This window comes from Paenibacillus sp. GCM10023250 (assembly GCF_042653205.1).
In the GTDB taxonomy this organism is placed as follows: domain Bacteria; phylum Bacillota; class Bacilli; order Paenibacillales; family Paenibacillaceae; genus Paenibacillus_Z.
In genome coordinates this window covers 1-111,497 of record NZ_JBHSHY010000018.1, presented here as the reverse complement: position 1 = coordinate 111,497, position 111,497 = coordinate 1, and the positions used below count along the sequence as shown (strand labels likewise).

Sequence of the window (111,497 nt, the reverse complement as noted above, 5' to 3'; positions counted from 1 at the left end):
GCGCGCGGACGCGCCGCCGTCCGCGGGACGGCCCTCGCCCGCCGGTTCCCCGGCGTCCGGCGCCGTCGCCCCCGCTTCGGCGCCGCCCGCCGCACCGCCCTCCGGCGGCGCGAACCCCGGCGTCGGCTCGAACGGCACCCAGCCGGCGCCCGGGAACCATACCGCCGCCCACGCATGCGCGTCGCTCGCGCGCACGGCGTACCGGCCGGCCTCGCCGCCGGCCGCAGCCGCTACCGCAGGCTCGCCCGGGGCGAAGCCTTTCACGTACCGCGCCGGAATGCCCTGCGTCCGCAGCAGCACCGCCATCGCGGACGCGAAATGGACGCAGTACCCTTCCCGCTGCCGGAACAGGAAATCGTCGACGAAGTCCGCGCCCGCCTTCGGCGCTGCTGTGTTCGTCAGCGTATACACATAGTTCGCGCGCAAGTAATCCGCGATCGCCTGCGCCTGTTCATAGCGCCCGGCCGGATTGCCGGCGTCCTGGATGATCCGCGCCGCGAGCGCACCGATCCGCGCGGGCAGACCGTCGGGAAGCTGCACGTAGGCGCGCTCCGCTTCAGCCGTCAGCGAGGGCATGCCCTCCGGCGCGGACGCCTCCGCCGACGCGCCGCCGCCGCTCCCCGCAGCGCCTTCCGTCCCGACGCTTCGCACGTCGACCTCGTTCGGCAGCTTCGTTGCGACCGTGTACTGCACGACCCGGTCCTCGTCGCCGCCCGGATAGAGCGCCCCGGTATCGGCGTCCCGCCAATAGGAGGCGGCGGCGCCTTTCGGGGCGAGCTGCAGCTTCAGCGCCGTCACGGCCGAATCGGCGCCGCCGGTGAACAGCGGGTAGCCGACGGTCGGCTTGGCAGGCGTCACGGTTTGCACGACGACGCCGGACGCGCCGTCGTCCGCGGCTTCCGCGGCTTCACGGACGCTCAGCTTCTGCCAGTCGTGCCCGTCCTGCTCCCAGCCCTTCCCGGTATAGACGGCCTTGCTGTCGCCGCGCAAATACCCCGCTTCCGGCGCCGTCACCGTGAACAGCACCGTATCGTCGGACGCGAGCGGATCGCCGAGCTTGGTATCGTCGAAGCCGTAACCCGTACGCCCCGCGCCGCCGCCGAGCCCGGACTCGGCCATCGCTTCCTCTGCCGCCGTCGACTCCGGTGAATGCCCGTCCTCCGCCTTGTCCCACCGGGCTTCGCCCCAGCGGACGACGTCCGCCGCCCAAGGCGCCTGCTTCGCGGACGTGCCGCTCGACCAGCCCCAGGCCGCGCCGATGCTCGCCGCCAGGATGAGCACGGCGAGCCACGCCGCCCCGCTCCACCAGCCGATAGTCCAGCCGGCGAGCCATCCTTGCACGGGCTTCCGGCCGCGTCCCTTGCCGGTGTCGCCGGTTCCGCCGCCGCTCCCGCCGGCCGCCGCTGCGAACACGTCCGGCACGCCGGCGAGCCGCTCGATCCGCGGCACCGTCACGAGCGCGCTCAGCACCAGCCCTTCCGCGCAGGCCCGCAGCAGGCCCGGAAACACGTCCAAGCCGAGAAAGCCGTACAGCAGCAGCAAATACAGCGCCGTCAGCGCCGTCAGGCCAAGCCCCCACTGCCGCAGCCACATGAGCGACTGCACGGCGATCGCCATCATGCCGAGCCCGCCGATGAGAAGCAGCGTGCGCAGCTCGCCGCTCAGCATGAATTCGGCCCGCAGAACATGCAGCGCGTCCTGCCGGACCGCGCGCGCGAAGCCGGATACCGACCCGGCGATGGAGCCGTAATGCGGCTCGAACAGGACGAGGACCGCCCCGACCGTGACGAGGCCGTTCAGCGCCAGCGCCGCCCACGTCGGCGGTACAAACAGGCCCACCGCCAGATACAGACCGACCGCGGCGAGCAGCGGGCTGATCTGATACAGCTCCGTATACGACTTCAGCTGCTCCAGCGGCAGCAGCCATTCGACGATCAGCCCGTACAGCAGCAAACTGGTGATCAGCCGGCGCGAACCGTAGCGGAAAAAATGCAGCCCCTCCCGTTCCTCCTGCCGCTTGGACGGAAGGCGCGCAGCCGGCGGGTTCATGCCGCCACCGCCGCTGCCCGGGCCGCTTCCCGGACCGCCTCCCCTACTATCCGTTCGCGGGTTCGGCATGCAGACCGCCTCCTTCCTTTCCGGCGCTTACCGCCGCCGCAGCCAGCCGCGGCGCCGTGTTCGCATAGCCTGCCGGGACGGGCATCGCCTTCACGCCGCAGCCCGTGCCCCGCAGCCGCTCTTGCCAGCTCCGTTCGGCGGCGTCTCCCCCCGCCTCGTGCACCGATAGCAGCAGGTGCAGCCGGATGCCGCGCACGCCGGCAAGCTTCGCGCCGTACGAAATATTGCCCGGATCGCCCGACGGCCGCGCGATCGCCTCGGCGTTCTCCGTCCGTCCCGCCGTCAGGCAAATGACGGAGGCGCCGCGCGGCGCCCCGGCAACGATGTCGGACAGCCGCTGCGACATCGGCTTCGCGGCGTCGCCGAGCCGCAGCCTAGCGAGGCGCGTCTCAGCCTCGCGCAGCGCGTCGCCGGCGCTGCCGCCGTCGTGGATGACGCCGTCCGCGACCGCGTTGGTCAGCACCTTGACGCGCTTCCCCTCACGCGCTGCCTCCCGCAGTATCGCCGCGGCGCGCCCCGCGTTCGCGTCAAACAGCCGGCGCGCCTTGCCGTAGGCGGACGGCGACACGTCCAGCAGCACAATGATCGCGCCCGCTTCCTCGGCCTCGCTCATCCGCGTCTGCATGCCGAGCCCGCGCGCCATCGCGCGCCAGTCGACGCGCCGCAGCGAATCGCCCGGCGCGTAGGCGCGCAGCTCCGGGCCCGCTCCATCCCGGCGAAGCCGGGAAGCGGCGGCCGCCATCTGCCCGCCAAACGCGGATACCGGCTGCAGGCCCTGCCGGGCCTGCTCGGGTTCGAAGCCCGGCAGCGGGCCGAGCCGTTCGCCGGCCGGCGGCGCCGGCTTGACGAGCGCGCGGCCGGGGCAGTCGACCCGCACGGTGCGGACCGTCAACCCGAGCATGTCGCCGCAGGTCAGCGCGATTGGATTAAATGCCAGCTCGCCGCGCTGCAGCCCTGCGACCGTGTACTCCAATACCAGGCGCTTGCGGAAGCCGGGCAGCAGCGCCCGCACGACTTGGACGCCGCGCTCCGCCGGCTTCTTCGCGCGCTCCGTGCTTTGCGGACCGATCGAATCCGCCGGTCCCTTCCGTCCCTTCGGACCCGTCCCGTTTCTCGACGCATACTTATCCGCCGAACCTTTCGCGGCTGTTGCGGCTGTCGCATCCTTCACAACCGCCGTATCCCCGCCGCCCGGTGCCCGGACGATCTCCTCCTCGAGGCATACCCATGTGAACGGCAGCATGCGGCTCAGCGTGAGCGTGAGCCGGACGCGCAGCTCGCCGCCATCGGCGAGTCCGTCCGCGCCGTATACGATCCGCTCCGCCCGGATGCGGCCGAGCGACGCGTACGGCAGCAGCAGCCCGCACGCCGCGGTCAGCGCCGCTGCGGCCGCGAACAGCCATTCCACCGCGCCGCCCCGCTCCAGCAGCGCGAACCCCGCGGCCGCGAGCACTACGAGCGCCGCCGCGCGCGCCGCGAACCGGCCGCGCAGCCCAGCCGTCCCCGGCACCGGCTCGGCCGTGTCCGGCCGCATGCCGGCCTCTGCGGCCGTCCCTCGTGCCGCCGGCGCACCGCCGCCCCGCTTATCCGCCGAGGCCCCGCGCACGCCTGCCGCTCCGGCTTCCTGCTTGTCTCCCGCGCCGGACGCCACCGCATCCGGCGCCGCGTTCGCCGCTTGTCCGCGGTCCGCGCTCTGCTTCGTTCCCGCCGTGCTCATCTTCCCACCGCTTTCTCTTCCAAATTCGCGCATCGTTACCGCCGCCATGCGTTGCCGATCCCCCTTCATCCGCGCTCGAATCCCGCACCGCGCGGCTTGCCGTTCCGCGCCCAGCCGCCCGCCGCTTCCGGGCGGCAGCCCGGCCCGTCACCGCCGGCGTCCGCCTTCGGACGCCGGCACCGGCGCCGCCGCCATAATATCCGCCAGCACCTTCACCGCCGTGCGCCCCTTCACCCAAGCCTCGTCCCGCACGAGCAGCCGGTGGGCCAGCACGGGCTCCGCCGTCGCCTTCATGTCGTCCGGCACGACGTAGCGCCGGCCCGCGACGTACGCCTCCGCCTGCGAGGCGCGCACCCAATCCAGCGTCGCGCGCGGACTCGCCCCGAGCTGCAGCTCCGCCGAGGCGCGCGTCGCGCCGACGACGTGCACGGCGTACGCGAGCAGCGCGGGGTGCACGTGCACCGACTGGGCGTCCTTCTGCATCCGCATCCATTCCTCCGGCACGATGACCGGCCGCAGCAGTTCCGGCAGCAGCCGCTGCCGGCCGGACGCCAGCATGCCGATCTCGTCCTCCGGCGACGGATAGCCGATCGACAGGCGCATCATGAACCGGTCCAGCTGCGCTTCCGGCAGCGGGTAGGTGCCGTCGTCGCGCAGCGGATTTTGCGTCGCGAGCAGCATGAACGGCTGCGGCAACGGCCGCGTCTCGCCGTCGGCGGACACGCTCCGCTCCTCCATCGCTTCGAGCAGCGCGGACTGCGTGCGCGGCGGCGTGCGGTTGATCTCGTCCGCCAGCACGACGTTGGCCATGAGCGGTCCTTGGCGGAACACGAGCTCGCCCCGCTTGCCGTCCCACACCATCCCGCCGACGACGTCCGCTGGCTGCAGGTCCGACGTGAACTGAATGCGGCGGAACTCGCCGCCGATGACCCGCGCGATGGCGCGCACGAGCAGCGTCTTGCCGACACCGGGCACGTCCTCGAGCAGTACGTGGCCGCCGGCCAGCAGTGCGCCGAACACCCGCGAGACGACCTGCTCCTTGCCGAGCAGCACGCTGTTCACGCGCGCCAGCATCAGCTGCAGCGACTGCTGCGCCGCTTCGGGCCACAGGTCCGCCTCCGGCGCGAATTGGGGCTCCGCCCCGATATCTCCTTGATGCGTCAACGATTTCGGCATCGATGGTTTCGAGATCATGGCACTGATCATCTCCTACTCTTCCAAACCTATTGAAATCCTCTACTTGCTAGTTTCGCCAGCAAACGCCTGCTTTACACCTTCCGCCGGACCGCCTCGGCCAATTTACTCCCAGCCGCGCAAAAAAAGGCGTCCGCACGTACCGGCCCATGCCGGCTTGCGCGAACGCCCTTCTCCTCTTCCCTGACTACGCTCTAGCGAACCATCACAGCTCGCTCGCCGCCGCCAGCACCTCCTGTACGTGACCTTTCACGCGCAGGTTGCGCCATTCCCGGACGAGCTTGCCCTTCTCGTCGATCAGGAACGTCGAGCGGACGAGGCCCATGTATTCGCGGCCGTACAGCTTCTTCAGCTGCCAGACGCCGTACAGCTCGCATACTTTATGCTCCGTGTCGGCCAGCAGCTCGAACGGCAGCTCGTACTTCGCCGCGAACTTCTCGTGCCTCTCCGCCGGATCGTTGCTGATGCCGAGCACGACGGTGTTATGCTTCCCGAACTCCGCGTATGCGTCGCGAAAATCGCACGACTCCTGCGTGCACGCCGGCGTCAGATCCTTCGGATAGAAGAACAGCACCACTTTATGGCCGGCGAACTGGCTGAGGCGGACTTCCCGCCCGCCCATGGCCGGCAGCGTGAAATCCGGCGCTTTTTTCCCCACGATCGCTTTCGCTTTCACTGGCATCGTTCCTTGCCTCCTTCTTCGTTGATCGTTCCGCTTTCGGCGCGCGCCGTTACGAGCCCGCGCCCCGGTACCGCTTGACGCCGTGGTTCCAGACCAGCAGCCCGATGCCGAACACGACGACGCCCATGAGCGGCGTGTACGGCGCCAGGTCCGTCAGCCCCGTCTCGTTATGCCCGAGGAAGTACGACGCCGGAATGACGCCCGTGAAGGCGAACGGCAGCAGCCACGTCAGCAGGAAGCGGATGACCTTGTTATAAATGTTGACCGGATACCGGCCGTAAGACGAGATGTTGTACATGAGCGGCAGAATCCCCGTCGGCGCGTCCGAGTAGAACGAGATCGCCGTCAGCGCCGTGAAGATGCCCGCGTAGATCAAGACGGAGCCGACCGTGAAGACGGCCAGCAGCAGGAAGTCCGTCAGGTGGAACGCCAGGCCGAGCTCACCCCAGGTGAGCATTATGATGACGACCCCGACGAGCGAGCCGAACAGGGACGGCGGATCGAGATTTTCGAGCAGCACCTGGTACAGATTGTAGGCGGGACGCGTCAGCACGCGGTCCATCTCGCCCTTGACGATATACCGTTCGCTGAAATTCCAGATGTTGAACAGCATGCCGAAGATGCCCGACGGCACCATGAAGTAGCCGTACACGAACACCACCTCGGCCTCGGTCCAGCCGCCGAGCGTCGGCGTATGCCGGAACACGATCAGGATGAAGATGAGGTTGACCGCCTGGAAGAGCAGGTCCGACAGCACCTCGATCCAGAAATCGGCACGGTAGGTCAGCTTGGTTTTGACGTAGTTTTTCATATATTCCGCTGCGAGCGACCAATAAAACATGATTCCTTACCCTCCCTGCACGAACAGCCGGCCCCGCGCCTGACGCCATACCCAGGCGATCGGCACGATCAGGACGACGAACCAGACGACTTGAATGCCGACGACCCGCAGCACCTCGTCCCCCGCGATCCGGCCGGTGAAGACGGAGCTCGGCAGGAACGTGATCGCCTGGAACGGCAGCCACTTCATCGCGACAGCCAGCCAGCCCGGGAAGAACGAGATCGGCACGATGACGCCGGAGAACAGATCGACGAGCACCCGTTTCATGCGCAGCATCCCCTCGTTATTTTCGACGAAGAACGCAAACAAGCCTACGAGCATGTTGATCTGCGTATTAATAAGAAAGCTGAACAGCAGCATGACGAGATACACGGCCCAGACGCCCGGATCCGTCGGAAGCTTGACCGGAAAGATCAGGCAGACGACCGCAAGGCCCGGCCCCATGAAGAGCAGCAGCCGGAACAGTCCTTCCCCGAAGCCCTGCATCAGCTTGACGAACAGGTAGTTGTACGGGCGGATGAACTGCACGGCTACGCTGCCGTCGCGGATTTCGTTCGCGATCTCGCGGTCGAGGTTATTGAAATAAAACGCCCTGGCCATCCAGGAGACCGCGACGTACGTCGTCATTTGCGCGAGCGTGAAGCCGGCGAGCAGCTTCTGGTCCCCGTAGATCGCCTCCCACAGAAAATAATAGGCGCCGATGTTGATCGTGTAGATGACGATGCCGCTGTAATAGTTGACGCGGTACGCGAGCATCATGAGAAACCGGATGCGGATCAGGTCCAAGTACGCGCTGTTCATCGCTTCGGCTCCTCGGACGCGGGCGCGCCGGCGCCGACCGGCACGGGCTCCCCGCTCGCGGCTTCGGCCGGCGCGGCGGCCGGTTCGGCTTGTCCGGCGGACCCGGCCTCCGCTTGGCCGCGCGATGCGGCTGCCGCGTCCGCGCCGGCCTGCGGCGCCTCGGCCGGGTCGGCCGCCGCGGCGGTGCCCGCCGAGGCACCCGCGACGAGCTTCGCGGCCGCTTCGTTCGACGCCGAGCCGGACGAGTAGATCTCGCGGACGATCTCGTCGGTATTGGTCTCCATGATCTTAATGTCGCGGATGTCCGACGTGCCTCCGACGACGCGCGCCAGCGCCTCCGAGACGTTCACCGCGTGCGGCAGCCACATCGTGGCCGTCAGCTCGTTGTCGACCGTCCATTCCACGCCCGCGAGGCCGTTCGTCAGACGGCGCAGCGCGTCGATCGAAGGCTGCTCGCCGAATTGGAACTGCAGCTCCCGCCCTTTGCTCCACCGGGTCTTGAGCTCGTCCAGGCCGCCGTCGTAGATAATGCGGCCGTCGTCGAGCATGATGACGCGCGAGCAGAGCGCCTCGATATCCTGCAGATCATGCGTCGTCAGCAGGATCGTCGTGCCCTGTTCCCGATTAATTTTTTTTAAGAATTCGCGGATTTCCGTCTTCACGACGATGTCGAGGCCGATCGTCGGCTCGTCCAGAAACAGGATCGCCGGGTTGTGCAGCAGGGACGCGACGAGCTCGCAGCGCATCCGCTGGCCGAGGCTGAGCTTCCGCACGGGCCGGTTCAGCAGGTCGCCGAGCTGCAGCCGCTCGACCAGCTCGTCGAGCCTTTTCTTGAACTCCGCTTCCGGCACGCGGTACACCTTGCGCAGCAGCTGGAAGGACTCGATGACGCCGATATCCCACCATAATTGGCTGCGCTGCCCGAAGACGACGCCGATGCCGCGGACGAATTTTTCCCTGTCTTTATAAGGCACGAAGCCGTTCACCATGAGGTGGCCCGAGGTCGGCACGAGAATGCCCGTAAGCATCTTGATCGTGGTCGACTTCCCCGCTCCGTTCTCGCCGATATAGCCGCAAATCTCGCCCTGCGGGATTTGAAAGCTGATGTCCTTGACCGCGGTAATTTCGTTATATTGGCGCTTGAACAAATCCTTCATCGCGCCGCCGAGGCCTTCCCGGTTCTTCTGTACCCGGAACTGCTTCCTCAAATCTTTGACGTCTATTGCCAGCATGCAGCATCCGGCTCCTCTCCGTTTCGACATTTCCTGGGAAATGTCCACCCTATTCGTTCCTATCAGATAAAACTTGCTTCTCTACGACAATCCATTTTATAATTTTATGATATGTAATGCTATACTGGATTTTCAAGCCCGGGCAATGCGAATGCCCCCGCGGAACGATGGCCAAGCAGGTACGATCGGACATCATTCACTGCACCGAAGCAGGTCGATCCTCATCCGGTTTCGGGCTATTACAAGGAGGAAGCAAACGAAAATGGCGCGCGCAAAAGCAAAGCAACCGAAACGCAAAAAGCCCTGGAAATGGGCGCTGCTCGGCGTATCCCTCGTGATCTTGGCGGTCGTCGGTTATTTTGTCTATCAGGCTTACGGCGTATATAACGGTCTCGATTCCTTGAGCAAGCCGACCACCGATCCCAAATTCACGAACTACGAAGTGAAGACGGCCGAGAAGCCGCCGGAATGGGAAGGCAAGGAACGCGTGAACATTTTGATCATGGGCGGCGACAACCGCGGCCTCCAGGAGAACGAGAAAGCCCGCTCCGATTCCATGATGGTCGTGTCCGTCGACCCGGTCAAGAAGGACATCCACCTCTTCTCCGTCCTTCGCGACACGTACGTGCACATTCAGGATCACGGCAGCGACCGGATCAACACCGCCTTCGCGGTCGGCGGTCCCGACCTCGCCATGCAGACGATCGGCGAAGTGCTCGGCCTCGATATTCAATATTATGTGTACACGGATTTTGAAGGATTCAAGTCCGTCATCGACGCGATCGGCGGCATTCAGAACTTCGACGTCGAGAAGGACATGAACTACGTCGACAATGCCGACGGCAACCGCTACGACATCCATCTGAAGAAGGGCATTCAGGACCTCGACGGCACGAAGGCGCTGCAGTACGTCCGCTTCCGCCACGACGCGATGAGCGACTTCACGCGCACGGAGCGCCAGCGCAAGCTGCTCGGCGCCGTAGCCGACAAGATGAAGAGCGGCTGGAGCCTGCTCAAGATGAAGAACATCGTCGACAGCGTCCAAGGCTACATCAAGACGAACATCGGCGTCGACGACATGATCAAGCTCGGCCAGCTCGGCGTGAACAGCCACATCGCCGGCCAGGCGCAGGTGCCTCCGATGGACCTGATCAGCGGCGAGAAGGTAGGCGGCGCGTCGGTGCTCGCCATCTCCGACGAAGACAAGCTGCTCCAGTTCGTCCAAGACGAGCTGCAGAAGGATTCGACGGTCGCGCCTCCGGCGGACGCGCAAGGCGCGGACGGCGCGAGCGGATCGGTGACGAACTCGTCGGACGGCAAGTCGGACGGCAAGTCGGGCGGTAAGACAAGCGGCAAGTCGGGCGGCGACACCGCGAACGGCTCGAACGATTAATTCGAATCATTCATCGAGCGATTCATTCGAGCGGTTCAGTCGAACGATTCATTCAGCCGATTCATCGAGGCGAATACGAGAAGGGAGCGAACCGGTTCGGCCGGCCGCTCCCTTCTTTGTTGTGCTCCGCCGTCCGGCGGATGTACAATGAGTTATTGCGTTTTCGTATTATCTATTGCCGGCGGCGTTCATCCCGCCGCTCCAAGGAGGCCCCATCCATGTCCACAACGCAGCGTCCGCGCTCGGAAGCGTTATACGCCGAAGCGCTGCAGCATATCGTCGGGGGCGTCAACAGCCCCTCCCGTTCGTTCAAGGCCGTCGGCGGCGGCGCGCCGGTCTTCATGAAGCGCGCGCAAGGCGCCCATTTCTGGGACGTCGACGACAACCGCTACATCGACTACTTGTGCGCCTACGGCCCGATCATTACCGGCCATGCGCATCCGCATATTACCGAGGCGATCACCGCGGCCGCCGCGAACGGCACGCTCTACGGCACGCCGACGGAGCTCGAGATCACGCTCGCGCGCATGCTGAAGGACGCGATCCCGTCGCTCGACAAGGTCCGCTTCGTCAATTCCGGTACGGAAGCCGTCATGACGACGATCCGCGTCGCCCGCGCCTACACGAAGCGCAGCAAAATCATCAAGTTCGCCGGCTGCTACCACGGCCACTCCGACCTCGTGCTCGTCGCCGCCGGCTCCGGCCCGTCGACGCTCGGCATCCCCGACAGCGCCGGCGTGCCGGTCAGCATCGCAAACGAGGTCATTACCGTGCCGTTCAACGACCTGGACGGCCTGCGCGCGGCGCTGGACGCTTTCGGCGACGACGTCGCCGCCGTCATGGTGGAGCCGATCGTCGGCAATTTCGGCATGGTCATGCCGAAGCCCGGCTTCCTCGAGGGGCTCTGCCGGATGACCCGCGAGGCGGGCGCCCTCGTCATCTACGACGAGGTCATCAGCGCCTTCCGCTTCCACTACGGCAGCGCCCAGACGTTCGCCGCGTTCCCGGACCACGCCGCCATCGAGCCCGATCTGACGGCGCTCGGCAAGATCATCGGCGGCGGGCTACCGATCGGCGCCTACGGCGGCCGCAAGGAGGTCATGGACCAGGTCGCGCCGCTCGGTCCCGCGTACCAAGCCGGCACGATGGCCGGCAACCCGGCCTCCATCTCCGCCGGGATCGCCTGTCTGGAGGTGCTGCGGCAGCCGGGCGCGTACGAGCGCATGGATGCCCTGGCGGCCCGGCTCGCGGACGCGCTGCAGGCGTCGGCGGACGCGCACGGCATCCCGCTGACGATCAATCGCATCCGCGGCTCGTTCTCCGCGCATTTCTGCAGCCATCCCGTCACCAACTACGACGAGGCGCAGGATACCGACGGCGAGCTGTTCGGCCGCTTCTTCCGCCTCATGCTGGGCCAGGGCATCTGCCTGGCGCCGTCGAAGTACGAGGCGTGGTTCCTGACCACGGCCCATACGGACGCGGACATCGACGCGACGATCACGGCGGCCGAGCGTGCCTTCCAGGCCTTGAAGAACTAGCCGGCGGGAGACGGGCTACCGCATGCCGGCCGGCGTCCTGCCGAGCCGTCCCCCGTCCCCTGCTGCCGGGCCTTCCTCCCGAACCGCCCGAAACCATCAAAGACGCCTGTCCGAAGGAAGCCCGCCGCGCATGGAGCGCGGCGCCGGCCCCTTGCGGCGGCGTCTTTTTCGTTCGTTGCGTTCAGGTCATCAGCGCGAACAAGGCGACGATGGCGAACGGGATGGCGACGAGCGTGGCGATGATCAGCCAGCCCGTCGGACGGCCGAAGTTGACCGTCCAGCCGATGCCGCGCTTCTTCGGCACGAAGACGGCAGGGTCCTTCGGATTGTAATAGACGCCGCCGCCCGCGAGCCAGTGCTCCTCGTCGCCGGTCCCCTGGCCCTGCAGGCCAAGCCGCCGCACCGTCGCGACCAGGCCGACGATGCCCGCCGCGACGAGCGCCATCACGCCGATCGTGACGCCCCGCAGCGCCCCGGGCGGCCAGCCGTACAGCATCGTCGCCTGGATGTAGCTGAAGTACAGCGTCAGCAGCAGCGACAGGGCGTATAGAAAGACGCTGTTCACGTAGCGGAATTTCCGCTGCTTCGCCTCCCCCGACGCCTTGTCCGCCGAAGGGGCGGCCTCAGCCTGCGCGATGACCGCGTTCGTGCCCATGATCGTCGCGAGGAGGCACAGCTGCACGATATTGAGCAGAAAGACGTTCGCCCAGCTTTTCCGGCCGAAGCCGTCCGGCTCGAAGTGTAGATCGTAATGCGTCGTCAGCGTGGAGGGGATGTCCTTCCACAGCAGCGCGGCCGCGAGCGCGGAGCCCGCGATGACCAGCGCCTGCAGCCAATACCAATGCAGCGGCAGGACCCCATGGCGGCGGTCCCGGCCCTGTTGTTGCGTCCCGTTCATTCCAATGAATCTCCCATCCGCGATAAATCGCTGCGGTACACCGCGACGCAGGCCCTGCTGAATTCGGCCTCCGTCATGCCCCGCGCCCGGCCTTCCGCCGCCAGCGCCCGCAGCTTGCTGTTCAGCCGGTCCATGTAGCGCTCCGTCAGGCGCGGCATTTCCTCCTTCGTCGGCACGAGCATGCCGAGCCGGCCGTCGTACCGTTCCAGCAGGAAGCCGTCCTGCTGCAGCGCCCGGTACGCCTTCTGCACCGTCTGCGACTTGACGCGCAGATCCGCCGCCAGCCGTTTGGCCGACGGCAGCGTCTTGCCCGGCTTCAGCGTCCCCGACGCGATTCCCGCGATAATTTGCTGGGCGATTTGCTCGTGAAGCGGCACTTCGCCCTGCAGGTCAAGCTCGATGAACATCCGCCAGCCTCCCCTCCGATCGCGCGTGCGCGATCCTTAACAAAAAAAACGCCTCTTCTCCGTCATATGCGGACGGTACAAGAGACGTTCTTCGTTAGGTGCCGGCGGTTTCGACCCGCTGCAGCGCCTGCAGGAGCTCGTCTTGAATGCGGCCGTTCGTCGCCGCGACATGGCGCACGCCGAGATGATAATCGTTGCCCTGCATGTCGGTCACATTGCCGCCGGATTCCTTCACGAGCAGCGCGCCCGCGGCCAGATCCCACGCGTTCAGGCCGACCTCCCAGAAGCCGGTGACGCGGCCCGCCGCCACGTACGCCATATGCAGCGCGGCCGAGCCGGCGGAGCGGACGTTGCGCACCTGCGGCACGATCGCCTGCAGCTGCTTCATGTTCAGCGGCCGGGCGTAGTTCGGATCCGCCGGGAAGCCGGTCGCGAGCAGGCTGTCCTGCAGCGCCGCCTCTCCCGACACGGCCATGCGGCGGCCGCGCACGTACGCGCCTTTGCCCTTCTCCGCCACGAACAGTTCGTCGCGCATCGGATCGTAGACGACGCCCACGATGACTTCGCCGCGATACGCCAGCGCGATCGACACCGAGAAGAACGGGAAGCCGTGCACGAAGTTCGTCGTGCCGTCGACCGGATCGACGATCCATAGATATTCCGCGTCCTGCACGCTTTGGAGCGCTTTCGCGGACGCTTCCGGCCCGGGCTCGACGCCCTCTTCGCCGAGGAACGAATGATGCGGGAAGTGGGTCCCCACGAGATTGCGGATCATCGTTTCCGCGCCTTTGTCCACTTCCGTCACGAGATCCTGCGCGGAATATTTTATCGATAGGCTTGTATGATTGCCAAGCTTGGTCTTGATCCATTCGCCGGCCTTGGCCGCGCAATTAATCGCGACGGCGGTGAAGCTCTTGCCTCCGACCAGAGGGATGTCTTTCCCTTCGCTCACGGTCTATCACGCTACCTTCCCTATGAGTTCTATTGCGTAGTAACACTATACGTCCGGTTTCGGACAAAGTTTCTTTCAAATCGCGAATTAACGCATGGGTCTGATCCGCCCCGGCCGCGCGAAACGCGAGATTCTGCTGCAATATCCTTCAAAAGTGTACCATTTAACCGAATTTTACACAAATAGTGCGCGCAGAAATAGACCGGTGCCCGGCACCATCCGGCGCGGCTTTCCGGTCTATCGTCGGAGACGGGTCTGCGGGTCTGTGGGGCGCCGGTCAGCGGATTTCGACGCTGCCGCCGTCAATGACGCGGATCCCCGCGCCCTCGGCCTCCAGCCGCCGCATGTCGTCCATCAGCTGCAGCAGCGCGGCGTCCTTGCGCTTTGCTTCGATCATGACGTCGAGCCGCGGGACCGAGCCCGCGATGCCGCGCAGAAACCGCAGCAGCGGACCGATCTCCACGTTATCCGCATGGCCGCGCGGGTCGCGCTCGCTCTTCGGGCTCGACGCGTGCAGCTTCGGCGCGAGCGGCGGCGGACCGCCGTCCGGCCCCTGCCATGTGCGGACGATGCGCGGCCACAGTTCGCCGAGCAGCGCCGCCTCGCCGTCGCCCCCGTCGTTCACGGCGTGATGGTGGATATCGAGCACCATCGGCGCGCCGACGGCTTCGGCCGCGTGCAGCGTCTCGCGCGCGGTGAACGTCTTGTCGTCGTTCTCCAGCGTCACGCGGCCGCGCAGCCGGTCCTCCAGGGCGCCGAACTGGCGGATGAACCGCTCGAGCGAGGCGGGCTTGTCCCCGTAGGCGCCGCCAACGTGGAGGTTGCACTTCGTCTTCGGGTCAAGGCCCATATGCTCCAGCATCGAGACGTGGTAATTCAGAACTTCGGCCGACTTGGCCAGCACTTCGGGACGCGGCGTGCTGAACACGCAGAAGTGGTCGGGATGGAACGACAGACGCATGTCCTTCTCCCGGGCATAGGCGCCGACGTCCGCGAACGCCGTCTCCAGCGCGGGGTACGGGTTCCAATCCTTCAGCGCGTCGTGCGTTGCGAGCGGGATGAGCTTGGACGTCATGCGGTACACATACACGCCGTGGCCGACGCAGTGCTTCATGATCCGCAGCGTCGTCCGCAGGTTCTCCTCCGCGATCCGCTCGAGCCGGCGCAGGCCGGCCTCCCGGTCGCCCAGCTTGGAGAACGTCGCGTACGTCATCGTCCGCGATGGGGACGCGTTCTCCAGCTGTACGCTCATCGCCACGAACCCGAAGCGCACGATCATGCCTGCTGCTCTCCGAAGAACATTTCGTAGGCGAGCGCCGTTTGCACGCGCGCCTCTTCCTCCGTCAGCTTCCGGACGAGCTCCATCTCCACCTCGGTCACTTCTTCGCCTTGGAAATTGATCTCGGCGATGGACACGAGAATGCGCACGATCGCGATCGCCTCGTTGTCCGGCGTGTAGGCGATGACCTTCTGGCCGGCCGGGTAGACGCGGAAGCCGCTTTTGACCATTTTGCCGCGGCCGTACTCGAGGAGCTCGTACAATTCCTGCTTGGACTTGAATTTGCAGACCGAGTTAAACTCCGTTTGGAATCCCATGGCGGGCCCTCCTTGATTAGGCTTGAATTGCGCGGGCGAGCCGAAGCTTCCCGGGTCTATGTAAAGGATTGGCCGGCTTCGCGAAGCCGGCTTTCGGCAATAGAAAATCCGGCTTGCGTCAAGCCGGACTTCCCCCATTGTAATCGATGCGCTGCTTCTCGCGATGGCGCGAGATCGCGAGCGCGATGAGCGTATCGAGCAGCTCCGCGTACGAGACGCCGCTTTCCTTCCACATGAGCGGATACATGCTGAACGGCGTGAAGCCCGGCATCGTATTCACTTCGTTGATGAGCAGCTGGTTGTCTTCCTTGCGCAGGAAGAAATCGACGCGCGACAGGCCGGAGCCGTCGATCGCCTGGAACGCGCGGACCGCCATCTCGCGGACGGCCTCCGACACCTCCGGCGGAAGATTGGCCGGAATATGCATCATCGACTTGCCGTCGATGTACTTCGCCTTGTAGTCGTAGAATTCGCTCGACGACGTGATCTCGCCGACGACGGACGCCCGCGGCTCGTCATTGCCGAGCACGCTCACCTCGATCTCGCGCGCGTCCACGAACTCCTCGACGATGACCTTGCGGTCGAAGCGCAGCGCGAAGTTCACGGCGTCGATCAGCTCCTCGCGGTTGCGCGCCTTGGAGATGCCGACGCTCGAGCCGAGGTTCGCCGGCTTGACGAAGCAAGGATAGCCGAGCGCGGTCTCGATCTCCAGAATATAGTAATCTTCGTCCTTCTCCCACTGCGTCCGGTTGAAATACCGGTAGACGCACTGCGGCAGGCCGTCCTGGGCGAACACCTTTTTCATCGTGATTTTGTCCATGCCGACCGCGGAAGCGAGCACGCCCGCGCCGACGTACGGAATATTCGCCATTTCGAAGAGGCCCTGTATCGTGCCGTCCTCCCCGAACGTGCCGTGCAGCAGCGGGAACACGACGTCGAGCGGCGCGCCGTCCGCCGGAATCGCCGCCGGCGAGACGGAGGAGATCGTCGCCTTGGCCAGGACGGCGGATACCTTTGCCGCCGGCCGCTCCTCCTGCTCCGCGCCGCCGCCAAACACCGGCATGAGCGCTTCGGTGCCGACGACCGCGGCGCCGCCCGCGAGGCGAAGCGAGGCGAGATCCGCCGGCGGCGCCAGCAGCACGTCGCCCGCACGCCATTCGCCCGTTTTGGAAATATAGAAAGGTTTGATTTCGTATTTGCCGTAATCGAATGCCTTCATGACCGCCAAGGCCGTCTGCAGCGAGACTTCATGCTCGCCGGAGCGCCCTCCGTAAACCAGACCTACGCGCACTTTCTCCCCCATGATTCAATCCTCCGGTTACGTATAATTTCCCACACAGGCGGGTTGTCATTCCTTGGGCTTGAAGCGCACTTTAAAATTCGTCCGCGATATGAAAAAAACGGTACCTGGTGTTCTCCGTCCAGGCGTAAGAATCCTGGTAGTCCCAATACCGGTGGCGGCTCGGCACCGTGTTCGCGTTGACGAGCGGCATGCCGGCCGCGTCGAACGCGGTGACGATCGTGCTGTGCTGGTACCGGTTGTCGCCGCCCCAGTCGTAAATGATGACGTCGCCGAGGGCGAGCTGATCCGCCGAGTCGACGACCGTCGCCCGCAGCGAGGAATTATGCGGCGAGGACAGGTAATGCTGCAGCGCGTTCGCCACGGCCCAGCTGTAGCTCCAATTTTCCCGGCTGCCGCTGAAGCCGCGGTACCACCAGCCGGAAGCCCTTTTACCAGTATAGTTCATCGGCGCGGACCCTGCAAAGAGACACTGGGAGATATAATTGGTGCAATTAACCTCGAAAAGCTCGTAGGCGGGATTGCCTTCGTTCCACCAGCGGTCGGCATAGGCGGCGGCCAAGTCGCGCCTGTACCGGATTCCGGCGCGGCCATGTTTGAAATGCGGCAAAACATCATAATTTATATAAGGTATGGATTGCGGCTTGCTCTCCGCGGCAAGGGCGAGCTCGTCGGCGAACTCCGCCGCATGGCTCGAATGGGACGAGGCGAACCGCGGACGGCGCTCGGACACGATCGGTTCGATCCGCGTGATGGCGTAATCGCCGCCGTCGGCGGACAGCCAGAGCCGCTCGCGGTCGCGCCGCTCCTCCGCATAGGCGCGGCCGCGGTGGTCGACCGTCCGTTTGACGCGCAGCTCCAGCAGCACGGAGACCTCGGAGAGCGTGCCGGATTCGCTGACGCGCAGCAGCTCGGCGCTCGTCTCGCTCCGGGTCGGCACGAGGCCGCGCAGCAGCTCGTTCTCGCGCAGGCGGGCGAGCCGCTGCCCGAACCGCCGCATATGGTCTTCGTCGGCGATAATGGCGCCGAACGGCGCGGCGAAGCGGTCGATCTCGGCTTGATTGTACAGCTTCACGTACTTGTGCACGGCTTCCTTCCAGCCTTCGGAGCGGGCCGCCTGGCCCGCTCCGACGCTGTCCCGCGCCACCATGGCGCTGCCCGGTCCGCGCGTGCCGTGCGTCCGCGGGGCCGGCGCCGGCGCGCGCTCCCGCCCGCCCGGGGCGGACGCGCCCTTTTTCGTGATCGTTTTGCCCGTTCCCGTCCGTGTTCGCGACCGCGGCATCGTCGATCCCTCCCGCAAATCCGTCATGAAAGCCCATCCCGCCCGCAGGCGGAAGAATGCTGGTTCATTATATGAGCCGCGCCGGGGTTTCATGAAAAACGGGCGGAAAACGGCCGCGGAAGGCGATATTTGGTCTTTCCTAATCGCGTATAAACCGCTATACTAAGGGTATCAATTGTTTTTTGAAATTCTGTTTCACAGAGTGAAACAGAACCACCTCAACGTCAAGGAGGCGCGAAGCGCAATGACCAAGCAAAACGAGTATTCCGTCCGCGAAACGCTCTCGGTCGGCGGCAAGCAGTACGCTTACTACCGGCTGAACGGACTGGAAGAGCAAGGCCTGGGCAAAATTTCCAAACTCCCTTTCTCCATTAAAGTGCTGCTCGAAGCGGCCGTTCGCCAATTCGACGGACGCGGCATCACCAAAGAACACGTCAAGCAGCTCGCCACGTGGGCGGACGGACGCGAAGACAAAGAAATTCCGTTCATTCCCGCACGCATCGTGCTGCAGGACTTCACCGGCGTGCCGGTCGTCGTCGATCTGGCGGCCATGCGCGACACCGTGAAGAAGTCCGGCGGCGACCCGAAGAAGATCAACCCGCTCGTGCCGGTCGACCTCGTCATCGACCACTCCGTCATGGTCGACGCCTTCGGCACGCCGGACGCGCTCGAATACAACATGGACATCGAATTCAAACGGAACGAAGAACGCTACCGTTTCCTGCGCTGGGCGCAAACGGCGTTCGATAACTTCCGCGCCGTTCCTCCGGGCACGGGTATCGTTCACCAAGTCAACCTCGAGTACCTGGCTTCCGTGGCCGCGACCAAAACGGTCGAAGGCGAAACGGTCGTCTACCCGGACTCCCTCGTCGGCACGGACTCCCACACGACGATGATCAACGGTCTCGGCGTCGTCGGCTGGGGCGTCGGCGGCATCGAGGCGGAAGCCGGCATGCTCGGCCAGCCGCTCTACTTCGTTACGCCGGAAGTCATCGGCTTCCGCCTGACGGGCAAGCTCTCCGAAGGCGCGACGGCGACCGACCTGGCGCTGACGGTGACGCAGATCCTCCGCAAGAAGGGCGTCGTCGGCAAATTCGTCGAGTTCTTCGGCCCGGGCCTGTCCAACATCGGCCTCGAAGACCGCGCGACGGTCGCCAACATGGCGCCGGAATACGGCGCGACGGTCGGCTACTTCCCGGTCGACAACGAGACGCTCCGCTTCATGCGCGCTACCGGCCGCACGGAAGAGCAAATCGCGCTCGTCGAAGCGTACTACACGGCGCAAGGCATGTTCCGCACGGACGATACGGCCGAGCCGACGTTCTCCGACATCGTCGAGCTTGACCTGTCGACGGTCGTGCCTTCCCTCGCCGGTCCGAAGCGTCCGCAGGACCGCGTCGAACTGACGGCGATGAAGGAATCCTTCAACGACATCATCCGCACGCCGATCGAGAAGGGCGGCTACGGCCTGACCGACAGCAAGATCGACGAGACGGTCGAAGTGAAGCACCCGAACGGCCAATCGAGCAAGATGGGCACGGGCGCGGTCGTCATCGCGGCGATCACGAGCTGCACGAACACGTCCAACCCGAGCGTTATGCTGGGCGCGGGCCTCGTGGCGAAGAAAGCCGTCGAGCGCGGCCTGAAGAAGCCGGCTTACGTGAAGAGCTCCCTGACGCCGGGCTCCCTGGTCGTTACGGACTACCTGACCAAGTCCGGCCTGCTCGAGCCGTTGGAGCAGCTCGGCTTCTACGTCGCGGGCTACGGCTGCGCGACATGCATCGGCAACTCCGGCCCGCTGCCGGACGAAGTGAGCAAGGCGATCGCCGACAACGACATGACCGTCGCGGCCGTGCTCTCCGGCAACCGGAACTTCGAAGGCCGCGTTCACGCGCAGGTCAAAGCCAACTACCTGGCATCGCCGCCGCTCGTCGTCGCTTACGCGCTTGCGGGCACGGTCAACATCGACCTGACGAACGATCCGATCGGCTACGACGGCAACAATCAGCCGGTGTACCTGAAGGACATCTGGCCGACGTCCAAGGAAATTTCCGACGCGCTCGCTTCGGCGATCACGCCTGAAATGTTCCGCGCGAAGTACGAGAACGTCTTTACGCAAAACGAGCGCTGGAACGCCATCGACGTGCCAACGGGCGAAAGCTACGAGTGGGACGCGAAGTCGACGTATATCCAAAACCCGCCGTTCTTCGAGAACCTCAGCGCGGGCGTAGGCGATATCGCCGACATCAAAGGCTCGAACGTGCTGGCGCTGCTCGGCGACTCCGTCACGACGGACCATATCTCGCCAGCTGGCAACATCAAGGCCGACAGCCCTGCGGGCAAATATCTGATCGAGCACGGCGTCGACAGAGTCGACTTCAACTCGTACGGCTCCCGCCGCGGCAACCACGAAGTCATGATGCGCGGCACGTTCGCGAACATCCGCATCCGCAACCAGGTCGCTCCTGGCACGGAAGGCGGCGTGACGACGTACCTGCCGACGGACGAAGTGATGTCCATCTACGACGCGTCGATGCTGTATCAGAAGAACGGCAAGAACCTCGTCGTCATCGCCGGCAAAGAGTACGGCACGGGCAGCTCCCGCGACTGGGCGGCGAAGGGCACGTTCCTGCTCGGCGTGAAGGCTGTCATCGCCGAAAGCTTCGAGCGGATCCACCGTTCCAACCTGGTCGGCATGGGCGTCCTGCCGCTCCAATTCCAAGAAGGCCACGGCTGGAAGACGCTGAACATCACCGGCCGCGAAACGTTCGACATCGTCGGGCTGAGCAACGACGTGCAGCCGGGCCAAACGGTGACCGTCGTCGCGACGCGCGAAGACGGCACGACGTTCGAATTCCCGGCCATCGTCCGCCTGGACTCCACGGTCGACGTCGATTACTACCGGAACAGCGGCATTCTCCAAACCGTGCTCCGTCAAATGATCGCCGGCAACAAGTAAGCTTGCCGACGCCTACAACAAACGGGCCCGCTCGCATGAGCGGACCCGTTTTTTTCTATGTCCAGAGCTCCCCGCCTCAGGGCTTGCGAACGAGAACCTCGTTCGGCATGCTCATAGCATACGTCGTATGGCGCTCGGCGGAACAAGGATGCGAATGTGCATCTCCGCCCGAGTGCGGATCGCGCTGCGCAGGGCCGCGTCGGTCATGCGGCTTCGCTACCGCGAAGGCCGCGTCGATATTGCCGAGCGGATAGAGCTTGCCGGTCCGGATACGGATCGCGAACCGGTTGACGCCGCCGGAGGGCGACGTCAGGGCGGGACAGGTGCACAGATCGCTTCCGCGACCGCGCAGCCGAATCCCTCGAGAAGCGGAGCAGAGGGAGCCTCCGGAATCTCCGATGAATGGACGCCAGTTTTTGTTCGGTTCAAACCGTCCGACCCAGCCGATCAGGATGGGAAACGGCTTCGGCGGATACGGAAAGTAGGCGAATTCCTCCGCGCCGGGCGGGTTGTCGAACGTGATCTAAGCATGCCTTGCACATACATCGCCAGCAGCGTCTTGTGAATGCGAGGCGCGGTATGAGCAGCGCGTCCGCCATATTGGCGGTCGGACCCGATTGAGCGTGACACGCCGCCGCTCGGCGTGAAGAAGGAGAATCGAATGACCGACTGCGGTCACTCCGCTTCGACCCGCGTCCTTCACGCGTATGCGGCCGGCTGTCGCGCTCGGCGAAAGCATGCCTGCTGCCTGTATGGTACGGAAGTCCCCTCCCGCCGGCGCCCTGGCGCAGCGGCGGCCATCGGGGGCGGGACTTCAACGGAATAAACCTGTTCATGGACGGCTCGGATTCCCTGCGCGTTGCCGATTGTCTAGGAGGATGCCGCGCGTTCCGGTCCTTTGCCGGGGCGCGCTGCCGTCGATAGCGTGCCGGAGCCGGTTCGCGTCATCCTGGTCTTAGCTTATGGCGGAGCACGCCGCGCCGCTTGTGCGATTGTCCCCCCAGGCGCAGCGGAGGCGAATTTCCGCGCACGCCGATATGAGAGAAGCGCCCGCGGCGGATGCCGACGGGCGCTTCTCCCGATGAACGCGCATCGGGCCGGACAGGGCGAACGGCGCGCGCCGTCCGCTTATTTCAACATGGAGCCGAGCCGCTTCGCCGCTTCCATGACCGCGGGCGCCTGCTCCCGCATCTTCTCCGGCGTCAGCCGGTTGGACGGGCCGGACACGGAGAGCGCGGCGACCAGCTTGCCCGTGCGGGAGAAGATCGGCGCCGCCACGGCGGCCGCGCCCAGCTCGCGCTCCTCCACGCTCATCGCGTAGCCGAGATTGCGCCATTCCTCGAGCTGCTCACGATACTGCGCGCGGTCGAACTGGGCCGGCCAGGATGCGTCCTGGAGCAGCTCCTCGCGCTGCTCCGGCTCCTCGAACGCGATCAGCACCTTGCTCGAGGCACCGACGTAGAGCGGAAGCCGCGCGCCGATCGGCGCAACCCGTCGGATCGCCTGGATGCTCTGCACCGCCTGAATCCGGATCCGCTCGTTGCCGTCGCGCAGATAGAGGCTGACCGTCTCGCCGAGCAGGTCGCGCAGCCGCTCCATCTCCGGCAGCCCGATGACGGCGGGATCATCGGCGCCCGACATGTTCGCCGACAGCTCCCAGATGCGCAGCCCGAGCCGATAGCGGTCCGAAGCCGCGTCCCGCGCCACGAAGCCGCGCTGCTCCAGCGTCGCCAGCATGCGGTGGACGGTGCTCTTGTGCAGCCCGACCTGCTCGGCCAGCTCCGTCATCGCCCATTCCCGCCGCTCGGTAAAGCACAGCAGCAGATCCAGCGCGCGCTCAACGGCGCGCACGGTCGATTTTCCATCATCCGCCATAGGCCTTCTCCCCCAATCGCCGGTTGTCATCTATCGAATTCGGTTTCACTCAATGAAACTTATTTACACCTAGTATAACCCAGATAACGCGTAACGGTAAAGCACAAGCGCCGGTTTTGTCTTATTTTACAGCAGGATTACAGGCGGATAACAAGTTGTCGACACGCATTGACAGGCCGGTCCATTCGGTCATACCATAGGAGTACAGAACTAATAGAAAACGCTTTCAGAAATGATTTCCGAAAATTCCGTTCATTTAAATTTTTACCTGATTTTGTCGAATCCATTCATGTCCGGCAGGGCCTTCCGGCCGCCGTTCGTTTATTTCTTCCTTATTCGTCATCCAGCGTTTCTAAGGGGGGTCTCAACATGAGCACGACGATTACACCGCTGCACCCGGCCGGTGCTTTCCCGCCTGGCCTGCGTCCCCCTCTCGCGCCCGCGCCGGCCGAACAGGCAGGGCCCGGCGCGGGCCGCAGGCATGCCGCGCTCGCGGTGCTGTCCGCCTTCGCCGCGATGCTGCTGCTGCTGGCGCTCGCCTTCCACGGCTACGTCGCCTGGGTCATCGCGCATCCTTATGTGCCCGCGCTGACGTCGAATCCGCTCGCCGCCAAAGGGCTCGCGTACGACGACGTCTCGTTCCCGAGCAAGAGCGGGCGCACGACCGTCCACGGCTGGTACATTCCCGCGCCGGCTTCCGGCGGCGGCGCCGCTTCGGCGACGCTGGCTGCGGCCGGCGCGGATGCCGGTCCATCCGCGGCCAAGGCCGCCGCGATTCCCGCCTCCGACCGCACCGTCGTCTTCAGCCACGGCTACGGGGCCAACCGCGAGGAGACATGGGTGCCGATGTACGACCTGGCCAAGCTGCTGCACGGCCTGCACTACAACGTCTTCATGTTCGACTACGGCTACGCCTCGTCCGGCGTGCGTACGCCGGCGACGGGCGGCCTGGAGGAATCCCAGCAGCTGCTGGCCGCGATCCAGTACGCGCGTTCGCAGGGCGCCGGCGAAGTCGTCGTCTGGGGCTTCTCCATGGGCGCGGGCACCGCGCTGCAGGCGGCGCTGCAGACGGACGCCTCCGACCGGATCGACGCGATGCTGCTCGACAGCCTGTTCCTGCCGACGGGCGACTCGCTCTACAGCAACGTGCAGCAGTATTTGAAGGAGCTGCCGCGCTATCCGTCGGTGCCGCTCATTAAGTGGATGCTGCCGTTCTTCACGGGCGTCCATCTCGACAGCCTTCCCGTGCGTCAGGTGCTGCAGACCCCGTATCCGATGCCGGTCTTCATCATGCACGGCACGGACGACGCCATCGCCTCGGTCTCGACCGCGAAGCGGATCGCGGCCGACCAGCAAAACGCGCTGTCGCGCAGCTGGGTCGTGGAAGGCGGCAAGCACGAGCTGCTGTTCAAGACGCGGCCGAAGGAATACATCCAGCGCGCCGCGCTGTTCCTGAGCCAGGTGGACGCGGCCTACAAGACCGATCAGGCAGCCGCTGCGGACAACGCCGGCCAAGCCGCTTAACCGTCCGCGTTCCCGCGCATAACGAAAAGGCCCGCTTCGCCAACCCGCCGATCAGGCGGCCCGCGAAAGGGCCTTCTTTGCATTATGCACGCTCATTGCTTCAGCAACGACAGAAATTCCGAACGGAGCGGCGCGCTCGTGCGGAACTCTCCGCGCACGGCCGACGTCACCGTCTTGCTGCCCGGCTTCTTCACGCCGCGGGCGCACATGCACAGATGCTCGCCTTCCACCACGACCATGACGCCGTGCGGCTGCAGGACTTCTTCCATGATGTCCGCGATCTGCGTGGTGATCCGCTCCTGCACCTGCAGGCGGCGCGTGACCGCCTCGACGAGCCGCGCCAGTTTACTGAGGCCGGCGATTTTGCCGCTCGGGATGTAGCCGATGTGCGCCTTCCCGAAGAACGGCGCCATATGATGCTCGCACTGGCTGTAATAGACAATATCCCGGACGATGACCAGCTCTTCGTGCTGCTCGTCGAAGGTGACGCCGAGCACGTCGCGCGGGTCGACCGAATAGCCCGCGAAGATTTCTTCGTACATGCGCGTCACGCGCGCGGGCGTCTCCTGCAGCCCCTCGCGGTCCACGTCCTCCCCGATCAGGCTGAGAATTTGCTTGATATGATACTCGATTTGCTCCCGATTATCCGAAACGACAGTATTGACGTAGTCCTTGATCCCCGCCATAGCTTATCGTCTCCTTTCCCTGTACCGGCAAGCCGGGGGACGATTACCGCCGTCTTCCGCCCGGACGCTGGTTTTGGTTTTTCATCATCTGCTGGGCCTTCTGCAGCTGCTGGTTATTCATGTTATAGCCCATTTGCTTCGCCATTTTCTTGAGCATTTCCGGATCGTTCTGCATCTTCTCCAGCTGCTTGCGGAGATAAAAGACGCCAACGAAAAAGCCGCCCACGGCGCCAACGATGAGCGTAATGATCGAAATGATGACCGTCCACATACTCGTTCACCTTGCCTTGTCTCGTTTTGTAGTCATATTGCCCTTTATAATAGCACGAGGGACCATGCGTTCGCAAACATTGCTTGCCTGGTCCCTCGTCCTATATGCGATCCCGTTCCGGCGCGCCGGAAAGCGCGTTCTCGGCCAATGCCCGGCCGTCTGCCCGCAGGCCGTCCAGCGCCTGCCCGATCGCGTCCCGCACGCCCTCGTCCGCCTCGCGCTCAAGCGCCTGCGCCAGCGCCTCGGCGGCCGCGCCGCCGCCGATCCGGCCGAGCGACCAGGCCGCCGTCGCGCGCAGCTCGAAGCGCGGGTCGTCCCGAAGTACACCTGCGAGCGCGGGCACCGACGCCGCGTCCTTGAAATTGCCGAGCGCGATGACCGCGTTGCGCTGGATCGGCTTGCGTCCCCGCCAGGCGGACGCCCCCGAGCCGTACCGCTCCTTGAACTCGCGATTGCCCATCGTCAAGAGCGGCACGAGCAGCGGCTTCACCTTCTCGTGATCCGGCGTCAGCTCCGGATGGTGATCGGCATGCTTGCCCTTGTTCTCCGGGCAGACGATCTGGCACGTGTCGCAGCCGTACAGCCGGTTGCCGATCTTGCGCATCAGCTCGTCGGAGACGAGCCCCTTCGTCTGCGTCACGTACGAGATGCAGCGCTGCGCGTTCAGCTGCCCGGGCGCGACGAGGGCGTCCGTCGGGCAGGCGTCGATGCACGCCGTACAGCTGCCGCAGCTCTCGGTCACCGGCGCGTCCGGCGGCAGCGGCAGGTTCGTAATCATTTCCCCCAGGTAGACCCAGGAGCCCCACTCCGGTGTAATGATCGCGCAATTGCTGCCGCTCCAGCCGATGCCTGCGCGCTCCGCGACCGCGCGGTCCGAGAGCGCGCCCGTATCGACCATGCTCAGGAAGCGCCCTTCCGGGACGCGCGCCTGCAGCCACGCCTCCAGCCGCCGCAGCCGCTCGCGCAGCACCGTATGGTAGTCCTCGCCCCAGGCGGAGCGGGACAGCAGGCCGCGCCGCGCGCCCGGTTCGGATTTGGGCGGGTTCTTCAGCTTGGACGGATGCGCGATCGCGATCGCGACGATCGACCGCGGGTCGTCGAACAGCATCGCCGGCTCCGTCCGCTTGTCCAGGTCCGGCTCCTCGAACCCGGATTCGTAGCCGAGCGCGCGGTGCCGTTCGAGCCGTTCCCGCAGTTCCGTGAACGGCTCCGCCGAAGCGACGCCGATCTTATCGATGCCGAGCTGCCGCGCGGCGGCCTTCATGTCTTCCTTCAGCTGCGTCCAATCGATGCTGCCGCGCTCCATGCCCGGCACCTCCTTTCCCGCTCCCTAGAGGGCGGCCCACTGCGTGATCGGCCACAGGATCAAGTCCGCGCGGCCGAGAATGGCGCTCCGCGGCACGGCCTGGAACGACCGGCTGTCGCGGCTCGCGCTGGCGTGGCGGTTATCGCCCATGACGAAATAATGCTCGGCCGGCACGTCGACCGGACCGAAGTCCTCGTCTTCGATCAGCACATCCGTGTAGGCCTCCACGACGAGCTCCCCGTTGCGGTACAGCTCGCCCTGGCGGATCTCGATCCGGTCCCCCGGCACGCCGACGATCCGCTTGACGAGATAGTCCTCATGCTCCGACTCCGGGGCCGGATCCTTCAAAATCACGACGTCGCCAAGCCCCGGCGAGCCGGTCCGATAGCTCAGCTTGTTCACGAACAGCCATTCCTTCTCGTACAGCGTCGGCTGCATCGACCGGCCTTCCACCGTGGATAGACTGAAGACGTAATAATGCAAGCCGAGCACGACGATCACGGCGATGACGAGCGTACGTCCCCATTCCCACAGCTCCTTGGCCCATGGGGACAGCTCGGCTCGCCCGCCCTCGCCGCGCCGCTTCGCTCCGGGCGCGCGCTCCGGTGCCGCCGAAGGCTTCCGTGCCTTCGCGGCAGCCTTCCTGTGCTTGCGCGGTCCCAGCGCCTGCTCCGGCTCCTTCGGGAATTCGGTTCCCGGGCCTGGCCCCGTACTCATCGGTCAGCTACACCTCGCCCGTCTGGTTATGCCATGCCTCGTAATAGGATAAAATAAGCTCGTCGCCGAACGGCGCCCTGCCGTTCTGCGCGCGGTCCAGCAGCGCCTTGAGCCCCTCCATTACTTTTCGGTTGACTTCCTCCGAATAGTGATAGGCGATCTTGTGCATCTCGTACTCTTCCTGGTCCACGACCTGCGCCTTGCCGCCGCCCCGGGGCACGATCACGTCGAGGTCGTAGTCGATGTACGTCAGCACGTCGTTCTGGAAGAAAAGCGGCGAGGCTACGTTGCAATAATAACGCACGCCTTGATCCTCGAGCAGGCCCACGACGTTGAACCACTCGCCCGGGATGAAGAAGGACACGGCCGGAACCCGGCTGATCCACTGCTTGCCGTCCGCTTCTTGGATCGGGGTTTGGCGGTTGATGAACACGAGCATCGATTCCGCCGCGTGCTCCGGCGCGAGCCGCTCCGCGGGCACGAGCCAGTTCTCCAGCCATACCCGGTGCAAATGCCCGTTGTTCTTGAAGCTCTTAATGACACATGGCCGATAGGTCGTCATAAGCAATACTCCTACGCAGGTTGAATTTCATGCAGGCGTGCAAATTACTCGGGTCATCTTATTATTTCCAAAGAAAAGGCATAATTGTTCCCATAAGTTAAGAAAAGCATATCTGTTCGCCAAAAGCAATGACGGCAGATATGCTTGTCCGGTCGTACGCGGTATGAAAAAAGAGGCCGGCGCGGCAGGCTACCCTGCGACGATGCTCAGCTTCTGGAACGAACGGAAGAAATCCGCCGCCACGTAGCCGAGCGATTCATAAAGCGAGAGGATCGGTTCGTTGTGTTCGTCGGCCGTGATCATGATCTTCGTGACGCCCCGCTGCACGAAGCGCTGGCGAAGCGACGCGATCAATTGTTTGCCGATGCCCTGGCGCTGGTACTTCGGGTGCACGGCGATGCGGTAGTAGAACCCGCGGCCGTTGTCGATGGTTCCGATCATAATGCCCGCGACTTCGTTGCCGACCGCGGCGACCAGCACCAGCTCGCTGTCCCACGAGAGCTGGCGGGCGAAGGCTTCCATGGTTTGCTCGTAACACTCCGGCGTCAAGACGGTCTCCAGCAGCTCGGTAACGGATTGGTAGTCGGCTAATTGGAAGGATCGAACGTCCATAACTTCATGCTCCTCTTCAAGTCCAGTATGGGTGCAGCCTCTAAACGATTTTTTAGGTAAAGTTAATAATACGACAAAATCATTCGAATTCCTTCTAAAACCTTTGAAAATCCTTAAAAAAGTTGAAAAATCGCCCGAATTCTGTTGAAAGCGCTTAAAATTAAGCGCTTTCATATTGTTGGCTGCGTTTACTCTGGGAACCAAGGAACGACTCGCCAGCACCGGGCGCTTTGCCGTTCTCGCGCCATGTCGAAAAAGGCAAAAAGGAACAACCGGCGTTGTCCCTTTTGTGTTTCCCTATTCCGTTCGATGCCGATACCGGACCTTGCGCGCGGAACCGGGACTGCTAGGCGAGGACAGGTCTTAACCGCTTACATGACCGGGCGCGCGTCTCCCTGCCTTCAAGACTCCGCCCGCTGGGACGGACGACTTGCCGCCCTCCGCGCTTCAATCGCGCATATACGCGAACAGCGCCTCCCGCCAATGGCGAAGATCCTCGAGCCCCTGCCGCTTGATCTCGCCGTGCTCCAGCGCGGAATACGCCGGCCGCGGTGCGGGCCGCGGGCTTTCCGCCGTCGCGCAGGGTACGAGCTTGACGCCGCGGACGCCGGCGTCCTCCAAGATCGCCTGCGCGAACTGGTACCACGTGCAGACGCCCCTGCCGCTCGCATGATAGAGGCCGTACCGGTCCGTCCGCGCGAGCCGGATCAGAAACTCCGCCAGGTCGCGCGTATAGGTCGGCGAGCCGAACTGGTCGTTCACGACCCGGATCTCGTCCTGGGTCTTCGCCAGGCCGCGGATCGTCTCGACGAAATTGCGGCCGTATTTGCCGTAGACCCAGGAGGTCCGGACGATGAACACCCGCCCGCCGACCGCCTGGACCTCGCGCTCTCCCGCGAGCTTCGAGCGGCCGTAGACGGTGCGCGGATGCGTCGCGTCGCCTTCCTTGTACGGCTCCGAGGCCGCGCCGTCGAACACGTAGTCCGTGCTGACGTAGAGCAGCTTGGCGCCGAACTCCTTCGCGGCGAGCGCGATATTGCGCGTCCCCTCCGCGTTGATGCGGAACGCTTCGTCCGGCTCGGACTCCGCCTTGTCCACGGCCGTATACGCCGCGCAGTGGATGATGGCGTCTGCCTGGTACCGCTTGACGATCTCGCGGCAGCTCTGCAGGCTCGTCACGTCCAGCCCGCCGCGGCCGAAGCCGAGCAGGCTGACGCCCTGCCGTTCCAGATTCGGCAGCCGCAGCAGCTCTTGGCCCAGCTGCCCGTTCGCTCCCGTGACGATGATGCGCATCGGTCTCGTTGTCATGTCCATCCCGCTCCTTGCCTTAGCTTAATGTCCTTCGTTCTTGCGGCGGTACGCGCCGGAGGCGATATCGGCCATCCAGGCCGGATGGTCCACGTACCACTGGATCGTGGCGCGGATGCCCCGCTCATACGGGTACTGCGGCGCCCAGCCGAGGGCAGCGCGGATTTTGTCCGCGTCGATCGCGTACCGCCGGTCGTGGCCTGGCCGGTCCGGCACGTGCGTGATGAGGGAAGCCGGCTTGCTGAGCGCCTCCAGAATCGTCGACACGACCTCCAGATTCGTCCGCTCGTTGCGGCCGCCGACGTTGTACGTTTCGCCCGGCACGCCCTTGTGCAGCACAAGGTCGATCGCGCAGCAGTGGTCCTCGACGTAGAGCCAGTCGCGCACGTTCAGCCCGTCGCCGTACACCGGCAGCGGTTCATCCCGCAGCGCCTTCGCGATCATGAGCGGGATGAGCTTCTCCGGAAACTGGTACGGCCCGTAATTGTTGGAGCAGCGCGTGATATTCACGTCCATGCCGTACGTCTCGCGATAAGCCCGCACGAGCAGATCGGCCGCCGCCTTGCTCGCGGAATACGGGCTGTTCGGGGCGAGCGGCGTCGTCTCCGTGAATAGGCCGGCCGCGCCCAGCGTGCCGTACACCTCGTCGGTGGACACCTGCACGAATTTGCCGGCCTGATGCGTCCGCGCCAGCTCCAGCAGCGTCTGCGTGCCGAGGACGTTCGTCGTCACGAACACGTCGGGCTGCAGGATGCTCCGGTCGACATGCGATTCCGCCGCGAAGTGGACGACGGCGTCCACGCCCTCCCGGAAGAGCGGTTCCAGCGCGGCGGCGTCCCGGATGTCCGCCCGGACGAACCGGTAGCGCGCATCCGATTCGATGCCGTCCAAATTGGTTATGTTGCCTGCGTACGTCAACGCGTCCACGTTCAGGAGCGTATAGGACGGATGCGCCTTGCGCATGTAATGCACGAAGTTGCTGCCGATGAAGCCGGCTCCGCCCGTAATCAGCAATTTCACGCTGTCCTCACCTCGAGTAAGTAAAATTGATGTCCGCCTCGCGGAGCGGAGGATGCTTCGCGTCCTTGGCCGACAGCACCGATGGCGCGATCGGCCAGGCGATGCCGAGCTCCGGATCGTCCCAGGCGATGCCGCGGTCGTGGGGCTGCGAGTAGTACGCGTCGACTTTATAGAGCACTTCCGTATCCGGCTCGAGCGTGACGAACCCGTGCGCGAAGCCTTGCGGGACGAGCAGCTGCTTCTTGTTGTCCGCCGACAGCTCGAACCCTTCCCAGCGTCCGAACGCCGGGGAGCCGCGGCGAATGTCCACGACGACGTCGAAGACGCGGCCGGCGGTCACCCGGACGAGCTTCGTCTGGGCTTGCGGCTCCAGCTGATAGTGCAGGCCGCGCAGCGTGCCCGGCACCGCGGACAGCGAGTGGTTATCCTGAACGAACGCCGCCGCGATGCCGTGCCGCAGCAGCGCATCCCGGTTGTAGCTCTCCATGAAGAAGCCGCGGGCATCCTGGATAACGCCGGGCTCGATGATTTTCACGCCGGGTAGACCCGCGTCCGACACCTTCATTCGGCCTTACCCCTTTCAACGTTGGTACTTATGTATATTCCGGTGGAGTTTGTCTTGCCTCGAAGCTCGTCCGCGAAGATAGTACGGTATGGAAAAACGGGGAAATGTTCATGCTAGAGGATGTTCCGGCGCCGATAAATGGCCAAACCGACTTTACAAACATTTATGTTGATTTATTGGACAGGAACGGAGATAATGAGAAGGAAATTACATATCTATTAGGAGGTTATTGACAATGGCCCATCAACTGCCAGCTTTGCCTTACGCAAACAACGCTCTTGAACCGCATATCGACGAAACGACGATGATGATTCACCACGACCGTCATCATAACACTTACGTTACGAACCTCAACGCTGCTCTGGAATCCGCTCCCGAGCTGCAAAACAAATCCGTCGAGGACCTGATCGCCGACCTGAACAGCGTGCCGGAAGCGATCCGCACGGCTGTCCGCAACAACGGCGGCGGCCACGCGAACCACTCCCTCTTCTGGGAAACGATCGGCCCGAACGCGGGCGGCGCGCCTACGGGCGCTCTGGCCGACGCGATCCAAAACGAGCTGGGCGGTTTCGAGCAACTCAAAGCCGACTTCGCGAAAGCGGCTACGACGCGCTTCGGCAGCGGCTGGGCATGGCTCGCGCTGAGCAACGGCAAGCTGAAAGTATACAGCCTGCCGAACCAAGACAGCCCGATCATGGAAGGCGACACGCCGCTCCTCGGCCTGGACGTCTGGGAGCACGCGTACTACCTGAAATACCAAAACAAACGCCCGGACTACATCGCCGCGTTCTGGAACGTCGTGAACTGGGCGGAAGTCGGCAAGCGTTACGATTCCGCGAAATAAGCCGCTTTTGCGACACGAACACCCCCGCGCCTCTCTGGTGCGGGGGTGTTCTTATGTCCGCGCCAAGCGCCGGCTTGATGCCGCTCGGGGCGGTGCATTGCCGAAACCTTCCCGCGCTTGCCGCCGTCTTAGAAGTCAAGCGCTTCGCTTCAAATAAAGGGGGACTTGGCATATGCGAAAGGGCAAACGGTACCTGCTGCTACCGATGCTGCTGCTCATGCTCGCGGCGGCGGCCTGCTCGCCGCCCGGCGGCGAACGATTCAAGGCGAGCCTGCCGGGCGCCGCCGTGACGAAGATCGAGCTGACGTGCGCAGAGCTGTGCCAGCGGATGGATGAGCCGCCGTTTCAGTCGAGGGTCATCTCAAATGCCGCGGAGATTCGGACGTTCGTGCAGGTCTTGAGCGATGCGGAGAAAATGCCGGGAGAACTCGATTATGGAGCTTTGTTCCGCATGATGCTCACTTTCGAGGACGATTCGGAGCAGACGTACGTGCTGAACATCGACGACGAAGACGGCCGGAGAGGGCTGCTCGTCGATTCTGAACATAGCTCGCAGGGGTGGGAAATTTCCGAGCAGGATGCGGAGACGCTGCGTAAGCTGATTTACCGGCACGAGTGAAGCGAAAACCAATGAAGGCGCGCCGATGCGCGCAGCGGGAAGGGCAGCCGAAGCGAGGTTCGGCTGCCCTTTTTTGCGTGCCCTGCCGCGGTCAACCGCCGGTACCGGCAAGCCTGCGGCGGCTGCGGCTGCAGCGCCTTCGACAGTTCACGGCCGAACGTCTCTATGCATGCCGGTGCGGGCGGAGATAGTCGGGCCTGGGGAAAAACGACACGGGATAGGCTCCTGCCGCATAAGCTGAACCGAGATATTCACCTATCCTTGCGTGCGAAAAGGAGTTCGAAGCATGTACAACTATACGTTTGTTCCCGGCGCGCCCGAGGGCTACACCAATCGCAACGGAGGCTGCGGCTGCGGCGGTCCGCGCGGCATGACCCCGCCGCCCGGCGGGCCGGGATTCCCTGGCATGCCCGGCGGTCCGGGGTTCCCTGGCGGTCCCGGCGGTCCCGGCGGCCCCGGTGGGCCGGGGTTCCCCGGCATGCCCGGCGGACCGGGCTTCCCTGGCGGTCCCGGCGGTCCCGGCGGCCCCGGTGGGCCGGGGTTCCCCGGCATGCCCGGCGGACCGGGCTTCCCTGGCGGACCCGGCGGGCCGGGATTCCCCGGCATGCCCGGCGGTCCGGGCTTCCCCGGCATGCCCGGCGGTCCGGGCTTCCCCGGCGGACCCGGCGGGCCGGGCTTCCCTGGCATGCCCGGCGGTCCGGGCTTTCCCGGCGGACCCGGCGGGCCGGGCTTCCCCGGCGGTCCCGGCGGGCCGGGTTTCCCTGGCGGACCCGGCTTCCCGCCTCCGCCGCCATTCCCCGGCCCCGGTCCGTTCCCAGGGCCGTTCCCGATTCCGCTCCCCATTCCGATTCCGGGCCCGGGTCCGTTCCCGCCGCCGGCGTTCGGCTTCGTCCGCGTGTTCGTGAACGGCGGCAACTTCTTCCCGTGGCTGACCAACGTCTACAATGTGCGGCACTTCCCCGGCATGAGCGTCGGCCAGGCGCTGGCCGCCACCGGCATCGTCCGCATCGGCTTTAACGGCCGCATCGTCGCCGTGGACGGCGTCGCCATCGCCGGCAACGTCGAGGCCATCGTCCGCCTGAACGGCCGCCCGATTCCGCAGACGCTGCTGTACCTCCCGGTGCGCGCCGGCGACGCCGTCGGCCTCGAGATCTTCGTGCGCGGACCGCGCGCCGAAGAGGCCGGCTTCGACTACGCGAACCAGGTCCAGAACAACTTCGCGGAGCTGCAGCGGCTGGAAGCGGAAGAGCAGGCCTGATCCGGCCCTCGGCCGCAGGCTGCCCGCTTCGCCGGCGCAAACGCGCCGAACGGCCCTCCCCGCCAAACCGAACCCGGTTTGGCCCGGGAGGGCCGTTTTGCCGCAGGCCACCTGTCGTTCGCATGCGATGCGCGCGGCTGTCCGGCGCTTGGCCTCCGGTCCGGCGCGGCGGCTTCGGCTCCAGGCTTCAACCCTCGGCCGCCGCCTCCTTGTCCGGGAACACCTTCGCAAACGGGGACAAACCTCGTCTCATCACAAGCAAAAGGGGCGGCCGAACCGGCCGCCCCCTTCGCTTCCGCTTCTCCTGCTGCCCCCGCTTTCGCGGCGCTTCCGCAGTCTCCGCATCCCGGAAATCCCGGCTAGCCCGTCATTCCGCGGCTAAGCCGCGTCCTCGCCGCTTAATTCTCGTCCGGATACTTGTCGTTGACAGCCTTGATCGCGTCCGCGAGGCCGAGGCCCATCTGCTCGTCGGCGTACTTTTTCATGGCCGCCTTGATGTCCTCGTTGCCGATGACCAGCTTCGTGACCAAGGCGTCCAAGTCCCCGCCGCCCGTGTTGAGCGAGCTCGCGTAAGCGTTGACGATCCAGTTGATCGGCGGCTTCTCGCCGGACTGCAGCTGCTCGGCCTCGACTTTGTCGATGTACTCCTGGACTTTGCCCGTCTCCGTCGCCGGATAGCCCTCGACGTATTTGTTGCCGTCCGACCAGATGGCCAGCGAGCCGAACACGTTGTTGGACGGGTACAGCTTCATCAGGTCGAAATCCTTCTCGTCCTGGTGCTTGTTCGTGACCATGTCGCCGTTCGACTCCCAATCCACGCCCTGCAGCCCGTAGCGCGTTATCTTCTGCCCTTCCGGCGAGGCGAGCCAATCCATCAGGGCCAGCAGGCGCGCCTGCTTCTCGTCCGACGTATTGCCGCTGAACAGCGTGCCGGACCAGTAGTCGAAGTAGCCGTACAGGTAGTTCTTCCCGTCCGCTGCCGGCACCGGGTTCAGAATCTTCACGTGATCGAGAATGTTGGAGTTCGGGTTCGCCTTGTTCCAGAGCGCCGGCTCGGCGTTCATCGTCTTCGGCGTCGTCACGTACGCGGCCGCCTTGCCCTGCATGAACTTATTCTGCGCGTCGACGTTCGGCAGCGCGAAGTCCTTATCCAGCAGGCCGGACTGGTACAGGTCCCGGATCTGCGCGACCTGCTCCGCGAAGCCGTCCGCCATCCAGCCCGGCTGCCATTGGCCGTTCACCTTCTGCCACCACGTGGACGCCGGGTTGATATTCTGGAACACGCTCTCGCGGATCCAGCCGATGCCGCCGGCCGTGATGCCGATGACGTTCTTCTTGTCGGCGATCGTCTTCAGCACGTTCTTCAGCTCGTCGTACGTCGTCGGGTCCTGCAGGCCGAGCTCTTCCATCCAGTCTTTGCGGATCTCGATGCCCCGGTCCATCGGCAGCTCGTTGCGGTTGGCCAGCATGCGCGGGATGAAGTAGTTTTTGCCGTCCGCCGCCGCGGCGCCGGCCACGTCCGGCAGATCGACGTATTTCTTCAGGTTCGGGTACGGGCTCATGTCGTCCGGCAGCGGCTTGATGATGCCCTGGTCCGCCCATTGGTTCACGAGATCGCCGCTCGTCTGGTCGAAGAAGAACGCGTCCGGGAGCTGGCCGGAAGCCGCCCACAGCTTCGTGCGGTCCCCGTAGTCGCCCCACGATTCGTTCACGGGCTTGATCGTGATGTTGAATTTCTTCTCGATCATTTGGAGCATCGGATCGGGCTGGTCGGCTTTGATCGAGGTGGCGATGTCGTAGAAGGCGAGCGAGATGTCCAAATGCTCTTTGAACGGATCGTCCTGCGCGGCGTTCGCGTTCCCGTTCGAGCCCGCGTCGGCCCCGTTATCGGACGCGGCCGGAGCGTTGTCCGTCCCCCCGTTCCCGGAATTCGAGCTGCAGCCGGCGAGCAGACTTGCGGCGAGCGCCAGGCTCGCGATGCCCGCGGCTAAGGTTTGGCCTTTCTTCATGGCGATTGCCTCCTCTAATGGATTGACCCCGCAATGGTCACGTAACGCTTGCGTGCGTGTCGCGTTCGGACAGATCGTCAGCCCTTGATGGAGCCGACCATCACCCCCTTGGCGAAATACTTTTGCAGGAACGGGTAGACGGCCATGATCGGGAAGCTCGCGATGACGATCGCCGCCATTTGCATCGCTTCCTGGGGAATGTTGATTTTGGACTGGTCGACCGCGGACATGCCGACGTTCTTGCTCAGAATCTGGCTGATGTTCATCAGGATGTTCCGCAGCATCAGCTGCAGCGGGTACTTGTCGGAGTCCGTCAGGAACAGCATCGGGCCGTACCAGTCATTCCAGCGGTCCACCGCGTAGAAGAGCGAGATGGACGCGAGCACCGGCAGCGAGGTCGGGATGACGATCCGCAGCAGAATCGTCAGGTCGCCGGCGCCGTCGATCCGCGCCGATTCCTCCAGGCTCGCCGGGAAGTCCCGGAAGAAGCTCATCATGATCCAAACGTAATACGTACTGATCGCCGACGGCAAGATCATGACCAGGTAGCTGTTGTACAGGCCGACGCCCTTCACCGTCAAGTAATACGGGATGAGGCCGCCGCCGAAAAACATCGTGAAGATGATGATCGTCATCAGCACGTTGCGCCCGGGCATCGCCTTCTTGGACAGCGCGTACGACGCGATGATCGTCAGGGTGAGGCTGAGCGCCGTGCCCGTCAGCGTGACCAGCGACGAGACGACGAACGCCCGCCCGATGCCGAATTCGATAATCTGCTTGTAGCCCTCCAGCGTGAAGTGCGTCGGCAGCAGCATCCCCTTCGGCGTTCCGAACGACGTGATGATGACCGTATAGAACGGGAAGACGGCGCAGATGCCGAGCACGATGAAGATCGCGTGCAGCAGCAGGTCCGCCCGGCTCTTGCCCCGGTTCGCGAGGCGATCCCCGTGCCCGGACGGGTTCGTTAAGGTTGCGTCGGCCATTAGACGAGTCCCTCCTGTCCGAGACGTTTGACGAGCTGGTTGGCGATGACGAGCAGGCAGAGGCTGATGACCGATTTGAACAGGCCGACCGCCGTCACGATGCCGAAGCCGAGATTGACGCGGCCCGCGAAGGACAGCCGGTACATGAACGTATCGAGCGTGTCCGCGACCTGGTAGACCGGCGCGCTGTAGAGGTTGAAGATCTGGTCGAAGCCGCCGTCCATGATGCCGCCGACCGCCAGGATGAGCATCATCGCGACGACGCCGCGGATCGACGGCCATGTGATATGAAGCATCTGCTTCCAGCGGTTCGCCCCGTCGACGTACGCCGCCTCGTAGAGCTCCGGGCTGATGCCCGCGATCGCCGCGAAATAGATGATCGCGCCCCAGCCGGCTTCCTTCCAGATGTTCGTCACGTACAGCAGCGGCCGGAACGTGGCGGGATCGCCGAGGAAGCTGACGTAAGGCAGATCGAGCTTCGCGAACAGCGTCGCGATCGCGCCCGTGTTGCCGAGAATGTTGACCAATATGCCCCCGAGCACAACCCACGACAGAAAGTGCGGGAACGTGAACACCGTCTGGTACAGCCGCTTCAGCTTCGAGCGGGCGATCTCGTTCAGCAGCAGCGCCATGATGATCGCCATCGGAAACTCGACGAGCAGCCGGCCGCAGCTGATCAGAACCGTGTTGCGAAACGCCGTCCAGAAGTCCGAATAGCGGAAAATGTACCGAAAATTGTCCAGCCCGACCCACGGGCTATGCAGCACGCCTTTGTTGAACATGTACTTCTTGAACGCCAGCGTGATGCCGTACATCGGCACGTACGAGAAGACCGCGTAGAATGCGACGACCGGAATGAGCAGCAGGTAGAACACCCGGTACTGCTTCACTCGCCGCCACAGCCGCGCCCGCTTCAAGCGCTTCTCGTCCTCCGTTCGCGGCGGAGCGCCGTAGCCGGGCTGAACCGTCCCTTCGCGCGAAACCGTTCCATTCATCCTGCACCTCTCCTCGCCTTCGGGTATGCTGTCGCCGTATTGACAACTCCCATTTTAGTCAAGTTTGAAAGCGCTTACTACCAACGGAAAACAGCCGATTTTGTGCGGGACATTGCTCTTTTGCCGGGCATGCTCCGCCCGCGGCAGGCAATCGCGAGCGAGAAGACAATATTATCGCGCAATCGTCCATTTTCCGGTCCCGCGGCCTTAGCGACGGCCAGGCGAAGGACAAAAAGAGGCCCTTCCCGCCGTTACCCGGAGAAAGGCCCCTCGTCCCGCTTGACCGCGGCAGGTTCGCTCACTCGTTCGTCCTGTAAGCTCTAGGTGTCCTGCCGGTCATCTTTTTGAAGATTTTGCTGAAGTAATACGCGTCGTGATAGCCGACCTCTTCGCCGACCCGGTGCACGGGCAGATTGCTGTCCCGCAGCAGCTCGCACGCGCGCCGGATCCGCAGCTCGGCCAGGTAGTCGGTGAACGACCGGCTGACGTGCTTGATGAAGAGCTGGCCGATGTAGTTGCGGTTCATGTAGAACTCGTCCGCGAGCATCTGCAGGGTCAGGTTCCGGTTGTAGTGGTCGTTGACGTAGCGCAGCACCGCGAGGAATGCCTCGCTGCGGATCTGTCCCTGCCCCTGGACGTACAGGCCGCCCAGATAGGCCGTCGTCATCCGCTGCAGGTCGCGCAGCAGCTCGCCGAGATTCTCGTAGCGCTCGATCAGCCGCTCGTAATCGATCAGCAGGTAGTCCTCCAGCCGCTCCGCGTCCGTCCGCTGCTCCTGGATGATGGCGGTCAGGACCGTGTTGTACAGGAAGAACGCGTGCTTGATCCGGTAAGCGCCCGATCGGAACCAGCCGGCATAATCCTCGTACAGCTTCGCCAGCTCGGACATGTCCCGCTTCCGAAGCGCCTCCGACAGACCCTTGAAGTCCCCGTACCCTTTCGGCTCGCCCGCCTGGCACACCGCCGGCTTGCCCGCGATGAAATACTGGCAGGCCGCCATCTCCGCTTCCTCGATCGCAGGCTTGACCGCGTCGGCGCGGTGCACGGGCCGGCTGAGGCCGATGCCCGCGAACTTGCCTTCGTACCGGCGCAAATGCTCCAGCAGCGGCGCCCGCGCGTCCTCCTGGGCGATATACAGGCTCCTGCCGCCGCGCCCGCTCAGCTTGACGTGGCGGTGCGGCGGCAGCGGCTCGGGGCCTTCGAGGTTCACGGCCGCGACCACGCGCATCCCCCGGGAGGGCTCGATGCCCGCCTGCGCCAGCAGCCGCGCGAATCGCTCCAGGCCCGCCGGCGAATCCTCCAGCAAGCATTCGAGCATGGACGGCACGTCCTTCTCCGCCCGTTCGTCCAGGATGTCCTTCGCTTTCTTAAGCAGCGGCGCGAGCTCCTCTTCCTCGACGGGCTTCAGGCAGTAGCCGATCGCGCCCAAATTCAAGCATTTCTGCACGTACGAGAACTCGGCGAAGCCGCTGACCACGATGAACAGCATGTCCGGCCGGTACTCCCGGCACTGCTTGATCAGCTCGAGCCCGCTGATCTCCGGCATGCGGATATCGACGATCACCACGTCCGGACGGAGCTCCCGGATCCGTTCGCGCGCCGTCGGGCTGTGCGTCTCCGTGCCGACGATCTCGAAGCCGAACCGCGCCCAATCCACCGCGCTGCGCAGATTGGCCACGACCCACTGCTCGTCGTCCACGAGCATGGCCTTATACATGCGAATCACCGCCTTCCTTCGGAGATGGGGATGCGGAGCGTCACTTCGGTTCCCGCTCTTGGCCGGCCGTCGATCGCGAGGCCGTAATCGCTTCCGTAAAGAAACTGCAGCCGATGATGCACGTTCGCCAGCCCGATGCCCCGGCTGCCGTCCGGTTCCCCGCCGCGCCCGCCGGCCGTCCTCAGCCGCTCGCGGACGTCCGCAAGCCGCGCCTCGTCCATGCCGACGCCGTCGTCGCGGACGGTCAGCACCAGGACCGCGCCGCCGTCGTGGCCGCGGGCTCCCGCCGCGCCGCCGGCTTCGCCGCCTTCCGCCGCCGCCGTCAGCGTCAGCGTGCCCAGCTCGTACTGGGGCTCGAGCCCGTGGTAGACGGCGTTCTCGACGATCGGCTGCAGGATCATCTTCGGCACCGGCACCGCGAGCAGCGCGTCCGGCACGGCGCAAGCGAACCGGAACCGGTGCGAGAAGCGGATCGTCTGGATGTTCATGAACGCTTCGACGATCCGAAGCTCCTCCCCGAGCGGCACGATGTCGTGCCCCTTGATGCTGTAGCGGAAGATCCGCGACAGCGACCGCGTCATGTCCCGGATCTCCGGCACCTCGCGCTCCGCGGCGATGCCGCGGATGGCGTCAAGCGTATTGTACAGGAAATGCGGATTGACCTGGCTTTTCAAAAAATCGAACTCGGCCTGCTTCTTCTCGATCTCCGTCCGGTACAGCCGTTCGTTCGACTCCACCAGCTGCCGGGTCAAATGCTGGATGCTCGAGAGCATCTGGTTGTACCGGTTGCCGATGACGGCCGCCTCGGCCGAGCCGCGCAGGTCGATCCGCTTGTTGAGGTCGCCGCTGTCGCTGATGCGCAGGTATTGGTACAGCTTGCGCATCGGGAAGATCATGTTGTTCAGGATGAGCAGGAACGGCACGGCCAGCAGCAGGATGCCCGCGGCCAGCGCCAGGAGCGTCTCCCGCTGCAGCTTGCGGATGTCCCGAAAGAAGACGTCGTCGGGGATGACCCGGACGATCCGGCCGCCGATCTGCGGCAGCTCGTCCACCTGGACATGCGTCAGCTCGCCGTTCAGCCGGACGACGCCGCTGTTGCCCGTCATCGGCGGCATCTCGAACGGCTTGCCGATCATGCCGCGGTCGTTGCTCATGAAGATGCGGCCCGTCCGGTCGAGCAGGTAGAGGTCCGTGCCCGGCTGCAGCGACTTCAGGTCGTATCCCCCGGTGAGCGTCGACACGTCGATGATCAGGATGATCCGTCCGATGACGTTCGTGTATTCGCGCTTCAGGTCGCTCGAGAAAATATTCGTGCCGACCGCGAAGCAGTAGCTCGAAGCGCCGACGGGGCTTTTGCATTCCTCCGCCTTGGAGAAGTAGGAATCGGCCTTCTTCGGCATGAAATCGCCGAACTCGCTGGCGGACGAGCCCTGCAGCGAGAACCAGTCGCCGTTCTTGCCGACGACGACGAAGTCCGAGATGCCCGGCTTCACCGTCGAGAGATTCAAGAACAGGTTCTTGATCGTCGGATACCGCTGCACCTTGGACAGCATGTCCTCGTCGAACAGGTAATCCTGGATCGATTTATTGTAAGCGATGTTGTACGTCAGCCATTTGACGACGTCGTAGTTGGACAGAATCGTCTGCTCCATCTGCCCGAATATATCGTTCGTGTACACTTCGTTGTTTTTGGAGATGAAGGAGGCGCTGCGGTTGTAGTTGAACAGCAGGATCGCGACGAACACGGCCATCGTCAGCAGCGCGATCATATACATTTGCCCGCGGATGGGCAGCTTGCGCAGTACGTTCATGGGCGAGTCTCCCCCGGCTCCGGTTATGACGTCCATCGACGTTATTATAGCATCGGAGAGGGTTCATGAAAACGCATTCAGCCCGCCGGAGGCGGGCTGAATGGCACTAATATTTGCTTGGCCGGGCGGCGGCGGCGAGACTGGCGGCGGGCCGTCAGTCCGTCCCGGGAACGCCGGCGCGGAGCAGGACCTCCCGGACCGGGCCGCTGCCCGATGCCTCCGCCGGCAGCGGAGAGCCCGCCGCGGCCAGCAGCGACGCGACCTCGGCGTAATCGCCGCGCGGATCGCGGATGTGCAGGGAGCCCCAGGCGCAGCTGGACAGCGCGTTGCCGCCGTAGTCGTTCGGCACGCTCAGGGACGCGCCGTGCTCGAGCAGCAGCCGCGCCATGGCGGCGTTCCCCCGCATCGCCGACCGGTGGAGCGCCGTGAAGCCCTGGCTGCGGGCATCGACCGGGAAGCCGGCCTCCAGCATGAGGCCGACGGCCGCCAGCCGTTGATCCCACGCGGCGTCCGCGAGCAGGCCTTGCTCTTGCGGCGAGAGCGAGGCGATCAGGTCCGGATGCTCGCGAAGCATGGCCCGCGCGCGCTCCGCGTCCGCCGTGCCGCAGGCGAGCAGGAACCGCTGCCCGAGCGGACTCAGGCTCGCGAGCTTTGCCGCGATGCCCGCATGGCCGCGGTGCGCGGCCAGGAAGAGCGGCGTGAACGTTCGGCCGATGACGTAGTCGTAGATATGGCCGCCGTCCGACTCGCCGGACGTGAATTCGCCTTCGCCGATCCGGGCGTCGATGCAGCCCGGATCCTCCGCCAGCAGCCGGTCGACCAGCGCCTCGTCGCCGAGCATGACCGCCATGAAGATGTCCGGCTTCGCTCCGCGGGCGACGAGGTAGCCGCACTTCTCGGCGTCGTTCGCCGCCCACTGCGCGGGCGTGCTGCCGTGGTCGACGTCGCGCCGGTCGATGTCGGCGCCGTGCTCGAGCAGGAAATCGATGACCGCCTTCGACGACGCGAAGTGCAGCGGCACTTGGCCGTCGGGTCCGCGCCGGTTGGCGAATTCGGGATCTTCCCGCGCGAACGCGCGCAGCGCGTCCAGCATGCCGAGCGCCGCGGCCGCGTGCGGATCGACCTCGGCGCCGCGCTCGATCAAATACCGCGACAGTTCGCGATGGTCATGATGCAGCACGCCGAAGCCGCCGGCCCACCAGCCGCTCTTCGCGTTGATATCGGCGCCGTGCGCCAGCAGCAGATCGACCATGGCGCGGCTGCCGATTGCCGCGGCCGCCACGATGGCAGGCGCATCGAACGAGAACCACGGCTCGTTCACGCCTTCTCGTAAAGATTCATATTCCTCCAGCAGCCTCGCGGCCGCCTCGACCTCTCCGTCTCGGACCGCTTCCACAAACCGTTCCCGGGGTTCCATCGCCGTTACCCGCCTCCGCATCGCCCGAATCGGGCCAAAATGTGCGTTTCCTCTTGCGACCTTCCAATTGCATGTTCCTACCTATTGTACGCTTTCTCCGCTGCCCGCTGTGCAGCAAAATGCGAGAAGTCCGGTTCTAGCCGATCATCCTACCGCATCCGGCGATCGGCGCGCGGCTTCTTCCTTGATCGCCTTCAGCCGCTTCATGACGTCGTTCGCGCCGCGGCCGAAGTAATCGTGCAGCCGATTGTACTCCGCGTACAGCTTCTCGTAGGCCGCGACGTTCGCCGGGATCGGCTTGAACGTCTCCTCGCGGACGCGGGCCATCGCGGCGGCGGCGTCCACGACGCTGTCGTACCCGCCCTTGGCCGCGCCGGCCGCCACGGCGCCGAACATCGCCGCGCCGAGCGCCGGCGTCTGCTTCGAAGCCGCGACCTTGATCTCGCGGTTCGTGACGTCCGCGTAGATTTGCATGAGCAGGCGGTTCTTCTGCGGCAGGCCGCCGCAGGCGTACAGCTCGTCCACGTCCACGCCGTTCGCCTGGAAGGCGTCGACGATCTTGCGCGTGCCGAAGGCCGTCGCCTCGAGCAGGGCGCGGTAGATCTCCTGCGGCTTCGACAGCAGCGTCAGGCCCACGATCGCGCCCGTCAGGTTCGTGTCGACGAGAACGGAGCGATTACCGTTCCACCAGTCCAGCGCCAGCAGGCCGGATTCGCCGACGTTCAGCTTGGCCGCTTCCCGCTCGAGCCACTCGTGCACGCCGATGCCCTCGGCTGTCGACGCCTCGGCGACGTAGGCCGGCACCGCTTCGTCCACGTACCAGGCGAAAATGTCGCCGACCGCGGATTGGCCCGCTTCGTAGCCGTAGTAGCCTGGAATGATGCCGTCCTCGACGACGCCGCACATGCCCTCGACCTGCTTCTCCTCCTCGCCGAGCAGCATGTGGCAGATCGACGTGCCCATCGCCATGACGAGCTTGCCCGGCGTCACGACGCCGACGGCCGGCACGGCCGCGTGCGCGTCGACATTGCCGACGGCGATCGCGGTGCCCGCGGCAAGCCCCATGCGCGCGGCCATGCCGGCGGTCAGCTCGCCAGCCTTCGTGCCGAGCGGCATCACGTCGCCGCGCAGCTTCGTCTCGGCGAGCGTCTCGAGCCGCGGATCAAGCGCTTTCAGAAATTCGCGGCCCGGATAGCCGTCCCGTTTATGCCAGATCGCCTTGTAGCCCGCGGTACAGCTGTTGCGCACGATGCGGCCCGTCATTTGGGCGACGACCCAGTCCGCCGCTTCCACGAACTGATCCGCCCGTTCGTAGATGTCCGGCGCCTCGTTCAGAATCTGCCACGCTTTCGCCAGCATCCACTCGGACGAAATCTTGCCGCCGTAACGGGGAAGGAACGCTTCGCCGCGGGCTGCCGCGATCTCGTTGATGCGGTCCGCCTCGTCCTGCGCCGCGTGATGCTTCCACAGCTTCACCCAGCTGTGCGGGTTGGCGGCGTACGCCTCTTCGAAGCAGAGCGGTTGTCCCGCCTCGTCGACCGGCAGCATCGTGCAGGCCGTGAAGTCGATGCCGAGGCCGATGATCTCGGACGGATCGATGCCGGACTCGCGCACGACCGCCGGGACGGACTGTTCCAGCACCTCGATATAGTCCCGCGGATGCTGCAGCGCCCAATCGTGCTCCAGCTTGAGGCCGGTGCCGGGCAGGCGCTCGTCGATCACGTTATGGCGGTAGGGGGTGACGTGCTCGGCGATCTCCGCGCCGTCGGCCAGGCGCACGAGCACCGCGCGGCCGGATTCCGTGCCGTAGTCCACGCCGATTGCGTATTTTTGCGTCATCTTAAGAAGGCTCCTTCCGGGTTAGGAATGCGTTCGGTATGCGTGCTGCGTATAAGTGCGTTACGTATAAAGGCGTTACGTATTAGCGCGCTGCGATGCGTTGCAAAGTCGCGCCAGCTTCGCGCTCAGCCCTGCGACTGGCCGTAGTAAGCGTTTGCACCATGCTTGCGCAAGTAGTGGCGGTCCAGCAGCTGCCGGTCCATCGGCCCGGCCTCCGGATTCAGCTGGAACGTATGCAGCGCCATCTTGGCCACCTCTTCGACGACGACGGCGTTATGGACCGCGCTATGCGCGTCCTTGCCCCAGCAGAACGGCGCGTGGCTGTACACGAGGGCGGCGGGCACGCGGTTCGGGTCGATGCCGCGCTCGCGGAACGTCTCGACGATCACATTGCCCGTCTCGAGCTCGTACGCGCCGAGGATCTCCGCTTCCGTCATCGGGCGCGTGCACGGGATTTCCCCGTGAAAATAATCGCCGTGCGTCGTGCCGAGCGCCGGGATCCCGCGTCCGGCCTGCGCCCAGCTCGTCGCCCAGGGCGAATGCGTGTGCACGATGCCGCCGATGCCCTCGAACGCCCGGTACAAGGCGGCGTGCGTCGGCGTATCGGACGACGGGCGCAGGCCGCCATCGACCGGATTCCCCTGCAGATCGACGATGACGATGTGCTCCGGGCGCAGCTCCGCGTACGGCACCCCGCTCGGCTTGATGGCCACCAGCCCGCTGGCGCGGTCGATGGCGCTGACGTTGCCCCACGTGAACGTGACGAGCCCGTGCCGCGGCAGCTCCATGTTCGCTTCCCACACGGCTTGCTTCAACGATTCCAGCATTTGTCCATTCTCCTCCCCGCGGCTGCAAGGCGGACGTTCGGCACCGCTGAACGCGATTTCGCCCGCGCCAGCCCCGCGCTGACTCGCCGCTGCTTTTATCGTCTTCATTATAACTTGTACGTACAAGTGTGTCGACTGCTTTATTTCGCCTCCGTCTCCGGCGCCGGGCCCGTCGATTGGCGGACGATCAGCTTCGGATCGTACACGACGTCGCCCGCCTCGCCAGCCTCGGCTTGCCCGCTCATGCATCGCATGAGCAGCGCCACGGCGTCCTCGCCCATCCGCGTCTTGGGATGCTCCAGCGTCGTCAGCTTCACCTCCGTCGCCGTCGCCAGGCTGGCGTCGTCGAAGCCGACCATCGACAGGTCGGCCGGTACGGACAAGCCGCTCAGCCGCACGATGTCCAGCAGGCGGACGGCCAGCTCGTCGTTGTAGCAGACGATCGCCGTCGGCCGCGCGTCCGCCGGCCGCCGCAGCAGCTCCGCAAGCGCCTCGGCCGGCTTGGCGTCCTTCTCCTCGGTCGCGTACCGGACGAGGAAGTCCGGCTGCAGCGCCAGCTTCCGCTCCCGCAGGCAGCGCATGAAGCCGCGCATCCGGTAGACGCCCTGGAAGTCGTCCGTCTTAAAAAAACCGGCGATCCGCCGATGGCCGAGCTTCGCCAGATGCTCCGCCGCCCGGTACCCGCCGAGCTCGTCGTCGACCTTCAGGCACGGAGCGTCGAGGTCGCTGTAGCGCTCGTTCAGCATGACGTACGGAATCCGCCGCGCCTCCAGCGCCAAGTAATAATCCAGGTTCGGGTTGCCCTCCGCACTCTTCGTCGGTTCGACGATCAGCCCGCCGAGCTGCTGCTGCAGCAGCATCGATTCCAGGCTTTCCCGCTCGCGCTCCTTCTCGTTGTCCGTGCTCGCGAGCAGGAGCCGCGCCCCGTGCGCGCGCAGCGCGGATTCCACGCCGCGGACGATCGTCGGGAAGATATAGTCCGAGATATGCGTCGTCATCATGCCGATCGTCAGCTTCCGCTGCGCTTCCGGCCGCCCTTGCCCGAGCTCCGCCTCGGCCACGAACGTCCCTTTCCCCTGGGCGCGGTAGAGCCACCCTTCCGCCTCCAGGTCGCCGAGCGCCTGGCGCACCGTCTGCCGGCTGAAGCCGAAGCGGGCGGCGATCTCGTTTTCCGACGGGAGCTTGTCGTGCGGCTTGAATTGCGCCGTCGCGATCCACGAGACGATTTCTTCTTTCAATTGCCGGTATTTCGGCGTTTGCTGTTCCTTCACGCGGCACCTCGTTCATTCTGCTTGCAGATCTTCACTTGTATGGACTAGTATAGCATATCCGCGTGCTTGTACGTACCTGTTGCCGCGAAGCGGACGGAAGGATTCTGAGGCGGAACGCATGCAAAACTAGACCTAAGGGCAATATACGGCGCGCGCGTGAGCACCTTACAATAGAAGCGAAGTCCTGCCCATTCTATAAAAGCAACGCATCGCCATTTCCCGCCCCGAAGGAGGAAGCCCGCATGTCCGAAGGCAACCGCTACGTCCGGCTCGCCGTGTTCCTGCTCGCCGTGCTGTTCGCCCTCTGCGTCGCCGCGCAGACGTATCTGGCCGGCATGGCCGTCCTGGTCGACGCCGCGCATTGGAAGGACCATACATCGTTCGTGCACGTCTTCGAATTCGTCCCGGCCGCCGCGTTCATCCTTACGTTCTTCGGCCGCGTCGGCGGAGCCGTCCGTTGGTACTCGCTCGCGCTATTCGTGCTCGTCATGCTCCAGTATATGACGGCGCACATCGGCGCGGACGCCCCGTACGTGTCCGCGCTGCATCCCGTCATCGCCGTCGCCATGTTCTGGCTCGCCGCCGCGACGGCGATGCGCGCGTACCGGGCCTGGCGCCGCGGTTCGCGCGCATAAGAAAAAGCCGTTCGCGGAAACGCAATCGTTTTCGCGAACGGCTTTTTTCTGGATTGCCGGCAGCGTGCCGGCCGATACTCCGCCGCCTCGCTAGGCGGCTTCGACGACGAACGGCACCGTCAGGACGCGGCCGTTCCGCTGAAACTGCCCCCACAGCTTATAGAGGCCCGGCTTCGGAAACGTCGCGTGAAACTCCGCGACCGGCCCGCCGGCCGCGCTCATCGCGTGCGTATGCAGATAGTCGTCCGCACCGGCACCGAGAATGACCACGTGCCCGGCGGCGCCGAGGTACGGCTGCAGGTCGCGGACCGGCTCGCCGCTCGCGGCGTCCGCGAACGAGAAGGCAAGCTTCACGGCCTCGCCCGCCTTCGGCTCGCGGTCGAACGACAGCTTGACGGCCACGCCGTCCGCGGTTCGCTCGAGCCGCTTGTCCACGGCCAGCGCCGGCTCCTCGAGGCGGGCTCCGCCGCCGCCTTCGGCCCGCACCCAGGCGCTCCGCCATTGCTGCGTCCCATCCGCCGACGTGAAATCGGCGATGAGCTTATACCGGCCGGCCGAAGGGAACGTCACGGCCCCTTCGAACACGCCGGGCTCCGCTGTCTCCGCGGGATGCAAATGCAGGAACGTCGACAGCCCTTGGCTGACGACGATCACGTGCAGCTTCTTCTCGTGGTTGACCCGCAGCCCGGCGTCCGGCTTGCCCGCGGCGTCCGTGATCGTCACGCGCAGCGTGCTGGCCTGTCCGGCTTGCGGCGCGCCATCCGGCCACGCCCAAGCCGCGGTATCCGCGCTGGCCGCCATGCCGGACATGTCCGTGGCGCCGCTGGCGGCATCATCCGCCGCATCGTCATGCCCATGCCCGTGCCGCATGTCCGCCGCGTCCGCGCCCGCCGTCTGCGAAGCGCCGGCCGGCTCGTCCGCTGCCTTCGCGGCCGCCGGCAGCTCCTGCCGCTCCGGCATCCGTTCGTTCATCCACAGCCCGATCGCCATGCCGGCCAACAGCGATGCCGACAGCAGCACGGTCCGGTTGCGCATCTGTTTTCGATTCATCCTCAACGTCATCCTCGCCTTCTGCCGGCGGGGACGCGCCGAAGGGGCGCTTCCGGACCGCCGGCGCTAGTCTTGCTGCAGCCGTTCGATCATATAGCGGCGCACGTCGTCCGCCAGATCGCTCCGGCGCAGCGCCAAATCGATCGTCGCCTGGACGAAGCCGAGCTTGTCGCCCACGTCGTAGCGCTGGCCTTCGAACCGGAACGCGGTCATCGGGTTCGTCTGGTTCAGCCGCTGCAGGCTGTCCGTCAATTGAATCTCGCCGCCCTTGCCGGGCTTGGCGTGCTCCAGCAGCTCGAAAATGCCGGGCTCCAGCACGTAACGGCCGACGATCGCCAGATTGGACGGCGCTTCGGCCGGCGCAGGCTTCTCCACGAGCCCCTTCAGCCGGCCGCCGCCGGCCTCCGCGAGGTCGACGATGCCGTACTTATGCGTCTGGTCCCACGGCACATCCATAACGGCCACGACCGAGGACGCCCGCTCCTCGTACAGATCGATCATCTCGGCCAGGCAAGGCCGGCTGGACTGCAAAATATCGTCCCCGAGCAGCACCGCGAACGGCTCGTCGCCGACGAACCGCCGCGCGCAGAGCACGGCGTGGCCGAGCCCGAGCGGCGCGCCCTGCCGGATGTAGACGATTTCCGCGAGATGCGAGATCCCGCGGACGAGCTCCAGCATCTCCGCCTTGCCGCTTGCTTCGAGCTCCGCCTCGAGCTCGAACGATTTGTCGAAATGGTCCTCGATCGCCCGCTTATTGCGGCCGCTGACGATCATGATGCTTTCGATGCCGGAGGCGACCGCTTCCTCGACGATGTATTGAATGGCGGGCTTGTCGATGAGCGGCAGCATTTCCTTCGGCTGCGCCTTCGTGGCCGGCAGGAAGCGCGTGCCCAGTCCCCCGGCCGGTATGATTGCTTTTCGTACGCGTGTATGTGCCATTAGTATCGTTCTCCTCTCTTCTTGTGTTGCCAGATCGGCCGGATTTATACCGTTCATCCCGGCTGCGCCGCCGCTAGCGCATCGCGCCGCGCGCGGAATCCGCACGGGATCATGGCAGCGGGTATTGACAAACGAGCTTATTTATAATAATTTTAATTTAGAAATTATTATTATTTGAGTTTCAGCATCGAAGGACCGCGGTTAAGAAGAGAAGAGCGCGGCCGCTCCCGCGATTCGCCCGCCGCGATTATTTCGCCGGGCGATACGGCACAATAATTGGGTATCCTGCCGGGGCCGCGGGGACCGCACGGAACGCCGGAGGGCTGACAGCGCGCAGCGCCGGGGCAGCGCACGACACGCGCATTCTATGACAAAGGGAGATGCCGAACATGCCGACGAAAAAACTGCAAACGATCCTGAACAAACAAATCTCGACCTGGAGCGTCCTGTACGTGAAGCTCCACAACTACCACTGGTACGTCAAAGGCAACCAGTTCTTCACGCTGCACGTGAAATTCCAGGAGCTGTACGAGGAAGCAACGCTGCACGTCGACGACATCGCGGAGCGCCTGCTCGCGATCGGCGGTCAGCCGCTCGCCACGATGACCGAGTATCTGGAGCATTCGACGGTGAAGGAAGCCTCGAGCAGCGAATCCGCTTCCGAGATGGTGGACATCCTCATCGAGGACTTCACAAAGGTGGCAGCCGAGCTGAAGGAAGGCATGGAAGTGTCGGCCGAAGCGGGCGACGATACGACGGGCGACCTGCTGCTCGCCATCCACAAATCGCTCGAGAAGCACATTTGGATGCTTAAAGCGTTCAACGGACGCTAAGGAGCCGGGCAAGCCGGCAGCCGGACCGGCATTCCGACTCCTCGAAGACCGTCATTCGCGGTACATCCCGCGAGCGTCGGTCTTTTGGGCGTTCCCATCCGGCGTCAGCCGTACGCGAACCGCTGCCGGAACTTGCGCGGGGACAGCCCCTCCGCCCGGGTGAAGCAGGAAGTGAAGTAGGCTGCCTGATTGAACCCGACTTCCTCCGCAATGCGGGCGACGGGGCGGTCGGTGTGCAGCAGCAGCAGCTTCGCCTGCTCGATGCGGCAGCGGAGCAGGTATTCCATCGGCGGGCAGCCGTAGTAGCGATGCATGCAGCGGGCGATGTACACGGGGTGGAAATTGAGCCGTTCGCCGAGCTCCTGCGCCGTCAACGGCTCCCGGTAATGCTTGCGCAGGTAGGCGGCCGCCTGGTCCGCGCACGCCGCGGCGGGCGTCGCCTCGTCCTCGGCCGCGGACGCGGACAGCTGCCGCAGCAGCTCCTGGAACACCGATTGCTGGCTCCACTTCGCGCTGCCGGAATGGATGCTCTGGTTCAGCTGGACCAGCTGCCCGCACAGCTCCTCGGCTATTTCGGGCTGGGACAGCCGGACGAATTGGGGGACGCGGATCCGGAAGGCGTGCGTGTCGTACGTCCATAGCGCCGGTGCGCGTTTCTCGCCATCGGCTTCCTCTCCGTGCCGGGGCGGCTCGTCGTCCGCGTCGTCCGCGGCGGCCCAGCTTCCCGTCGTCCGAAAATGCAGCCAGTAACACGACGTCGGCTCGGCGCAGCCCTTGGTCCCGCAGTGATGCCGGTCCGGACGCAGAATCAGCGCGCAGCCTTCGTCGACCTCGAATTCCCGGTCCTCCTCTGCCATAGACAGGCAGCCCTCGCGGACGAACAGCAGGCCGAACACCCCGACGTTGCGGCGGCTGACGTGCCGTTCGCCCGGCCCGTATTGCGCTGTCCCGCCCAGCATGTAATGCGGCAGCGGCGGCACCGTGAATTGCAGCATGCTCATGAGGTCCCTTCCTTTCCCGGACGAGGCGGTTATGCGGGGCACGGAGGCTGCGATCGCGAAAATTTCGGCTATTCCCCCCCTACGTTGCGTTCAGTATACCATTATGATTCGAATGCGCTCCACAGTCCGAGGCGATTCAAGGAGGCGCTGCGGATCGGCTGGCGCACGGGGTCAACGCCTCCCTCCGGATGCTGCGCTTAGCCCCGGCAAGTTCCCGGGCAGAACGCGATCGCGCTATAAAAAACTGCACCTCCGATTGTTAGAGGGCGTCTGACAATCGGGGTGCAGTTCAACACGCTTATCCGGTTCCGGTCTGTCCTTGCTGGCTGGCCAGCCGGCCGTCGCCCGTACGGAGCTAGCCGCTTACTTCTTCTTGTTCGCCGCGATCTGCTCGGCCAGCTCGTTCAGGTACGTCCAGCGTTCCATCAGCGTCTCGAGCCTCGCCTCCACCTCCGTCTGAGCGGTCATCAGCTCCTGCAGCCGCATGGAATCGCTGCCGGCCGCCTCCATATCCGCCTGCACCTGCCGCAGCGCGTCCTCCGCCCGTTCGATGTCCGCGTCGATCGTCTCGAACTCCTTCTGCTCCTTGTACGACATCTTCGTCGGCTTGGCCGGCTCCTGCTCCGGCTCGGCCGCCGGCCGCTTCGGCGTTTCACTCTCCGCCCTGCGCTCGGCGGCGTCCGCGGCGCGCGCGCCGTGCGCGGCCGCGTACGCCTGATAATCCGAGAAATTGCCGACATGCTGCTCGATGATGCCGTTCCCTTCGAAGGCGAAGATCCGCTCCGCCGTCCGGTCCAGGAAGTACCGGTCGTGGGACACCGTGAAGACGACGCCCGGGAAGTCGTCTAAATAATCCTCGAGCACCGTCAACGTCAGGATGTCGAGGTCATTGGTAGGCTCGTCCAGCAGCAGCACGTTCGGCGCCTCCATCAGCACGCGAAGCAGCTGCAGCCGCCGCTTCTCGCCGCCGGACAGCTTCGCGATCGGCGTCCACTGCTGCGCCGGCGGGAAGAGGAACCGCTCCAGCATTTGGCCAGCCGTGATCGTCGTGCCGTCGGCCGTCGTCACCTGCTCCGCGCTTTCGCGGATGTAATCGATGACCCGCAGCGACTCGTCCATCTCCTCGCGCTCCTGCGAGAAGACGCCGAGCTTCACCGTCGGCCCGAGCGTGACGGTGCCCGCGTCCGGCTCCAGCTTGCCCGCGATCAGCTTCAGCAGCGTCGACTTGCCGAGGCCGTTGCGCCCTACGATGCCGACGCGGTCCTCCGGCACCGCGATGTAGCTGAAGCCGTCGATCACGGCGCGGCCCTCGAACGATTTGCGCAGTCCCTCGATCTCGAGAATTTTCTTGCCGAGCCGCGAGGACGCGACGGACATCTCCAGCTTGCCGGCCGCCTTCTCCGGCCCTTGCGCGCTCAGCGCTTCGAAGCGCTGGATGCGCGCCTGCTGCTTCGTCGAGCGCGCCTGCGCGCCGCGGCGCATCCACGCCAGCTCATTGCGCAGCAGGTTCTGGCGCTTCGCCTCCGACGCGGCCTCCCGCTCCTCGCGGTCCAGCTTGAGCTCGAGGAAACGGCTGTAGTTCGCCGTGTAGAAGTACGCGCGGCCCTTGTCGAGCTCGAGCGTCCGGTTGCTGACGCGGTCCAGGAAGTACCGGTCGTGCGTGATCATGAGCAGCGCGCCCCTGCGCTTCTGCAGCATGCCTTCCAGCCAGGCGACGGATTCGTTGTCGATGTGGTTGGTCGGCTCGTCCAGCAGCAGCACGTCGGCCGGCTGGATGAGCGCCGCCGCCATCGCGACGCGCTTGCGCTGCCCGCCGGACAGCACGCCGAGCTTTGCGTCGTAGTGCTGGATGCCGAGCTTCGAGAGCGCGATTTTCGCATCGCTCTCGATGCCCCAGGCGTCCAGCTCGTTCATCCGCTGGTTGGCGCGGACGAGCTGCTCCTGCAGCGCCTCGTCGCCGGGCTTCAGCTCCAGCGCCCGCAGCGCTTCCGTGTACGCGCGGACCGCCTGCATCGGCGCGGAATCGCCGCCGAGCACATGGTCCAGCACCGTCTCCTCGGGGTCGAACTTCGGATCCTGCGCCAGCATCCGCACCGTCGCGCCGCCGGCCGTCAGAATCGTGCCCGAATCGGGCGGCTCCAGTCCCGCGACCACCTGCAAAAACGTCGATTTGCCGGTGCCGTTGACGCCGATGATGCCGATCTTATCGCCCGTCTCCACGCCGAACGACACGTCTTGGAACAGCACCTTCTCGCCGTAAGTCTTCGAAATATAATCAACCGTCAATACGTGCATGATTGCTCCCGCCTAACGTTAATAGATACGCCAAACGCCGCCCCAAAGGGCGGCGCAACGCTTGCCTTCTTTATTCACTTTAAACGAAGCCTACGCGCCGATCAAATCTTTCTTGGCAAGCTGGTCCCGCGCCTGCTCGGCGCGAACCGCGATCGCCGCCATCGTGCGGACCGCCTCGAGCGGATATTTGCCCGCCGCCGTCTCGCCCGAGAGCATGACCGCGTCGGAGCCGTCCCATACCGCGTTCGCCACGTCACACGCTTCAGCGCGGGTCGGACGCGGGTTGTTCTGCATCGATTCCAGCATTTGCGTCGCCGTGACGACGAACTTGCCGGCGCGGTTGCAGACCTCGATCATTTTCTTCTGCGCCAGCGGCACATCCTCGATCGGAATCTCGACGCCGAGGTCGCCGCGGGCGACCATGATGCTGTCGGAGGCTTCCACGATCGCTTCCAGCTCGTCGAGGCCCTCCTGGTTCTCGATCTTCGACATGACCTGGATGTGGCTCGCGCCCTTCTCGGCCAGCATCGCCTTCACTTCGCGCACGTCCTCGGCGCGGCGGACGAACGACATCGCGATCATGTCGACGCCGTTCTCGATGCCGAAGGCGATGTGCAGCTTATCGCGCTCCGTCACGCCCGGCAGGCTCGTGCGGATGCCCGGCAGGTTGACGCCCTTGCGCGACTTGATGATGCCGCCGTTCTGAATGAGGCAGACGACGTCGGAGCCTTCGATGCGGACAACCTGCAGTTCGATCAGGCCGTCGTCGATCATGATGCGCGAGCCGACCTTCACGTCCTGCGCGAGGTCGTAGGAGACCGAGATCCGTTTCTCCGTGCCTTGGATCTGCTCCGTCGTCAGCGTGAGGAATTCGCCGGCCTGCAGCAGGTAGGACGGCTCCTGCAGCAGCCCCGTGCGGATCTCCGGTCCTTTGATATCCAGCATGATGGAGACGGGCAGGTTCGTCTTCTTCGCGGCCGCGCGCACCATCTCGATGCGCTGCATATGGTCGTCCAGCTCCCCGTGCGCCAGATTCAGCCTTGCTATATTCATGCCGGCAAGCAGCATATTCTCCAACATTTCCGGCGTCAAGCACGCGGGTCCTAGGGTACAAACGATCGCTGTCTTTTTCATTTACGCTCACTCCTCGATCTTTTTCATTCCTGTTTTCATTGTAGAGGAACAATTGCGCGAGCGCGATGTATTATAGTACAGTATTTGTACTATAGTATGATGAAGACGGACGGTGAAATTTGCCATGTTCGACATTTTCGACATTCGCCAGGAGCGGGGCATTCTGCAGCGCGATCAGCAGCCCCTCGGCAGCGACAGCTTCACGCTGGTGTGGGTCCGGTTCGGACAGACGTCTTACCGGATCGCCGGCCAAACGATCGCCTGCCGCAAAAACGACCTGCTGCTCATCCCCTCCGGCCTGCCCGCCGCCGAGCTGCGCGGCGCGGGCACGATCCGCGAAAGCGTCGTCGTGCGCTTCAGCCCGGCCGACGCCGCAACGGTGCGGCTGCTGCCGATCCTCGCGCGCCGCGCGCCCTTGCGCTGGGTGACGCACATGCCCGAGCTGCTGCTCGAGAAGCTGCTCTACATCGTCGAACAGTGGACGGCGCGGGACCGGTATTTCTCCATCATGTGCGCGGCGCTGCTGACGGAGCTGATGGTCACGGTCAGCCGGGAGGTCGACGAAGGCGAGAAGGCGCCCTCGTCCATCCACCACATCGAGGTCATGAAGCGCTACGTCGACGACCATTACCGCGGCAAAATCACGAAAAACGAGCTCGGCGCCTGCATCGGCGTCAGCCCCAATTACGCCGCCTCGCTGTTCCGCAAGGTGACGGGCATGACAATCAGCGACTACGTCCACCGGCGGCGAATGAAGACGGCGCTCTACCTGCTGCAGCACTCGCGGCTGAACGTGCAGGACATCTCCGATCATCTCGGTTACAGCGACCCGTCGTACTTTAACCGGATCTTCAAGCGCATCACGGGCAAGCTTCCCTCGGACGCGATCGCGGAGCGGGAGCGGCTGGAGTGAGGGCGCGGGAGGGGCGCGGAGGGGGCGGCTGGAGTGGGGGCGGCTGGAGTGGGGGCGGCGCCGTGGGATGTAAGGCGCGGTGCCGGCGCGGCTGGAGTGAGGGGCGCGGCAGGGCCGCTCCGGTGGCCGATCCGGGCCGGTGCGTTGGGCCGGGCGGCGCCGGCGGCCGGCGAGAGGGCGGCGCTCCCGGGTGACTCCGCCATCCGGACGCTCCGGCGAGACGGCCAGAGCGTCGCTCCCGAGTGACTCCGTCAACCGGAGCCGCCGGCGAGACGGCGCCGCGCCAGAGCGAATCGCCGGGCGGCCCCGCTCCGACGAGCCGGGCTATGACGAATCGCCGGTGTCTCCACCAGCCGGACGCTCCGGCGAGCCGGGCCGGAAGAATCGCTGGGTGACTCCGGCGAGCCGTCCTGCGCGTCGCTCCGAGTAACTCCGCCATCCGGATGTTCCCCCAGCTTAAGCGCACGAAATTCCGCTAATTTCGCGGACACAGGAACCGCTATTCCGCCAATTTCGGCCTCCTAGCCAATTGAGCGGCCACACGTGCCGCTATTCGTCGTATTCGCCCACTTCAACCAGCTTTTCGGAGCCAATAAGCGCTCCTGTGGCCGCCAAACGCGAAAAACCCGCCGAAACGCCGAAATAGCGGATCTCCTGTCCGCAAAGCATCAGCAATCCAGGTGAAACGATGGTGGAATGAGCCGCCGAAGGGGCGGGAGGGCGGCCAGGCGGTACGCTGGCGGGGTTGACTCAACAGGGCGAAAGGTCCGCGGAGCGAGGTGCCGACAGGCACGCGTACTGGCGGGGCTCACTGTCCGAGGGTGGGATCGCTCGAGGCGCCCCCCATCCCGGCTCCCATCGTCAACCTCGGCCTGACTGTCCCCAGTTCCGCCGCTGCCGGCTCCCGCCACCCTAGGCTCCGGCCGTCCCTGGCTCCCGCTATCCCTGGCACCGCCGCCCCCAGCTCCGCCTGTCCTGGGCGCCGCTCCTCGCCTCCGCCATCCTGCGCCATCATCCTCCGCCCCGCCCCCGTGCGCCGCCGCCCCGCCATCCCTGGCGCCCTCCGCCCCCAGCTCTGCCTGTCCTGGGCGCCGCTCCTCGCCTCCGCCATCCAGCGCCATCCTGCGTCCCGCCCCCGTGCGCCTCCGCCCCGCCATCCCCAGCTCCGCCCAGAGCGCACACGAAAAAGCCTCCAAAACCGCGATCAAGCGGCCCGGAGGCTCTCATCTGTCCCATACGCTACACCGTTTCCATCCCTTACGCTACCCCTAATGCTACACCGTTTCCGTCCGCGGCGCTTCGAATTCGAGGTCCGCTTCGCCGGTCGGCGTGAGCGGGATCGCGAGCATGCGCACGGATTCCATCATGCGGAGCATGTTCTTCAGCTCGAACGGCGAACGGGCGCCGCGGGTCAGCCAATCGTCGATGTCCTCCGGCTCCAGGATGGCGGGCATTTGCGGCTGAAACGGAGCGATGAGGCCGTTCGACTTGGTCATGAGCATCGTGCAGGTGCGCATCTCGTCGCCCGACGCTTGGCGGAAGACGTCGTACAGGCCGGCGATAGCGAACGTGCCGCTGCGCATTGTGATTTTGAAGCGCTCCGTCACCTTGCCTTCGGTCCGCTCCACGTAAAAGCCGGTGCACGGAATAATGCAGCGCTGCTTGGCCGCGATCCGCTCGTAGATGGGCTTGTCGAACAGCTTCAGGCTGTCCATGCGCACGGAATCCTTCGCCCAATACGGGACCATGCCCCAGCGGAATTCGTCCAACACCCGTTCGTTCTTATGGTGAATAATCGCCGATATCGACTCCGTCGGAAAAATTTCATACCGGCCGGCGGTGTGGAACAGCACGTTGTCGAGCGCGAATCGCTCGGTCAGCTCGGAAGACGCGGCCGCGATGGAGATAGCTTGGCACATTTGGCAAAAACCTCCTCTTGTTTTGGCTAGTATGGCCGCATCTTCCAAAAATATGTACCGCCCGGCCGAATTCACGGCGAAGGCCACGTGCCCTGCACGATGAAACGAAGGCGATACAACGAAACAACCGCGCGAAATGCGGTCCTTTGCCGCTTCTCCGTCCGACCGCCCGTTTCCGGAGAATTCCGTATAAATTGCCAGTCGAAGGAAACGCTGAAACCATACCGATATCGAACAGTGCAGGTGGGAATATGGAGCAGCAGGAGCAACGGCAGGACCGGCCACAACTGTCCCATATCGCGCAGCAGTTCGACGACTGCGCGGACTTCAAGCGTTTGACCTTCGCGCGGCTGAACATCGATCTATTGTTCTTCAGCCACATGATCGACAGCCAGAAGCTGGACCGCGAGGTTCTCTCTCCGCTCCTGTCGGCGCCCGAAGGCAAGCTGCTGGATGTGCTCGGCCGACTGTCTTTCGAGCGGAAGCGCGAGAACAAGCAGATCGTTGAAGATATCCTGAGCGGGAGCATCGCACTCTTCCATCAGAGCGACGTCTACATCGTCGATCTGTACAGCCCGAAGGGCCGGCAGATCAGCCAATCGGAGACCGAGACGACGATCACTGGGCCGCATGAGGCGTTTTCGGAGCCCGCCTGGGAGACGCTCGCCCTCATTCGCCGGCGCGTGCGCAGCTCCCATTTGAAGTGCCTGCGCTTCCGCGTCGGGGAAATCACGAAAACGGACGTCTACCTGCTCTACGTCGCCGATATCGCCAATGCGGACAACGTGGCCGAGCTGAAGCGCCGCATCCAAGCGATCGAGATCGACGCCGTGCACGACACGAACATGCTCGTTCAGCTAATCGACGACAGGCCGGTATCCCTCTTTCCGCAGTTTTTCACGACGGAACGCCCCGACGCGATCGCTTCCAAGCTCGTCGCGGGCCGGATCGTCGGCATCATGGACGGCAGCCCGTACGCTTTCAGCGCGCCGACGTCGTTCTTTGAATTTTTCACGTCCTCCGACGATTATTACCAGCGCTGGTCGCTCGGCACGGCTACGCGGATCTTGCGGTTCGTGTCGTTCGTTATCACTATTTTGTTCACCTGCTTCTATGTATCCGTGACGACGTTCCACTACGAGATGATCCCGCAAAACATGCTGCTGACCCTGTCGGAGTCGCGCAGCCGCGTGCCGTTCCCGCCGGTATTCGAGTCGCTGTTCATGGAAGCGGTCATCGAATTTCTCCGCGAAGCAGGCGCCCGGCTGCCGACCAAGATCGGCCAAACGATCGGCATCGTCGGCGGTATCGTCATCGGCCAAGCCGCCGTTCAGGCCGGCTTCACGAGCAACATCCTGATCATCGTCGTCGCGTCCTCCGCGATAGCTTCGTTCGTCATGCCGAGCTACATCATGAGCGCGTCCCTCCGCCTGATTCGCTTCGGCCTGATCATCCTGGCCGGCATCTGGGGCAATCTCGGCATCACGATCGGCATTGCGTATCTCATCATTCATTTAAGCTATCTGACGAGCCTGAATACCTCGTACATGACGCCGATCGCGCCGCATAAGCCGACCGACTGGCTGGACGTCTTCGTCCGCGCGCCCTTCAAGCTGTTGAAGAAACGGCCGTCGCAAGCGAAACCTGCGAATCCGGTGCACGTCAGAATGAAAAAGTAGGAGGCGTTTTCGCATTGATGGCCGTCAAGGAGAAACTAGCCTCCTTTCACACGCTGGTCCTGATTTACATGACGCAGACGGGTGTCGCCGTCCTGTCCCTCGGCCAATTGCTCGCGGTCACGTTCGGCTACAACGGCTGGCTGGCGCTGCCTGCCTATGCCACCGTCGTCACGGTCAACCTGCTGCTGATCGGTCTCGTTCACCGCATGGGACGGGGGCAGTCGATCTTCGACATCATGGAACGGCGGCTGCCCAAGCCGCTGCTCGCGCCGCTCTATCTCCTATTCATCTCGGTATGGAGCATGCTGGCCTGCCTCGTCATCATGGAATACGTGCTGATCTTCCAAATGATCGCCTTCCCCACGACCAATTCGATCTGGTTCAAGCTCGTCATCGACGTGCTCGGGTTCATGCTGTTCACGAAAGGCGTCTATACGATCGCCAAGGCGAGTACGGTCTTTTTCTACTTGACGGTCTGGATGTATCCGTTATCGTGCACGTTCTTCAACAATTTCAACTGGTCCCGATTGACGCCGTTTCTGCTGCAGGGCGGAAATTACCAGCCCTCGGGCATCGTCGACATCTATACCGCGTTCCTCGGCTACGAGCTCGTCCTCCTGCTGTTCGGACAGGTCGACCGTTCCGCGAAGCCGGTCAAGCTGGCGATATGGGCGAACGTGCTCGTCCTGCTCAGCTACGCGTACATCTGCTTCCTCGTGCTCGGCTTCTTCGGTCTCCATCAATTGCAGCAGATGCAGTACCCGCTAATCGACATGTTCGCCTTCATCAAGTTCCCCTTCATCGAAAGGATCGAGAACGTGCTGTACGGCCTGCTGTTGTTCACGATGCTGACCACCACGTCGATGTACTTCTGGGCGTCGAACGAAGCAAGCGGCAGGCTGCTCCCGAAGATCAAGCCCGAGTACCGGGGCGCGGCGCTCGTCGCCGGGGCGTTCCTGATCGGCCTGATTCCGGATACGATCGGCAACGTCGATCAATGGCTGACGCTGTTCAGCCGGATCGAGATCGGCATCTCGTTCGGCCTGCCGCTCTTCCTGATCGTCCTGCTCCTGATCCGCCGAGAGAAGGAGGCTTCCGCCGGTGCGTAATCTCCGCCGCCGGTCCGCGCTCCTCGCGCTCGCCGCCGCGGTTCTGATTGGGGGCTGCGGCGACCAGCGGGTGCTGGAGAACATCGGCTTCATCCAGACGACCAGCTACGACCTCATGCCGAACGGCGAGTTGAAAATCGCTGTCGCCATCCCGCGCCTCGACGCGGAATCCAGCGAGCAGCGGGAAGTGCTCCGCACGACGGCCCGCACCAGCAAGCTGGCGAGGATCGAGCTGTCGAGGCAGACCAGTCTGCAGCTCGTCAGCGGCCAGCTGCGCGTCACGCTGCTCGGCAAGTCGTTCGTCCAGGCAGGCATCGGCCATCACCTCGATACGCAAGTGCGCGACCCGGCCATCTCGCCGCTCATGAAGATCGCCGTTGTGAACGGAGACGCCGAGGAGCTGCTGAACCGGCGGTACAGCCAGCATCCGCGGACGGACCGCTACATCGAACGGATGCTCGAGAAGGAAGCCAGCATGCATTCCATCCCAAAGTCCACGCTCCATCAGTTCGTACGCGACTACTTCGACGACGGCATCGACCCCGTCGCGCCCCTCCTGCGCCAGTCGGGCGAGAACATCGTCACCGACGGCATCGCCTTGTTCAAGCACGACCGCTACGTTGATCGGCTGCCGCCGAAGGACGCGATGATCTTCGCCGTTCTGCGCGGCAATTTCAGACAGGGCGAACTTGCCTTCACGCTGCCGAAGGGAGGAGGAAACGTCTTCATTACGTCGCTCATCAGCAAGCGCGACGTCCGCGTAACCGGGACGGGCAACACGACGAAAGTGATCATCAGCGCGGGGCTGCACGGCTCGGTGCTGGAATACATGGGCGGACTCGACCTCGGCAGACAGGAGAACGTGAAGCAGCTGGAGGCTAAGGCAGGGGCGTATCTGTCGGAGGAGGCGGATCGCGTCATGAAGCGGATGCAGGCGAAAGGCGCCGACGGCGCGGGCATCGGCACCTACGTGCGCAATCATATGGGCTACGCCGCCTGGCGCAAAACGGACTGGGAGGCGCGCTATCCGAACGTCGACGTGGAATGCCGCATCCGGATGACGATCGACAACGTCGGCAAGATGAAATGAGTCACTCCGTCAAGATGAGCGGACCGGCTGCCGTGATCGCGACCGTATGCTCGTACTGCACGCCGCGGGAGCCGTCGAACGTGCGGGCCGTCCAGCCGTCCGCGTCGACGACGACGTTCGGCCGGCCCGTCACGAGAATCGGCTCGATGGTGATGACCATGCCCTCCCGCAGCTTCTTGCCGGTGCCGGCCTTGCCCGTGTGCAGCACCTGCGGGTCCTCGTGCATCCGCTTGCCGATGCCGTGGCCGATGAACGCCTCCACGATGGCGTAGCCTCCCCGCTCGGCGACGGTCTGCACGGCGCTGCCGATGTCGCCGAGCCGGGCGCCCGCCGTCGCTTGGCGGATGCCCCGGTACAGCGCCAGCTTCGCCGCGCGCATGAGGCGCGTCATCTCCGGACGCGCCCGTCCGACCGCGTACGTCCAAGCGGAATCGGCCATCCAGCCGTCCAGCTCCGCGACCATGTCGAATGTGACGATGTCGCCGTCGCGCAGCGGGACGTCCGTCGGCAAGCCGTGGCAGACCACGTCGTTGACGGACGCGCAGGTCGCGAACCGGTAGCTGCGGTAGCCCTTCTGCGCGGGCCTCGCGCCGCGGCCGAGCATGAACGCCTCCGCGAAGCGGTCGATCTCGAGCGTCGTGACGCCGGGCCGCAGCCGGCGGCCGATCTCGCGGTGGCAGGCCGCGACGATCCGGCCCGCCCGGCGCATCCGGGCGATCTCCTCCTTCGTTTTGAGTTGAATCATGGGTCATCCCTCCTGCTCCTGAGGCAGGCAGCCGGCGGTCGCGGGTACGGGAGAGAACGCAGCAAGAACGCAGCAAAAACGCAGCGGGGATACGTGCGGAGACGAAGGCGCGGATCATCCGGGTTGGCGGAGGCCGAATCGATTCGCGCCGAGGCTGTCGGCATGGCCTGCCGTGATCGATCGATGGCATTAAGAAACCGCCCGTGCAAAGCGGCTGCCGCCGGCGTGACAAGACCACGGCGGCAGCCAACTAACCCAGGCAACCGCCTCGAACGCGGGCAGCCGGCGATCGGACGGGCAACAAAAAAGCCTTGTCCCTATCGTACCGGGCAAGGCTTATCTTTCAATGTATTAACTGACCGAGGAGCGAAGCCGCCCCATTTCATGCTCCACCAATAGCGTCAATTCCTCCTCATACCCGCCCGTAATGCGATACTTGCGGATATAATCCCGAACGAACTTCCGGGAGTCCTTCGGCTGGAAAATGCGCGTAAGCTCCACGAGGCTTTCTTTGACTTCATTGTGGCTGTGTTTCGCCATGAAATCCCCTCCTAGCATCGGTTGGTAGTTCTAACAATCCGAAAGCGAGCATGTTGAACGATCCACTTTAATGAAAGGTGAGTCCGGAGCTTGATGGAGCTGAATATTAAATTTTCTAATTTATCAATCAATTATAACATTTTCAATCGGAATATAAAAGCGAACACGGCATTATTTATTTGTGAATCATCCATTTTTGTCGTTTTCTGTCGAATCGGCGCCGGGTATGTCCCTCTCCCGCGAACGCGCTGACGCGGCCGACCATGCACTGCTTTTATACATGCGCAAGTAAGCCAAGACGCCAACGATCGCAACGAGGATGCCGAACAGGATGACCGCAGTCGTTATCCAAGGGCTAACCACCATGCGCCCTCCCTTCGCTCCGCTGGATTTCCATATATAGGCTAATTATAGAGGAAAGGAATAACGCTTTCAATGCGGCGGACAACCGCTGTGGAAATGTAACATGTTACAATCCGATTACCCTGCGAAACGTCCCGCTTCCCCAAGCCAAGAGCTCGCCATTATTATCGGCAATCCGCGCCTCGAGCGTTAACGTCCGGCGCGACCGGTGGATCAGCGCCGCCTCGCAGGTCAGCCGCCCCTCCGAAGAAGGGTGCAAATAATGGACGTTCAGTCCGGTCGTAACCGTCCCGTCCCCCGGACACGCCAAAATCGCGACAAGGCCCATGGCATTGTCGAGCATGGACGCCAGTACGCCGCCATGGACGATGCCGGCCATGTTCAGATGCTCAGGCCTTACCGACAGCGCGATGACCGCCTTGCCCTCTCCGGCGGTCACCAGTTCAAAGCCCAGATATCCCCAAAACGACTTCTTCGCCGCCGCTTCCAGCGCTTCGAGCGCCGATCGCGCGTCCGGCCCGTTCGGACGGTCCTGCCCGTTATCCTTCATGGCCTCCACCCTCGTCGTTCCCGGCCGCGGCCAGTTCCTCTTCTTCTTGCAGCTTGCGCCGCAGCACCTTGCCGATCATGGACATGGGCAGCGCGTCGCGGAATTCGTACAGATGCGGCACCTTGAACACCGCCAGCCGCTCCCGGCACCAGCGGTCGAGCTGCATCGCGGAGACGGTCACGTCCTTGCGCAGCACGACGAACGCCTTAACCGTCTCGCCGCGGTATTCGTCCTTCACGCCGATGACCGCCGCTTCCCGCACCGCGGGATGCTCATACAGCACCTCCTCCACCTCGCGCGGGTAAATGTTGAAGCCGCCGGCGATGATGATGTCCTTGATCCGGTCCACGATCGTGAAGTAGCCGTCGGCGTCGACGCTCGCCAGGTCGCCGGTATGCAGCCAGCCGTCCCGCAGCGCCTCGGCCGTCGACGCCGGCCGGTTCCAGTAGCCCTTCATGACCTGCGGGCCCTGCACCAGCAGCTCGCCGACGCCGCCGGCCGGGAGCTCCTCGCCCGTCGCCGGGTCGACGATCTTGGCCAGCGTGCCGGGGAGCGGAACGCCGATCGTGCCGATTTTGCGCTTCCCCCAGAGCGGGTTGGCGTGGGTGACGGGAGCCGCTTCCGTCAGGCCGTAACCCTCGATGAGCCGCCCGCCGGTCAGCGCTTCGAATCGATTCTGCACCTCGAGCGGCAGCGGCGCGGACCCGCTGATGCATGCCTTGACGGACGACAGGTCGTACTTCATCGCGTCCGGATGGTTCAGCAGCGCCACGTACATCGTCGGCGCGCCGGGGAACACCGTCGGTTTCTCGTCGCGGATCGCTTTCAGCACATGCTCGATCTCGAAGCGCGGCAGCAGCACGATGGACCCCGCTTTGAGCACGGACAGATTCATGATCACCGTCAGTCCAAACACGTGAAACAGCGGCAGCGCCGCGAGAAACCGCTCCTTTCCTTCCAGCATCCGGTAAAACCACGCCTCGCACTGGGCCGCGTTCGCGATCAGGCTGCGGTGCGTCAGCATGACGCCCTTCGCCGTGCCCGTCGTGCCGCCGGTATACTGCAGCTGCGCGACGTCCGTCTCCGGGTCGGTCTCGACGAGCGCCGGCAGCTTCGGCGCCCTCGCCATGAAGGCGGCGTAGCGCGTCACGCCGTCCTTGCCGTACGGGATAAGCGGCTGCGGCCCCGCGCGGCGCTGCTTGATCGGGTACAGCAGGTTTTTGGGAAACGGCAGCCCGTCTTGGATGGTCGTCACGATCACCTTGCGCAGCTCCGGGACCGGACCGGCCCCCGGCGCCTCGCCCCGCACCCGCGCCAGACGGGGATACAGCACGTCGAGCGTGACGATGACGGCGGCGCCGCAGTCCCGCAGCTGATGCTCCAGCTCCCGCTCCACGTAGAGCGGGTTCGTCATGACGACGACGGCGCCCGCGAGCAGCGTGCCGAAGTAGGAGACGACGGCCTGCGGGCAGTTTGGGAGCATGATGGCGACGCGGTCGCCCTTGCCGACGCCGGCCGCCTGCAGCCCCGCCGCCATCCGCTGCGCCGCGGCGAGCAGCTCCTTGTAGGAGATCCGCTTGCCGAAGAAGAACAGCGCCTCCTTCGCCGGATGCTTGGCGGCGGTCTGGATCAGCATGTCGCCGAGGGCGATATTCGGAATCGCGACGTCGGGGTCAACCTCGCCGGGATAGTTGCGAAGCCAGGGCCAAACCTGCGGTTGGGTCATTTTTGGGCCTCCTAAAAGTTTTTGCGTGAGCAAAAACTCGCTTCGTAAGCATTGGCTTAAGTTTTTGCGTGAGCAAAAACTCGCTTCGAAAGCATAGGCTTGTTTTTGCGAAACTTCCTGGGAAACAGCTCTGCGAGCAAAAACTCCCTTCGGAAGCATTGGCTCAAGTTTTTGCGTGAGCAAAAACTCGCTTCGAAAGCGTTGGCTTGTTTTTGCGAAACTTCCTGAACATGCTGCATTCCGGCCGGAACGGCGGCCTACAGCGTATACTGCTGGCTCTTCACGACCCGCGCCGCGATGCTCCGCTTGAGCGCGATCGTATCCCAGAGCGGCGCGCGCATGAGCTTCTTCAGCACGGCGAGCTGCGTCTGCAGCGCGTCGCCCGTCTCGAGCGCGGCGAGCGCCGTCTTGGCGTGGCTTTCGATGCGCTCCATGGCCTCCTGCACGAAGACGGCCGTCATCTCGACCGCGTTGCGGGTGCGCGCGGCCGTGGCCGGGTCGGCCAGCAGCAGCATTTTGCGCGTCCGAAGCGCGGCGCTCTCCATCGCGAACGTCTGGATCATCATGTCCGCGAGCAGGCACAGCGTCTCCTGCTGCTGCTCCAGCGCGAGCCCGAATTTCTGCACCGCGAGCCCGCCGACCGCGAGGAACGTCCGCTTCGCCTGCCCGATCCGGTACGTCTCCTTGGCGAGCGGCTCATCGAACGCCGGCAGCGGCATCGGCTGCAGCAGCTCCGCCTGGAGCGCGCGCGCCTTGCGCAGCAGCGGCAGCTCGCCCTTCAGCGCTTTTTTCATGAGCGTGCCCGGGATGAGCATCCGGTTGATCTCGTTCGTACCCTCGAAAATCCGGTTGATCCGCGAATCGCGGTAGATCCGCTCGACCTTGTACTCCTTGACGTAGCCGTAGCCGCCGTGGATCTGAACCGCTTCGTCCGCCACGAAGTCGAGCGCCTCCGTCGCGAACACCTTGTTGATCGAGCATTCCAGCGCGTATTCGGATATCGCCTTGGCGGCCCGCGCCCCGGCGCCGTCCGCGTCGCCGCCGGCCGCTTCGCTCGCCCGCAGCATCTCGTCGATCCAGCCCGCCGTGCGGTATACCATGCTCTCCGTGACGAACGCCGCGATGTTCATGTCCGCTAGCTTCGCCCCGATGAGCGGGAACGACGCGATCGGGCGGCCGAACTGCTTGCGGCCGTTCGCGTATTTGGCCGCGAGCGCCACCGCTTCCTTCGCGCTGCCGACGCAGCCCGCGGCCAGCTTGAAGCGGCCGATGTTCAGGATGTTGAACGCGATGACGTGGCCCTTGCCGACCTCGCCGAGCACGTTGTCGACCGGCACCGGCGTATCGTCGAAGAAGATCGGGCAGGTCGAGGACCCTTTGATGCCCATCTTGTGCTCCTCCGGGCCGATGCTGAAGCCGGGCAGCCCCCGCTCCACGATGAAGGCGGTAAAATGGTCGCCGTTCACCTTCGCGTACACGATGAACACGTCGGCGAACCCGGAATTCGTAATGTACAGCTTGGAGCCGTTCAGCACGTAATGCGTGCCGTCGGCGTTTAATCGCGCGGTCGTCTTCGCCCCGAGCGCGTCGGAGCCGGATGACGGCTCCGTCAGGCAGTACGCCGCGATCTTCGTGCCGGCCGCGAGATCGGGCAAATACTTCGCTTTCTGCGCCGGCGTGCCGAAGAAGACGATGGGCAGCGTGCCGATGCCCACGTGCGCGCCCACGGACAGCGCGAAGGACGAGGCCTCCGCCAGCGTCTCCGCGAGAAGCGTCGAGCTTACCTTGTCGAGCCCGAGCCCGCCGTACGCCTCCGGCACGTCCGCGCCCAGCAGGCCGAGCTCCCCGGCCTGGCGCAGCAGCTTCACCGTCAACTCGTAATTCAGCGCCTCGATTTCGGCGTCGCGGGGCCGGACCTCGCCCTCGAGGAACGCCCGCGCCGCTTCGCCTATCATGACCTGCTCGTCGGTAAAATCCTCGGGCGTGACGATGTCCTGCGGCGCCATGTCTTCGATCACGAACCGGCCGCCCCAACCTTTGTTCTGGGCCATACCGCTGCCTCCTTTCTCTATCAAGCGGAAGATGCGTCAGGAATAGGAATGCGCATGAGACGGAAAATGCGAGGAACCTCGCGCAAAGCATGATAGGCGGCGAAGCTTCGCGCAACCGGCCAAAAGGCCGCGCAGCCGCTTAAACGGAGTCCGGCTCGACCGTAAACACGCCAGCCGCCCCCATGCCGCCGCCGACGCACATGGAGACGATGCCGTTGCCGCCGCCCCGCCGCCGGAGCTCGTGGATGAGCGACACGGACAGCTTCGCGCCCGTGCAGCCGAGCGGGTGGCCGAGCGCGATCGCGCCGCCATTCAAGTTCACCTTCGCGGGGTCGAGGCCGAGCTCCGCGATGATCGGCAGGCATTGGGCGGCGAACGCCTCGTTCAGCTCGATCGCATCCACCTGCCCGAGCGTCAGCTTCGCCCTTGCGAGCGCCTTCGGAATCGCCTCGATCGGGCCGATGCCCATGACCTCCGGCGCGACGCCGGCCACGGCGTACGCGCGGAAGACGGCGAGCGGCTTCGCGCCGATCCGCTCGGCCCGCTCCCGGCTCATGACGACGACCGCCGCGGCGCCGTCGTTCATCTGCGACGCGTTGCCCGCCGTGACCGTACCTTCGCGGGCGAAGGACGGCTTCAGCTTCGCCAGCGCCTCCGGCGTCGTGTCGGGGCGCACGCCCTCGTCCTGATCGAACGTGAACGACTTGCTCCATGGACGGCCGTTGTCGTCGACGCCCTCCCGCCGCACGTGCAGCGGGACGATCTCCTCCCGGAAGCGGCCTTCGGCGATCGCCCGGGCCGCCTTGCGGTGGCTCTCCGCCGCGTACGCGTCCTGCGCCTCGCGGCTGACGCCGTAGCGCCGGGCCACCTCCTCGGCGGTGTGGCCCATGCCCATGTACACCTCCGGCATGCCGTCCGCAATGCCGGGATGCGGCGAAAGCTTGAAGCCGGTCATGGGGACATGGCTCATGCTTTCGACGCCGCCGGCGAGGACGACGTCCGCCTCGCCGAGCCGGATGCGCTCCGCGGCATAGGCGATCGCCTGCAGCCCCGACGCGCAAAACCGGTTGACGGTCACGGCCGGCGTCGTGACCGGAAAGCCCGCATACAGCGTCATGATGCGGGCGAAGTTCAGCCCCTGCTCGCCCTCGGGCATCGCGCAGCCGATGACGACATCCTCGACATCGGCGTCATCCAGCCCGGGCACGCGGTCGACGGCCGCGCGCAGCACGGCGCGGCCGAGATCCTCGGCGCGCGTGTCGGCGAGGCTGCCCTTCTTCGCTTTGCCCACGGCGGTGCGCACGGCGGCGACGATGACGGCGTCGCGCGGGTTTCGTTCAGCGCTCATCTCGGGAATCCCTCCTTCATGAATGGGTCGGTTCGCGGACGGCCTCTCCCGTCCGCTAATTACGCAGCGGCTTGCCGGTCGCGAGCATATGCTGCATCCGCGCCTGCGTCTTCGGCTCGCCGCACAGGCTGAGGAACGCCTCGCGCTCGAGGTCGAGCAGATACTGCTCGCTCACCTCCGCCCCCGGCGCCGCATCGCCCCCGGCGAGCACATGCGCGAGCTTGCGGCCGATCAATACATCGTGCTTGCTCGCCATGCCGCCGAGCCGCATGTTCTCGACCGCCAGCTGCAGCACGGCGCGCCCTTCGCGGCCCGCGACGCGGATGCGCCGGTCCGCCGGCGGCGGGGCGTAGCCCTCGCGGTCCATCGCGAGCACCGTCCGCTTCGCCTCCGCCGTTCGCGTCTCGCCGCGGAGCACGACGCGGTCCTGCGGCCGCATGAAGCCGAGGCGGGCGACGTCGTAGCCGCTCGTCGACGTTTTGCCGAGCGCGATCGTCTCGAACAGCGCGATCACCTGCGGCTGCAGGTCGCCGCCCGCCCCGGTCCGCGCGTCCGCGAGCGCCGCCGCTTCCTTGCAGCCGCCGCCGGCGGGAATGAGGCCGACGCCCGTCTCGACGAGGCCGAAATACGTCTCCGCCGCGAACACGACCCGGTCCGCCGGCAGGCAGGCTTCCACCCCGCCGCCGAGCGTCATCCGGTGCGGCGCCGCCACGACGGGCCGGTCGAGCCGCTTCAGCGCCAGCATGCTCTGCTGGAACTGCGCGATGATGTCGTCGATCTCGTCGAAGTCGCCGTTATGCGCTTCGAGCAGGAGCATCAGGAGGTTCGCCCCGACGCAGAAATGCCGCCCTTCGTTCGCGACGACGAGCCCGCGCCAGTTGCGGCTGACCTCCGCCGCGCTTTGGCGGATCGCGGTCAAAATGTCCCCGCCGATCGCGTTGTTCGGCGAATGGAACACGAGCGCGGCCACGTCGTTGCCGATGTCGAGCAGGGACGCGCCGGCGTTGCCGAGGACGACCTTGCCGGCGTCCTTGACCGCCTTCAGCGAGATGACGTCAGGCTCTTCCTCCTGCAGCCGGTACTCCCCGCGGCTCACGTAGAACCGCAGCGTGCCCTCCTGCTTGTAAAAGCTGCGGTTGCCGGCGGCGATCCAATCCGCCACCCATTCCGGGATCTCATCGCCCTCCTCCCGCATCCGCTGCACGGAGCGCTCGAGGCCGATCGCGTCCCACAGCTCGAACGGGCCGAGCTCCCAGTTAAAGCCCCACACGAGCGCCCGGTCGATGTCGGCGACCGTGTCCGCGATCGCGGCGAGCTGGCGGGCCGAATAGAGCAGCACCGTCTTGAGCGCCGTCCAGGCGAAGCGGGCATACCGGTCGTCCGGGTCCGTGAACAGCAGCGCCTTGACCTTGGCCGCGGCGCCCTTGGCCGTCTTCGCCGCCTCGATGACCGGCGAATTCACGCTGCGGCGCGGCGCGTACGTCAGCGTCTCGAGCTGCAGCGTCTCGATGTCGCTGCCGCCGCCGGGCCGCTTGATTTTGCGGTAAAAGCCGCTCCCCGCCTTCTCGCCGGTCCAGCCCTTCGCCACGAGCGCCTCCAGCTCCGGCGGCCGCGCGAACGCGTCGCGCTCCGCGGGGTCGTCGCTGCGCTCCCGCACGTTGTCCAGGACATGCAGCAGCGTGTCGAGGCCGACGAGGTCGAGCAGGCGGAAGGTGGCCGTCTTGGGCCGGCCCATCGCCGGGCCGGTCAGCGCGTCGACCTCGTCTACGCCGAGCCCGTACGCCCGCGCCGCAGCGATCGTCGTCGCCATGCCGTACGTGCCGATCCGGTTCGCGATGAAGTTCGGCGTGTCCTTGGCGCGGACGACCCCTTTGCCGAGCTGCCCTTCGCAGACGGCCGCCAGCCGATCGATCGTCTCGGGCGCCGTATCGGGGCCGGGGACGAGCTCCACCAGCTTCATGTGCCGGGGCGGGTTGAAAAAGTGCGTCACCGCGAACTGCCGCCGGAACGTCTCGCCGCGTCCTTCCGCCATCGCGGCCGCGGACAGTCCCGACGTGTTCGAGGACACGAGCGTGCCGGGCTTCAGGACCGGCTCGATGCGGGCGAACACGCTCCGCTTGACGTCCAGCCGCTCGACCACGGCCTCGACGATCCAATCGACCTCGCCGAGCCGGGCGAGATCATCCTCCAGGTTGCCGGGCGCGATGCGCCCGATGAACGAGGCTTCGTACAAGGCCGGAGGCTCTTGCTTCGCCAGCCGGGCCAGACCGGCCGCGGCCAGCCGGTTGCGGACGGCCCGGTCGGCCAGCGTCGCGCCGGCTCTCGCCTCCTGCTCCGTCAGCGCGTCCGGCACCACGTCCAGCAGCAGCACGGACATGCCCGCGTTAGCGAGATGGGCAGCGATCCCCGCCCCCATGACGCCCGATCCAATGACTGCCGCCCGGCGAACCGCCGGCGTCGATCGTACTCCCACGCAGCTCCCTCCTTTGGGGTTAAAATGGCCGCTCGGCGCGGCATCGGCGGCGTATGTACCGTGACGGGTACCCATCTCGGCGCCCCTGCCGGCCCGGCGCGGCGATGAGCCGTGCCGGGACCGGCTCTTGGCGCCGTCTCCGCCTCTACTTGCAGTCGCGTGCCGTACCGGGTACGGCTCTTTACTCGATTTCCGCCAAATCGCGGCCATGTACCGTACCTGGTACGGCTCTTTGCTCAATTCCCGCCGAATTGCATTGCACTCTCCCCCCGGAAATTCATCCGCTCCCGAATCCCTCCCGCTACTGCGCGCCGCCGAATACGCTTTCGGCCAGCAGCTCGGCGACGTCGCGGGCGCGGACGCGGTCCTCGGCCTCGTGCAGCTTGATGCCGTCCTCCATCATCGTCAGGCAGTACGGACACGCGGAGCCGATGACCGTCGGCGACGTGTCCAGCGCCTGCGCCGTCCGGGCCTCGTTCACGCGCACGCCGGCGCGCTCTTCCATCCACATGAGGCCGCCGCCCGCACCGCAGCAAAGCCCGTTCGCGCGGTTCCGCTCCATCTCGAGCATGGTCACGCCCGGGATGGCCCGCAGCAGCGCGCGGGGCGCCTCGTACTCGCCGTTGTACCGGCCGAGGTAGCACGAGTCGTGATACACGACCCGCTCGGATACCGGATGCGCGGGCACGAGCGAGCCGCCGGCGACGAGCCGCGCGAGCAGCGTCGTATGATGCTCCACCGCCACGGTCCGCGCGAGGCCGAAGTCGGCGTACTCGTTCTTCAGCGCGTTGAACGTATGCGGGCAAATCGTCACGATCCGCTTCACGCCGTAGCGCTGCAGCGTCGCGACGTTCTCGGCGCACAGCGTCTGGAACAGCAGCTCGTTGCCAAGGCGCCGCGCGGTGTCGCCGGAATTCCGTTCTTCGCCGCCGAGGACGGCGAACGGAATGCCCGCCTGCTGGAGCAGCCGCACGACCGCGAACAGCACCTTGCGGCTGCGCTGGTCGTACGCGCCCATCGTCCCCGCCCACAGCAGCAGCTCCGGCGGGTCGCCGCCGGCCGCCGCCTCCTTCATCGCCCGGACGGGCCGCGCGTCCGGCACGGCCGCTTCGTACGCCGCCAGCCAGGCGCCGCGCTCGCCGCGGGGCAGGCCCCACGGGTTGCCCTGGCGCTCGATGTTTTGCATCGCGCGCTGCGCCTCCGCCGGCACGCGGCCCTCGGTCAGGACGAGGTAGCGGCGCATGTCGATGATTTTGTCCACGTGCTCGTTGCCGACGGGGCACTGGTCCTCGCAGTTGCGGCAGGTCGTGCACGCCCACAGCTCCGTCTCCGTCATGACGTCGCCGATCAGCGCGGCATCCGCCGCCGCGGCGCCGGCGCGCGCCTGCCAGCCGTGCTTCTGCGCCGTCATCGTCGGCTCAATCGTCGTTGCCGCAGTACCGCCGCCGCTCCAGAGCGGCACCGTTTCCGCCATCGCATGCGCGCCCGGCGCGCCGCTTCCGAACGCGGGCACCCACGGCGATTTCGAGGTGATCGCGGCGCCCTTCTCCGTGAGATGATCGCGCAGCTTGACGATCAGATGCATCGGCGAGAGCAGCTTGCCCGTGCCCGCGGCCGGGCAGACGTTCGTGCAGCGGCCGCACTCGACGCAGGCGTACAGGTCGAGCAGCTGCTTGCGCGTGAACTGCTCCACCGCCCCGACCCCGAACGACTCCGCATCCTCGTCCTCGAGATCGAGCGGTGCCAGCCGGCCCGGCGGCGAGCCGCGGCGCAGCCACAGATTGACCGGCGCCGTCAAGATATGAAAATGCTTCGACTGCGGCACGTACACGAGAAACCCGAGCAGCACCGCCAAATGCAGCCACCAAAAGATCTCGTACAGCACGTCCCCCGCGGCCGGCGTCGCCCCGAGGTCCCGGAAGCCTTCGGCGATGCCCGAGGAGACCGGCGCGTACCCCGCATACAGCGACGCCTCCGCTCCCCCGCCGCCCGCAGGCGCTTCCTTCACGCGATCGAACGCCAGCGTCAGCAGCACCGTCAGCATCAGCCCGCCGATGAACCACAGCACGACCGACGGCTTCCAGCCCCGCTTCAGCCGCGTCAGCCGCTCGACGTACCGGCGGAACCCGCCGTACAGAATCGCCAGCAGCACGAGCGTAACCGTGATCTCCTGCGTCAGGACGAACCCATGATACGCCGGGAACGGCAGCGCGCGGCCCGTCAGTCCTTTCCACACGATGTCCGCCGCGCCGAACTGCAGCACGATGAACCCGTAAAAGAGCACCAGGTGCATGACGCCGCTCCGCAAATCCTTCAGCAGCTTGCGATGGCCGAACACCTGCCCCGCCCAGGCCAGGCTCCACGCGAACCTCGGCCCCGCCTCCGACGCCAGCGCGGCATTCGCCGCGAACGAAGACACGCCCAGCAGATCGTCGCCGTCGTGCTCGGGATCGGCGGGGTCGGGCGGCGGCGGGTGCGCGCGCTCCGCTTTGCGGCCCAGCAGCATGTACGCCACCCTGCGGCGGACGACCGTATAGAAGCAGGTCAGCGCCGTCACAACCAGCAGCGCGAAGCACGCCCACCGGATGCCCGAAGCCAGCGTCAGCTCGTTCATTCCTTCCACAAGGCTTCCTCCTTCCCTTGGCGCGGCGCGGTTCAGTATATGTCCCGTCGCGCGCCGTCATGTCGCGGAGGCCAAGACCCGCATCGCCCGCCGCGGTCTAATCCGAGGGCCAAGTTCATAAGGTAACAAAGGCGGCGGGCGGCTTCTTTTTATCGTATTCGGCGGCCGTGGGACGGTATGACTGCCGCGGGCAAATCCAAGTGAGTTCGGGAGGTGCACGGACCGGTGCAGCTGACGGTGCTGATCAAGCAAACCTTCGATACGGAGGAGAAAATCGAAATCGCGGACGGGGTCGTCGCCGAGGACGGCGTTAAATTCATCATCAACCCGTACGACGAATACGCGCTGGAGGAGGCGCTGCGGCTGCGCGAGGCGCACGGCGGAACCGTGACGGTCGTCTCCTGCGGCGGCGACCGCGCGGCGGAAGCGCTCAGGACCGCGCTCGCCATGGGCGCCGACGAGGCGGTGCTCGTCGCGCAGGACGGCCTGCCGGACGACGGCCACGCCGTCGCGGCCGCGCTGGCCGCCGCGGTGAAGGAGCTGCGGCCGGACCTTGTGCTGGCGGGCCTGTTCGCCGTCGACCGCGGCGCGGGCAGCGTGGCGCTGCAGGTGGCGGAACGGCTCGGGCTGCCGCACGCATCGGCGGCGCTGAAGCTGACGGTGGAGGACGGCCCGGTCGGCGGCCAGGCGCCGAGCGGCGCCGCGTGGGGCGGCGGAGACGGGCGGATCGCCGTCGTGGAGCGGGACACGGAATGGGGCGTGGAAACGGCCGCGGTGCCGCTTCCCGCCCTCGTGACGGCGCAGCAGGGGCTGAACGAGCCGCGCTACCCGTCGCTGCCGGGCATTATGAAAGCGAAGCGCAAGCCGCTGCGGCAGCTGACCGCCGCGGAGCTCGGGCTCGGCGCGGACGATCTCGCGCCGCGGACGGCGCGCGCCGCGCTGCTGGCGCCGCCGGCCCGCGCGGCCGGCCGCCGGCTGCGCCCGCCGGCGCTTCGCCCCTAGGCCCCGGCTTCGCCCCGGGGCCCGCATGGCCGGCTGCGCCGGCCCACGCGGGCGGCGCAGCCCCGCCCGCCCCATGCGCTTCGCGCATCAGCGCCGCGCCTTCGGCCAGCAGCGCCTGCAGCTTCGCTGCGGCCGCTTGCGCCGCCCCGGCGGGCGGCGGCGCGGTTCCGGCCGCGGCGCCTGGCTCCGCGGCCGTGCCGCGCCAAGCGGCAAGCCCGGCCTCCAGCGCATCCAGCAGCGCGTGCGCTGGCGGCCCGGCAAGCACCTGCTGAAGCGCGCCGATCGTCGCGCCCGTCATCGGCAGGCCGCGCTTGAAGGCCAGCGCGGCCGCCCGCAGCCAAGAGAGCGCATCGCCGCCGGCAGGCATGGCGGCCAGCGCGGCTTTGAATTGACTCGCCACGCCGGGAGTCAATGCGAGCCCGTTCTTCCGCAGCTCGGCGACCAGCGCCGCGGACGCTTTCGTATCCGGCAGCTCCAGCGCCTGAATCCACGCCTTGACGCTTGCTTCCGGCGCCCGCCCCGCTTCCGGCTCCGCCTGCTTCAGCACGAGCGCGCCGTCGGCGGGTTCCGGCTGCACCTGCAGCAGCACCGCCTTGCCGGGCTCGAGAGGCGTATCCAGCTTCGCATGGACGGGAACCCCGTTGATTTGGACGATGCCCTCCTGATCGCCGGTCATCTTCACCAGCACGGCGCGCACCTTCTGTCCCGCCTTCAGCTCGAGCGCACGGACGTCCCCGGCCTGCGCGTCGCCGACCAAGCCTCTCATCATTTGTCCGATCGACATCGACATTCGCCGCACTTCCTTCCGCTTGCGCAAAAACCCATAGCCCTTTTATCGGTCAAACCGTCCTCCGGCTGAACCCCTCGCCGCGACGCCAAGCGCACCATATTTCGGCCTTCCGTACGCCCCTTAAAACAACACCTGCTGCTCCGCGAACAGCTTCCCGAGGAAGCTTTGCCGGTGCATCGGACTCGGCCCGTGGGCGAGCAGCTTCTCGCGGTGCAGCTTCGTCGCATACCCTTTATGTATCGCAATGCCGTAATCGGGATAAAGCTTGTCCCATTCGTCGCAGCACAGCCGGTCCCGCGTCACTTTCGCGAGAATGGAAGCGGCGGCGATGGATTGGCTCCTGGCGTCCCCTTTGACGATCGCCTGCTGCGGCACGTCGACGTCAACCTTCTCGGCGTCCACGAGCAGGTACTCCGGCTGTACGCCCAGCGATTCGACGGCTTGTTTCATGGCGAGCCGCGCGGCTTGCTTGATGTTGATCGCATCCACCGTCGAGGCATCGACGCGTGCGACCGACCAGGCTTCCGCACAATCGACGATGTGCCAATATAATTCCTCCCGCTTCTTCTCCGTCAGCTTCTTGGAATCGTTGACGCCTTCCAGCACCAAGCCTTCCGGCAAAATAACAGCGGCCGCCACTACGTCGCCGAACAAGCAGCCCCGTCCTACCTCGTCGATGCCGGCGATGCCGCGGATCCCTTGCTCCCATAACGGCTTCTCGAATTCTGCCAACATGCCGTTCGCTCCTCTCTCCTCTACCAATGCACTCTTTAAACACAGCATAAGCAGCAGGCGGCGACCCTTTCCTTCCCCAGCCTGCCGATTTGCGCCTTTTTCCCCAAAGATAACTATGTATTGTACCGAAACGGACCGTTTCGTGTCCCTCTATTATCGCAAGCTGCGCTTCGTTTGTCATGACCTTTCGTCCTGCCGTTCCTTGGTAAACCACGCAAAGCGCGCAGGCGCGAAGCTCCTGCCATCGACAAAAAGACGTTCCGGCGGCGAGGAACGTCATGTTTTGCAATCGGATTGCGCTTATTTTCGCCCATAAAAAACGGCCGCCTCGTCTAAAACAAAGGCAGCCGTTCCCGTTAACGCGCATCCTCCGGCGACTCGAGCGTAATGCGGCCCAAATTCCCCGCGCGCAGCTCGCGCAAGATAATGCCCGACGCTTTCTCCAGATCGACGCGTCCGCCGCTGACGAGACAGCCCCGCTTGCGCCCGATGTCTTCCATGACGCGCACGAGCTCTTGATTATCCTCCGGATCCCGCGGCGGCTCCGTCAGTCCGAAGCGCTCCGCGAGAGCGTCCCAATATCTGTCCGCCAGCGACTTGATCGCGAAGAACGCCACGTCCTCCACGTTCAGCACCTGTTCTTTGATCGCCCCGGTCATCGCGAACTTGTAGCCAACGAGCTGGTCTTCGAACTTCGGCCACAATATCCCCGGCGTATCGAGCAGCTCCATCTCCGTGCCGACCTTAATCCACTGCTGGCCTTTTGTGACGCCGGGACGATCCCCGGTCGCCGCGATGTTCCGGCCGGCAAGCCGGTTGATCAGTGTCGATTTGCCGACGTTCGGGATGCCGACGATCAGGCCGCGCACCGGGCGCGGCGTCATGCCTTTGGCGATCTGACGGGCGATCTTCTCGTGCAGCAGCTCCCGTACCTTGGCCGGAATTTCATTCACCCGGCTGCCGGTCGAAGCGTCGATCGCCAGGCTGGCATACCCCAAATCGGCAAAATACGCCCGCCACAGCTCCGTCGTCCGCGCATCGGCCAAATCCGCCTTGTTCAGCAGAATCAGCCGCGGTTTGCCGTGCAAAATCTCATCCACCATCGGGTTCCGGCTCGAAAGCGGTACACGGGCATCCAGAAGCTCGATCGCGATGTCGATCAGTTTCAGCTTCTCTTGAATTTCCCTTCTCGCTCTCGTCATATGGCCGGGAAACCACTGTATCGTCATGCCGACATTCACCTCATCCTTGTTTCACGAAAGCCAATTTGTTGAGCGGCCAAAAAATGACGTCCGCCCGTCCAACGATCTCTTTGTCGTCGACGAAGCCGATAATCCGGCTGTCCTTGCTATTGCGGCGATTGTCCCCGAAAGCGAGCACGTGGCCCGGAGGCACGACGTCCGTGTCGAAGTTCGAGTTCGGGAAGTTCCGCTCTTCCCCGCCGTTGTTGTTGAATATCTCGCCCTTGGCCTTCGCGGCCGCGATCGATTCCTTCAAGTACGGCTCATCGACGAGCTTGCCGTTAACGTACAGGTTATCGTCTTCGTACTTGATTTTATCTCCGGGCACGCCGATGACGCGCTTAATGAAGTCGCGGCCTTCTTCGGGCACGTGGAATACGATGACTTCTCCGCGCTTCGGCTTGCGCAGCTCGTAGATCGCCTTGTCGACGATCAACCGTTCGCCCGTGTAGAAGTTCGGTTCCATGGAAGGCCCGTCCACGATGAACGGCGCGAACAGGAAGTAACGAATGACGAGGACGAGAATCGCCGCGATGGCCAGCGCCTTGACCCATTCGAACAGCTCTTTCTGCGCCTTGCCCTTGACCGGAGGCTTGTTCGGCGAATCGGGGGCATCCGTGCCGTCAACGACATCCCGATGCTCCTCAGGCTTAACACTTTCCTGCTCGACTTGCTGTTCGTCATTGCGATGTTGTTGGTCCATGATTACACCCTCTTCTGTGCAGGAATAATAGCCTTGCTCGCCGATGCGATACAATGGTCAGCTATGTAAAAAATAAACGGATATTCGGCACGGCAAGTTTCGCCCGGCTCGATTTGGCCGCGGGTATGCCCCCGGCCTTCTTCCGAAATATAAACGTAAAAAGCGAAAAGGGACTTGTTTGCGCAAGTCCCCCTCTTGTCGTGTGCATTAGCGGATTTCTTTGATTCTCGCAGCTTTGCCGCGAAGATTGCGAAGATAGTACAGTTTCGCGCGACGGACTTTACCGCGGCGAGCAACCTCGATCTTCTCAATTTTCGGCGAGTTCACTGGGAACGTTCTTTCTACGCCAACGCCGTACGAAATTTTACGTACCGTAAAAGTAGCGCTGATGCCGCCGCCGCGACGCTTGATGACGACGCCTTCGAACAGCTGGATACGTTCGCGGGATCCCTCGATAACTTTTACGTGTACCTTAAGCGTGTCGCCCGGGCGAAAGCTTGGAAGGTCAGTACGAAGATTTTCTTGCGCAATTGTTTGCAAAAGGTTCATTTGGATTTCAACTCCTTCCACCATAGACGTTCTTATAAGCTACCGGATTCACTAAGAAGGCCGGATCATTGCTTATAGCGGACCGCCCGAGTTAACAAAGCAACATCAGATATGTTAACACATTTCCGCCCAGAACACAATAACAAGTCCCGTCGAAATTCCTTATTTTTCTGAATCGGCCCCGAACTGCACCCGATGCTCGCGGTTGCGGATTTGCTCCGCCAGCCACACCCGTTCCTTTTTGCTCAAATCCGCGGTTTCGAGCAGCTCGGGGCGGCGTTCCAACGTACGCAGAATGGATTGCTGGCGCCGCCAGGTCTCCACGTTGGCATGATGGCCGGACGTCAGCACCTCCGGCACCTCCCAGCCCCGGAAAACCGCCGGGCGCGTATAGTGGGGATATTCCAGCAATCCGGTGCTGAACGAGTCCGTCACCGCCGAATTCTCGTTGCCGAGCGCGCCGGGCAGCAGGCGGACGACGCTGTCGATGACGACCATGGCCGGCAACTCGCCGCCGGTGAGCACATAATCGCCGACCGAAATTTCGTCGGTGACGAGATGCTGTCGGATCCGTTCGTCATAGCCCTCGTAATGTCCGCATACGAACACCAGATGCTCGCTTGCCGACAGCTCTTCGGCCTTCCGCTGCGTATAACGCTCGCCTTGCGGGCAGAGCAGGACGACGCGCGGCTTCGGTCCGTCTTCCGGCATGAGGTCTTCGACCGCCGCGAACAGCGGCTCGGGCTTCAGCACCATGCCTCCGCCTCCGCCGTAAGGGTAGTCATCCACCGTATTATGCTTATTGTTCGCGTAATCACGAAAGTTAACCGCATTCAGGCTGACGATTCCTTTTTCCCGGGCTTTGCCGAGAATGCTGGCGCCGAAGACGCCTTCGAACATCTCGGGAAACAAGGTTAAGACGTCGATACGCATGCCTTAGATCAGCCCTTCCATCAGATGAACCTTCACCGTCTTGTTCGCCACGTCGACGTCCAGCACGACCTCGTCGATGACCGGTATGAGCACCTGCTTACCCTTCTTCGGCTGAACAACCCACACGTCGTTCGCGCCCGGCACCAAGATTTCCGTAATGACGCCAAGGTCCGCGCCCTCGTCGGTCACGACGGCGCAGCCGATGATCTGGTGGTGGTAATATTCGCCTTCGTCCAGCTCGATCATTTCTTCTTTCGAGACCTTCAACGACCAGCCCTTATATTTCTCGACGTCGTTGATGTTATCGTAGCCTTTCAGCTTCAAGTAATACATGCCTTTATGCTCTCTGGCGCTTTGAACTTCCACATCCACTTGCTGCCCGTTCTCTTCGTTCAAGAGCGTCAGCCTGGACTTCGGCGCGAACCGCTCCTCGGGAAAATCGGTCTGGGAGATGACCTTCACTTCGCCGCGGATGCCGTGGGTGTTGACGAGCTTCCCGACCGATAGCCATTGTTGATTCATGCTTGGTCTCCTGACTTTTTCGAATTTTGCATCGAAAAAGAGCTAGGATCACCATCCTAGCCCTGTCTCGATGCACGATCGCTACGAAACGATATCGACCATGACGCGCTTCTGCGATTTGACGGCCGCCGAGGCGACGACCGTTCTCAGCGCTTTGGCGATCCGCCCCTGCTTGCCGATCACTTTCCCGATGTCGCCGGGATTGACCGACAGCAGGTAAACGGTGCCGCGATCGTCTTCTTTCACGTCGACGCGCACATCCTCCGGGTTATCCACTAAAGCCTTCGCTATGACAAGAATCAAGTCCTTCATCACAATAGGCCCCCCGCACCGAGTAGGTTATTTTTGAAGCTTCAGCTCGTGAAGCTTCGTCATTACGCCCGCTTTGGAAAGCAGGTTGCGGACCGTATCGGAAGCTTGCGCTCCGTTTTGGAGCCATTTCAGAGCTTTCTCTTCATCGATATTGACTTGAGCCGGTTGAGCTACCGGATTATAAGTCCCGATTTCTTCAATGAAGCGACCGTCACGCGGGGAACGGGAATCGGATACCACGACGCGGTAGAAAGGCGCTTTGTGCGCACCGATGCGTTTCAAACGAATACGTACTGCCATGAGAATTCACCTCCTTCAACGAATTTCCGCCTGCCCGGAACCATGCGGTCAGAACGGGAATTTCATTCCTTTGGGAAGCATGCCCTTGAGCCCTTTCAAGCCGCCCTTCGGTCCTTTCGGCCCCATCATGGACGAGAACTGCTTCATCATTTTTTTCATATCGTCGAATTGCTTGATCAGCCGGTTAACCTCCGCGACGGAGGTGCCGCTGCCGAGCGCGATCCGCTTGCGGCGGCTATGGTTGAGAATTTCGGGCTTGCGCTTCTCTTCCTTCGTCATCGATTTGACGATCGCCTCGACTCGGCCGATCTGCTTCTCGTCGACCTTCAAGTTTTTCATATCCTTCATCTTGCCCATGCCCGGCATCATATCGAGCAATTGGTCGAGCGGTCCGAGCTTGCGCACTTGCTCCATCTGCTCGAGGAAATCCTCGAACGTGAATTCCGCCGTGCGCATCTTGCGCTCCATCTCCGCGGCCTTATCAGCGTCGATGGCAGTCTGCGCCTTCTCGATCAGCGACAGCATGTCGCCCATGCCGAGAATTCGGGACGCCATCCGCTCAGGATGGAACGGCTCGAGCGGTTCGATCTTCTCGCCCGTCGCCGCGAACTTGATTGGGCAACCGGTGACGGCTTTGACCGACAGCGCAGCGCCGCCGCGCGTATCGCCGTCAAGCTTCGTGAGCACGACGCCCGTCAGCTCGAGCTGGCTGTGGAAGCTCTGGGCGACGTTAACGGCTTCCTGGCCCGTCATCGCGTCGACGACGAGCAGTACTTCATCGGGCTTCGTTGCGGCATGGATGTCGCGAATCTCCGTCATCAGCGCCTCGTCGATATGCAGCCGGCCCGCCGTATCGATGATGACGTAGTCGTGTCCGTTGTCCTTCGCAAGCTGCAGCCCCTGGCGGGCGATCTCGACCGGCGACGTCTGGTCGCCGAGCGTAAAGACCGGCACGCCGATCTGCTCGCCTAGCACTTGCAGCTGCTTGATGGCAGCTGGCCGGTAAATATCGCCGGCGATCATGAGCGGCTTATGCTTCTCTTTCAGCAGCAGCTTGGCGAGCTTGGCGGACGAGGTCGTTTTGCCCGCGCCCTGCAAGCCAGCCATGAGAATGACCGTCGGCGGCTTGTTCGCTTTGGCGAGCTTCGTGTTCGTGCCGCCCATGAGCTCCGTCAGCTCTTTATTTACGATGTCGACGACGACCATGCCGGGCGTGAAGCTCTTCGTCAATTCCAGGCCGATCGCCCGTTCTTTCACCTTCGCGATGAAATCCTTGACGACCTTGAAGTTGACGTCGGCTTCGAGCAGCGCCAAGCGCACCTCGCGCATCGCCTCGTTAACGTCATCCTCCGTCACTTTCCCTTTGCCGCGCAATTTGCCGAACACGTTCTGCAGCCTGCTGGACAACCCTTCGAATGCCATGACCGTCACCTCCCAAAAGTTTTGTTGGCGAAGCCTTGCCAGTATGGCAAGTAAAACAAAACTACTTCGTAAGCTTAAGCTAAGTTTTGTTGGCGAAGCCTTGCCAGTATGGCAAGTAAAACGATATCGAAAGCATAAGCTCAATATTATGTAACGCTTCTGCCTTCGCCGCGCAGCCCCTGCGCAATGGCCCGGAGCTCCGCACGAATGTCGCTGTTGGCCGCGAACCGATCCGCCACGCCGTCGAGCTTAGCCAGCCAACGTTCGGACGCTTCATGCTTGGCGAGCAGCTGCAGCTTGCTCTCGCAGTTCTCGAGCACGGCTTCGGCGCGCTTGACATGCTCGTAGACCGCTTGGCGGCTAATATCGAATTCGGCCGCGATCTCCCCGAGCGAATAATCGTCATGAAAATAATATTTCAGAAACGTCTGCTGTTTTTCCGTGAGCAGCGTTTCGTAAAAGTCGAACAGCATGTTGATCCGGTTCGTTTTCGCCAGGGCGTCGGTTTCGTGCATGTTCATGCAATCCGCTCCTTTGCGTCAAGGCAAATGCCTTTACACCATTTCCACGACGACTATCATAACGCAGCGGCCTATGCGCTGTCAAGCTGGATTCCTTGTCACCTAATTCCGACCCGCTTCGGCCTCGTCCTCGGCGGCTTGCAGCAGTCCGCCGAACAGCGCGTGCACGAACTGCTCGGAGTCGAATTCCTGCAGATCCTGCATTTTCTCGCCCAAGCCGACCAGCTTCACCGGCAAATCCAGCTCGTTGCGAATCGCGATGACGATGCCGCCCTTCGCCGTGCCGTCGAGCTTCGTAAGCACGAGGCCTGTCACGCCGCTCTTCTCGCCGAACAGTTTCGCCTGGCTGAGTGCGTTCTGGCCGGTCGTCGCGTCGAGCACGAGCAGCACCTCGTGCGGCGCGTTGGGCACTTCGCGCTGAATGACGCGGAAGATCTTGTTCAACTCTTCCATCAGGTTATGCTTGTTCTGCAGCCGGCCCGCCGTATCGCACAGCAGCACGTCGACGCCCCGCTGCTTCGCCGCGTGGACGGCATCGTACATGACCGCCGCCGGATCCGCGCCGGATTCCTGCTTGATCACGTCGACGCCGACGCGCTTGCCCCATACTTCGAGCTGTTCGATGGCGCCGGCACGAAACGTGTCGCCCGCCGCCAGCAGGACGGATTTGCCTTCGGATTTGAATTTATGCGCGAGCTTGCCGATCGTCGTCGTCTTGCCGACGCCGTTGACGCCGACGAACAGAATGACGGTCATGCCTTGTTCCGCCATGCGCAGCGACGTCGAAGCGTGTCCTTTCAGCAGCTCCACCAGCTTCTCGGATAAAATCGGCTGCAGCTCGGACGCTTCCTCGATTTTGCGCTTCTTCACTTCCGCACGCAGCTCGTCGATCAGCTGCATGACCGTGTTCACGCCGACGTCGGCGCCGATCAGAATTTCCTCCAGCTCTTCGTAAAACGCTTCGTCGATTTTTTTGCGGCGCAGGATCAGCTCTTCGATTTTGCCGACGAACGCGGTCCGCGTCTTGGTCAAGCCTTCCTTGAAAATGGACGTGACCGCCTCGGTCTTCTGGGCGATGCTTTCTTTCAACCGTTTAAAAAAACTCATGATTGGACCTCCATCCCTTTACTCGCAAAAGCCGGGCCCGGCGCAGCAGGCGCGGGCTCCGGCTTCTTATATACGTCTGAATCGGTTGTTCGGGTGCAGCGATTACGCGGAGACCGGCTCGTCGTCCTCCAACCGGACGGACACGAGCTTGGAGACGCCGCCTTCTTCCATCGTAACCCCGTAGAGCACGTCGGCTTCCTCCATCGTGCCTTTGCGGTGCGTGACGACGATGAATTGGGTCAGTTCCGAGAATTCGCGCAGATACTGGGCAAAGCGCGATACATTCGCTTCGTCGAGCGCCGCTTCGACTTCGTCGAGCACGCAGAACGGTACCGGCTTCACCTGCAGGATGGCGAACAGCAGGGCGATCGCCGTCAGCGCGCGCTCGCCTCCGGAGAGCAGCTGCAGATTTTGCAGCTTCTTGCCCGGCGGTTGCGCGACGATATCGATGCCGCTGTCGAGTACCCGGTCGGGCTCCACCATGATGAGATCGGCGCGCCCGCCGCCGAACAGCTTCGCGAAGACGACGACGAAATGCCCGCGGATCGCTTCGAACGTGCTCTTGAACCGGCGGCTCATCTCGTCGTCCATCTCGCGGATGACCTGGTAAAGCGTCGTTTTCGCCTCAATGAGATCGTTCTTCTGATCGTTTAGGAAGGTGTAGCGTTCCTTGACGCGCTCGTATTCGTCGATCGCGCCGAGGTTCACTTCGCCCAGTCCGGAAATGCGGCGCTTCAAATCACGCACTTCGTTCTGCAGCGCCGGCACATCCTCCGGAACGGGGTAGCGCTCCTTGGCGAGCTCGTAGCTGAGTTCGTACTCTTCGCTCAACTTCCGGAGCAGGTTGTCCAGCTCGACGTCGAGCCGGTTGACCCCGATCTCGATCTGCCGCAGCTGGTCCTCGACGCTGCGCAGCTGGGCGCGCTGATCCTTCGTTTCGCTCTCGCCCTGCTCAAGCTCGCGGGTCAGCTCCGCGCGCGCCGCGCGCTTCAAATCCGTCTGCTCGGCGCAGCCATCCTTCTTCAGCTTGAGCGCGTTCAGCTGCTCGAGCTGCTTGGCGCTCTCTTCGGCGTGGAGACGCAGCTCCTCGTCCTGGCGCTGCAGCATGTCGCGGATGCCCGACAGCTCCTGCTTCGCCCGCCCGATCTCGGAACGGATCCGGGTCGCCTGGTCCTCGAACGACATCTTCTCCTGATCGGTCTTCGCGAGGGATATCTTAAGGTCCGTCAGTTGATCCTGCAGCTGCTCCTTCGCGGATTCACCGGCCTTCCGCCGCTCCTCCGCCTGGCGGATCGCGTCTTGAAGCCGCGCTTCCTCCCGCGTCAGCGCCTCAAGCCGCTCTTCCGCCGCTTTCGCGGACTGGCTCAGCTGCTGCTGTTCGGTCTTGTGGCCGGCGCTGTCCGCTTGGAACAGCTGCGCCTGCTCGTCCAGAATGCGCTTTTCTTTGTCCACGGACTGCAGCTCCGCGCGGAGATGCTGCTCGTCGATGCGCAGCTTCTCGCCCAGCTCGCGCGTCTCGTCGACCTTCTGGTTGCGGATCGACTGCTCCTTGCGCAGGTCGCTGATCTTGTCGCGCAGCTTCGCGAGCTGCGCGTCCGTCGCTTTGATCTCTTCATCCAGCTGCTCGATTTGGCGCTGCCGTCCGAGCAGGTTGGCGCCTTTCTTCTGAATGCTGCCCCCGGTCATGGAACCGCCGGCGTTCACGACGTCGCCTTCCAGCGTCACGACCCGGAACCGGTACTGGATCCGGGAAGCGATCCGGTTCGCCTGCTCCAGCGTCTCGGAGATAAGCACGTTGCCGAGCAGATTTTCTACGATATTCGCGTACTTCGCGTCGCATGACACGAGCTCCGACGCGATGCCGACGAAGCCTTCCAGTCCCGTGACCGTCCGGCGGTCATGGTCCGGAATGTTCCGGCCGCGGATGACGTCGAGCGGCAGGAAGGTCGCGCGGCCCAGCTGGCGCGACTTCAAGAACGCGATCGCCGCCCGCGCGCTGCGCTCGTCGTTCATGACGACGTGCTGCAGGGCGCCGCCGAGCGCGGTTTCGATCGCGAGCTCGACCTTCTCCGGCACGCGGACGAGCTCCGCGACCGCGCCGTGCACGCCTTCGACGCCGCCCGTCGTGCGGCGCGACGCTTTCAGGATCTCCCGGACCCCGTGCATGAAGCCGTCCAGATCGTCCTGCATCTCCTTCATCGTGTCGCGCCGGGACGTCAGCGCGTCGCTCTTCTGTTCCCATTTGCGCAAGGCGGTCTGCGCTTCCTCCAGCATCTTCTGACCGTTCTGCAGCCCTTCGGCCTCCGTAATGTAGCGGTTGCGCATCTTGGCAATATCGGCAAGCGTCGTCTCGAGCTTGCTTTGCAGCTCCATCTGCCTCGCCGTCAGCTGCGTGTGCTGCTCCTGCCACTTGGCATGCTCGTCGCCGAGCCGGTCCATGCGGCGCTGCAGCGCTTCTTCCTGCTGCGTTGCGTAACGGATCTCGTTGCGCAGCTGCGCCATCGTGCTCAGCACGTCCAGCAGCTCGCCCTTGAGCGACTCTTCCGCGTCGCCCGAAGCGGACGCGTTTGTGCCGAGCAGCTGCTCCTCCTCCTCGGCCAGCTTTTTCCGAAGCGCCTCGAGCTCATTATCGAGCAGCGCGGCTTTGCTGCGGAATTCCGCCTCTTCCTTCGTCAGGGCCGAGATCCGTTCGGTTTGCGCGGCGAGCGACGCGTCCAGCTGCGCGCGGTTTTGCTCCAGGTTGCGCTTGCGTTCCTTCAGCACCTCGCCGTATCCTTCGCATTTCTCGTATTCCTCGCTGTACTGCAGCATCGCCTCGTGGAGCCGGTCGAGCGACTCTTCCAGGTCGCGCAGCTTGAGACGGTCCTTCTCCAGCGTGGCGTCGTGCTTGCTCACGACCGTGGACAGCGCCAGCTGCTCTTCCTGCAGCTTGGCCATCCGCGCGTTCGACTCCGTCCACGATTTGTGCACCGACTCGATGTTATGTACGTACATGGAGATTTCCGCGATTTTCAGCTGATCGCGCAATTGCTTATACTGAATCGCCTTCTCCGATTGGACGCGAAGCGGCTCCACCTGATCTTCGAGCTCCGTGACCAAGTCGTGAATGCGAAGCAGGTTGGATTCCGTGTCCTCCAGCTTCTTTTGCGCTTCGCGCTTGCGGGATTTGTACTTCACGATTCCGGACGCCTCTTCGAATATCCCCCGGCGATCCTCGGAGCGCGTGCTCAAAATTTCCTCAATCCGGCCTTGTCCGATGATGGAGTACGCTTCTTTTCCGATGCCCGTATCCATGAACAATTCCGTTATATCCCTCAGTCGGCACGACTGCTTGTTGATCAAGTATTCGCTTTCGCCGCTGCGATGCACGCGGCGCGTCACGGTCACTTCGTTGTAATCAAGCGGAAGCGCCCCGTCCCCGTTGTCCAGGGTCAGCGAAACTTCGCCGAAATTGACCGCTTTGCGCGCATCGCTTCCCGCGAAGATGATGTCTTCCATTTTGCCGCCGCGCAGGCTCTTGGCGCTCTGTTCGCCCAATACCCAACGGATGCTGTCGCTGATGTTGCTCTTTCCGCTGCCGTTCGGGCCGACGACCGCCGTAATGCCGCGGACGAATTCCAGCTCCGTTTTGTCGGCAAACGATTTAAATCCAGCCAACTCTATCCTTTTCAGGAACATCGCTTACCTTCACCTCAACGCCTATTGTACCATATTTGCCGCCGGTAGGCAGGTCGAAATCCGCCCAAAACCAGGGAGAATGCATCTGCCGGCAATCTCTGATCACCCATATTTGGAATTATAATCCAAACCTTCATGATTGCCCGAAAATGAAAAAATCCCGGCACCAGGGGTAACCAGAATTTTCGACATGCCGCTATTCCGTTACTTCGACAGCTTGCGCCACGCTTCCGCCGCCGCTTGCTGCTCGGCTTCCTTCTTCGTCCGTCCGCTGCCGGAGCCGTATGCCGTCTCGCCGATGAAGACTTCGACGACGAATTCCCTGTCATGCGCGGGTCCTCGTTCCTCGACGATGCGGTATTCGATCGCGCCCATGCCCGCCTGCTGCGCCTTCTCCTGAAGCGTCGACTTGAAGTCCTTGCCTACCATGACGCCGTCGTTGTCGATATGCGGAAACAGATGCACGGCCAGAAACGCCCTTACCGTGTCCAACCCTTGATCCAAATAGATCGCGCCGACGAACGCTTCGAACAAATCCGCGAGCAGCGCGGGACGCTGCCGTCCGCCGAGCTGTTCCTCGCCGCGGCCGAGCAAAATATGCTTGCCGAGGTCGAGCAGCTCCGCGAACCGCGCGAGCGACGCTTCGCAGACGATCGAGGCGCGCATGCGGGTCAGCTGTCCTTCCGGCCGTTCCGGAAACGTCCGGTATAGATATTCCGACACCGTCAATTGCAGGATGGCATCTCCGAGAAACTCGAGCCGCTCGTTATGCTCCGTGCCGTTCTGCCGATGCTCGTTGACGTACGACGTATGCGTGAATGCCTGCCTCAGCAGCTTATTCGCACGAAAACGGAGCTGCAGACGCTGCTGCAGCTCTTCGAAATGATCATGCTTCATACTTCTTCATCACGATCGTCGCGTTATGGCCGCCGAAGCCGAACGAGTTCGACAACGCAATCTTGACGTCCGCTTGGCGCGGAACGTTCGGCACATAATCGAGATCGCATTCCGGATCTTGATTGTCCAGGTTGATCGTCGGCGCGATGATGCCGTTTGTCAAGGTCAAGCCGAGGATGACGGCTTCCACGCCGCCGGCCGCGCCGAGCAAATGGCCGGTCATCGATTTCGTGGAGCTGACCGCCAGTTTGTACGCATGATCGCCGAACGTTTTCTTGATCGCCGTCGTTTCGGACTTGTCGCCGACCGGCGTCGACGTGCCGTGCGCGTTGATGTAATCGATCTGCGACGGTTCGAGGCCGCCGTCGCGCAGCGCCTTCGCCATGCAGCGGGCCGCGCCGTCCGGATCCGGCTCCGTCATGTGGTGGGCGTCGCCGCTCATGCCGTAGCCGATGACTTCGGCGTAGATGCGCGCGCCGCGTTTTTGCGCGTGCTCCAGCGATTCCAGCACCAAGATGCCGGAGCCTTCGCCCATAATGAAGCCGTCACGGTCCACGTCGAACGGACGGGACGCTTTCTCGGGTTCATCGTTGCGCGTCGACATGGCGCGCATGGAGCAGAAGCCCGCCAAGCCCGTCGGCCGGATCGTTGCTTCCGCGCCGCCGCAAATCATCATGTCGGCGTCGCCTCGCTGGATCAATTTATAGGAATCGCCGATGGAATGCGTCCCCGTCGCGCACGCCGTGACGGCCGTGCTGTTCGGACCTTTCGCTCCCGTCGCCATGGACACTTGGCCCGACGCCATGTTCGCGATCATCATCGGAATGAAGAACGGGCTGACGCGTTTCGGACCTTTCTCCAGCAAAATGTTATGCTGGTCCTCCCATGTGCCAAGACCGCCGATGCCGGAGCCGATCATGACGCCCACGCGCTCCGCGTCGACGTCCGTGCCGATGCCGATGCCGGCATCCTTAACGGCGTTCTGGCTCGCGACGACCGCGAATTGGACGAAGCGGTCCATGCGGCGCGCTTCTTTCTTGTCTATCCCGTAATCCTCGGGGTTAAAGTTCTTGATCTCTGCCGCGATGCGGGTCGGATATTCCGTCACGTCGAACGCTTCGATCTGCGAAACGCCGGACTTCCCTTCCATCAAATTGCCCCAAAACGTATCCAGTTCGGAACCGAGCGAAGTCATAACCCCCATGCCCGTAACGACTACTCTCTGTTTCATGTCTATTCACCTCAAAATGGGGACTCGAAATCCCTGCTCTATCTATAAAAACGCTAATGCGCTTCAGCTGTTAGGAACGTAAATGATTCACATCGTTCAAATATGGAGAGAAGTCCCGCTTTGCAACGGGACTTGTCACTTTTTATTACTTCGCCAGAGAAGTTATGTAATTAACGACTTCCCCTACACTCGTAATTTTCTCTGCATCTTCATCAGAGATTTCCATATCGAATTCGTCTTCCAATTCCATGACCAATTCGACGACGTCAAGAGAGTCCGCTCCGAGATCTTCTTTAAACGAAGCTTCAAGCGTTACTTCCGACTCGTCAACGCCAAGGCGGTCGACAACGATGCGCTTTACACGATCATATACATCGGACATCCGGTTCACCTCCTCCATGGTATTATACGAGAATTGCGGACAAAATGCCATACATCAAACGGCTCGCCCGCTTTGCAGCCCATGTGTGAAATAACTACATGTACATGCCGCCGTCGACATGAATCGTCTGGCCGGTCATGTAGGCAGCCGCGTCCGACGCCAGAAAGCGGACCGCGGACGCGATATCCTTCGGATCGCCGAGCCGCGCGAGCGGGATGTCCGCCTGCAGCTTCTCGCGCATCTCCTGCGGCAGCTTGTCCGTCATGTCCGTCTGGATGAAGCCCGGCGCGACGCAGTTGACCGTAATGCCGCGCGAAGCCAGCTCGCGTGCGGACGCCTTCGTCAGCCCGATGACGCCGGCTTTGGCAGCGACGTAGTTGGCCTGACCCGGATTGCCCAGCACGCCGACAACGGACGAGATGTTGATGATGCGGCCGGAACGCTGCTTCATCATTTGGCGCGTCACGGCCTTAACGCCGTTGAAAACGCCTTTGAGGTTCGTCTCGATGACTTGGTCGAACTCTTCTTCCTTCATGCGCATAATTAGGTTGTCACGCGTAATGCCCGCGTTATTCACCAAAATATCGATCGTGCCGAACGTTTCGACGACCTGCTTCACCATGCCGTCGAATTCGTCGGATTTGCCGACATTCGCTTTCAGCACGAGGGCGCGGCGGCCGAACGCCTGCACGGCTTCGGCCGTTTCGGACGCGGCCGCCTCGCTGCCGGAATAGTTGATCGCGACGTCCGCGCCGGCTTCCGCCAAGGCGATCGCGATCGCGCGGCCGATGCCGCGGGACGCGCCTGTGACGAGCGCGGTCTTGCCTGTAAGGTCTGCAAACATTTGAAATTCTCCTTCCCCTAAATCCCCCTTCCCAGGAAGGGGGACCCCAGAGGACTCCGTCCTCCGGGCACCTATAGTATAACGCGCTTAATGTCGGAGCTACAGCGCGGCGGCCTTCAGCGCTTCCAGACTGTTGACCGAGACGATACCGACACTCTTATCGATCTTCTTGATCAAACCTGCGAGTACCGTGCCCGATCCGATTTCGACGAAAGTATCGACGCCTTGCTCGATCAGATAGCGCACGCTGTCTTCCCACAGCACAGGCGAGTAGACCTGCTCTTCGAGCAACTGCCGGATATCGGCGCTGGCCGTCGCCGGGCGCGCCGTGACGTTCGCGATGACCGGCACGGACGCGTCCTGCATGGCGAGGTTCGCCAGGACATCATTCAACCGCGCGGCGGCCGGCTTCATGAGCGACGAGTGGAACGGGCCGCTCACCTCGAGCGGAATGACGCGCTTCGCTCCGGCTTCCTTGCCGCGCTCCACGACGGCTTGTACGCCCGCCGCCGTGCCCGATACGACGATTTGACCCGGGCAGTTGACGTTCGCGAGCTCCACCGCGCCGGTCGCTGCCGAGACCGAAGCGCAGAGCGCCGCCAGCGCTTCGCGCTCGGCGCCGAGCACCGCCGCCATGGCGCCTTGGCCGCTCGGCACCGCCTGCTCCATGAACTCCCCGCGCGCGCGAACCGTACGCACCGCGTCCGCGAAGGAGAGCGCGCCGGCCGCGACGAGCGCGCTGTATTCGCCGAGCGAATGGCCCGCGACGAAGTCCGGCTTGAGCGGGCCGTCCTTCAGCGCCTCGAGGAACGCGACGCTGACGGCAAGCAGCGCGGGCTGCGTGTTGACCGTTTGCTTCAGCTTCTCCTCCGGCCCTTGAAAGATCAGCTCGCTCAGCTTGAAGCCGAGCGCTTCGTCGGCGGCGTCGATCACGGCGCGGGATACGGGAATCGCCTCATAGATATCCTGCCCCATGCCGACCGCCTGCGCGCCTTGGCCGGGAAATACGAATGCGGTTTTACCCATCGATAAAGACCTCCGACTTCAAAATTCTACGACTATAATAACCTAATGATAGGCTTATGATTACCAAACCAGGACCGATGCGCCCCACGTCAAGCCGCCGCCGAAGCCGACGAGCACGATCGTATCGCCTTCGCCGACGCGTCGTTGCTCCACGGCCTCTGCCAAGGCGATCGGAATGGACGCCGCCGAAACGTTGCCGTATTTGTCGAGGTTGATCATGCACTTCTCCTGCGGCAAATCCAACCGGTTCAGCGCCGACTGGATGATCCGGATGTTCGCTTGGTGCGGCACGAGCAAATCGATCTCGCTCTTGTCGACGCCCGCTTTGCGCAGCGCTTCTTCCGCGGCGTTGCCCATGATTCGCACGGCGAATTTGTAGACCTCGTTGCCAGCCATATAGATGAAATGTTGCTTGCCTTCGACGCTGTCAGCCGTGGACGGCATCCGCGAGCCGCCGCCGCATACGCGAAGCAGTTCGCCGCCGCCGCCGTCCGCGCCGAGCTCGAACGACTTGAACCCGCGGCCTTCGGGCACTCGGCCCAGTACGACCGCGCCCGCGCCGTCCCCGAACAGGATGCACGTATTGCGGTCGGTGTAATCCGTAATCCGGGACAGGCATTCCGCGCCGACCACGAGCACGTGCTTGTACATGCCGGTCGCGATCATGTTGCTCGCCGTCGCGAGGCCGTAGATGAAGCCCGAGCAGGCTGCCGACAAATCGAATGCCGCCGCTTTCCGCGCCCCGAGTTTATCCTGCACTAGACAGGCGGTCGACGGAAAAAACATGTCCGGCGTAATCGTCGCGACGATGATCAGGTCGATGTCCTCCGCCGTCAGTCCGGCCGCCGCGATCGCCTGAAGGGAAGCTTGGTACGCGAGGTCTGAGGTCGCCTGCTCCGGCGCGGCGATGCGGCGCTCCCGCATCCCGGTCCGCGTGACGATCCACTCGTCGTTCGTCTCCACCATCTGCTCCAGGTCTTTGTTCGTCAAAATGCGTTCGGGCACGTACTTGCCAGTGCCGATGACGCCTACGGGGTGCAGCTGCATGTTCATGCTTCCACTCACTTCCTGCTAATTTCGGCGGCGATCGAAGCCACCAAGTTGCTTTCGATCGCCAATTTGGCTTGCCGGACCGTGTTTTTGACGGCTTTGACGTCGGACGACCCGTGACATTTAAAGACGAGTCCGTTGATGCCAAGCAGCGGCGCACCGCCGTGCTCGTTGTAATCCATCTTCTTGCGGAGCAGGCGAAGCTTGGGCATGACGACCGCGGCGGCCAGCTTCGACAGCAGCGAGCTGGAAAACACGTCGCGCAGCGTCTTGAACAACGTTCCGGCCGTGCCTTCCATCGCTTTCAGCATGATGTTGCCCGCGAATCCATCGCAGACGAGCACGTCGCAGCTGCGCAGCAGCACGTCACGCGCCTCCACGTTGCCGATAAAATGAATCGGCGCGGTTTCCAGCAGGTCGAACGCCGCTTTCGTCAGCTCGTTGCCCTTCATCGCCTCGGTGCCGACGTTCAGCAGGCCGACGCGCGGCTTGTCTAGCCCGTTCATTTTCGCCCGGTAGATGCTGCCCATGATCGAGTACTGCAGCAGATGCTCCGGCTTCGCGTCCATGTTGGCGCCTAGATCGAGCGCGAGGACGCCCACGTCGTCCATCGTCGGCAGCATGGAGACGAGCGCCGGGCGCTCGATGCCCTCCAGCCGGCCGACGACGAGCAGGCCCGTCGTCATCAACGCGCCGGTATTGCCCGCCGACAGCATGGCTTCCGCCTTGCCCTCGCGGACCATCTGCCCCGCCATGACCATGGACGACGACTTTTTGCGGCGCACCGCCTTCACCGGCTCGTCGTCCGGGCCGATGACGTCGTCCGCGTGGACGATCTCGATATTCGGCGGCACCTGCGCGCCGAGATGCGTCTTGATTTGATCCGTGTCCCCTACGAGCAGGAGCCGGACGTCGGGCATTTCCGACGCTGCCTCCAAGGCGCCCTTTACGATAAGCGAGGGGGCATGGTCGCCTCCCATCGCGTCAATTGCGATCCGCACCATCCAATCCTCCTTCGATGACCGACTCGCCGGCGGAACGATAAATAAGAAAGCTGCCCTGGAACACCATTTCGTCGCTTACATAAGAGATGACTTCGACCTTCGCTTTGCTGCGGCCGCCGGAAATAGACCTTACGTACGCTTTGGCAATGCATTTCTCGCCAAGCTTCACCTGCCGGACGAAGCGGATATCCGCTTTCGCCGTCAAGGCGATTTCATCGTTGATAACCGCGACCGCGAGCGAATTCGCCTGCGCGAACACATGGTGGCCGCGGGCGATGCCGGTTCTGGAAAAAACATGCTCGTCTTTGATTTCGAATACGGAAATGCCGCTGCGGTCCAGCTGCAAATCCACGATATCGCCGATCACTTCGTGCAGCGGCAGGGAACGGACCGGGTCGTACGAACGTTCGGCCATCAGCTTCATCCGCTCCCGCAGCTCGGGAATGCCGAGCTCCAGCCGGTCCAGCCGCACCGTCTGGATGCTGACTTTCAGCCGGCGCGTCAGCTCTTGGTCCGTTATGAAAGGATTGTCTTCGATCAGCGACGTCAACAGCTGGTGACGCTCTCGTTTGGGAAGCCGTTCGATGGTCCGCACCACCTTTGCCTGTTGGTCTAAGTATATGCCCCGGCCGTCGTTCATACGCGGCGAGGCCGAACCGGCGCCCGCACCCGGGAAAGACAACCGCGTTACAATCAGCTATTATAACCAGGTACTAACAGTATATAGAAGAACGCCGCTCCGCGCAATGTCGGCCGGCCGCCGGTATAAAAATAGCACTTCATCCGACGATGAAGTGCCGCTCGCGCCTGCCATCAAGAAATAGCACTCCATCTTGCGATGAAGTGCTATTCGCGTTCAAACTATTGTTTGATGATTTCTCTCGATTTGTAGGTTCCGCAAACTTTGCATACGCGGTGAGCCAGTTTCAATTCTCCGCATTGATCGCATTTCACCATGCCCGGCACCGCCAGTTTAAAATGTGTGCGGCGTTTGTCCCGGCGCGTTTTGGACGTTCTACGTTGTGGTACTGCCATGTTTCCCACCTCCTTAACAGAATTGCATCGAATCGCGCCCTGTAGCGAAGGCTCCTTAAGACTGCGAATCGTTAAACAAGTCCTTCAATGCGGCAAGCCTCGGATCAATCCGATCGTTCGAGCATCCGCAATTGCGTTCATTCAGATTGGTTCCGCACGTGTGGCAAAGGCCCTTACAGTCCTCATCGCAGAGCGGCACGAAAGGCAGCGCAAGCAGCAGCATCTCTTCGAGCATCGGCTCGAGCTCCAGCTTGTCCTCCTCCACCGGCGTGACGTCTTCCGGCTCGGACCCGTCCATGGTCGCTTCTAGTTTGAAGCGTTCATGAAACGGCAGCACGACGTGCTCCTTGGTCGGTTCCAGGCAACGGGAACAAGACAGTTCCACATCGAGAGTCAATTCGCCCTCCACATGGGCTATCCCTTCTTCGCCCCACGCCTTCGCGTTCACGTCCATCGGACTCGCGCTCAGGACATCCTTGCGCACTTGCTTCAGCCAATCGGTGTCCAAGCTGGTCTTGAACGTCGTCGCCATCCCTTTGGCGGCCACTTCCCGTACATGAATCTCCATCGTATCACTCCAAACAAACAAAGTTTATTATATCGATTAGCAGATCGTTTTGTCAACATTTTCACGTCGTGCTATAGTGAAAAAGATACGAACAACGAACGGAGGTCGGACCATGCGCACGGTCGGCATCATTGTCGAGTACAACCCGTTTCACAACGGTCATCTCTATCATTTGCAGCAATCGCTGAAAATAACGAACAGCGACGCCGTGGTCGCGGTCATGAGCGGCCATTTCCTACAGCGGGGCGAGCCCGCGCTTCTCAATAAATGGACGCGCGCCGAAATGGCGCTGCGCGGCGGCTGTGACGTCGTCATCGAGCTGCCCGTCGCCTACTCCACGCAAGCGGCCGAATGGTTCGCCTACGGCGCCGCGGCACTGCTCGACGCGACCGGCGTCGTCGACGCCCTCTGCTTCGGCAGCGAGGCCGGCGACATCGCGCCGCTGCGCCGGGTCGCGCGGCTGCTCGCGCACGAACCGGAGGCGTTTGCCGGGCTCATCGCGGCCGAGCTGCGGACAGGCGCGAGCTATCCCGCGGCGTACAGCGCCGCCGTCCGGCGGTTCATGGCTGAGGCGGGCGACGCCGAAGCCGCGGCCTTCCCGTTCGAGCAGCCGAACAATACGCTCGGGCTGCATTACCTGCTGGCACTGGAGCGGCTGGACAGCGCCATCGAGCCGTTCTCCCTTCGCCGGGAGAAGGCCGGCTACGCGCAGACGACCATTACCGACGCGCAAATCGCGAGCGCGACGGCAATCCGCAAGCTCGTCGCGGAGTCGGCTTCGCCCGCGAGCGCGGCGCCGTTCGTGCCTGCTTCGACGCTCGAGCTGCTGCTGCGCGACGACGCGCTCGGCAGAGGGCGCAACGGCTGGGAGCGTTATGCGCTTCAGCTGTTCCACAAGCTGGCAGGCGAGCCGGCGGATGCGCTCGGGCGCTATCACGAGATGAGCGAAGGGCTGGAGCACCGCGTCAAGCGGCTGCTCCCCGAGCTCGAGGCCGTCGCTTTCGAGCCGCTGCTCGAGCGGCTGAAGACGAAGCGGTACACGCGCACGAAGCTGCAGCGCGCCCTGCTCGCCGTCCTGCTCGGCCACGACAAGGAACAGCTCGCGCCGGACCGGCTGCGAGCCGGCGTGCAGTACATCCGCGTGCTCGGCTTCAGTCCGCGCGGCCGCGAGCTGCTGAAGCGCATGCGTACCGCCGCCAGGCTGCCGATTTTGAACAGCGCCGCCGGGGCGCAGGATGAATATCCGTACTTAGCGCTCGACGTCCAAGCGACATCGATCTACGCCCTGGGCTGGGCGAACGCCTCGCCCCGGGATTTATTCCGCGATTATTACGAGAAACCGGTCACGGTCGGCTAACGCGGCGCGAGACTGGTCTATCCTCGCCAAGACAAGCGTACACATGTAATGGCCCTGGCATGGCCAGGCCTTACCCTGTACGAGGAGCGTGGTACGATGAAACGCACCTTAACGCTTGCCCTGCTCTCCATCCTGCTCGTCGCGGCCATCATCATGAAGCCGGACGAAGCGTTCCGCGCCTCGCTGCAAGGCTTGACGGTCTGGTGGAATATCGTGTTCCCGGGCTTGCTTCCCTTCCTAACACTGCTCGAGCTCATGACGGCATTCGGCGTCGTCCACGCCTTCGGCACGCTGCTGCAGCCGCTGATGCAGAAACTGTTCCGCCTGCCCGGCGAAGCCGGCGTCGCCGTCGCCTTCGGTTGGACCGGCGGCTTCCCGTGCGGCGCCGAAGCCACGTCGGCGCTGCGTAAAAACGGCTCACTCACCGCCGCGCAAGGCAACCGCCTGCTAGCGCTAGCGCACATGCCAAATCCCATCTTCGTCATCGTCGTGGTCGGAACGGGCTTCCTGCACCGCCCCGAGCTCGGTATCGCCCTCTTGCTCGTCGTCTGGATCGCGGCGCTCGCGCCGGCGCTCGTGCTCGCGAGAGCGGCGAAACGCGAACGGACCGAGCCGCTCTCCCCGCCGCCCGCCAACCTGCTGCGCCGTGCCGCGGCCGCGATGCGGGACGCCCGGAAGCGCGACGGCCGCTCCTTCGGCAAGCTCCTCGGCGACGGCGTCACCGCCGCCGTCTATAAGCTAATGGCCGTCGGCGGATTCATGATTTTCTGCGCCGTGCTCGTTCGGCTGCTGACGCCGGCGATTCCCGATCTCGTGCCGGCCTTCGCGCTTCCCGGCCTGATCGAAAGCCATATCGGCTCCTACGCCGCGGCATCCGCTTCGTTCTCCGGCGGGCTGCCGTGGAAAGCGGCGGCGGCGGCGGCCGTGCTCAGCTGGGGCGGCCTCAGCGCGATGCTGCAGGCCGGCTCGGCGGTCATCGGCACAGGCCTCTCCATGCGGTTGCTGGCCCTCTCCCGCGTTCTGCAAAGCGCAATCGCGTTCCTGCTCATGCTGCTCGCCTGGAAGCCGATCATCCGGCTCACGAACGGCATCGCACCGGCTTTCTCCCCGTTCGCCGGGCGCGACGAGCCATCCATCGCTGCTTCCGGCGCCGTGCGCGCGTCCGAGCTGTACACGCTATGGCCGTACGCGCCCGCCGTGCTGCTCGCCTTTCTCAGCGCGCTGCTCCTGCTGTCCGCCGTCTCCGCGCTCGCAGCCAAGCTGCGGCTGCATTAACCTTGCGACCCGTTCGCGCGCGTTCCTTCCGAAAACTTGGCGATCAGCGCCCGCTGCACTTCGGGCGGCACCAAATCCTGCACGTTCCCGTGAAACATCGCGATCTCTTTCACGATGCTGGAGCTTAAATACGAATACTTCGGATTCGTCATCATGAAGATCGTCTCGATATCGCCGTCCAACTGATGATTCGTCGACGCCATCTGAATCTCGTATTCGAAATCCGTCACGGAACGGATGCCGCGCACGATGACGTCGGCCTGCCGCGACTTCATGAAATGCACGAGCAAATCGCGAAAGCTGTCGACGGTCACGTTCGGCAAATCCTGCGTCACCTCCGTTAACAGCTGTTTGCGTTCCTCGACGCTGAAGAGCGGCTTCTTGCTCGTATTATTCAGCACCGCCACGATCAAGTGATCGAACTGCTTCGCGGCGCGCCGGATAATGTCCAAATGCCCGCACGTGACCGGATCGAAGCTGCCGGGATAGACCGCTACGCGGCCCCCGGGCGATCCGGTTGTTGGTGTTGCTTCCATGATTCAATCCTCCGTTGGCTCTTGCCCGTTCTCCGCTTCGTAGCGGTAAATCGTCACCGCGGTATCGCCGTAATGTGTCTGCTTAATTTGGTTGTAATGCGCCATCGCTTCGGGATAGAGGTGCTCCGCGTCGTGCTCGACGACGACTTTCGCGCCGTCCTCCAGCAGTCCGCGTTCCGCCAGCTCTCCCATTAGGACATCCATATCCTTGATCCGATACGGCGGATCCAAGAACACAAGCGCGAACTTCAAGCCGCGTTTGGCAAGCGCCTTTACGGCCCGAGTGGCGTCAGTTCGATAAATTTCCGCACGGTCCGACATGCCGGCCGCCTGCACGTTCTGCTTCACGACTTCGATGCTGGCCCCCTCCAAGTCGACGAATACGGCTCTGTCCGCTCCCCGGCTCAACGCCTCGATGCCCAGTCCGCCCGTGCCGGCGAACAAATCGAGCGCCAAGCCGCCGTCGAAATACGGACCGATCATACTGAAGATCGCTTCCTTTACTTTATCGGTCGTCGGGCGCGTGTTCGTGCCCGGCACCGCTTTTAAAGACCGGCCTTTCGCCGTGCCTGATATGACTCTCAATGCTGCGAGTTCCCCTTTCCTCTGCTACCTATCCGCATACGCTAAATATCGTATCACAATTCGACCGGGAAATTAAGAACGGACGGTCGCATTACGAAAAAATCGTTCTCCGCCGCAGTTTTCCCTGCTAACAAAAAGCGTCCCGCCGAATGGCGGAACGCTTTTCTACTATTAATAATGCGGATTATTACGCGTAATGGCAAGCTGCCCAGTGATTCGGCTCGACTTCGCGGAAGGCCGGCACTTCTGCGGCGCACTTCTCCGTCGCGAACGGACAGCGCGTGCGGAACGGACAACCGCTCGGCGGATTGATCGGGCTCGGCAGGTCGCCGGAGAGCACGATTCGTTCCTTGTTATCGACAACGTCGAGATCCGGCACCGGAATTGCCGACATCAGCGCTTTCGTGTACGGATGCTTCGGATTCGCGTAGAGCTCTTCGCTCTCCGCGAGCTCCACCATCTTGCCCAAATACATAACGGCCACGCGGTCGCTGATATGCTTGACCATCGCCAGATCGTGCGCGATGAACAGGTACGTCAGGCCGAAATCGCGCTGCAGATCCTGCAGCAAATTAACGACTTGCGCTTGAATCGACACGTCGAGCGCGGAGATCGGCTCGTCGCAGACAATGAATTTCGGATTGACCGCGAGCGCGCGGGCAATGCCGATCCGCTGGCGTTGGCCACCGGAAAATTCATGCGGATAGCGCGACGCGTGCTCCGGGCGAAGACCGACGCGGTCAAGCAGGCGTTCGACCTGCAGACGGCGGTCCTTGCTTCCGTTCGCCAGGCCATGGATATCCAGCGGTTCGGCGATCAAATTCTCGACCGTCCAACGCGGGTTCAGCGAAGCATACGGATCCTGAAACACCATTTGCATTTCGCGGCGCAGCGCCTTCAGCTTCGAGCCTTTGGCTTTCATGATGTTCTCGCCCATGAATTTCACGGCGCCGTCGGTCGGCTCGTACAACCGCAGAATCGTACGGCCGGCGGTGGATTTGCCGCAGCCGGACTCCCCTACCATGCCGAGCGTCTCGCCTTCGCGAATGCCGAAGCTCAGGTCGTTGACGGCTTTCAGCGTCTGATTGCCGCCGACTTGGAAAAATTTTTTCAAGTGATCGACTTCGATCAACACGTTGTCTTTCTTGCTCATGCGCTCGCACCCTCCTTCATGGCCGGGTCATGGAGCCAGCAGCGCGCCGTTTGCGTCTCGCTGATTGGATAATTAACCGGGTCGTTGTCGACGCAGATGCGCATCGCCTCGTCGCAGCGCGCGCAGAACGCACAGCCCTTCGGCGGTGCCGACATATCCGGCGGCGTGCCGACGATCGGGACCAGCGGCTCGTCCTTGCTGTGGTCCAGGCGCGGCAGCGAACGCAGCAAGCCTCGTGTGTAAGGATGCTGCGGGTTTTTGAAAATTTCGTACTTCGTGCCGGTCTCCACGACTTTGCCGGCGTACATGACGACGACGCGGTCGCATGTTTCGGCGACGATGCCAAGGTCATGCGTGATCAAAATAATGGACGTGCCCGTTTTCTCCTGCAGCTCTTTCATCAACTGCATGATTTGCGCTTGGATCGTAACGTCGAGCGCGGTCGTCGGCTCATCGGCGATCAGCAGCGCCGGGTTGCACGCGAGCGCGATCGCGATCATGACGCGCTGCCGCATGCCGCCGGAGAACTGATGCGGGTACTGGCGCACGCGGTCCTTGGCGTTCGGGATGCCGACCAGCGTCAGCAGCTCGATCGCGCGGTCCGTCGCCTGCGATTTCGTCATGTTCTGGTGCTTGATCAGCACTTCGGTAATTTGGCGGCCGACCGTGAGCGTCGGATTCAGGGACGTCATCGGATCCTGGAAGATCATGCCGATCTTGTGACCGCGGATCGCTTCCATCTCTTTCTCGGTTTTCGTTAGCAAATTTTCGCCCATGAATTCGATGGAACCTTGCTTGTATTCGCCCGGAGGCGTAGGGATCAAGCGAAGAATCGATTGGGCCGTGACGCTCTTGCCGCTGCCCGATTCGCCGACGATCGCTACGGATTCGCCGCGGTTGACATCCAGGGTGACGCCGCGCACGGCTTGCACTTCTCCACCGCGCACATGAAACGAGATATGCAAATCGTTGATGCGTAGTATCGGATCGTTCATATAGCTCACTCCCAGCGCTGAAAATTTATTTTTTCATTTTCGGGTCGAATGCGTCCTGCAAACCGTCCCCGAAAATATTAAAGGCAAGCATCATGATGCTAAGCAGGGAAGCCGGAATAAACATCGTCCATGGATACAGCGTCCACGACGAAATGGCTTCTCCGATCAAGGAACCGAGCGACGCGGCCGGCGATTGAACGCCAAGACCCAAGAAGCTCAGGAACGCTTCGGAGAATATCGCCGACGGCACCGACAGGGTCACCGTTACGATGATTGGACCGAGCGTGTTCGGAATCAGATGTTTGAACAGAATGCGCGCGTTGCTTGCGCCCATCGACTGCGCCGCCAGAACGTACTCCTGGTTTTTCAGCTGCAGGATTTGGCCGCGCACGATCCACGACATCGTAATCCAACCGGTAATCGACAACGCGATAATGATGGTCGTCAGGGATGAGCCCATGACGACGCTGAGCAGAATGACGACGAGCAAGTGCGGGATGGCGTACAGCATTTCCGCGATTTTGTTCATGGCGCCGCCGAGACGTTTGCCAGCGTAGCCCATGATGCCGCCATAGATAATGCCGATGATCAAATCGAATAGCGCGGCCGCGATGCCGACCGTCAGCGAGATACGAACGCCAAGCCAAGTCCGGGTAAATAAATCACGGCCCAGGTTGTCTGTTCCGAACCAGTGCTTGGCCGACGGAGCCGCGAACGTATTGTCGAGGTTATTCGTATACGACGTATACGGCGACAGCATCGGACACACGATGGACAGTATGGCGACGGCGATCAAAATATACAAACCGGTCATGGCCCATGTGTTGCTTTGGAGCCGTGCCCACGTTATTTGCCAAGTTGAGCGGCTTTCGGTTACGATAACCTCGGCCTCGGAATGCTTCTGTTCCAAACGTTCGAACGGAGACGGAGCAGTTTGACTCATGATTTAACTACACCTCCGCTCAATTTAATGCGTGGATCCACAAAGATATACAAGATATCCGTAACGAAACGTGCAGCCATCAGAATGACGGCATAAAAAATCGTAATCCCCATGATAAGCGTATAATCACGGTTCATGACGCTATCCACGAAGTAAGCGCCCAAGCCTGGGAGTCCAAAAATTTGTTCGACGACGACGGAACCGGTAATGATATTCGCGGTCATAGGTCCCAAATACGTCACGACGGGCAAAATCCCGTTGCGCAAACCGTGCTGCCACAGAATCGCGCGCGGCGTCAAGCCTTTGGCTTTCGCGGTGCGGATATAGTCGGAGGTAAGCACTTCTAGCATGGTAGAACGAGTAAGACGGGCGATAAAGGCGATCGGAAGCGTGGACAAAGCAATCGTCGGAAGCACGTAGTCCAACGGACCTTCCAAGCCCGCAACGTGAAACATCGGTATTTTTACCGCCAAAAAATATTGAATGATCGCGCCGATAACGAAGTTCGGCACCGAAATGCCGATAACGGCAAGAAACATGGCCGTATTATCGACGAGCCCGCGATGCCGCAGGGCAGCCATCATGCCCAAATAAACCCCGATAATGACAGAAACAACGACTGCGATCGCACCGACTTTCGCAGACGTTCCGAAGGAATCCGTAATGATGCTGGTCACCGTACGGTTTTGGCTCTTCATCGACAATCCGAGATCGAACTGAAACAGCTTTTTCATGTAGATCAAGTACTGCTCGCCTAGCGGCTTATCCAAACCGTAGTGCGCCATGATGTTTGCCTTAATTTCCGGTGGAATAGCCTTCTCTTGGGTGAAAGGGTCCCCAGGGACTGCTTTCATCAAGAAGAAGGTTGCGGTGGCTAAAATAAGAAGGGAAAACACGATGTTGATAAGTTTACCACCCAAGTACCGAACCATCTTAAGCACTCTCCAATCATAGAGAAGGGATATATATGGGTATACCACATATATCCCTATGTCCCCTGAATTCTTAAATCGTATTATTTTTCGATCGAAATACGCGTGTAGTCCACGTTACCGCTGAAGTCAATCACGTAGTTCTTGACGTACGGCTTGATCAGCTGTGCGGAGGAGTAGTAGTACAGCGGCATGATCGCTTGATTGTCGCCGATGAGGATTTTCTCCGCTTTCGCCATCGCGTCAACGCGTTTTTGTTGATCCGCCGTAGCGTACGCCTCTTTAACCAGCGCGTCGTATTCCGGATTTTTGAAGCCGATGTCGTTGTTGCCGCCATTCGACGTGAACATGTCGATGAACGTCATCGGATCGTTGTAGTCTGCGCCCCAGCCTGCGCGAGCGACGTCGTAGTTCAGGCTTTGACGGTTTTTCAAGAAGACTTTCCATTCCTGCAGCTCGAGTTTGACGTCGATGCCGAGGTTTTCTTTCCACATGTTCGCGATCGCTTCCGCAACCGTTTTGTGCAGGCCTTCGTTGAATGCGAGCGTGAATTCAGGCATTTTCGTCATGCCTTCTTCTTTCAGGCCTGCGGCAAGCAGTTCTTTCGCTTTTGCAACGTCTTCTTTGAAGTAATCGTCTTTCACTTCGGAACGGTATTCGCCGTTCACGCCGTGGATACCGGTCGATACGAAGCCATATGCCGGCACTTCGCCAGCTTTCGTGACTTTGTCGACGATGTCTTGACGATTGATCGCCATCGAGAGCGCTTGGCGGACTTTAACGTTGTCGAACGGCTTCTTCGTGTTGTTGAAGTTGTAGTAGTACGTGCTTGCGATGCCTTTGATGGACAGCTCTTTGCTATTTTCTTGACGGTACTTGTCCAGTTGCTCCGGCGGAATTGCGCCCGTAGGCTTCCCTGCCCAATCCAGCTGGCCGGTTTTATACATGTTCAGCTCGGTGTTCGGATCTTTAACCATCGAGAATTTAACGCTCTTCAGCTTGATGCTGTCTTTATCCCAGTAGTTTTCGTTCGGTACGAGCTCGATGGAATCGCCGTGCTTCCACGATTTCATCTTGAACGGTCCATTGCTGATGTAACCTTTCGCTTCCGCGAAGTTCGCGTCTTTTTTCACCGGATAAGCCGTGAAGAACGCCGCGATGTTCAGGAAGTATGGCGTCGGGTTTTCCAGATCGACTTCAAGCGTCTTGTCGTCAAGCGCTTTAACGCCGACTTGGCTCGGATCCGTGATGTGATTCGGGTTATCCTTCGCGACGTTGTAGTTCTGGCCGTTCTTGATGTAGTAGAGCTGGTAAGCGTAAGGAGCCGGCGGGTTGAGTTTCGGATCGAGCGTGCGTTTCCACGAGTACTCGAAGTCTTGCGCCGTTACCGGGTCCCCGTTGGACCATTTTGCGTTGTCGCGCAGATGGAACGTGTATTTTTTGCCGTCCGCGGAAACGTCCCATTTCTCGGCTACGCCCGGTACGATGTTGCCTTCTGCATCTGTGCGCACCAGACCTTCGAACAGGCCGGTAAGTACCGTAAACGATACTTGGTCTTGCGCTTGGGAGACGTCAAGACTAGGCGGCTCGGACGTCAGGTTCATCCGGAACGTCTCGGCGGAACCCGATCCGCTCTTCCCGCAGGCTGACAACACCCCCGTCAGGACCAGCATGAGTGAAACCATAAGCAGCATTTTCTTCTTCATTCTTAAGAGCCCGCCTCCATGCAAAATGTATAATTTTTTAAATCCTGTAGCCAATCATACATCCTTTTTTACAATTTGTAAAATACAATTTGAACGCTTGTAAAGATTTACTATCCCCTTGTGTCAGCTTAGTTAACACCAACGTGACTGAAAACGAATACATCGTTGCTGCGCCTCAGTTTCCTTATTCATTATATCCGTAAAACAAAAATGCACCGCAAGCCAATTTCTGGCTTGTGGTGCTCATGCCCGCGATGGTGCTTATTTACTTGTCGCAGCGTTACCTGTCGCGGTATTGCCGGCCGAAGCGTTGCCCGTCGTAGCAGTGCCCGTCGCGTCCGCAGCGTCTTCAGTTGCCGCGAGCGTATTCGTGATTTGCGCCTTCTTCTTCAGATCGTCCAACCACGTCGCCGACAGATCCGATACTTTCGACTGGATGAGCTGTTCCTTGATCTCGTCTTTCTTCTCGGCCAGCGTCGCCGGTTTGGCTTCATGACGGTCCGTGACTTTAATGATGTGGTAGCCGTATTGGGATTTGACCGGTTCCTTCGTCATTTCGCCGACCTTCAGCGCGAACGCCGCTTTCTCGAAAGCCGGGTCCATCGCGCCTTTGCCGAAGAAGCCGAGGTCGCCGCCGTTGTCCTTCGTACCCGTGTCCGTCGATTTTTCTTTCGCCAGCGTCGCGAAGTCCGCGCCGCCTTCCAGTTGCTTAATGATCGCCTCTGCTTCTTCTTTGGTCGCCACGAGGATGTGCGACGCCTTGACCTCTTCCGGCTGATCAAATTGCGCTTTGTTTTGATTAAAGTAATCTTCGACGTCCTTGTCCGTCACTTGCGCTTGCGGCTCGAGGATTTTGCGAATCCGGAGCTGCATCGGCGTTTGCGCCTTCAGGTCTTCCAGCGTCATGCCGCTTTGCATAAGCGCGCTCTCGAAATCGGCTTCCGACGGGAAGCGCTTCTTAATATTTTCGATTTCTTTGTCAACGTCGGCAGCTGTGATGACGATGCCCTTCTTGTCGGCTTCCTGCTTGATGAGCTCGTCCTGGATCAGGTTGTCCATCGTTTGCGCGCCGCCGAGCTTGGCCATCGCGTCGTAGAGCTGGTCTTTCGTAATCGAGACGCCGTTGACGGAACCGACGGCTTGCTTGTCCGAGCTGCCGCCGAATGGAGGCTTGACCAATACGACGATCAGAATCAGCGCGAGACCAAGGGAAATATACATCCACGCCTTGCCGCCGCGGGACGGCTTCGAGACGAATGCCGCCGGCGCCGGCCGGCGTTCGTCTTCTTCGCGCTCCTCTTCGTCCCGCTCGAAAGGCTCGTCCTTATGCTCGTCCGCGTTCGCGAGCCCGGCCTCGTTCGCCGCTGCTTCGCGTTCGCGCGCGGTTTCTTCCCTATCCGCGCTCGCTTGGGCAGTGTCTTGCTCCAACGATTGCTCGCTGTCCTTCTTCAATTCTTTCTCTTTGTCGTTCAACTTGAAATCTCCCTTCCGGCAATTAGCAGTCGTCTTATCTCTACTGTGTCACTATAGCAGAAAAAATATCGACAAACCTTAAGAAAAGATAAAAGTTGACGCGACATCTATCGTTGCGATTCTCGCGCGCTTCGTTATAGCAGCCAAACATGCACGGGCAGCAGAAGCACCGGTGTAAAGACCGCGCTCGCCGCCATCGAGAAGCCGCTCAGCCCGCCGCGCTCCTCTGATTCCGCGAGCAACCGCGCGGAACCGATGCCGTGGGCGGCGGCGCCGATCGCGATGGAGGACGCGATCTTGCCGGATACGCCGCACAGCCGCAGCAGCCACGGTCCCGTCACGCTGCCGAACAGGCCGGTCAGCACGGTCAGCGCCGCCGTCAACGCCGGCGAGCCGCCGAGCCAGCCGGACAAATCCACGGCTACCGCCGAGGTGACGGACTTCGGCAGCGCCGCGCGCAGAAAGGCGCCGGTGCCGCCGAAAGCGAGCACGCACGCGGCGTTGACGAGCAGGCCGAGCGCGCTTCCGGCGAGCGCGCCGAGCAGCAGCGAGGGCAGCATCGCCTTCAGGCGCATAGCGTGCTTGTACAGCGGGACCGCCATCGCCACCGTCGCCGGTCCGAGGAAGAACGATACGAGGTCGCCGCCGATGCGGTACGCGTCGAACGAGATACCAGCGAGGCGCAGGCAGAGATAGACGATCAGCGGCGCGCCGATCAGCGGATGCAGCCACGGGAGCTTGCGGTAGGCGAGGACGGCCGCCGCGTAAACCGCGAGCGTTAGCGTCGTCCCGAGCAGCGGATCGGCTAGCAGGCTATCGTTCATGCTGCGTCTCCTCCCTCTTCTCGCGTCCGCGCGTCAGCCATTTCGTCGCAAGCCCCGTTCCAACCATGACGGCCGCCGTTCCGGCCGTGACGCCGACGAGCGCAGCCAGCCAGGATTCCCCGAGCATGGGCGCGATGGCAGCGGCTCCCGCCAGCAACGGCACGAAGAACAGCATCATATGCTTGGTCAGGAAAGCCGCGCTGCCTTCGATCCATTCAAGCTTGATCACCCGCAAGAACAGCGCGGCCGTCAGCAGCAGCAGTCCCAGCACATGCGACGGCAGCGGCACGCCGGCCGTTTGGTGGAGCAGGAAGCCGGCGCCGTCAAAGCCCATGATGATGCAAAAGCCCCGCACGGCCTCAATTCACCCGGTTAACGACATTCCCTTGCAGGAACGCGCGCAGATTGTTCGCGGCGATCGCCATCAGCCGGCTTCGCGCTTCGACCGTCGCCCAGCCGATGTGGGGCGTGACGAGGCAATTAGCCGCCGAGAGCAGCGGATTGCCGGGCGCCGGCGGCTCCGCGACGAGCACGTCCAGCCCCGCGCCGGCGATGCGCCCTTCGTTCAGCGCCTCCGCCAGCTCGCGCTCCTCCACATGGCCGCCTCGCGCCGTGTTGATGAGCAGCGCGTCCCGTTTCATCAGCGCCAGCGTAGCGCGATTCACGATCCCCTGCGTATCCGGCGTGAGCGGACAGTGCAGCGAGACGATGTCTGCCTCGCGGAACGCGTCTTCCTTCGCAACGAACCGGACGGCCTCCAGTCCGGGAACCCCCTTCGGCGTACGGGTATGTACGATGACGTTCATGCCGAACGCCAGTGCGATGCGCGCGACTTGCTGCCCGATGCTGCCGAAGCCGATCAGGCCGAGCGTCTTGCCGGCCAGATCGCGCAGAGGCGAGAGCGTGAACGAGAAGTCCGGCCCGGCCGCCCACCGGCCGCCGCGGGCCGCGTCGCTGTGCACGCCGACGCGGCTCGCAAATTCCAGCATGAACGCGAAAACCAACTGCGCGACCGCCGCGTTGCTGTAGTCGGGCACGTTCGTCACGACGATCTCCCGCTTCCTCGCCTCGTCCACATCGACGATATTGTAACCGGTCGCCAAAACACCGATATAGCGCAGCGACGGCAGCTCGCGGATAACCTCCGCCGGAAGCGGCGTCTTGTTCGTCAAAATCAGCTCCGCCCCCTTCGCCCGGGAAACGATCTTCCCGTATGAGGTGCGCTCGTATACGGTCAGCTCCCCCAGCCGGCCGATTTCGTCCCAGCTCAAATCGCCCGGATTGAGCGTATACCCGTCCAATACCACAATCTTCATCTGCGTGCGAACCCCTTCCCGCTTTCAACTCAGGCAATGCCTAAGAAAATCATACAACAGGAATTCGGAAGCCGTAACCGATTTCGGGAAAAATGATTTCCAAGTCGAGGTATAAGCCGCCGCAATCTGGGCATTCTGAAGATATCGGCGTCGCGAGATGCCGTAGACAACCGCGGAGAAGACTTACGTTTCCCCATAAGCTCTTCGTCCGGTTTCTCCTCTCCCATGAAAGGGGCCCTTCGAAAGAAGGGCCCCGGATTTTTAATTACCCCAGTAATATCAAGCTTTTTATCACTTTATGTTTTAACATCATCACAAAATAAATCAAATTGATGACGAATTGATGACGAAGATAAAATAAAAACAAGGGCTCAGCTGCTCTTAGATAATCGCACCTGGCCACGATTGTTCTCGCTTTCCTTCAATATAAGGTACAGACAAAAGGCCCGCACATCTTGTGCCGGCCTTGGCATGTTTTGTTTAAGCTGGAACGATTCCCTCAATGGCTACAAAGTGATTTGGCTTGGACGCCAGTACGTCTGCACGGAGGTAAGCCCTAATGACTACTTGGAGCTTACCAAACGCCCCTTCAGCCTCTCTGCTCGTTTCTAAGGTAAGGTTAGTGCGGGTACCAATGTAGAGCTTCGACCAGTCCCCCAGAAGCGCCACGCTCGCGTTATTTGTGGTACCATGTGCAAGGTTGATGGGGACTTGATTGGTCGAGTATTTCTTAAGGCTCTCAAACGACGCTGGAGCCTTCAGAGGCTGTCCCGAAGTGTCCGTAAGCCGATCTACAGCACCGGCTGTTCTCGGGGCCCATATGACCCCTGTAGCTTCTCCGTTGACATTCTGGATCATTTCAGCCGCTTGGGAAAACGGGAAATACCCTTCCAACTTGTCACCGTTAACGCCCATATCAATCTTTTGCAATCCGGAGGTACGGTACAGTCCTAGCGGTTCATCATCGATTCCAGTACCGAACAATGTGGCGCGATCCAATTCTAGGGCGAGAGCTGCCGCAAGTTCTTGTTCTATAATAGAATCAATGTTTTCCGCATCCTCGAACAATTCTACACTTAAACGCACCATTCCAACTAGCGTCTTAGCCTTCAGGTCAGCTGCACCAAAAGTTACGTCAGATTCAGCAATAGGAGCATTTTCAGCTTTCCATGCAACTGCTGGTCCGTTAATAACCTTGGCCAGCGTCAATGCATTGGATTCCATTGGGATGGTTAATGCGCCTGCCTGGATAACCCTAGCTTGGTTGCGCGCCAGGTCGATTACCTCTGTAGAAAGCAATTCCGGCACAAGTACGCCACCGCCGGTAAGTACGTTCTCGGACATTGCACGACGCTCCGCTTCTGCATTCGTCCAGTTTCCGGTTACGATCCCCTTAACGTACTTCCCTAAAGAAAGCGTGCGCTTCTGCCCGTCCATCATATAGGGCTTCGCAAGTGTACTCATACGTTGTTCTCTTTTCAGAGACCGGGTTTCGTTTAGAGCTCCTGCAGCTGGTTCGCCTCCAAGCGGATCTACTTTAGAATCGTTTGAAATTCGGCCCTGATCTACATTGTCCAATTCTTCCAGCGCTTCAATTTGTTCTTTTAAGGTGCGCATTTCTGCGGAAATTGCTCGCACCTCTTCAAGTTTATTTTCATCTGCCATCTGATTTGCCAAAGTTCGTTTCTCGGCCATTTGCTGTTTCAACGCATTAATTTTCTTCAAGTTTCTCATGGTTACACCGCCTTATTGTTTCTAGATTCGAGTACGTTTACAAGCAGTTCAAGCGATTCGAAAGATTCATCGTTATACGTACCTGCTAATGACATTACTTTGCGAATGAATGAGGATACGGAATCAGTTTCGTCCAAGCGTGTAATAACTTTTTTGAAATCAGAAATAATTGTCTCTGGTCTTGCGTTGCCACTCTTAAATGCTGTTACTGCCTTTTCTGCTACTTCGATCAGTTCGAGAAAAGTGTTTTTATAGCTGTTTTGATTAAGCGGCTGCAATACATCGATTGCGCCCCCCAGCTCCATGGCCCTGTCACCACGTTTGATTGACTCGTTAAGCATTTGGTCAATCTGCTCGTCTGATATTTCCCATGCTCCATGGTAGTTTTTCGTTGCCTTGAGACGCCCATCATCAATCATGTTGTAAATCGTTCTTGGATGCACCTTGAGTGTTTCTGCCGCTTCCCTTACTGTCATTTCATCACCTTCCTGAACATTTTTTCTACATGGATAATGCTATCATTGGTGTTTGGACAGGAAGCGGACATCGTACAGACATTTCTTCTGGATGCCGCTTGGGGACTTTTTTTCACGCTAGAGGGGGACGCGGTCTGTGGACATCCCTTCATTTTTTTGCAGCCCGCGGGGGGAAAGGCCCTGGAAAGATAAAAAGGTAGCCGACTAAAAACGTCGGCTACCTTAAATCTTTGTTAAACTATCGTCTCCCGTCCCTCGGTTTTAAGAGTTTATCTCACATATACTCACTCATTCGCAGGATTTCATCACCTTGGCTTCAGGAGAATCTGAAGGAAAGTAAGAAGTTCAACTGGTGGGCTTGGTCTTGGGTATGCGGGA

General features: G+C 62.9%; 97 protein-coding genes and 1 pseudogene. 16 read left to right on the top strand and 82 right to left on the bottom strand.

Annotation, left to right across the window (positions count from 1 at the left end; translation table 11 throughout):
- The 7 genes from ACFPB1_RS15765 to ACFPB1_RS15735 form a co-directional block, all read right to left on the bottom strand.
- A partial coding sequence (locus tag ACFPB1_RS15765) for a transglutaminase-like domain-containing protein (RefSeq protein ID WP_379226935.1) occupies nt 1-2,118 on the bottom strand: 2,118 nt, incomplete at its 3' end.
- On the bottom strand, nt 2,096-3,835 hold the full coding sequence (locus tag ACFPB1_RS15760) for a DUF58 domain-containing protein (protein ID WP_379226933.1): 1,740 nt from the start codon (nt 3,833-3,835) through the stop codon (nt 2,096-2,098). The genes ACFPB1_RS15765 and ACFPB1_RS15760, both read right to left, overlap by 23 nt.
- A gap of 147 nt (nt 3,836-3,982) precedes the next feature.
- Nucleotides 3,983-5,029, bottom strand: a complete 1,047-nt coding sequence (locus tag ACFPB1_RS15755; RefSeq protein ID WP_379226931.1) for an AAA family ATPase — start codon at nt 5,027-5,029, stop codon at nt 3,983-3,985.
- A gap of 205 nt (nt 5,030-5,234) precedes the next feature.
- On the bottom strand, nt 5,235-5,711 hold the full coding sequence (bcp, locus tag ACFPB1_RS15750; RefSeq protein ID WP_379226929.1) for a thioredoxin-dependent thiol peroxidase: 477 nt from the start codon (nt 5,709-5,711) through the stop codon (nt 5,235-5,237).
- Between the two features lie 49 nt (nt 5,712-5,760).
- A complete protein-coding gene (locus tag ACFPB1_RS15745) occupies nt 5,761-6,552 on the bottom strand; it encodes an ABC transporter permease (protein ID WP_379226926.1) in 792 nt (263 codons plus the stop codon).
- A 6-nt stretch (nt 6,553-6,558) separates the two neighbouring features.
- Nucleotides 6,559-7,353, bottom strand: a complete 795-nt coding sequence (locus ACFPB1_RS15740) for an ABC transporter permease (RefSeq protein ID WP_379226924.1) — start codon at nt 7,351-7,353, stop codon at nt 6,559-6,561.
- A complete protein-coding gene (locus ACFPB1_RS15735) occupies nt 7,350-8,585 on the bottom strand; it encodes an ABC transporter ATP-binding protein (protein WP_379226922.1) in 1,236 nt (411 codons plus the stop codon). The genes ACFPB1_RS15740 and ACFPB1_RS15735 overlap by 4 nt, the downstream gene beginning before the upstream one ends.
- A gap of 262 nt (nt 8,586-8,847) precedes the next feature.
- Here ACFPB1_RS15735 and ACFPB1_RS15730 point away from each other — a divergent pair, with 262 nt between their 5' ends.
- Nucleotides 8,848-9,978: an LCP family protein gene (locus tag ACFPB1_RS15730; RefSeq protein ID WP_379226920.1), complete on the top strand. Its 1,131-nt coding sequence runs from the start codon at nt 8,848-8,850 to the stop codon at nt 9,976-9,978.
- A 218-nt stretch (nt 9,979-10,196) separates the two neighbouring features.
- Complete coding sequence (locus ACFPB1_RS15725) at nt 10,197-11,516, top strand: glutamate-1-semialdehyde 2,1-aminomutase (RefSeq protein ID WP_379226918.1); 1,320 nt, start codon at nt 10,197-10,199, stop codon at nt 11,514-11,516.
- A gap of 181 nt (nt 11,517-11,697) precedes the next feature.
- Here ACFPB1_RS15725 and ACFPB1_RS15720 read toward each other — a convergent pair whose 3' ends face one another.
- The 7 genes from ACFPB1_RS15720 to ACFPB1_RS15690 all read right to left on the bottom strand — a co-directional run bounded on the left by ACFPB1_RS15720 (nt 11,698) and on the right by ACFPB1_RS15690 (nt 17,978).
- Complete coding sequence (locus ACFPB1_RS15720; protein ID WP_379226917.1) at nt 11,698-12,414, bottom strand: DUF5808 domain-containing protein; 717 nt, start codon at nt 12,412-12,414, stop codon at nt 11,698-11,700.
- Nucleotides 12,411-12,821, bottom strand: coding sequence for a GntR family transcriptional regulator (locus tag ACFPB1_RS15715; protein ID WP_379226915.1), 411 nt, complete (start codon nt 12,819-12,821; stop codon nt 12,411-12,413). The genes ACFPB1_RS15720 and ACFPB1_RS15715 overlap by 4 nt, the downstream gene beginning before the upstream one ends.
- Before the next feature lie 94 nt (nt 12,822-12,915).
- Nucleotides 12,916-13,773, bottom strand: coding sequence for an inositol monophosphatase family protein (locus ACFPB1_RS15710; protein WP_379226913.1), 858 nt, complete (start codon nt 13,771-13,773; stop codon nt 12,916-12,918).
- 277 nt (nt 13,774-14,050) lie between these two features.
- Complete coding sequence (uvsE, locus tag ACFPB1_RS15705) at nt 14,051-15,052, bottom strand: UV DNA damage repair endonuclease UvsE (RefSeq protein WP_379226910.1); 1,002 nt, start codon at nt 15,050-15,052, stop codon at nt 14,051-14,053.
- Nucleotides 15,049-15,369 (bottom strand): hypothetical protein, encoded by a 321-nt coding sequence (locus ACFPB1_RS15700; RefSeq protein WP_379226908.1) that lies wholly within the window; start codon nt 15,367-15,369, stop codon nt 15,049-15,051. The genes uvsE and ACFPB1_RS15700 overlap by 4 nt, the downstream gene beginning before the upstream one ends.
- Before the next feature lie 118 nt (nt 15,370-15,487).
- Nucleotides 15,488-16,672 (bottom strand): D-alanine--D-alanine ligase, encoded by a 1,185-nt coding sequence (locus tag ACFPB1_RS15695; protein ID WP_379226906.1) that lies wholly within the window; start codon nt 16,670-16,672, stop codon nt 15,488-15,490.
- 70 nt (nt 16,673-16,742) lie between these two features.
- Entirely contained in the window at nt 16,743-17,978 is a 1,236-nt protein-coding gene (locus ACFPB1_RS15690) for an amidase domain-containing protein (RefSeq protein ID WP_379226904.1), read from the bottom strand.
- 217 nt (nt 17,979-18,195) lie between these two features.
- On the opposite strand from ACFPB1_RS15690, the gene acnA reads away from it, so the two are divergent.
- Nucleotides 18,196-20,910: an aconitate hydratase AcnA gene (gene acnA / locus ACFPB1_RS15685; protein WP_379226902.1), complete on the top strand. Its 2,715-nt coding sequence runs from the start codon at nt 18,196-18,198 to the stop codon at nt 20,908-20,910.
- 1,128 nt (nt 20,911-22,038) lie between these two features.
- Here the strand turns inward: acnA and ACFPB1_RS15680 are convergent.
- Nucleotides 22,039-22,785 carry an IclR family transcriptional regulator gene (locus ACFPB1_RS15680; RefSeq protein ID WP_379226900.1) on the bottom strand — a complete coding sequence of 249 codons (747 nt, stop codon included), beginning with the start codon at nt 22,783-22,785 and terminating at the stop codon, nt 22,039-22,041.
- Nucleotides 22,786-23,154: 369 nt separating this feature from the next.
- Between ACFPB1_RS15680 and ACFPB1_RS15675 the strand changes: the two genes are divergently transcribed.
- The gene (locus tag ACFPB1_RS15675) at nt 23,155-24,309 is read left to right on the top strand and encodes an alpha/beta hydrolase (RefSeq protein WP_379226898.1); all 1,155 of its coding nucleotides are present in this window, start codon (nt 23,155-23,157) and stop codon (nt 24,307-24,309) included.
- A gap of 92 nt (nt 24,310-24,401) precedes the next feature.
- Here the strand turns inward: ACFPB1_RS15675 and folE are convergent, their stop codons facing one another.
- The 9 genes from folE to rfbC form a co-directional block, all read right to left on the bottom strand.
- Nucleotides 24,402-24,995: a GTP cyclohydrolase I FolE gene (gene folE, locus ACFPB1_RS15670; protein WP_379226895.1), complete on the bottom strand. Its 594-nt coding sequence runs from the start codon at nt 24,993-24,995 to the stop codon at nt 24,402-24,404.
- 43 nt (nt 24,996-25,038) lie between these two features.
- The gene (locus ACFPB1_RS15665; protein WP_379226893.1) at nt 25,039-25,266 is read right to left on the bottom strand and encodes a YneF family protein; all 228 of its coding nucleotides are present in this window, start codon (nt 25,264-25,266) and stop codon (nt 25,039-25,041) included.
- A 100-nt stretch (nt 25,267-25,366) separates the two neighbouring features.
- Nucleotides 25,367-26,572 (bottom strand): tRNA epoxyqueuosine(34) reductase QueG, encoded by a 1,206-nt coding sequence (gene queG, locus ACFPB1_RS15660; RefSeq protein WP_379226891.1) that lies wholly within the window; start codon nt 26,570-26,572, stop codon nt 25,367-25,369.
- Nucleotides 26,573-26,596: 24 nt separating this feature from the next.
- Nucleotides 26,597-27,289: a signal peptidase I gene (gene lepB / locus ACFPB1_RS15655; RefSeq protein ID WP_379226888.1), complete on the bottom strand. Its 693-nt coding sequence runs from the start codon at nt 27,287-27,289 to the stop codon at nt 26,597-26,599.
- Between the two features lie 7 nt (nt 27,290-27,296).
- On the bottom strand, nt 27,297-27,851 hold the full coding sequence (locus tag ACFPB1_RS15650; protein ID WP_379226886.1) for a DUF402 domain-containing protein: 555 nt from the start codon (nt 27,849-27,851) through the stop codon (nt 27,297-27,299).
- 189 nt (nt 27,852-28,040) lie between these two features.
- Complete coding sequence (locus ACFPB1_RS15645) at nt 28,041-28,463, bottom strand: GNAT family N-acetyltransferase (protein WP_379226884.1); 423 nt, start codon at nt 28,461-28,463, stop codon at nt 28,041-28,043.
- Between the two features lie 447 nt (nt 28,464-28,910).
- On the bottom strand, nt 28,911-29,771 hold the full coding sequence (gene rfbD / locus ACFPB1_RS15640) for a dTDP-4-dehydrorhamnose reductase (protein WP_379226882.1): 861 nt from the start codon (nt 29,769-29,771) through the stop codon (nt 28,911-28,913).
- A 24-nt stretch (nt 29,772-29,795) separates the two neighbouring features.
- Nucleotides 29,796-30,791 (bottom strand): dTDP-glucose 4,6-dehydratase, encoded by a 996-nt coding sequence (gene rfbB / locus ACFPB1_RS15635; protein ID WP_379226880.1) that lies wholly within the window; start codon nt 30,789-30,791, stop codon nt 29,796-29,798.
- Nucleotides 30,792-30,798: 7 nt separating this feature from the next.
- On the bottom strand, nt 30,799-31,356 hold the full coding sequence (rfbC, locus tag ACFPB1_RS15630; RefSeq protein ID WP_379226878.1) for a dTDP-4-dehydrorhamnose 3,5-epimerase: 558 nt from the start codon (nt 31,354-31,356) through the stop codon (nt 30,799-30,801).
- A 235-nt stretch (nt 31,357-31,591) separates the two neighbouring features.
- On the opposite strand from rfbC, the gene ACFPB1_RS15625 reads away from it, so the two are divergent.
- The 3 genes from ACFPB1_RS15625 to ACFPB1_RS15615 all read left to right on the top strand — a co-directional run bounded on the left by ACFPB1_RS15625 (nt 31,592) and on the right by ACFPB1_RS15615 (nt 34,077).
- Nucleotides 31,592-32,200, top strand: coding sequence for a superoxide dismutase (locus ACFPB1_RS15625; protein WP_379226877.1), 609 nt, complete (start codon nt 31,592-31,594; stop codon nt 32,198-32,200).
- A 172-nt stretch (nt 32,201-32,372) separates the two neighbouring features.
- On the top strand, nt 32,373-32,819 hold the full coding sequence (locus tag ACFPB1_RS15620) for a hypothetical protein (RefSeq protein ID WP_379226875.1): 447 nt from the start codon (nt 32,373-32,375) through the stop codon (nt 32,817-32,819).
- 604 nt (nt 32,820-33,423) lie between these two features.
- A complete protein-coding gene (locus ACFPB1_RS15615) occupies nt 33,424-34,077 on the top strand; it encodes a hypothetical protein (RefSeq protein WP_379226873.1) in 654 nt (217 codons plus the stop codon).
- Between the two features lie 398 nt (nt 34,078-34,475).
- Here the strand turns inward: ACFPB1_RS15615 and ACFPB1_RS15610 are convergent, their stop codons facing one another.
- The 9 genes from ACFPB1_RS15610 to ACFPB1_RS15570 all read right to left on the bottom strand — a co-directional run bounded on the left by ACFPB1_RS15610 (nt 34,476) and on the right by ACFPB1_RS15570 (nt 46,946).
- The gene (locus ACFPB1_RS15610; protein ID WP_379226871.1) at nt 34,476-36,086 is read right to left on the bottom strand and encodes an extracellular solute-binding protein; all 1,611 of its coding nucleotides are present in this window, start codon (nt 36,084-36,086) and stop codon (nt 34,476-34,478) included.
- A gap of 77 nt (nt 36,087-36,163) precedes the next feature.
- The gene (locus tag ACFPB1_RS15605; protein ID WP_379226869.1) at nt 36,164-37,069 is read right to left on the bottom strand and encodes a carbohydrate ABC transporter permease; all 906 of its coding nucleotides are present in this window, start codon (nt 37,067-37,069) and stop codon (nt 36,164-36,166) included.
- Entirely contained in the window at nt 37,069-38,064 is a 996-nt protein-coding gene (locus ACFPB1_RS15600; RefSeq protein WP_379226867.1) for an ABC transporter permease, read from the bottom strand. The genes ACFPB1_RS15605 and ACFPB1_RS15600 overlap by 1 nt, the downstream gene beginning before the upstream one ends.
- Nucleotides 38,065-38,362: 298 nt before the next feature.
- A complete protein-coding gene (locus ACFPB1_RS15595; protein WP_379226865.1) occupies nt 38,363-39,781 on the bottom strand; it encodes a response regulator in 1,419 nt (472 codons plus the stop codon).
- A gap of 5 nt (nt 39,782-39,786) precedes the next feature.
- On the bottom strand, nt 39,787-41,592 hold the full coding sequence (locus tag ACFPB1_RS15590; protein ID WP_379226863.1) for a sensor histidine kinase: 1,806 nt from the start codon (nt 41,590-41,592) through the stop codon (nt 39,787-39,789).
- A 154-nt stretch (nt 41,593-41,746) separates the two neighbouring features.
- Complete coding sequence (locus tag ACFPB1_RS15585) at nt 41,747-43,009, bottom strand: ankyrin repeat domain-containing protein (RefSeq protein WP_379226861.1); 1,263 nt, start codon at nt 43,007-43,009, stop codon at nt 41,747-41,749.
- 144 nt (nt 43,010-43,153) lie between these two features.
- Nucleotides 43,154-44,848, bottom strand: a complete 1,695-nt coding sequence (locus tag ACFPB1_RS15580; protein ID WP_379226859.1) for a ribulokinase — start codon at nt 44,846-44,848, stop codon at nt 43,154-43,156.
- Between the two features lie 125 nt (nt 44,849-44,973).
- Nucleotides 44,974-45,675: an L-ribulose-5-phosphate 4-epimerase gene (locus ACFPB1_RS15575; RefSeq protein WP_379226857.1), complete on the bottom strand. Its 702-nt coding sequence runs from the start codon at nt 45,673-45,675 to the stop codon at nt 44,974-44,976.
- Between the two features lie 140 nt (nt 45,676-45,815).
- Nucleotides 45,816-46,946, bottom strand: coding sequence for a GntR family transcriptional regulator (locus ACFPB1_RS15570; protein ID WP_379226855.1), 1,131 nt, complete (start codon nt 46,944-46,946; stop codon nt 45,816-45,818).
- A 242-nt stretch (nt 46,947-47,188) separates the two neighbouring features.
- On the opposite strand from ACFPB1_RS15570, the gene ACFPB1_RS15565 reads away from it, so the two are divergent.
- Nucleotides 47,189-47,581, top strand: a complete 393-nt coding sequence (locus ACFPB1_RS15565) for a DUF6220 domain-containing protein (RefSeq protein WP_379226853.1) — start codon at nt 47,189-47,191, stop codon at nt 47,579-47,581.
- Between the two features lie 90 nt (nt 47,582-47,671).
- On the opposite strand, the gene ACFPB1_RS15560 is transcribed toward ACFPB1_RS15565, so the two are convergent.
- Both ACFPB1_RS15560 and galU read right to left on the bottom strand, forming a co-directional pair.
- Nucleotides 47,672-48,631, bottom strand: coding sequence for a hypothetical protein (locus tag ACFPB1_RS15560; RefSeq protein ID WP_379226852.1), 960 nt, complete (start codon nt 48,629-48,631; stop codon nt 47,672-47,674).
- A gap of 66 nt (nt 48,632-48,697) precedes the next feature.
- On the bottom strand, nt 48,698-49,570 hold the full coding sequence (gene galU / locus ACFPB1_RS15555) for a UTP--glucose-1-phosphate uridylyltransferase GalU (protein ID WP_379226850.1): 873 nt from the start codon (nt 49,568-49,570) through the stop codon (nt 48,698-48,700).
- Nucleotides 49,571-49,950: 380 nt separating this feature from the next.
- On the opposite strand from galU, the gene ACFPB1_RS15550 reads away from it, so the two are divergent.
- Nucleotides 49,951-50,403, top strand: a complete 453-nt coding sequence (locus ACFPB1_RS15550) for a Dps family protein (RefSeq protein WP_379226848.1) — start codon at nt 49,951-49,953, stop codon at nt 50,401-50,403.
- A gap of 104 nt (nt 50,404-50,507) precedes the next feature.
- Here the strand turns inward: ACFPB1_RS15550 and ACFPB1_RS15545 are convergent, their stop codons facing one another.
- From ACFPB1_RS15545 to pyk, 3 genes and pseudogenes are all read right to left on the bottom strand, one after another.
- A complete protein-coding gene (locus ACFPB1_RS15545) occupies nt 50,508-51,404 on the bottom strand; it encodes a helix-turn-helix transcriptional regulator (protein WP_379226846.1) in 897 nt (298 codons plus the stop codon).
- Between the two features lie 363 nt (nt 51,405-51,767).
- Nucleotides 51,768-53,699 carry an ABC-F family ATP-binding cassette domain-containing protein gene (locus tag ACFPB1_RS15540; RefSeq protein ID WP_379226844.1) on the bottom strand — a complete coding sequence of 644 codons (1,932 nt, stop codon included), beginning with the start codon at nt 53,697-53,699 and terminating at the stop codon, nt 51,768-51,770.
- A gap of 123 nt (nt 53,700-53,822) precedes the next feature.
- Nucleotides 53,823-54,833, bottom strand: a pseudogene (gene pyk / locus ACFPB1_RS15535) (pyruvate kinase); the annotation flags it as partial.
- A 112-nt stretch (nt 54,834-54,945) separates the two neighbouring features.
- Between pyk and ACFPB1_RS15530 the strand changes: the two are divergent.
- Entirely contained in the window at nt 54,946-55,746 is an 801-nt protein-coding gene (locus ACFPB1_RS15530; RefSeq protein WP_379226842.1) for a helix-turn-helix transcriptional regulator, read from the top strand.
- 1,274 nt (nt 55,747-57,020) lie between these two features.
- On the opposite strand, the gene ACFPB1_RS15525 is transcribed toward ACFPB1_RS15530, so the two are convergent.
- Nucleotides 57,021-57,665, bottom strand: a complete 645-nt coding sequence (locus tag ACFPB1_RS15525; protein WP_379226840.1) for an SOS response-associated peptidase — start codon at nt 57,663-57,665, stop codon at nt 57,021-57,023.
- A gap of 251 nt (nt 57,666-57,916) precedes the next feature.
- Between ACFPB1_RS15525 and ACFPB1_RS15520 the strand changes: the two genes are divergently transcribed.
- The 3 genes from ACFPB1_RS15520 to ACFPB1_RS15510 are packed head-to-tail and all read left to right on the top strand — an operon-like array spanning nt 57,917 to nt 61,543.
- Nucleotides 57,917-59,344, top strand: a complete 1,428-nt coding sequence (locus tag ACFPB1_RS15520; RefSeq protein ID WP_379226838.1) for a spore germination protein — start codon at nt 57,917-57,919, stop codon at nt 59,342-59,344.
- Between the two features lie 17 nt (nt 59,345-59,361).
- A complete protein-coding gene (locus tag ACFPB1_RS15515; protein ID WP_379226943.1) occupies nt 59,362-60,453 on the top strand; it encodes a GerAB/ArcD/ProY family transporter in 1,092 nt (363 codons plus the stop codon).
- The gene (locus tag ACFPB1_RS15510) at nt 60,446-61,543 is read left to right on the top strand and encodes a Ger(x)C family spore germination protein (RefSeq protein WP_379226836.1); all 1,098 of its coding nucleotides are present in this window, start codon (nt 60,446-60,448) and stop codon (nt 61,541-61,543) included. Before ACFPB1_RS15515 ends, ACFPB1_RS15510 begins: the two co-directional genes overlap by 8 nt.
- 1 nt (nt 61,544) lies before the next feature.
- Here the strand turns inward: ACFPB1_RS15510 and map are convergent, their stop codons facing one another.
- The 8 genes from map to ACFPB1_RS15470 all read right to left on the bottom strand — a co-directional run bounded on the left by map (nt 61,545) and on the right by ACFPB1_RS15470 (nt 73,953).
- Nucleotides 61,545-62,288, bottom strand: a complete 744-nt coding sequence (map, locus tag ACFPB1_RS15505; protein WP_379226834.1) for a type I methionyl aminopeptidase — start codon at nt 62,286-62,288, stop codon at nt 61,545-61,547.
- Nucleotides 62,289-62,639: 351 nt separating this feature from the next.
- Nucleotides 62,640-62,828: a hypothetical protein gene (locus ACFPB1_RS15500; protein WP_090639126.1), complete on the bottom strand. Its 189-nt coding sequence runs from the start codon at nt 62,826-62,828 to the stop codon at nt 62,640-62,642.
- A 469-nt stretch (nt 62,829-63,297) separates the two neighbouring features.
- Nucleotides 63,298-63,741 (bottom strand): PaaI family thioesterase, encoded by a 444-nt coding sequence (locus ACFPB1_RS15495; protein WP_379226831.1) that lies wholly within the window; start codon nt 63,739-63,741, stop codon nt 63,298-63,300.
- On the bottom strand, nt 63,731-65,467 hold the full coding sequence (locus tag ACFPB1_RS15490; protein WP_379226829.1) for a long-chain-fatty-acid--CoA ligase: 1,737 nt from the start codon (nt 65,465-65,467) through the stop codon (nt 63,731-63,733). The genes ACFPB1_RS15495 and ACFPB1_RS15490 overlap by 11 nt, the downstream gene beginning before the upstream one ends.
- Nucleotides 65,468-65,724: 257 nt before the next feature.
- Nucleotides 65,725-67,518, bottom strand: a complete 1,794-nt coding sequence (locus ACFPB1_RS15485) for an acyl-CoA dehydrogenase family protein (protein ID WP_379226827.1) — start codon at nt 67,516-67,518, stop codon at nt 65,725-65,727.
- 139 nt (nt 67,519-67,657) lie between these two features.
- Nucleotides 67,658-68,866, bottom strand: a complete 1,209-nt coding sequence (locus ACFPB1_RS15480; protein ID WP_379226825.1) for a thiolase family protein — start codon at nt 68,864-68,866, stop codon at nt 67,658-67,660.
- Between the two features lie 55 nt (nt 68,867-68,921).
- Nucleotides 68,922-71,339, bottom strand: coding sequence for a 3-hydroxyacyl-CoA dehydrogenase/enoyl-CoA hydratase family protein (locus ACFPB1_RS15475; protein ID WP_379226823.1), 2,418 nt, complete (start codon nt 71,337-71,339; stop codon nt 68,922-68,924).
- Between the two features lie 301 nt (nt 71,340-71,640).
- Nucleotides 71,641-73,953, bottom strand: coding sequence for a (Fe-S)-binding protein (locus tag ACFPB1_RS15470; RefSeq protein ID WP_379226941.1), 2,313 nt, complete (start codon nt 73,951-73,953; stop codon nt 71,641-71,643).
- A gap of 234 nt (nt 73,954-74,187) precedes the next feature.
- Here ACFPB1_RS15470 and ACFPB1_RS15465 point away from each other — a divergent pair, with 234 nt between their 5' ends.
- Entirely contained in the window at nt 74,188-74,964 is a 777-nt protein-coding gene (locus ACFPB1_RS15465; RefSeq protein WP_379226821.1) for an electron transfer flavoprotein subunit beta/FixA family protein, read from the top strand.
- Between the two features lie 910 nt (nt 74,965-75,874).
- Here the strand turns inward: ACFPB1_RS15465 and ACFPB1_RS15460 are convergent.
- From ACFPB1_RS15460 to ACFPB1_RS15355, 22 genes are all read right to left on the bottom strand, one after another.
- Entirely contained in the window at nt 75,875-76,489 is a 615-nt protein-coding gene (locus ACFPB1_RS15460; protein WP_379226819.1) for a ribonuclease HII, read from the bottom strand.
- 356 nt (nt 76,490-76,845) lie between these two features.
- On the bottom strand, nt 76,846-77,718 hold the full coding sequence (gene ylqF / locus ACFPB1_RS15455; protein WP_379226817.1) for a ribosome biogenesis GTPase YlqF: 873 nt from the start codon (nt 77,716-77,718) through the stop codon (nt 76,846-76,848).
- Between the two features lie 13 nt (nt 77,719-77,731).
- Nucleotides 77,732-78,433 carry a signal peptidase I gene (gene lepB / locus ACFPB1_RS15450; protein WP_379226815.1) on the bottom strand — a complete coding sequence of 234 codons (702 nt, stop codon included), beginning with the start codon at nt 78,431-78,433 and terminating at the stop codon, nt 77,732-77,734.
- Between the two features lie 207 nt (nt 78,434-78,640).
- Nucleotides 78,641-78,982, bottom strand: a complete 342-nt coding sequence (gene rplS / locus ACFPB1_RS15445; RefSeq protein WP_090637675.1) for a 50S ribosomal protein L19 — start codon at nt 78,980-78,982, stop codon at nt 78,641-78,643.
- Nucleotides 78,983-79,144: 162 nt separating this feature from the next.
- A complete protein-coding gene (trmD, locus tag ACFPB1_RS15440; RefSeq protein ID WP_379226812.1) occupies nt 79,145-79,915 on the bottom strand; it encodes a tRNA (guanosine(37)-N1)-methyltransferase TrmD in 771 nt (256 codons plus the stop codon).
- Nucleotides 79,916-79,918: 3 nt separating this feature from the next.
- Nucleotides 79,919-80,437: a ribosome maturation factor RimM gene (gene rimM, locus ACFPB1_RS15435; protein ID WP_379226810.1), complete on the bottom strand. Its 519-nt coding sequence runs from the start codon at nt 80,435-80,437 to the stop codon at nt 79,919-79,921.
- Nucleotides 80,438-80,518: 81 nt separating this feature from the next.
- Nucleotides 80,519-80,749: a KH domain-containing protein gene (locus ACFPB1_RS15430; protein ID WP_379226808.1), complete on the bottom strand. Its 231-nt coding sequence runs from the start codon at nt 80,747-80,749 to the stop codon at nt 80,519-80,521.
- Nucleotides 80,750-80,776: 27 nt separating this feature from the next.
- A complete protein-coding gene (rpsP, locus tag ACFPB1_RS15425) occupies nt 80,777-81,049 on the bottom strand; it encodes a 30S ribosomal protein S16 (protein ID WP_090637683.1) in 273 nt (90 codons plus the stop codon).
- A gap of 48 nt (nt 81,050-81,097) precedes the next feature.
- On the bottom strand, nt 81,098-82,471 hold the full coding sequence (gene ffh / locus ACFPB1_RS15420; RefSeq protein WP_379226806.1) for a signal recognition particle protein: 1,374 nt from the start codon (nt 82,469-82,471) through the stop codon (nt 81,098-81,100).
- 146 nt (nt 82,472-82,617) lie between these two features.
- Nucleotides 82,618-82,986, bottom strand: a complete 369-nt coding sequence (locus tag ACFPB1_RS15415) for a putative DNA-binding protein (RefSeq protein WP_379226939.1) — start codon at nt 82,984-82,986, stop codon at nt 82,618-82,620.
- A 108-nt stretch (nt 82,987-83,094) separates the two neighbouring features.
- Complete coding sequence (gene ftsY, locus ACFPB1_RS15410; RefSeq protein WP_379226804.1) at nt 83,095-84,099, bottom strand: signal recognition particle-docking protein FtsY; 1,005 nt, start codon at nt 84,097-84,099, stop codon at nt 83,095-83,097.
- A 102-nt stretch (nt 84,100-84,201) separates the two neighbouring features.
- A complete protein-coding gene (gene smc, locus ACFPB1_RS15405) occupies nt 84,202-87,777 on the bottom strand; it encodes a chromosome segregation protein SMC (protein ID WP_379226802.1) in 3,576 nt (1,191 codons plus the stop codon).
- Between the two features lie 204 nt (nt 87,778-87,981).
- On the bottom strand, nt 87,982-88,674 hold the full coding sequence (gene rnc, locus ACFPB1_RS15400) for a ribonuclease III (protein WP_379226801.1): 693 nt from the start codon (nt 88,672-88,674) through the stop codon (nt 87,982-87,984).
- Nucleotides 88,664-89,905 (bottom strand): beta-ketoacyl-ACP synthase II, encoded by a 1,242-nt coding sequence (fabF, locus tag ACFPB1_RS15395; protein WP_379226799.1) that lies wholly within the window; start codon nt 89,903-89,905, stop codon nt 88,664-88,666. Before fabF ends, rnc begins: the two co-directional genes overlap by 11 nt.
- Before the next feature lie 145 nt (nt 89,906-90,050).
- Nucleotides 90,051-90,287: an acyl carrier protein gene (acpP, locus tag ACFPB1_RS15390; protein WP_090637695.1), complete on the bottom strand. Its 237-nt coding sequence runs from the start codon at nt 90,285-90,287 to the stop codon at nt 90,051-90,053.
- Between the two features lie 94 nt (nt 90,288-90,381).
- Nucleotides 90,382-91,131, bottom strand: a complete 750-nt coding sequence (gene fabG, locus ACFPB1_RS15385) for a 3-oxoacyl-[acyl-carrier-protein] reductase (protein ID WP_379226797.1) — start codon at nt 91,129-91,131, stop codon at nt 90,382-90,384.
- Nucleotides 91,132-91,230: 99 nt separating this feature from the next.
- Nucleotides 91,231-92,157 carry an ACP S-malonyltransferase gene (fabD, locus tag ACFPB1_RS15380; protein ID WP_379226795.1) on the bottom strand — a complete coding sequence of 309 codons (927 nt, stop codon included), beginning with the start codon at nt 92,155-92,157 and terminating at the stop codon, nt 91,231-91,233.
- Between the two features lie 60 nt (nt 92,158-92,217).
- Nucleotides 92,218-93,204: a beta-ketoacyl-ACP synthase III gene (locus ACFPB1_RS15375; RefSeq protein WP_379226937.1), complete on the bottom strand. Its 987-nt coding sequence runs from the start codon at nt 93,202-93,204 to the stop codon at nt 92,218-92,220.
- 14 nt (nt 93,205-93,218) lie between these two features.
- Nucleotides 93,219-94,208, bottom strand: coding sequence for a phosphate acyltransferase PlsX (plsX, locus tag ACFPB1_RS15370; protein ID WP_379226793.1), 990 nt, complete (start codon nt 94,206-94,208; stop codon nt 93,219-93,221).
- A complete protein-coding gene (gene fapR / locus ACFPB1_RS15365; protein WP_208847127.1) occupies nt 94,192-94,809 on the bottom strand; it encodes a transcription factor FapR in 618 nt (205 codons plus the stop codon). Before fapR ends, plsX begins: the two co-directional genes overlap by 17 nt.
- Before the next feature lie 263 nt (nt 94,810-95,072).
- Complete coding sequence (gene rpmF, locus ACFPB1_RS15360) at nt 95,073-95,246, bottom strand: 50S ribosomal protein L32 (RefSeq protein ID WP_090637702.1); 174 nt, start codon at nt 95,244-95,246, stop codon at nt 95,073-95,075.
- A 55-nt stretch (nt 95,247-95,301) separates the two neighbouring features.
- Entirely contained in the window at nt 95,302-95,814 is a 513-nt protein-coding gene (locus ACFPB1_RS15355) for a YceD family protein (RefSeq protein WP_379226790.1), read from the bottom strand.
- 112 nt (nt 95,815-95,926) lie between these two features.
- Between ACFPB1_RS15355 and ACFPB1_RS15350 the strand changes: the two genes are divergently transcribed.
- Together ACFPB1_RS15350 and ACFPB1_RS15345 are read left to right on the top strand one after the other, a co-directional pair.
- Nucleotides 95,927-97,171, top strand: coding sequence for a nucleotidyltransferase (locus ACFPB1_RS15350; RefSeq protein WP_379226788.1), 1,245 nt, complete (start codon nt 95,927-95,929; stop codon nt 97,169-97,171).
- Between the two features lie 96 nt (nt 97,172-97,267).
- Nucleotides 97,268-98,446, top strand: a complete 1,179-nt coding sequence (locus ACFPB1_RS15345) for a nucleoside recognition domain-containing protein (protein WP_379226786.1) — start codon at nt 97,268-97,270, stop codon at nt 98,444-98,446.
- Here the strand turns inward: ACFPB1_RS15345 and coaD are convergent.
- The 13 genes from coaD to ACFPB1_RS15280 all read right to left on the bottom strand — a co-directional run bounded on the left by coaD (nt 98,443) and on the right by ACFPB1_RS15280 (nt 111,119).
- Nucleotides 98,443-98,982 (bottom strand): pantetheine-phosphate adenylyltransferase, encoded by a 540-nt coding sequence (coaD, locus tag ACFPB1_RS15340; RefSeq protein ID WP_379226784.1) that lies wholly within the window; start codon nt 98,980-98,982, stop codon nt 98,443-98,445. The two genes, ACFPB1_RS15345 and coaD, sit on opposite strands and share 4 nt — an antisense overlap.
- A gap of 3 nt (nt 98,983-98,985) precedes the next feature.
- The gene (gene rsmD, locus ACFPB1_RS15335; protein WP_379226783.1) at nt 98,986-99,567 is read right to left on the bottom strand and encodes a 16S rRNA (guanine(966)-N(2))-methyltransferase RsmD; all 582 of its coding nucleotides are present in this window, start codon (nt 99,565-99,567) and stop codon (nt 98,986-98,988) included.
- 187 nt (nt 99,568-99,754) lie between these two features.
- Nucleotides 99,755-100,720, bottom strand: a complete 966-nt coding sequence (locus ACFPB1_RS15330) for an ABC transporter ATP-binding protein (RefSeq protein ID WP_379226780.1) — start codon at nt 100,718-100,720, stop codon at nt 99,755-99,757.
- Nucleotides 100,717-101,715 (bottom strand): ABC transporter ATP-binding protein, encoded by a 999-nt coding sequence (locus ACFPB1_RS15325; RefSeq protein WP_379226778.1) that lies wholly within the window; start codon nt 101,713-101,715, stop codon nt 100,717-100,719. Before ACFPB1_RS15325 ends, ACFPB1_RS15330 begins: the two co-directional genes overlap by 4 nt.
- A 25-nt stretch (nt 101,716-101,740) precedes the next feature.
- On the bottom strand, nt 101,741-102,658 hold the full coding sequence (locus ACFPB1_RS15320) for an ABC transporter permease (RefSeq protein ID WP_379226776.1): 918 nt from the start codon (nt 102,656-102,658) through the stop codon (nt 101,741-101,743).
- A complete protein-coding gene (locus ACFPB1_RS15315) occupies nt 102,655-103,590 on the bottom strand; it encodes an ABC transporter permease (protein WP_379226774.1) in 936 nt (311 codons plus the stop codon). The genes ACFPB1_RS15320 and ACFPB1_RS15315 overlap by 4 nt, the downstream gene beginning before the upstream one ends.
- Before the next feature lie 83 nt (nt 103,591-103,673).
- Nucleotides 103,674-105,296: a peptide ABC transporter substrate-binding protein gene (locus ACFPB1_RS15310; protein ID WP_379226772.1), complete on the bottom strand. Its 1,623-nt coding sequence runs from the start codon at nt 105,294-105,296 to the stop codon at nt 103,674-103,676.
- A gap of 261 nt (nt 105,297-105,557) precedes the next feature.
- On the bottom strand, nt 105,558-106,769 hold the full coding sequence (locus ACFPB1_RS15305; protein ID WP_379226770.1) for a peptidylprolyl isomerase: 1,212 nt from the start codon (nt 106,767-106,769) through the stop codon (nt 105,558-105,560).
- A gap of 134 nt (nt 106,770-106,903) precedes the next feature.
- A complete protein-coding gene (locus ACFPB1_RS15300) occupies nt 106,904-107,593 on the bottom strand; it encodes an LrgB family protein (RefSeq protein WP_379226769.1) in 690 nt (229 codons plus the stop codon).
- Nucleotides 107,583-107,948, bottom strand: coding sequence for a CidA/LrgA family protein (locus ACFPB1_RS15295; protein WP_379226768.1), 366 nt, complete (start codon nt 107,946-107,948; stop codon nt 107,583-107,585). Before ACFPB1_RS15295 ends, ACFPB1_RS15300 begins: the two co-directional genes overlap by 11 nt.
- Before the next feature lie 4 nt (nt 107,949-107,952).
- Complete coding sequence (locus ACFPB1_RS15290; RefSeq protein WP_379226766.1) at nt 107,953-108,909, bottom strand: D-2-hydroxyacid dehydrogenase; 957 nt, start codon at nt 108,907-108,909, stop codon at nt 107,953-107,955.
- Nucleotides 108,910-109,389: 480 nt separating this feature from the next.
- Nucleotides 109,390-110,643, bottom strand: a complete 1,254-nt coding sequence (locus ACFPB1_RS15285) for a phage major capsid protein (RefSeq protein ID WP_208847114.1) — start codon at nt 110,641-110,643, stop codon at nt 109,390-109,392.
- 2 nt (nt 110,644-110,645) lie between these two features.
- A complete protein-coding gene (locus tag ACFPB1_RS15280) occupies nt 110,646-111,119 on the bottom strand; it encodes a helix-turn-helix domain-containing protein (RefSeq protein ID WP_208847113.1) in 474 nt (157 codons plus the stop codon).
- Nucleotides 111,120-111,497 lie beyond the last annotated feature (378 nt).

Bases quoted from the DNA above. Each gene is read 5' to 3' on its own strand.
- ACFPB1_RS15760 (WP_379226933.1), bottom strand. From the start codon at position 3,835: ATGAGCACGGCGGGAACGAAGCAGAGCGCGGACCGCGGACAAGCGGCG.
- ACFPB1_RS15755 (WP_379226931.1), bottom strand. From the start codon at position 5,029: ATGATCTCGAAACCATCGATGCCGAAATCGTTGACGCATCAAGGAGAT.
- bcp (WP_379226929.1), bottom strand. From the start codon at position 5,711: ATGCCAGTGAAAGCGAAAGCGATCGTGGGGAAAAAAGCGCCGGATTTC.
- ACFPB1_RS15745 (WP_379226926.1), bottom strand. From the start codon at position 6,552: ATGTTTTATTGGTCGCTCGCAGCGGAATATATGAAAAACTACGTCAAA.
- ACFPB1_RS15740 (WP_379226924.1), bottom strand. From the start codon at position 7,353: ATGAACAGCGCGTACTTGGACCTGATCCGCATCCGGTTTCTCATGATG.
- ACFPB1_RS15735 (WP_379226922.1), bottom strand. From the start codon at position 8,585: ATGCTGGCAATAGACGTCAAAGATTTGAGGAAGCAGTTCCGGGTACAG.
- ACFPB1_RS15730 (WP_379226920.1), top strand. From the start codon at position 8,848: ATGGCGCGCGCAAAAGCAAAGCAACCGAAACGCAAAAAGCCCTGGAAA.
- ACFPB1_RS15725 (WP_379226918.1), top strand. From the start codon at position 10,197: ATGTCCACAACGCAGCGTCCGCGCTCGGAAGCGTTATACGCCGAAGCG.
- ACFPB1_RS15720 (WP_379226917.1), bottom strand. From the start codon at position 12,414: ATGAACGGGACGCAACAACAGGGCCGGGACCGCCGCCATGGGGTCCTG.
- ACFPB1_RS15715 (WP_379226915.1), bottom strand. From the start codon at position 12,821: ATGTTCATCGAGCTTGACCTGCAGGGCGAAGTGCCGCTTCACGAGCAA.
- uvsE (WP_379226910.1), bottom strand. From the start codon at position 15,052: ATGATCGTGCGCTTCGGGTTCGTGGCGATGAGCGTACAGCTGGAGAAC.
- ACFPB1_RS15700 (WP_379226908.1), bottom strand. From the start codon at position 15,369: ATGGGATTCCAAACGGAGTTTAACTCGGTCTGCAAATTCAAGTCCAAG.
- ACFPB1_RS15695 (WP_379226906.1), bottom strand. From the start codon at position 16,672: ATGGGGGAGAAAGTGCGCGTAGGTCTGGTTTACGGAGGGCGCTCCGGC.
- ACFPB1_RS15690 (WP_379226904.1), bottom strand. From the start codon at position 17,978: ATGACGGATTTGCGGGAGGGATCGACGATGCCGCGGTCGCGAACACGG.
- acnA (WP_379226902.1), top strand. From the start codon at position 18,196: ATGACCAAGCAAAACGAGTATTCCGTCCGCGAAACGCTCTCGGTCGGC.
- ACFPB1_RS15680 (WP_379226900.1), bottom strand. From the start codon at position 22,785: ATGGCGGATGATGGAAAATCGACCGTGCGCGCCGTTGAGCGCGCGCTG.
- ACFPB1_RS15675 (WP_379226898.1), top strand. From the start codon at position 23,155: ATGAGCACGACGATTACACCGCTGCACCCGGCCGGTGCTTTCCCGCCT.
- folE (WP_379226895.1), bottom strand. From the start codon at position 24,995: ATGGCGGGGATCAAGGACTACGTCAATACTGTCGTTTCGGATAATCGG.
- ACFPB1_RS15665 (WP_379226893.1), bottom strand. From the start codon at position 25,266: ATGTGGACGGTCATCATTTCGATCATTACGCTCATCGTTGGCGCCGTG.
- queG (WP_379226891.1), bottom strand. From the start codon at position 26,572: ATGGAGCGCGGCAGCATCGATTGGACGCAGCTGAAGGAAGACATGAAG.
- lepB (WP_379226888.1), bottom strand. From the start codon at position 27,289: ATGAGTACGGGGCCAGGCCCGGGAACCGAATTCCCGAAGGAGCCGGAG.
- ACFPB1_RS15650 (WP_379226886.1), bottom strand. From the start codon at position 27,851: ATGACGACCTATCGGCCATGTGTCATTAAGAGCTTCAAGAACAACGGG.
- ACFPB1_RS15645 (WP_379226884.1), bottom strand. From the start codon at position 28,463: ATGGACGTTCGATCCTTCCAATTAGCCGACTACCAATCCGTTACCGAG.
- rfbD (WP_379226882.1), bottom strand. From the start codon at position 29,771: ATGACAACGAGACCGATGCGCATCATCGTCACGGGAGCGAACGGGCAG.
- rfbC (WP_379226878.1), bottom strand. From the start codon at position 31,356: ATGAAGGTGTCGGACGCGGGTCTACCCGGCGTGAAAATCATCGAGCCC.
- ACFPB1_RS15625 (WP_379226877.1), top strand. From the start codon at position 31,592: ATGGCCCATCAACTGCCAGCTTTGCCTTACGCAAACAACGCTCTTGAA.
- ACFPB1_RS15620 (WP_379226875.1), top strand. From the start codon at position 32,373: ATGCGAAAGGGCAAACGGTACCTGCTGCTACCGATGCTGCTGCTCATG.
- ACFPB1_RS15615 (WP_379226873.1), top strand. From the start codon at position 33,424: ATGCCCGGCGGTCCGGGCTTCCCCGGCATGCCCGGCGGTCCGGGCTTC.
- ACFPB1_RS15610 (WP_379226871.1), bottom strand. From the start codon at position 36,086: ATGAAGAAAGGCCAAACCTTAGCCGCGGGCATCGCGAGCCTGGCGCTC.
- ACFPB1_RS15605 (WP_379226869.1), bottom strand. From the start codon at position 37,069: ATGGCCGACGCAACCTTAACGAACCCGTCCGGGCACGGGGATCGCCTC.
- ACFPB1_RS15600 (WP_379226867.1), bottom strand. From the start codon at position 38,064: ATGAATGGAACGGTTTCGCGCGAAGGGACGGTTCAGCCCGGCTACGGC.
- ACFPB1_RS15595 (WP_379226865.1), bottom strand. From the start codon at position 39,781: ATGTATAAGGCCATGCTCGTGGACGACGAGCAGTGGGTCGTGGCCAAT.
- ACFPB1_RS15590 (WP_379226863.1), bottom strand. From the start codon at position 41,592: ATGAACGTACTGCGCAAGCTGCCCATCCGCGGGCAAATGTATATGATC.
- ACFPB1_RS15585 (WP_379226861.1), bottom strand. From the start codon at position 43,009: ATGGAACCCCGGGAACGGTTTGTGGAAGCGGTCCGAGACGGAGAGGTC.
- ACFPB1_RS15580 (WP_379226859.1), bottom strand. From the start codon at position 44,848: ATGACGCAAAAATACGCAATCGGCGTGGACTACGGCACGGAATCCGGC.
- ACFPB1_RS15575 (WP_379226857.1), bottom strand. From the start codon at position 45,675: ATGCTGGAATCGTTGAAGCAAGCCGTGTGGGAAGCGAACATGGAGCTG.
- ACFPB1_RS15565 (WP_379226853.1), top strand. From the start codon at position 47,189: ATGTCCGAAGGCAACCGCTACGTCCGGCTCGCCGTGTTCCTGCTCGCC.
- ACFPB1_RS15560 (WP_379226852.1), bottom strand. From the start codon at position 48,631: ATGAATCGAAAACAGATGCGCAACCGGACCGTGCTGCTGTCGGCATCG.
- galU (WP_379226850.1), bottom strand. From the start codon at position 49,570: ATGGCACATACACGCGTACGAAAAGCAATCATACCGGCCGGGGGACTG.
- ACFPB1_RS15550 (WP_379226848.1), top strand. From the start codon at position 49,951: ATGCCGAACATGCCGACGAAAAAACTGCAAACGATCCTGAACAAACAA.
- ACFPB1_RS15545 (WP_379226846.1), bottom strand. From the start codon at position 51,404: ATGAGCATGCTGCAATTCACGGTGCCGCCGCTGCCGCATTACATGCTG.
- ACFPB1_RS15540 (WP_379226844.1), bottom strand. From the start codon at position 53,699: ATGCACGTATTGACGGTTGATTATATTTCGAAGACTTACGGCGAGAAG.
- ACFPB1_RS15525 (WP_379226840.1), bottom strand. From the start codon at position 57,665: ATGTGCCAAGCTATCTCCATCGCGGCCGCGTCTTCCGAGCTGACCGAG.
- ACFPB1_RS15520 (WP_379226838.1), top strand. From the start codon at position 57,917: ATGGAGCAGCAGGAGCAACGGCAGGACCGGCCACAACTGTCCCATATC.
- ACFPB1_RS15515 (WP_379226943.1), top strand. From the start codon at position 59,362: ATGGCCGTCAAGGAGAAACTAGCCTCCTTTCACACGCTGGTCCTGATT.
- map (WP_379226834.1), bottom strand. From the start codon at position 62,288: ATGATTCAACTCAAAACGAAGGAGGAGATCGCCCGGATGCGCCGGGCG.
- ACFPB1_RS15500 (WP_090639126.1), bottom strand. From the start codon at position 62,828: ATGGCGAAACACAGCCACAATGAAGTCAAAGAAAGCCTCGTGGAGCTT.
- ACFPB1_RS15495 (WP_379226831.1), bottom strand. From the start codon at position 63,741: ATGAAGGATAACGGGCAGGACCGTCCGAACGGGCCGGACGCGCGATCG.
- ACFPB1_RS15490 (WP_379226829.1), bottom strand. From the start codon at position 65,467: ATGACCCAACCGCAGGTTTGGCCCTGGCTTCGCAACTATCCCGGCGAG.
- ACFPB1_RS15485 (WP_379226827.1), bottom strand. From the start codon at position 67,518: ATGGCCCAGAACAAAGGTTGGGGCGGCCGGTTCGTGATCGAAGACATG.
- ACFPB1_RS15480 (WP_379226825.1), bottom strand. From the start codon at position 68,866: ATGAGCGCTGAACGAAACCCGCGCGACGCCGTCATCGTCGCCGCCGTG.
- ACFPB1_RS15470 (WP_379226941.1), bottom strand. From the start codon at position 73,953: ATGAACGAGCTGACGCTGGCTTCGGGCATCCGGTGGGCGTGCTTCGCG.
- ACFPB1_RS15460 (WP_379226819.1), bottom strand. From the start codon at position 76,489: ATGTTGGCAGAATTCGAGAAGCCGTTATGGGAGCAAGGGATCCGCGGC.
- ylqF (WP_379226817.1), bottom strand. From the start codon at position 77,718: ATGACGATACAGTGGTTTCCCGGCCATATGACGAGAGCGAGAAGGGAA.
- lepB (WP_379226815.1), bottom strand. From the start codon at position 78,433: ATGGACCAACAACATCGCAATGACGAACAGCAAGTCGAGCAGGAAAGT.
- rplS (WP_090637675.1), bottom strand. From the start codon at position 78,982: ATGAACCTTTTGCAAACAATTGCGCAAGAAAATCTTCGTACTGACCTT.
- trmD (WP_379226812.1), bottom strand. From the start codon at position 79,915: ATGCGTATCGACGTCTTAACCTTGTTTCCCGAGATGTTCGAAGGCGTC.
- rimM (WP_379226810.1), bottom strand. From the start codon at position 80,437: ATGAATCAACAATGGCTATCGGTCGGGAAGCTCGTCAACACCCACGGC.
- ACFPB1_RS15430 (WP_379226808.1), bottom strand. From the start codon at position 80,749: ATGAAGGACTTGATTCTTGTCATAGCGAAGGCTTTAGTGGATAACCCG.
- rpsP (WP_090637683.1), bottom strand. From the start codon at position 81,049: ATGGCAGTACGTATTCGTTTGAAACGCATCGGTGCGCACAAAGCGCCT.
- ffh (WP_379226806.1), bottom strand. From the start codon at position 82,471: ATGGCATTCGAAGGGTTGTCCAGCAGGCTGCAGAACGTGTTCGGCAAA.
- ACFPB1_RS15415 (WP_379226939.1), bottom strand. From the start codon at position 82,986: ATGCACGAAACCGACGCCCTGGCGAAAACGAACCGGATCAACATGCTG.
- ftsY (WP_379226804.1), bottom strand. From the start codon at position 84,099: ATGAGTTTTTTTAAACGGTTGAAAGAAAGCATCGCCCAGAAGACCGAG.
- smc (WP_379226802.1), bottom strand. From the start codon at position 87,777: ATGTTCCTGAAAAGGATAGAGTTGGCTGGATTTAAATCGTTTGCCGAC.
- rnc (WP_379226801.1), bottom strand. From the start codon at position 88,674: ATGAAGCATGATCATTTCGAAGAGCTGCAGCAGCGTCTGCAGCTCCGT.
- fabF (WP_379226799.1), bottom strand. From the start codon at position 89,905: ATGAAACAGAGAGTAGTCGTTACGGGCATGGGGGTTATGACTTCGCTC.
- acpP (WP_090637695.1), bottom strand. From the start codon at position 90,287: ATGTCCGATGTATATGATCGTGTAAAGCGCATCGTTGTCGACCGCCTT.
- fabG (WP_379226797.1), bottom strand. From the start codon at position 91,131: ATGTTTGCAGACCTTACAGGCAAGACCGCGCTCGTCACAGGCGCGTCC.
- fabD (WP_379226795.1), bottom strand. From the start codon at position 92,157: ATGGGTAAAACCGCATTCGTATTTCCCGGCCAAGGCGCGCAGGCGGTC.
- ACFPB1_RS15375 (WP_379226937.1), bottom strand. From the start codon at position 93,204: ATGCAGCTGCACCCCGTAGGCGTCATCGGCACTGGCAAGTACGTGCCC.
- rpmF (WP_090637702.1), bottom strand. From the start codon at position 95,246: ATGGCAGTACCACAACGTAGAACGTCCAAAACGCGCCGGGACAAACGC.
- ACFPB1_RS15355 (WP_379226790.1), bottom strand. From the start codon at position 95,814: ATGGAGATTCATGTACGGGAAGTGGCCGCCAAAGGGATGGCGACGACG.
- ACFPB1_RS15350 (WP_379226788.1), top strand. From the start codon at position 95,927: ATGCGCACGGTCGGCATCATTGTCGAGTACAACCCGTTTCACAACGGT.
- ACFPB1_RS15345 (WP_379226786.1), top strand. From the start codon at position 97,268: ATGAAACGCACCTTAACGCTTGCCCTGCTCTCCATCCTGCTCGTCGCG.
- coaD (WP_379226784.1), bottom strand. From the start codon at position 98,982: ATGGAAGCAACACCAACAACCGGATCGCCCGGGGGCCGCGTAGCGGTC.
- ACFPB1_RS15330 (WP_379226780.1), bottom strand. From the start codon at position 100,720: ATGAGCAAGAAAGACAACGTGTTGATCGAAGTCGATCACTTGAAAAAA.
- ACFPB1_RS15325 (WP_379226778.1), bottom strand. From the start codon at position 101,715: ATGAACGATCCGATACTACGCATCAACGATTTGCATATCTCGTTTCAT.
- ACFPB1_RS15320 (WP_379226776.1), bottom strand. From the start codon at position 102,658: ATGAGTCAAACTGCTCCGTCTCCGTTCGAACGTTTGGAACAGAAGCAT.
- ACFPB1_RS15315 (WP_379226774.1), bottom strand. From the start codon at position 103,590: ATGGTTCGGTACTTGGGTGGTAAACTTATCAACATCGTGTTTTCCCTT.
- ACFPB1_RS15310 (WP_379226772.1), bottom strand. From the start codon at position 105,296: ATGAAGAAGAAAATGCTGCTTATGGTTTCACTCATGCTGGTCCTGACG.
- ACFPB1_RS15300 (WP_379226769.1), bottom strand. From the start codon at position 107,593: ATGAACGATAGCCTGCTAGCCGATCCGCTGCTCGGGACGACGCTAACG.
- ACFPB1_RS15290 (WP_379226766.1), bottom strand. From the start codon at position 108,909: ATGAAGATTGTGGTATTGGACGGGTATACGCTCAATCCGGGCGATTTG.
- ACFPB1_RS15285 (WP_208847114.1), bottom strand. From the start codon at position 110,643: ATGAGAAACTTGAAGAAAATTAATGCGTTGAAACAGCAAATGGCCGAG.
- ACFPB1_RS15280 (WP_208847113.1), bottom strand. From the start codon at position 111,119: ATGACAGTAAGGGAAGCGGCAGAAACACTCAAGGTGCATCCAAGAACG.